The organism is Shewanella mangrovi (genome assembly GCF_000753795.1).
GTDB lineage: Bacteria > Pseudomonadota > Gammaproteobacteria > Enterobacterales > Shewanellaceae > Shewanella > Shewanella mangrovi.
The window spans coordinates 115343-230685 of the sequence record NZ_JPEO01000003.1; the positions used below are offsets into that span (position 1 = coordinate 115343).

96 protein-coding genes, 3 tRNA genes, 1 other RNA gene and 2 pseudogenes (2 of these 102 running past the window's edge) are annotated in these 115343 nt (G+C 48.1%); 38 read left to right on the forward strand and 64 right to left on the reverse strand.

Annotated features, from left to right (window positions below):
* From HR45_RS05675 to HR45_RS05685, 3 genes are all read left to right on the forward strand, one after another.
* A protein-coding gene (locus HR45_RS05675; RefSeq protein ID WP_037440632.1) for a DEAD/DEAH box helicase crosses the window boundary here: on the forward strand, positions 1 to 815 show its 3' portion. The gene continues 523 nt to the left of window position 1, outside the view; only the last 815 of its 1338 coding nucleotides appear in the window; its start codon lies beyond the left edge, outside the window; the stop codon is at positions 813 to 815.
* A gap of 65 nt (positions 816 to 880) precedes the next feature.
* A complete protein-coding gene (locus HR45_RS05680; protein ID WP_037440635.1) occupies positions 881 to 1318 on the forward strand; it encodes a DUF3010 family protein in 438 nt (145 codons plus the stop codon).
* Positions 1319 to 1325: 7 nt separating this feature from the next.
* A complete protein-coding gene (locus HR45_RS05685) occupies positions 1326 to 1832 on the forward strand; it encodes a M48 metallopeptidase family protein (RefSeq protein ID WP_037440637.1) in 507 nt (168 codons plus the stop codon).
* On the opposite strand, the gene HR45_RS05690 is transcribed toward HR45_RS05685, so the two are convergent.
* The 9 genes and pseudogenes from HR45_RS05690 to HR45_RS05725 form a co-directional block, all read right to left on the reverse strand.
* Positions 1829 to 2692, reverse strand: coding sequence for a tetratricopeptide repeat protein (locus tag HR45_RS05690; RefSeq protein WP_037440639.1), 864 nt, complete (start codon positions 2690 to 2692; stop codon positions 1829 to 1831). The genes HR45_RS05685 and HR45_RS05690 overlap by 4 nt on opposite strands.
* A gap of 137 nt (positions 2693 to 2829) precedes the next feature.
* Positions 2830 to 4125: a peptidoglycan DD-metalloendopeptidase family protein gene (locus HR45_RS05695; protein ID WP_052074544.1), complete on the reverse strand. Its 1296-nt coding sequence runs from the start codon at positions 4123 to 4125 to the stop codon at positions 2830 to 2832.
* Positions 4126 to 4281: 156 nt separating this feature from the next.
* Positions 4282 to 7362, reverse strand: a complete 3081-nt coding sequence (locus HR45_RS05700; protein ID WP_037440641.1) for an AAA family ATPase — start codon at positions 7360 to 7362, stop codon at positions 4282 to 4284.
* Positions 7359 to 8504 (reverse strand): exonuclease SbcCD subunit D, encoded by a 1146-nt coding sequence (locus tag HR45_RS05705; RefSeq protein WP_037440644.1) that lies wholly within the window; start codon positions 8502 to 8504, stop codon positions 7359 to 7361. The genes HR45_RS05700 and HR45_RS05705 overlap by 4 nt, the downstream gene beginning before the upstream one ends.
* A gap of 33 nt (positions 8505 to 8537) precedes the next feature.
* Complete coding sequence (locus tag HR45_RS05710) at positions 8538 to 9314, reverse strand: TSUP family transporter (protein WP_037440647.1); 777 nt, start codon at positions 9312 to 9314, stop codon at positions 8538 to 8540.
* A gap of 128 nt (positions 9315 to 9442) precedes the next feature.
* Positions 9443 to 9829 carry a ribonuclease E inhibitor RraB gene (locus tag HR45_RS05715; protein ID WP_037441385.1) on the reverse strand — a complete coding sequence of 129 codons (387 nt, stop codon included), beginning with the start codon at positions 9827 to 9829 and terminating at the stop codon, positions 9443 to 9445.
* Between the two features lie 45 nt (positions 9830 to 9874).
* Positions 9875 to 10090 (reverse strand): annotated as a pseudogene (locus HR45_RS19225) (RNA-binding S4 domain-containing protein); the annotation flags it as partial.
* 27 nt (positions 10091 to 10117) lie between these two features.
* A complete protein-coding gene (locus tag HR45_RS05720) occupies positions 10118 to 10663 on the reverse strand; it encodes a GNAT family N-acetyltransferase (RefSeq protein WP_052074545.1) in 546 nt (181 codons plus the stop codon).
* Between the two features lie 73 nt (positions 10664 to 10736).
* Complete coding sequence (locus HR45_RS05725; RefSeq protein WP_037440650.1) at positions 10737 to 12542, reverse strand: DUF885 domain-containing protein; 1806 nt, start codon at positions 12540 to 12542, stop codon at positions 10737 to 10739.
* A gap of 78 nt (positions 12543 to 12620) precedes the next feature.
* Here HR45_RS05725 and HR45_RS05730 point away from each other — a divergent pair, with 78 nt between their 5' ends.
* Entirely contained in the window at positions 12621 to 13157 is a 537-nt protein-coding gene (locus HR45_RS05730; protein WP_052074546.1) for a GGDEF domain-containing protein, read from the forward strand.
* Between the two features lie 70 nt (positions 13158 to 13227).
* Here HR45_RS05730 and HR45_RS05735 read toward each other — a convergent pair whose 3' ends face one another.
* The 9 genes from HR45_RS05735 to HR45_RS05775 form a co-directional block, all read right to left on the reverse strand.
* Positions 13228 to 14463 (reverse strand): tetratricopeptide repeat protein, encoded by a 1236-nt coding sequence (locus tag HR45_RS05735; RefSeq protein WP_037440653.1) that lies wholly within the window; start codon positions 14461 to 14463, stop codon positions 13228 to 13230.
* Between the two features lie 11 nt (positions 14464 to 14474).
* Positions 14475 to 15089: an energy transducer TonB gene (locus HR45_RS05740; protein ID WP_037440655.1), complete on the reverse strand. Its 615-nt coding sequence runs from the start codon at positions 15087 to 15089 to the stop codon at positions 14475 to 14477.
* Between the two features lie 2 nt (positions 15090 to 15091).
* Positions 15092 to 15496 carry an ExbD/TolR family protein gene (locus HR45_RS05745; protein WP_037440658.1) on the reverse strand — a complete coding sequence of 135 codons (405 nt, stop codon included), beginning with the start codon at positions 15494 to 15496 and terminating at the stop codon, positions 15092 to 15094.
* Between the two features lie 13 nt (positions 15497 to 15509).
* A complete protein-coding gene (locus HR45_RS05750) occupies positions 15510 to 16037 on the reverse strand; it encodes a MotA/TolQ/ExbB proton channel family protein (protein WP_081933401.1) in 528 nt (175 codons plus the stop codon).
* On the reverse strand, positions 16037 to 17395 hold the full coding sequence (locus tag HR45_RS05755) for a MotA/TolQ/ExbB proton channel family protein (RefSeq protein ID WP_037440661.1): 1359 nt from the start codon (positions 17393 to 17395) through the stop codon (positions 16037 to 16039). The genes HR45_RS05750 and HR45_RS05755 overlap by 1 nt, the downstream gene beginning before the upstream one ends.
* Complete coding sequence (locus tag HR45_RS05760; protein ID WP_037440663.1) at positions 17395 to 18177, reverse strand: DUF3450 domain-containing protein; 783 nt, start codon at positions 18175 to 18177, stop codon at positions 17395 to 17397. The genes HR45_RS05755 and HR45_RS05760 overlap by 1 nt, the downstream gene beginning before the upstream one ends.
* Before the next feature lie 390 nt (positions 18178 to 18567).
* A complete protein-coding gene (locus HR45_RS05765) occupies positions 18568 to 19527 on the reverse strand; it encodes a class I SAM-dependent methyltransferase (RefSeq protein WP_037440665.1) in 960 nt (319 codons plus the stop codon).
* A 186-nt stretch (positions 19528 to 19713) separates the two neighbouring features.
* Entirely contained in the window at positions 19714 to 22323 is a 2610-nt protein-coding gene (locus HR45_RS05770) for a TonB-dependent receptor (protein WP_037440667.1), read from the reverse strand.
* 427 nt (positions 22324 to 22750) lie between these two features.
* The gene (locus tag HR45_RS05775; protein ID WP_037440669.1) at positions 22751 to 25129 is read right to left on the reverse strand and encodes a DNA polymerase II; all 2379 of its coding nucleotides are present in this window, start codon (positions 25127 to 25129) and stop codon (positions 22751 to 22753) included.
* A gap of 87 nt (positions 25130 to 25216) precedes the next feature.
* Here HR45_RS05775 and dinG point away from each other — a divergent pair, with 87 nt between their 5' ends.
* From dinG to HR45_RS05805, 6 genes are read left to right on the forward strand one after another with little or no spacing between them, the layout of a single operon-like run.
* A complete protein-coding gene (dinG, locus tag HR45_RS05780; RefSeq protein WP_037440671.1) occupies positions 25217 to 27289 on the forward strand; it encodes an ATP-dependent DNA helicase DinG in 2073 nt (690 codons plus the stop codon).
* A gap of 12 nt (positions 27290 to 27301) precedes the next feature.
* A complete protein-coding gene (locus HR45_RS05785; protein ID WP_037440672.1) occupies positions 27302 to 28072 on the forward strand; it encodes a sulfite exporter TauE/SafE family protein in 771 nt (256 codons plus the stop codon).
* Positions 28069 to 28725: a primosomal replication protein gene (locus HR45_RS05790; protein WP_037440674.1), complete on the forward strand. Its 657-nt coding sequence runs from the start codon at positions 28069 to 28071 to the stop codon at positions 28723 to 28725. Before HR45_RS05785 ends, HR45_RS05790 begins: the two co-directional genes overlap by 4 nt.
* Before the next feature lie 16 nt (positions 28726 to 28741).
* Complete coding sequence (locus HR45_RS05795; protein ID WP_037440677.1) at positions 28742 to 29407, forward strand: DUF2057 domain-containing protein; 666 nt, start codon at positions 28742 to 28744, stop codon at positions 29405 to 29407.
* The gene (locus HR45_RS05800; RefSeq protein ID WP_037440679.1) at positions 29408 to 30328 is read left to right on the forward strand and encodes a histone deacetylase family protein; all 921 of its coding nucleotides are present in this window, start codon (positions 29408 to 29410) and stop codon (positions 30326 to 30328) included.
* Positions 30329 to 30331: 3 nt separating this feature from the next.
* Complete coding sequence (locus HR45_RS05805; protein WP_037440681.1) at positions 30332 to 30604, forward strand: late competence development ComFB family protein; 273 nt, start codon at positions 30332 to 30334, stop codon at positions 30602 to 30604.
* 23 nt (positions 30605 to 30627) lie between these two features.
* Here HR45_RS05805 and ffs read toward each other — a convergent pair.
* The 7 genes from ffs to pspA all read right to left on the reverse strand — a co-directional run bounded on the left by ffs (position 30628) and on the right by pspA (position 35124).
* An RNA gene (gene ffs / locus HR45_RS19165) (signal recognition particle sRNA small type) lies at positions 30628 to 30725 on the reverse strand.
* Positions 30726 to 30883: 158 nt separating this feature from the next.
* Positions 30884 to 31189: a ComEA family DNA-binding protein gene (locus tag HR45_RS05810; RefSeq protein ID WP_037440683.1), complete on the reverse strand. Its 306-nt coding sequence runs from the start codon at positions 31187 to 31189 to the stop codon at positions 30884 to 30886.
* Positions 31190 to 31290: 101 nt separating this feature from the next.
* On the reverse strand, positions 31291 to 32346 hold the full coding sequence (locus tag HR45_RS05815) for a TIGR01620 family protein (RefSeq protein WP_052074547.1): 1056 nt from the start codon (positions 32344 to 32346) through the stop codon (positions 31291 to 31293).
* Complete coding sequence (locus tag HR45_RS05820) at positions 32343 to 33773, reverse strand: YcjX family GTP-binding protein (RefSeq protein WP_037440686.1); 1431 nt, start codon at positions 33771 to 33773, stop codon at positions 32343 to 32345. Before HR45_RS05820 ends, HR45_RS05815 begins: the two co-directional genes overlap by 4 nt.
* 40 nt (positions 33774 to 33813) lie before the next feature.
* Positions 33814 to 34197: an envelope stress response membrane protein PspC gene (gene pspC, locus HR45_RS05825; RefSeq protein WP_037440688.1), complete on the reverse strand. Its 384-nt coding sequence runs from the start codon at positions 34195 to 34197 to the stop codon at positions 33814 to 33816.
* Entirely contained in the window at positions 34187 to 34423 is a 237-nt protein-coding gene (gene pspB / locus HR45_RS05830) for an envelope stress response membrane protein PspB (RefSeq protein WP_037440690.1), read from the reverse strand. The genes pspC and pspB overlap by 11 nt, the downstream gene beginning before the upstream one ends.
* 20 nt (positions 34424 to 34443) lie before the next feature.
* Complete coding sequence (gene pspA, locus HR45_RS05835) at positions 34444 to 35124, reverse strand: phage shock protein PspA (RefSeq protein WP_037440692.1); 681 nt, start codon at positions 35122 to 35124, stop codon at positions 34444 to 34446.
* A 177-nt stretch (positions 35125 to 35301) separates the two neighbouring features.
* Here pspA and pspF point away from each other — a divergent pair, with 177 nt between their 5' ends.
* The 9 genes from pspF (at position 35302) to ung (ending at position 44173) form a co-directional block, all read left to right on the forward strand.
* Positions 35302 to 36384, forward strand: coding sequence for a phage shock protein operon transcriptional activator (gene pspF, locus HR45_RS05840; protein ID WP_037440694.1), 1083 nt, complete (start codon positions 35302 to 35304; stop codon positions 36382 to 36384).
* Between the two features lie 143 nt (positions 36385 to 36527).
* Positions 36528 to 38159 carry an ABC transporter substrate-binding protein SapA gene (sapA, locus tag HR45_RS05845; RefSeq protein WP_037441395.1) on the forward strand — a complete coding sequence of 544 codons (1632 nt, stop codon included), beginning with the start codon at positions 36528 to 36530 and terminating at the stop codon, positions 38157 to 38159.
* Positions 38159 to 39190, forward strand: coding sequence for an ABC transporter permease (locus HR45_RS05850; RefSeq protein WP_037440696.1), 1032 nt, complete (start codon positions 38159 to 38161; stop codon positions 39188 to 39190). Before sapA ends, HR45_RS05850 begins: the two co-directional genes overlap by 1 nt.
* Positions 39177 to 40067, forward strand: coding sequence for an ABC transporter permease subunit (locus HR45_RS05855; protein ID WP_037440698.1), 891 nt, complete (start codon positions 39177 to 39179; stop codon positions 40065 to 40067). Before HR45_RS05850 ends, HR45_RS05855 begins: the two co-directional genes overlap by 14 nt.
* A gap of 2 nt (positions 40068 to 40069) precedes the next feature.
* A complete protein-coding gene (locus tag HR45_RS05860; RefSeq protein ID WP_037440700.1) occupies positions 40070 to 41077 on the forward strand; it encodes an oligopeptide/dipeptide ABC transporter ATP-binding protein in 1008 nt (335 codons plus the stop codon).
* Entirely contained in the window at positions 41058 to 41846 is a 789-nt protein-coding gene (locus HR45_RS05865; RefSeq protein ID WP_037440703.1) for a peptide ABC transporter ATP-binding protein, read from the forward strand. The genes HR45_RS05860 and HR45_RS05865 overlap by 20 nt, the downstream gene beginning before the upstream one ends.
* A gap of 89 nt (positions 41847 to 41935) precedes the next feature.
* Entirely contained in the window at positions 41936 to 43138 is a 1203-nt protein-coding gene (gene fabV / locus HR45_RS05870) for an enoyl-ACP reductase FabV (RefSeq protein ID WP_037440707.1), read from the forward strand.
* A 109-nt stretch (positions 43139 to 43247) separates the two neighbouring features.
* Positions 43248 to 43460, forward strand: coding sequence for a TOBE domain-containing protein (locus tag HR45_RS05875; protein WP_037440708.1), 213 nt, complete (start codon positions 43248 to 43250; stop codon positions 43458 to 43460).
* A gap of 44 nt (positions 43461 to 43504) precedes the next feature.
* Entirely contained in the window at positions 43505 to 44173 is a 669-nt protein-coding gene (gene ung / locus HR45_RS05880; RefSeq protein ID WP_037440709.1) for a uracil-DNA glycosylase, read from the forward strand.
* A gap of 60 nt (positions 44174 to 44233) precedes the next feature.
* On the opposite strand, the gene ppiD is transcribed toward ung, so the two are convergent.
* The 9 genes from ppiD to HR45_RS05925 all read right to left on the reverse strand — a co-directional run bounded on the left by ppiD (position 44234) and on the right by HR45_RS05925 (position 53211).
* On the reverse strand, positions 44234 to 46096 hold the full coding sequence (gene ppiD, locus HR45_RS05885) for a peptidylprolyl isomerase (protein WP_037440710.1): 1863 nt from the start codon (positions 46094 to 46096) through the stop codon (positions 44234 to 44236).
* Positions 46097 to 46254: 158 nt separating this feature from the next.
* On the reverse strand, positions 46255 to 46527 hold the full coding sequence (hupB, locus tag HR45_RS05890; protein ID WP_037440712.1) for a nucleoid-associated protein HU-beta: 273 nt from the start codon (positions 46525 to 46527) through the stop codon (positions 46255 to 46257).
* Between the two features lie 258 nt (positions 46528 to 46785).
* Entirely contained in the window at positions 46786 to 49143 is a 2358-nt protein-coding gene (lon, locus tag HR45_RS05895) for an endopeptidase La (RefSeq protein WP_037440714.1), read from the reverse strand.
* Positions 49144 to 49274: 131 nt separating this feature from the next.
* Entirely contained in the window at positions 49275 to 50552 is a 1278-nt protein-coding gene (gene clpX / locus HR45_RS05900) for an ATP-dependent protease ATP-binding subunit ClpX (RefSeq protein WP_037440716.1), read from the reverse strand.
* 94 nt (positions 50553 to 50646) lie between these two features.
* Positions 50647 to 51255, reverse strand: a complete 609-nt coding sequence (gene clpP, locus HR45_RS05905; protein WP_037440719.1) for an ATP-dependent Clp endopeptidase proteolytic subunit ClpP — start codon at positions 51253 to 51255, stop codon at positions 50647 to 50649.
* 90 nt (positions 51256 to 51345) lie between these two features.
* A complete protein-coding gene (gene tig, locus HR45_RS05910; RefSeq protein WP_037440722.1) occupies positions 51346 to 52656 on the reverse strand; it encodes a trigger factor in 1311 nt (436 codons plus the stop codon).
* Positions 52657 to 52906: 250 nt separating this feature from the next.
* Positions 52907 to 52982, reverse strand: a tRNA-His gene (locus tag HR45_RS05915).
* Between the two features lie 7 nt (positions 52983 to 52989).
* Positions 52990 to 53066 (reverse strand) — tRNA-Arg (locus tag HR45_RS05920).
* Between the two features lie 68 nt (positions 53067 to 53134).
* Positions 53135 to 53211, reverse strand: a tRNA-Pro gene (locus tag HR45_RS05925).
* 295 nt (positions 53212 to 53506) lie between these two features.
* Here HR45_RS05925 and folD point away from each other — a divergent pair.
* On the forward strand, positions 53507 to 54361 hold the full coding sequence (folD, locus tag HR45_RS05930; RefSeq protein ID WP_037440727.1) for a bifunctional methylenetetrahydrofolate dehydrogenase/methenyltetrahydrofolate cyclohydrolase FolD: 855 nt from the start codon (positions 53507 to 53509) through the stop codon (positions 54359 to 54361).
* Positions 54362 to 54449: 88 nt separating this feature from the next.
* On the opposite strand, the gene cysS is transcribed toward folD, so the two are convergent.
* The gene (gene cysS / locus HR45_RS05935) at positions 54450 to 55829 is read right to left on the reverse strand and encodes a cysteine--tRNA ligase (RefSeq protein ID WP_037440730.1); all 1380 of its coding nucleotides are present in this window, start codon (positions 55827 to 55829) and stop codon (positions 54450 to 54452) included.
* Positions 55830 to 55973: 144 nt separating this feature from the next.
* Here cysS and HR45_RS05940 point away from each other — a divergent pair, with 144 nt between their 5' ends.
* Positions 55974 to 56468 (forward strand): peptidylprolyl isomerase, encoded by a 495-nt coding sequence (locus HR45_RS05940; protein WP_037440731.1) that lies wholly within the window; start codon positions 55974 to 55976, stop codon positions 56466 to 56468.
* A gap of 6 nt (positions 56469 to 56474) precedes the next feature.
* Positions 56475 to 57188, forward strand: coding sequence for a UDP-2,3-diacylglucosamine diphosphatase (locus tag HR45_RS05945; RefSeq protein WP_037440733.1), 714 nt, complete (start codon positions 56475 to 56477; stop codon positions 57186 to 57188).
* 11 nt (positions 57189 to 57199) lie between these two features.
* Here the strand turns inward: HR45_RS05945 and miaE are convergent, their stop codons facing one another.
* The 4 genes from miaE to HR45_RS05965 all read right to left on the reverse strand — a co-directional run bounded on the left by miaE (position 57200) and on the right by HR45_RS05965 (position 62503).
* Entirely contained in the window at positions 57200 to 57973 is a 774-nt protein-coding gene (gene miaE, locus HR45_RS05950) for a tRNA isopentenyl-2-thiomethyl-A-37 hydroxylase MiaE (RefSeq protein ID WP_037440736.1), read from the reverse strand.
* A gap of 168 nt (positions 57974 to 58141) precedes the next feature.
* Positions 58142 to 59812 (reverse strand): glutamine--tRNA ligase, encoded by a 1671-nt coding sequence (gene glnS, locus HR45_RS05955; RefSeq protein ID WP_037440739.1) that lies wholly within the window; start codon positions 59810 to 59812, stop codon positions 58142 to 58144.
* 161 nt (positions 59813 to 59973) lie between these two features.
* On the reverse strand, positions 59974 to 62271 hold the full coding sequence (feoB, locus tag HR45_RS05960; RefSeq protein ID WP_037440741.1) for a Fe(2+) transporter permease subunit FeoB: 2298 nt from the start codon (positions 62269 to 62271) through the stop codon (positions 59974 to 59976).
* On the reverse strand, positions 62264 to 62503 hold the full coding sequence (locus HR45_RS05965) for a FeoA family protein (RefSeq protein ID WP_037440743.1): 240 nt from the start codon (positions 62501 to 62503) through the stop codon (positions 62264 to 62266). The genes feoB and HR45_RS05965 overlap by 8 nt, the downstream gene beginning before the upstream one ends.
* Before the next feature lie 555 nt (positions 62504 to 63058).
* Here HR45_RS05965 and HR45_RS05970 point away from each other — a divergent pair.
* From HR45_RS05970 to panP, 10 genes are all read left to right on the forward strand, one after another.
* Positions 63059 to 65239, forward strand: coding sequence for an OmcA/MtrC family decaheme c-type cytochrome (locus tag HR45_RS05970; protein ID WP_037440746.1), 2181 nt, complete (start codon positions 63059 to 63061; stop codon positions 65237 to 65239).
* A gap of 298 nt (positions 65240 to 65537) precedes the next feature.
* Positions 65538 to 67535, forward strand: coding sequence for an OmcA/MtrC family decaheme c-type cytochrome (locus HR45_RS05975; protein ID WP_037440748.1), 1998 nt, complete (start codon positions 65538 to 65540; stop codon positions 67533 to 67535).
* A gap of 67 nt (positions 67536 to 67602) precedes the next feature.
* Positions 67603 to 68589, forward strand: a complete 987-nt coding sequence (locus HR45_RS05980; RefSeq protein ID WP_156104033.1) for a DmsE family decaheme c-type cytochrome — start codon at positions 67603 to 67605, stop codon at positions 68587 to 68589.
* A 12-nt stretch (positions 68590 to 68601) separates the two neighbouring features.
* Positions 68602 to 70677, forward strand: a complete 2076-nt coding sequence (locus HR45_RS05985; protein WP_037440752.1) for an MtrB/PioB family decaheme-associated outer membrane protein — start codon at positions 68602 to 68604, stop codon at positions 70675 to 70677.
* A 421-nt stretch (positions 70678 to 71098) separates the two neighbouring features.
* On the forward strand, positions 71099 to 71692 hold the full coding sequence (locus HR45_RS05990; RefSeq protein WP_037440757.1) for a hypothetical protein: 594 nt from the start codon (positions 71099 to 71101) through the stop codon (positions 71690 to 71692).
* Positions 71693 to 71703: 11 nt separating this feature from the next.
* Entirely contained in the window at positions 71704 to 72300 is a 597-nt protein-coding gene (locus HR45_RS05995) for a uracil-DNA glycosylase family protein (protein WP_037440758.1), read from the forward strand.
* 20 nt (positions 72301 to 72320) lie between these two features.
* The gene (locus tag HR45_RS06000) at positions 72321 to 73463 is read left to right on the forward strand and encodes a sugar diacid recognition domain-containing protein (protein WP_037440760.1); all 1143 of its coding nucleotides are present in this window, start codon (positions 72321 to 72323) and stop codon (positions 73461 to 73463) included.
* Positions 73464 to 73638: 175 nt separating this feature from the next.
* Positions 73639 to 74997, forward strand: a complete 1359-nt coding sequence (locus HR45_RS06005; protein ID WP_037440762.1) for a GntP family permease — start codon at positions 73639 to 73641, stop codon at positions 74995 to 74997.
* 49 nt (positions 74998 to 75046) lie between these two features.
* Positions 75047 to 76204 (forward strand): glycerate kinase, encoded by a 1158-nt coding sequence (locus HR45_RS06010; RefSeq protein WP_037440764.1) that lies wholly within the window; start codon positions 75047 to 75049, stop codon positions 76202 to 76204.
* 172 nt (positions 76205 to 76376) lie between these two features.
* Entirely contained in the window at positions 76377 to 78020 is a 1644-nt protein-coding gene (panP, locus tag HR45_RS06015) for a pyridoxal-dependent aspartate 1-decarboxylase PanP (RefSeq protein ID WP_037440765.1), read from the forward strand.
* A 75-nt stretch (positions 78021 to 78095) separates the two neighbouring features.
* On the opposite strand, the gene HR45_RS06020 is transcribed toward panP, so the two are convergent.
* The 11 genes from HR45_RS06020 to HR45_RS06070 all read right to left on the reverse strand — a co-directional run bounded on the left by HR45_RS06020 (position 78096) and on the right by HR45_RS06070 (position 92229).
* A complete protein-coding gene (locus HR45_RS06020; protein ID WP_052074548.1) occupies positions 78096 to 78803 on the reverse strand; it encodes a hypothetical protein in 708 nt (235 codons plus the stop codon).
* The gene (locus HR45_RS06025) at positions 78803 to 79366 is read right to left on the reverse strand and encodes a cyclin-dependent kinase inhibitor 3 family protein (protein ID WP_037440767.1); all 564 of its coding nucleotides are present in this window, start codon (positions 79364 to 79366) and stop codon (positions 78803 to 78805) included. The genes HR45_RS06020 and HR45_RS06025 overlap by 1 nt, the downstream gene beginning before the upstream one ends.
* A gap of 135 nt (positions 79367 to 79501) precedes the next feature.
* On the reverse strand, positions 79502 to 81214 hold the full coding sequence (locus HR45_RS06030) for a phospho-sugar mutase (protein ID WP_037440769.1): 1713 nt from the start codon (positions 81212 to 81214) through the stop codon (positions 79502 to 79504).
* A gap of 146 nt (positions 81215 to 81360) precedes the next feature.
* Entirely contained in the window at positions 81361 to 82905 is a 1545-nt protein-coding gene (locus tag HR45_RS06035) for a peptide MFS transporter (RefSeq protein ID WP_037440771.1), read from the reverse strand.
* Between the two features lie 225 nt (positions 82906 to 83130).
* Positions 83131 to 83484, reverse strand: coding sequence for a YajD family HNH nuclease (locus HR45_RS06040; RefSeq protein WP_037440773.1), 354 nt, complete (start codon positions 83482 to 83484; stop codon positions 83131 to 83133).
* 27 nt (positions 83485 to 83511) lie between these two features.
* Entirely contained in the window at positions 83512 to 85482 is a 1971-nt protein-coding gene (locus tag HR45_RS06045) for a BCCT family transporter (protein ID WP_037440777.1), read from the reverse strand.
* 430 nt (positions 85483 to 85912) lie between these two features.
* Positions 85913 to 86512, reverse strand: a complete 600-nt coding sequence (locus HR45_RS06050; protein ID WP_037440780.1) for a DUF502 domain-containing protein — start codon at positions 86510 to 86512, stop codon at positions 85913 to 85915.
* 156 nt (positions 86513 to 86668) lie between these two features.
* Entirely contained in the window at positions 86669 to 87370 is a 702-nt protein-coding gene (gene phoU, locus HR45_RS06055; RefSeq protein ID WP_037440782.1) for a phosphate signaling complex protein PhoU, read from the reverse strand.
* 31 nt (positions 87371 to 87401) lie between these two features.
* A complete protein-coding gene (gene pstB / locus HR45_RS06060) occupies positions 87402 to 88220 on the reverse strand; it encodes a phosphate ABC transporter ATP-binding protein PstB (RefSeq protein WP_037440784.1) in 819 nt (272 codons plus the stop codon).
* Positions 88221 to 88256: 36 nt separating this feature from the next.
* On the reverse strand, positions 88257 to 89909 hold the full coding sequence (gene pstA, locus HR45_RS06065; protein WP_037440785.1) for a phosphate ABC transporter permease PstA: 1653 nt from the start codon (positions 89907 to 89909) through the stop codon (positions 88257 to 88259).
* A gap of 64 nt (positions 89910 to 89973) precedes the next feature.
* Complete coding sequence (locus tag HR45_RS06070; protein WP_037440788.1) at positions 89974 to 92229, reverse strand: ABC transporter permease subunit; 2256 nt, start codon at positions 92227 to 92229, stop codon at positions 89974 to 89976.
* A 185-nt stretch (positions 92230 to 92414) separates the two neighbouring features.
* Between HR45_RS06070 and HR45_RS06075 the strand changes: the two genes are divergently transcribed.
* From HR45_RS06075 to HR45_RS06095, 5 genes are all read left to right on the forward strand, one after another.
* A complete protein-coding gene (locus HR45_RS06075; RefSeq protein ID WP_037440797.1) occupies positions 92415 to 92918 on the forward strand; it encodes a glycine cleavage system transcriptional repressor in 504 nt (167 codons plus the stop codon).
* 93 nt (positions 92919 to 93011) lie between these two features.
* A complete protein-coding gene (locus HR45_RS06080) occupies positions 93012 to 93827 on the forward strand; it encodes a DUF2797 domain-containing protein (RefSeq protein WP_037440802.1) in 816 nt (271 codons plus the stop codon).
* Positions 93828 to 94108: 281 nt separating this feature from the next.
* A complete protein-coding gene (locus HR45_RS06085; protein ID WP_037440805.1) occupies positions 94109 to 95788 on the forward strand; it encodes a carbon starvation CstA family protein in 1680 nt (559 codons plus the stop codon).
* A gap of 6 nt (positions 95789 to 95794) precedes the next feature.
* A complete protein-coding gene (locus HR45_RS06090; protein WP_037440817.1) occupies positions 95795 to 96067 on the forward strand; it encodes a cory-CC-star protein in 273 nt (90 codons plus the stop codon).
* Positions 96068 to 96086: 19 nt separating this feature from the next.
* Positions 96087 to 97094: an ArsA family ATPase gene (locus HR45_RS06095; protein ID WP_037440819.1), complete on the forward strand. Its 1008-nt coding sequence runs from the start codon at positions 96087 to 96089 to the stop codon at positions 97092 to 97094.
* 92 nt (positions 97095 to 97186) lie between these two features.
* Here HR45_RS06095 and HR45_RS06100 read toward each other — a convergent pair whose 3' ends face one another.
* The 5 genes and pseudogenes from HR45_RS06100 to HR45_RS19770 all read right to left on the reverse strand — a co-directional run.
* Entirely contained in the window at positions 97187 to 97684 is a 498-nt protein-coding gene (locus HR45_RS06100) for a hypothetical protein (RefSeq protein WP_037440821.1), read from the reverse strand.
* 324 nt (positions 97685 to 98008) lie between these two features.
* A complete protein-coding gene (locus HR45_RS18995; RefSeq protein ID WP_052074549.1) occupies positions 98009 to 99835 on the reverse strand; it encodes a diguanylate cyclase in 1827 nt (608 codons plus the stop codon).
* 275 nt (positions 99836 to 100110) lie between these two features.
* Positions 100111 to 101703, reverse strand: a complete 1593-nt coding sequence (locus tag HR45_RS06110; protein WP_081933402.1) for an ABC-F family ATPase — start codon at positions 101701 to 101703, stop codon at positions 100111 to 100113.
* A gap of 208 nt (positions 101704 to 101911) precedes the next feature.
* On the reverse strand, positions 101912 to 104137 hold the full coding sequence (locus HR45_RS06115; RefSeq protein ID WP_277619572.1) for a heavy metal translocating P-type ATPase: 2226 nt from the start codon (positions 104135 to 104137) through the stop codon (positions 101912 to 101914).
* A gap of 150 nt (positions 104138 to 104287) precedes the next feature.
* Positions 104288 to 104899 (reverse strand): annotated as a pseudogene (locus HR45_RS19770) (heavy-metal-associated domain-containing protein); the annotation flags it as partial.
* Positions 104900 to 105056: 157 nt separating this feature from the next.
* Between HR45_RS19770 and cueR the strand changes: the two are divergent.
* Positions 105057 to 105461, forward strand: coding sequence for a Cu(I)-responsive transcriptional regulator (gene cueR, locus HR45_RS06120; RefSeq protein WP_347360073.1), 405 nt, complete (start codon positions 105057 to 105059; stop codon positions 105459 to 105461).
* Here the strand turns inward: cueR and HR45_RS06125 are convergent.
* The 9 genes from HR45_RS06125 to HR45_RS06165 all read right to left on the reverse strand — a co-directional run.
* Positions 105458 to 107497, reverse strand: a complete 2040-nt coding sequence (locus HR45_RS06125) for a S9 family peptidase (protein WP_156104023.1) — start codon at positions 107495 to 107497, stop codon at positions 105458 to 105460. The two genes, cueR and HR45_RS06125, sit on opposite strands and share 4 nt — an antisense overlap.
* A 52-nt stretch (positions 107498 to 107549) precedes the next feature.
* The gene (locus HR45_RS06130; protein ID WP_241461075.1) at positions 107550 to 107810 is read right to left on the reverse strand and encodes a hypothetical protein; all 261 of its coding nucleotides are present in this window, start codon (positions 107808 to 107810) and stop codon (positions 107550 to 107552) included.
* Positions 107811 to 107932: 122 nt separating this feature from the next.
* A complete protein-coding gene (locus HR45_RS06135) occupies positions 107933 to 108688 on the reverse strand; it encodes an SDR family oxidoreductase (RefSeq protein ID WP_037440827.1) in 756 nt (251 codons plus the stop codon).
* Between the two features lie 12 nt (positions 108689 to 108700).
* Positions 108701 to 109603 (reverse strand): 3-hydroxyisobutyrate dehydrogenase, encoded by a 903-nt coding sequence (gene mmsB, locus HR45_RS06140; RefSeq protein ID WP_037440828.1) that lies wholly within the window; start codon positions 109601 to 109603, stop codon positions 108701 to 108703.
* A gap of 42 nt (positions 109604 to 109645) precedes the next feature.
* Positions 109646 to 110755, reverse strand: coding sequence for an enoyl-CoA hydratase/isomerase family protein (locus tag HR45_RS06145; RefSeq protein WP_037440829.1), 1110 nt, complete (start codon positions 110753 to 110755; stop codon positions 109646 to 109648).
* A gap of 73 nt (positions 110756 to 110828) precedes the next feature.
* Entirely contained in the window at positions 110829 to 111602 is a 774-nt protein-coding gene (locus HR45_RS06150) for an enoyl-CoA hydratase (protein WP_037440830.1), read from the reverse strand.
* A gap of 17 nt (positions 111603 to 111619) precedes the next feature.
* On the reverse strand, positions 111620 to 112780 hold the full coding sequence (locus HR45_RS06155; RefSeq protein WP_037440832.1) for an acyl-CoA dehydrogenase family protein: 1161 nt from the start codon (positions 112778 to 112780) through the stop codon (positions 111620 to 111622).
* Between the two features lie 16 nt (positions 112781 to 112796).
* Positions 112797 to 114290, reverse strand: coding sequence for a CoA-acylating methylmalonate-semialdehyde dehydrogenase (locus tag HR45_RS06160; RefSeq protein ID WP_037440834.1), 1494 nt, complete (start codon positions 114288 to 114290; stop codon positions 112797 to 112799).
* 12 nt (positions 114291 to 114302) lie between these two features.
* A protein-coding gene (locus HR45_RS06165; protein WP_037440844.1) for a thiolase family protein crosses the window boundary here: on the reverse strand, positions 114303 to 115343 show its 3' portion. The gene runs 147 nt beyond the window's last position; the window shows 1041 of its 1188 coding nt (coding positions 148-1188); its start codon lies beyond the right edge, outside the window; it ends in the stop codon at positions 114303 to 114305.

Consider the following 115343-nt stretch of genomic DNA (forward strand, 5'->3'; position numbering starts at 1 on the left):
CTGATCACCGCAAGCGCCAAACGCTCATGTTTTCCGCCACTCTGGCCCATGAAGAAGTGCAAGCACTTGCCGGGGAGCTATTAAAAGAACCACGCCATGTTGCAGTGGGTGCCAGCAATGAGGCTAATCCAGATATTCAGCAACGTTTATACTTGGCGGATAATCTGACGCACAAAGAAGCCTTGCTCCAACAATTGCTGACACAATCAAATTTTCAACAGGCGATTATTTTCACCGCAACTCGCGTAGATGCTGAGCGACTGTCACAACTCGTGCAGAGTTGGGGGCATTCAGCGATTGGCTTGAGCGGTGAATTGGCGCAAAACAAACGTAATCAGGTGATGGATGGATTTGCCCGAGGGCAAACATCTGTGCTCGTCACAACGGATGTTGCCTCTCGTGGGCTTGACCTGACCAATGTGGGCTTAGTGGTCAATTTTGATATGCCTAAATTCGCCGAAGAATATATTCATCGTATCGGACGTACTGGCCGTGCTGGGGCTAAAGGTGATGCGGCCTCACTGGTTGGCCCTAAGGACTGGCGCGCCTTTGAACGCATAGAAGCATTTCTGGGACACAGCATTGAACGCGCCAGCATCGACGGCTTAGCAGCAAGTTTTAGCGGCTTAGCGCCTGAACGTAAAACGTCTAACAAACGCCCAACAAACAAGTCCGCTACCAAGCCTCGCAGTGCTAAGAAGCAGCCTAACAAGCCAGTCAGCCGCGATAAGCGCTTTATGACCGCCGTGGATGTGGGCGACGCACCCATGCGCCGTAAGCCTACCAAACCCGATGTTGGCGACAACGACAAATAACAGCTTAAACAATAACGAATCACTGTTTTGCTCAACGTCTTGGGCAAAACAAAAAGGAAAGACCAATGAAAGTTTGTGGTGTAGAGATTAACAGCAGCGAAGCCATTATCTGCATGGTGCAAGAAGATGGTGAGATGTTCAACGTACCTGAATGCCGTAGTCGTTCTATTAGTTTGCGTAACGCAAGCGATGACAAAGCAATTCAAGAATTCCATTTTGCCTTCAAAAAGCTGATGCAAGATTATAAAGTCGACGAAATCGTGATAATCAGTCGTCCGCTGAAAGGCAAATTTGCGGGTTCCGCAGGGAGCTTCAAAATGGAAGCGGCAATTCAACTGTGCGATCTGCCAGCCACATTAATTCAACAGACAGAAGTGAAAGAGCAGTTAAAGCTCAATCCGCTGCAAGTCGACTTTGAATATTTGGAACTGCGCCGCATTCAAAAACCAGCGTTTGAGGCGGCATACGCCTACCTGAACATCAAGCGTTACAGCAAGGACTAATAACGCCTTGGCGACCGACTATCTCGGCCATTACAGCCCTGAGATCCAAGCGCAAGTTGCCCAACTTCAAGCACAAGGGAAGTTGGGCGCATACCTGCTCAAGCGCCATCCAGAGGTTCATCAAATTCGCAGTGATAAAGCACTGTACGAATATACGATGGCAATTAAAAATCAGTATCTGCGCCAATCATCGCCGCTGGCCAAGGTCTGCTTTGATGACAAAATTAGTTTAAGTCATCAGGCGTTAGGGCTACACACCTACGCCGCCCGTCGCCAAGGACACAAAATCAAGAGTAAAAACGAAATACGTATCTCGTCCAAACTCAAGTTTGTGCCCGAAAGCTTTTTGCGAATGTTGGTAGTACACGAATTGGCGCATTTGCGCGAGAAGGAGCACAACAAAGCATTTTACAAGCTGTGCATGTACATGGAGCCGGATTACCACCAGTTGGAATTTGAACTGCGCTTATACCTTACCCTCGCCGAAGCGGGTGAAGACCCGTATCAGGCTTAATTCTTCTCGTTATTATCGTCAGCAATAATTTTCTCAAAACGCTGATAACCATGCAGTCCTTCAAAGTCCTTCTCTTCTTTGGCAGCCTCAGACAATGAAGCACTAAAATCCACAGCCAATTCCAGATCAGAAATCGCCTGCTCATCGGCGCCGAGTTTGGTGTATGCACAGGCCCGTTGATATAGCGCATTCGCGTTTTGCTGATCGACTTCCAGCACGCGATTACAGATACTCAGCGCCCAGTGATATTCTCCCATTTCCATCGCAGCGTCGGCCATATAGGTTAATGCTTCCAAATCCCCGGGACGAATTTTCAGAATCTCGTTATAGATTTCAATTTTCTGCTCTGGCGTTTGCGAGTGCTGCGCCCGGATCCACAGGTTGTGGATTTCATTAATGCGTTCAATCTCTTTGTTGTTTTCGCTGATAATGCGGGATTTACGCTTAAGCTCACGCTCCATATCCTGAAACTTCTTCTCATAGCGAACGGCAATTTCATCAAGTTTCTGATTGGCCATTTTTTGGGTATTAACCCGAATATCACGCAACGACTGCCAGCCCACCAGCGCAATTAACGAAGCCGCGGCGGCAATCAAGTAAAAGAAGTACGTCACAGTTACGTTGGCATAGTTCATCGATTTGTCGGCTACTGCCAATTCACGGTCAGTGATCTGCCGCGTCACACGCTTTTCCAACGATTGCTGATCCTGCCGCAACGATTTCAGCTCATCCATCACATAGCGTTCCATCAACGGCTTGTCGTAGAGACTTTGCTGTGAGTAAGGCACTGTCTTTGGCTCTTCTGCCGCTAGGGTGGAAAAAGCCAAACTAAGGAAAATCAGCAGCAGGTAGCGGGTCATGGAAGCCTCGTTAGATAATTTCAACGCTATAAGCCTAACAAGGCATTGATTAGTGAGCAAATCCTTGCCCTCGAAAATTGTCGCCATCAAAACAAAAAATCCCCGCAAGTTGCGAGGATTTTATCGTCTGGGTCGACTCAGCCGAGATTCATAATATGGCGTCGTTGTTCCACCAAAGACTTGAACGCCAACAACTGCTTTTTATCCAAATGACTCGCCATAGGAATTTTTGCAGTCAACGGATTGACCGGATGCCCATTAATATGGAACTCATAATGCAGATGTGGCCCGGTCACACGCCCAGTGTTGCCCGACAACGCAATCACTTGACCACGACTGACCCGCTGGCCTTTGTGCACCATCACTTTGGACAGATGCAGATAACGAGTGGTGTATTTGCTGTCATGCTCAATCACCACGTAACGGCCCGCATAAGGGTGATTGGTCACCAATTTCACTACGCCATCGCCAGTTGCTTCGACCTTGGTACCGATTGGTGTAGCAAAGTCAGTACCGTTATGCGGCGACGTACGACCGGTAACCGGATGGTGACGATGAGGGTTAAAACCCGAACTGACACGATAAGCTCTCGCGAGCGGATAACGCTGGAACGCCCGTACTAAGCTAGCGCCGTTTTCATCATAAAAGTTACCGTCTGCATCTTGGAAGGCAGTAATATCGTTGCGGCCGTTATGAATGCTAATACCTAATAACTGGCTATTACCAGTCGATTCGCCTTCAACGAATTGATCTTTAAGCAGAACAGAAAAGGTATCTCCTGCACGTAAATCACGGGCAAAGTTCACCTTGTCTTTGAGCAGCATTTCAACGCGCTGAATTTCTCCGGCGCTTAAACCCACTTTTTCGGCTGAACGGTAGAAAGAACCGTTGATCGCGCCACTGACAATACGGTCTTGCCAGTTGCCGGGCACATTAATCTCTTTGACCTCATAGCTACCGTCATCATAACGGCTAAACACCACTTGTCGCGCGGCATTAAAATGCAGCTCTAATTTGGTCAACTGCTGCTGTTCATCGGTCCAGAAACTAATCCGGTTACCTGGCATCAGGGTATCTAATGCCAGAATATTGAGATCGGCTTCTAGCACCTTGTACATGGTTTGCTGATCGACACCCGCTTGCGAAAACAACGCACTTAGCGTGTCACCCGATTCAATTTTATGCACAAAACTTGGCGCATTGGTCACGACCTCAGCCATTTCTCCGCCGTGCTGTGGAATAAAGCGACTAAAATCGAGTTCTAACGGAATTCTGTTGCCAACACTGGCAATATGCCCAGATTGAGAGTTTGGCCACAACATCGCAGCAGCTAAACAAAAACCAGTGATTAACAGTGTCTTACGGTGAAGAGATGGCAGTGCCTGCAAACGGGCGGTATAACTGCTAAACCCAAAAAACTTCTCTGTTTGCAACCTGCGTCTCCTAGGGTGATTAACGGTAAAAGACTTGCTGCCACGCTGTTTGTGGCAGCACCGAACCTACAGAGTTATATCAGATCGAACGCAATAAACAAGGCTAAAGCTTGTTCCGTTGCCAATTGCTGACTTTTTATACTGAATTTTGCGAAATTAAGCACATTCCAGCCGAATAACACTGCCGCGCGCCTGTTTCAATACATCGACTCGTGTGAGGATCTGCTCTTTCATCTCCGTCACGTGAGAAATCACGCCAATCATGCGGCCACTGGCTTGTAGGTCGATTAAGGTCCGAATGGCGAGTTCCAGTGAATCCTGATCCAGACTACCAAAGCCCTCATCAATAAACAGAGTATCCAGCTTGATGCCGCCAGCATAAGCCTGCACCACGTTGCTCAAACCCAGCGCTAACGATAAGGCGGCCATAAAACTCTCACCACCACTTAAGGTGGCTACTGGGCGCACTTTACCGCTGTAAGCATCTTCAACTTCTAAATCTAAACCTGACGCCCGGTTCCCTTTGGCCCGCTCTTCCTTACGCAGCAAGCGATAGCGGCCTTTGCTCATTCTTGCTAGCCGTTCAGACGCGTCCAACAATACATCGTCCAGCAACACACTCAACACAAAGCGCTGCAAACTGAGTTTGCTCTGGTTATTACCATTGGCGACATCGGACAGGGTGCCAACCACAGCAAAACGGCTTTCTAAGGCCGCTAACGCTTTCGCATCTGCTGCCAGTTTTTGCTGGCAGTTGCTGAGATTTGTAATCCGACTATTGAGCAATTGGAACTGCTCATCAGCAGCGAGCAACGCTTGCTGTTGTGTCTCAAGCGCTGCCGTCAATGCACTTAGGTCTGGCTGAGTAGCATCTTTGAGTTTCTGCTGTAACGCCTCTAATTGGCCGGACAGTGAATGACATTGTTGCTGCCATTGCTCAATTTGCTGTGCAATCTGCAGTTGCAAAGCGGCATCAAGCTGCGCCTGCTTTAATGCATCAGTATCGCTAAATCCGCTTTGCTGCAACGCGCTGATGAACTCCTGCTGCGCTTGTTCGCTATAGCGTTGCGCTTGGGTAAGTTGCTGTTCGCGTTCGTTCAGGGCACTTTGAGCCTCTGCCAACTGCTGAGCAGTTTGTTGCTGAGCTTGCTGAATATGCTGCATTTGCTGCATCAGGGTCGTCTGTTGTTGGCTTAACGCACTAAGTTGTTCCCCAAGCTGCTTGAGCGCTGCATTTGCCGTTAAACCTTGTAGTTCTGCGGGTAAACGTCGCTGATTTTCCTGCAATGCACCAGCTAAGCTACTGCACTGACTCTGCTGCTCGCTCAGCTGCTGTTGGGCGCTATTTAGCTGTTGCTGCTGCTGTGTCAGTTGCTGTTCTACCTTTGCCAACCCTTGTTGTTGCGATTCCAGCTGCTGATCCGCTCGCTGGATTTGGGTAAGCTGCTGCTGTAACTCAGTTAATCTGTGTTGCCATTCAGTCAGCGGCACAGGACTATCACCCTCAATGGATAACGCCTGCATCAATGGTTTAAGTTGCTGTTCAATATGAGCAATTTTATCGAGAATATTACGATAATCACTGCGCTGCGTTTCATATTCACTGCGTTTGGCTTCTACCAATTGCTGCGCATGCTCTAACTGCTGTTCATCCGGTATGGCGACATCGCTGTGCGCTGGTGACGGATGCTGTAGACTGCCGCACACTGGGCACGGCATATCGGGGCTTAATTGCGCCGCCAACAATGCAGCTTGTCCCTGATGCCATTGCAGCCGCAGCGCTTTTAATCGATGCTCCGCCTCATCTAAGTTACTTTTGGCCTGTTTCCCCTGCAGGGTCTTTTGTGCCAGCTGTTGCTGGAATTGCTGCAGCTGATGCTGCAGGTCAACTATCTGCTTGCCCTGTTCACATTGCCGCTGCCACTGATATTGCTGCTCTTGCAAAGCGGGTAACTGTCTCACTTGTTGCTGTAGCTGCTGTATCGTGTCCACGTTCTGCGTTTTTTGCAGCAGCAACTGCTGTAGCCGTTGTTGTGCAGTATGTTGATTGCGCTCAGCCTGCTGTCGCTTTAGCTGAGCATCGTCCAGCTGTTGCTGCTGCTGATAGTAACTCTCCAGCACGGGGTTAATCTGCTCAGCTTGCTGCTGTGCGGCGCGGCATTGCTGCAATTGGACATCAAGCGTCGGCAAGTTTTCAGCCTGTTTTTCCGCATCAGATTTCGCTTGTGATGCACGCTGTAATTGCTGCTGTGCATTCTTAAGCACTTGTTGCTGCTGCGCGAGTTCCTGACTACGCTGTTGCTGCTGACGATAGACAGGAAGTACTTGTTGCGCTAACTGCGCCAAATTCAGCCGTTGTTTTAAGCCGTCCATTTCCGCTTGGCGCGCCTGTTCCCGCTGTAATTGAGTGGCTAGACGACTTTTTTCAGCCAGTTCCGCAGTTAACTGTTTACCTTGTTCGAGTTGCTTTGCAGCTTGCTCTACCGCGCTACTGAGTCGCTGTCGCTGTGATTTCGCCTGTTCGAACTCAGGAGTTAAGTCTTTAAGGGTTTGCGTCAACGCATCGATGGACTCAACGCCAGCCGTTTCCAAAATACCAAGCCGCTTTTGTTCTAAATCATGGGCGTCCTTGCGAATAGTGGCCGCCTGTAACTTCAAACGTTCTTCAATACGGCTATAAATACTCGTTTGAAAAAGCTGACTGAAAATCTTTTCCCGCGCTTTGGAGTCTGCCAATAACAGCTCGCGGAACTTACCTTGCGGCAATACCATCACCTGGCGGAACTGATCGACATCGAGCCCAGTCAGCTCTTCAATCATGCTAGTGGCTTCCGAGACTTTACTTGCTACCAGCAATTCTGTGCTGGCATCGCTATTGATGCGCAATAATTCTGCTTCTGCATTTTGACTAGTGTAACCGTCACCACGGGCTTTAGGACGTTGTTGGTCGGGAATGCGTTTTATGCGATAGCGCCGTTCTCCCAACTCAAATTCAAATTCCACGGCGGTTAGCAAACTTTCATCGGCATAATCACAGCGCATCTGCGGCGCTTCGCGTTCATTGCCGGTTGTTTTGCCGTAAAGCGCAAAACAGATCGCATCGAGAATACTGGTTTTCCCAGCGCCTGTGGGACCGTTAATTAAAAACAACGGATTGTTGCCAAGCTCGGAGAAATTGATAACTTGCTTATCAGCAAACGGCCCAAATGCGCTCATAGACAACTGTACTGGCTTCATGCGTCTTCTCCCTGATGCAGCTCATCTAACAACCCATGCAGATGTTGTTGCTGCGCATCAGTCAGCGGCGCGCCAGCTACTTGCGCAAAGAAATCGCTGAACATTTCCAGTTCACCTTTTTTAATACGTTCACGGCCAATTTCACGATCTGCTTGTTGTGCCATTAACCCGGTACGTTCAAGATGCAGCACATTTGGATAACGACTACGCAGTTTCCCCATCGGGTCAAGCAACGCGTGAGTGTCGCTTAAACGCACCATTAGATAATCCTCTGCATGAGGATCATCTTTGGCATCATCAAGAAGCTGCTGCAAACTCCCTTGAATGATACGAACATCGCGGGCGGCGGTGATCGGCAGCAAGGTAATGTTGGCAGGCTGTTGCGGCTGCAACTCGACTAAGGTAATGGACTTGCGTTGATTGGCTTCACTAAACGAATATTTCAGCGGTGAACCGCTATACCTGACATGGGCTTCACCACGATACTGCGGCCCGTGCAAGTGTCCAAGTGCAGCGTAATCAAACGGCGCGAATAACTCCGGTGAAATACGGTCAGCACCGCCAATGCTCAGCGGTCGCTCAGACTCAGATTCACTGCTGCCGTCTAAAAAACAATGCGCAATGACGACTTTAGCCAAGCCTTGGCTATCGTGATTGCTCGCCTGTTCGAGTAGCGCTGCCATTGCTTGTTCGTGACTGCTGATGCTGTCATCTTCGAGCAGATGCCGCACAACAGAAGGCTCTGCATAAGAAATGGGATAAAACCACGCATCCGCCGTTTTCCCTTGCAGTCGAATCGGCGTTAATTCTGCAGTGAGATTACCCATAATATGTAATCCGCTTCCCGTCATCTGTTTCGCCGCAAACCCGAGACGGTCAGCGCTGTCATGGTTACCAGCGGTAAGGACAACGGGAATATGGTGCTCGGCTATAATTTCATCAAGAAAATCAGATAGCAGTGTTACTGCGCTGGCAGGTGGAATAGCGCGGTCATAGATATCACCGGCGATAATAAGTGCGTCAACTTGGTGTTCAACCGCTAATTGGCTGATTTGGCTTAGTGCCAGACGCTGTTGTTCTATGAGGGACTCGCCGTGCAGTTGCCGACCAAGATGCCAGTCAGAGGTATGAATAAACTTCATTAACTTGTTCGCTTCCTTGTGCTTACTACGACGTTAAAACGGTTGCAGATGATATTGCTCGGCTAACAGCTTAACACTCATCAATAGTGACATTGTCACCACTAATGGCTTAATTAACTTGGTGCCTTTGCTAATCACTAAGCGAGAGCCTAAAGTGGCACCAAGCCCCTGCCCGACCAACATAATCAGCCCCATACTCCACACCACTTTTCCGCCAAGAGTAAAAAATACTAACGATGAAATATTGGTGGCAAAGTTCATCACTTTGGCGTGTGCGGTCGCTTTGGCGATCCCAAATCCAGCTAACGTGACAAACCCCAGTGCGAAAAAGCTCCCTGTTCCCGGGCCAAAAAAGCCATCATAGACGCCCACGCCTAAACCGATAGTCAGTGCAAACGCCCCAGGCTTAAGCACCCGTGCGCTATCGTCATCCGATACTTTTTTTGAAAATAAAAAATAACAACCGATAGCCAAGATCAAAAATGGCAACACCATTTTAAGTACTCCGCCGTCGACAAGTTGCACGGCAATGGTGCCAACCGCCGAACCAACAAGCGCGCAGATAATTGCCAGTTTCATATCCGCAAGCTTGACCATGCCCTTGCGCACAAAATACACGCTAGCGAAAAAGCTACCGCCGCACGCCTGCAATTTGTTGGTTGCCAGTGCGGCCGCCGGTGGCAGCCCAAGCCACATTAACGCCGGGATAGTGATCAGTCCGCCGCCCCCGGCAATGGAGTCGATAAACCCTGCCACAAACGCGACAAAAAAGAGAAGCAACACCAGTTGCAGAGTAAGCTGAATGTCCATTAAGGCATATTTTGGTTATTAGAGTTGATTCGCTATTAGAGAGCTTTTCTGCCCAAAACGCAAAGGCAGCGCCAATAAAAAAAGCCACCCTGTTGGTGGCTTTTCGACAAGCGATATCGTAATAGCGATTAGTGGTGGCAGTGCTCGTCACACTCGTGCTCATCATCACCGGCAAATTCATCACCTTCTTGATGTTGCATCACGCCCCAGCCATCGGTCATACCATCAAACTCGGCAGCGAAGCTATTTAACGCGGTTTCCTTGGCTAAAATCGCATTATATTCAGGCACCATGTTGAAGGTGGCGATAATTTCCCACTTTTCGACTTCTTCATTAAATTGCAGTTCGAGCTCGCCAGATTCATCGTTCGCGGTCAAATCTTCCAGTGCCGATTCTGCATCACGGCGATCTTCGAACACCAAGAAAAAATCGATATCTAGCGATTGGCTTAAGTCCATACCGGCGTCGGCCATCGCCTTCAACATTTGGCCATTATCGTCATCAGGAAATTGCATACTTGATTCCTCAACTGCGCCAGCTACGGCAAGCACTTGAATACTGCTGCCAGCGAATTCAATGCGGTCACCCGCGTATATTTTTTTACGTTTGCGAGTTTCTACTTCGCCGTTAACCTTGACCAGTCCGTCAGCAACGGCAATTTTCGCTTGTGCGCCGTCCTGAGTAAGCCCTTCCGCCTTAAGAATTTTATACAGTTCAATAAATTCTTCGTCTGCGCGTAAGTAAAATTCAGTGAAAGTTGCCACTGTGGTATCCATCTAGAAAAATTGCACGGATTATAGCAATCATGACGTCGAGGAGCCATCATCTAGCAATAGCCCATAGTAAAGATCATCACACCATTGACCCGCAATGCGATGATTGTGGCGTAACCGTCCCTCAAGTTGGAAACCACACTTTTCCAGTACGCTGGCAGACGCTTGATTGCCCGCAACACAGCGACCGATAACCTTATGAAGTTCGAAATACACCTTCGCCCAGTTGACCAACGTCTTTAACGCTTCGCTAGCATAACCGTGGCCATGATATTCGGGCGCCAACAGATAACCGACTTCCGCCTGCTGCAACTCTTCATCTACGCAGCTTAATCCCATTAATCCGATAGGTTCACCATTAAGTTCGAGGGTAAATGATAGCCAATCGTCGACATAAAAATCTTCCCCAGCACAGCGCGCCTGAAATTTTTCTCTGAGCATAGGTTCCGGCTCAACATCGCGAATATAGCGATTTATGTGCTTATCAGAATTTAATCGTAAAAATAGCGGCCAGTCAGCCTCGCACATAGTGCGCAAAATCAGTCTTGGGGAAGAAATAGTAATGTCAGCCATCATACAAGCAGTTTTGAAGAACGAATGCTCATGACCATAACATAGCAAAACGCCGTCTGACGACGGCGTTTTAACATTATTGCTGCGCAGCTATCCAGCTATCGATTTTAGTTTCCATTACCGCCAGCGGTAATGAGCCGGTGGTAAGCAACTGATCATGGAATGCCTTTAAGTCAAACTTATTTCCTAAAGCCTGCTCTGCCTTATGCCGCAGAGAAAGAATTTTCAGTTGCCCGACTTTATAAGATAACGCTTGTCCTGGAATCGCCATATAGCGCTCAACTTCCGCAACAATGTCGCTTTCCGCCATCGGCGAATTATCTTTCATGTACTGAATGGCTTGCTCTCGCGTCCAATGCTTTGCGTGCATCCCTGTATCAACGACTAAACGCATAGCGCGCAGCATTTCGTCAGATAACTTCCCAAAGTATTGGTAAGGGTCTTTGAACATGCCCATTTCTATGCCGAGATATTCTGAGTACAACGCCCAACCTTCTTCGAAAGCGGTGTAACTGCCAAACCGTTGAAACTGCGGCACGTGCTCCAGCTCTTGCTTAATCGAAATTTGAAAATGGTGGCCAGGCGACGCTTCATGCAACGACAACGTCGTCATCCCCCACTTAGGCTGGGCATGCAAGTTGTAGGTATTGATGTAGAAAACCCCGGGACGGCTGCCATCAACGGCAGGCCCTTCATAAGATGCGCCTGCCGCAGATTGCTCTCGGAAGGCCTCTACTGGCTTCACAATATAATCGGCTTTCGGCATCACATTGAAATACTGAGGTAACACCGCATTAATGCGGGTCTTAACTGCGTCATAGCCTTTAATCAAAGCATCGGGCGTTTGATAGAAATACTGCGGCTCTGAAGATAACGAGGCAAAGAAGGCCTTTAAATCCCCTTTAAACCCGACTTGCTGGCGCACTTTATCCATCTCCGCCATGATACGAGCGACTTCCTGCAAGCCGATTTGATGGATTTCGTCGACAGACATTGACGTTGTCGTATGGTAGTTAGACAGATACTGATACCAGGCTTTACCATTAGGCAGATCCCAATAACCTGCAGTTTCACGCGCAGCAGGCAAGTATGTCGTTTCAAAATAGTCAGCAAGCGAACTTAAGGCTGGCAACAATTCATCACTGATCATCAGCTGATACTCATGCGTTAACTGCTGTTTTTGCTGAGCGCTAAATGACGCTGGTAACGCCTTAATAGGGTCATAGAAAATACTTTGCTCAGGCGTTTGCACTAACTGCGCACGTAATTGCGGAATGATCCGTTGAACCAAAATCTTCGGCAAAACGACATGTTGAGCAATACCTTGCTCCATGCGTTGCTGTGCCAGCTTGGTCCACTTAACGAAGCCCTTTACACGATGGTGCCAGTTTTCATAATCCTCTACGGTGGCGAACGGTTGCGCACTTTCGCCACTGCCGAGCTGCACCATCGTAATGACTGAACTATAAAACTGCGTCATTGGCAGTAACTTACTGGGAAACTGTTCCCCTTGCAGTGCGACCTGTCGATCATAGATAAACATGTCGTAACTAAGCTGCAAATCCTTGGGCAAGGCGGCACGTTCTATCTTTTGTACCGATAGCAAATAACGAGTGTTCAGTTCATGCATGGCTTGGTAATAGCTGTCGGTGAGGTCACCGCCAAAATCGGCGTTATAGTTGTTAACACCGGCAAACGTGGCATAAAGAGGCTCGAGCTTCAGATATTCTTGGAAAAACTTATCAGCCAACGCCAAATACTGCGCCTCTGCTGACTGCAACATAACACCGGTTCCATTTTTCTGAGGCTCTGCCATATGTTGACTGCAAGCCGCAAGTCCCAAAACAGCCACCACAGCCATAGCTACTAGACCCATTTTCATTATTATTCATCTCCTTCGACGCCAGCGAACTCAACACCTAGACTATAATGAACAGGCAATTGAGCAGAGGTAACCGGTATGATCTATTCATTCAATAACTCCGGTTTCAGGGATCCGGAAACCGGTGTCTATAATCAAACTTACTTTATGGAAGTGTTTCACCGCGAGTGGTTCCGCCATCTACGCGACAAACAAAACTTATCGTTATTGTATATTCACCCGTTGATCCATGAAAACTCTGCGACTCCTCATTTGCGGGAGTTTTACTCAGCCAAAATACAACAAAGCCTTTTACGCGCCACCGATATGCTTGCAAGAATGAATCAACATGTGTTTGCAGTAGGTTTATTCAACACAGATGAAGAAGGGACAAAACGGGTTATTGAGCGGATTAATGAACAGCTCGCACAATTCTCTCAAGACTATCGTAACCAACATGGAGATGCGCTTGAAAGCAAAATGGTAGCGTGCATTTGCACACCCACAAAAGACTTAAAACCTGAAACACTCTTCATTACCGCTGATGAATTACTACATCATCCCGAGAAACAAGCAGACAATGCCAGACATCATGAGTGCATTCTGAGCACGTTAACGAGTGATAGAACACACTAGCGTTATTTACGACGTTTCAAACAATAAAAAAGCCCCTAGCTTAGGGGCTTTTTCGACAAGCTTACTCTGCTTAGATAGAGACGTTATGCAGCTTGGCTTTGTCTTTAATATAAGACATATAGCTCTTAGCTGTTTTCGCGGTTTTGCTATCTTTAGAAGCTAACTGAGCGTACTTATAAGCCGCTTTGTAGTTTTTCAAGTTCAGGTAGGCAAGTGCCAATTCGAACTGTGCTTCACCTGGATTATCAATACCAGCGTTCAATGACTTCTCTAACACACTAACAGCTGCTGAGTACTTCTGATTCAGAGACAGAATACGTCCCTGTTTCAGATACAGTTTACCACCGCCACTCTTCGCCAGATCCGCAGCTTGACCATAGGCCGTTGCCGCATCGTCCAGATCTTTAGCTTGGTGATAAAAACCAGCCAACATTGTCATGTGTTTTTCGTCTTTTGGTACCAGACCAGACTTAATGTGCTGCGACAAAATAACCGCTGCACGATGCGCTGAGCCTTTAGATGCCAACAACTGTGCTAAACGCACAATGTTATCAGATGACTCTAAATAGCCAGCTTGATAAGCGATCTCATAGGTATCCAGCGAATGATCATAGTCTTCGATCAGCAGATACAGCTGAGCCAGCTGAACCCATAGACGTTTGTCGTCAGGGAAAATAGGCACCATCACTTCAAGAACACCAACTGCTTCCTTGTACTTCTTCATATTAAACAAAGATTGGAACTTCAGTTGGTACAGACCTTTGTCAGGCTTGTCAGAGATCTTGATACCTTCATCAACTGTCTTCAGCGCATCATCCCAACGCTTAAGCTCGGTATAAGCAATCGCGATACGACGATAAACAACAGCATCTGTCTTACAGGTAAATGCCATCCACTTACGGTAGTAGCTGATCGCAGTTTCATATTTCTTCTCTTGCAGCAGCAAATCTGCATACAAACGAAGTGTCGCTGCGTGGTCAACACCACCAAGAACGTCAGCGTCTACAGCAGTTTTCAGATACTTGATGGATTTATCCATCTGACCTTTTTCTGCGTAGAAGTTACCTAGCATACGAGAAACATAAGCGATGTCGAACTCACCTTTTGGTGAAGCTTCGAGCAGCACTGAGATTGCTTCGTCGATGTTGCCGTTTTGATATGCTTCAAACGACTTTTGAACCTTACGACCAGTGCTTTCACCAACTGCTTTTGATTGACGAGCGTCGATAGGACACTTGTCAGCAGCAATCGCACTACCGGTAAAGGCCAGCAGCATTGTTGCTGCAAGGATAGTTACCTTACGCATGCTTACCTCCCTTAACCTTTGTTCAGTTTAAAGTCGAGTTGAACAGTCATACCAGGCTGTCTAACTGCCTTACCGTCAACAATTTTTGGCTTGTACTTCCACTTACGTAGAGCACGGATCGCTTCGCGGTCGAAAATACGACGTGGTTCTGCGTTGATAACTTTAACATCATCAACACCACCAATTTCGTTAATCGTAAAGCTCAGCTGAACCCAGCCTTCCTTACCATCACGAGCTGCAGCAATAGGATACTGAGGTTCGATACGTACGATAGGAGTTGCGTCACCATCGCGAGACATCATATTACCCAGTTTAAATCCTGTGCTCGGACCGCCTGCTGCAACACTGCCCATGTTGAATGACATGTTCATGTCCATGTTGCTGCTACTATCCGGCGGAGTCTCATCTAATTGAGGAGGCTCTTGTGGTGGTGGAGGCGGCTTAGGTGGGTCCCTAGGTTTATCCTGAACCTTACTGTCCTGCCTATCCATTGTGATCTCGATAGTCGGCGTATCGGCGCCGGTGTCGGCGCGCTTAGCGCCGCCACCAACCAATGTTGCCATAAACCAAAACAGACCAAATGTCACAGCAGCACCAATAATGATAGATACTAGTGCTCTTAACATAATTAGTCTTTCCCCGCTGATACCGAAATCTTATTAACACCAGCTGACTTAACTTGATCCATTACGCGAACAACCAAGCCGTGTTGGGCTTCTTTGTCTGCTTGAATCAATACGGCAGCTTCCGGTGCTTCAGCCAGCATACGTTCGACGTTAGCTGAAACACGTTCAATATCAACCTGCCGGTTTTCCATCATAATAACGCCAGTTTTACTAACGCCAATAAAGATGTTGGCAGATGGTTTTGAAGTCGCTGTTGAAGCTTTTGGCTTGTTATAGTCAAGACCAGAAGGCTTAACAAACGATGTAGTCACAATGAAGAAGATCAGCATGATGAACACGATGTCCAACATCGGGGTCATATCAACCTGTGCTTCTTCATCTACATTTGAATGCTTTTTACGTGCCATGTTCAATCTCTCTTTAATGCTGAGGCAATTTGTCTTTCAGGCGTTCTAAGCGGATTTTCATTTTCGAATCCAGACGTGTGCTAAAGAACACACCTGAAAGCGCCGCCACCATACCAGCCAAAGTCGGCATAGTTGCTAATGAAATACCAGCAGCCATCAAACGAGCATTACTAGTGCCCTGAGTTGCCATCACATCGAACACTGAAATCATACCGGTTACAGTACCTAACAACCCAATCATCGGGCAGATAGCTACCAAGGTTTTGATAATCAGCATACGTGCATTCATATCTTGCTTCGCTCGGGAAACCCAAGCTTCACGGATGCGCTGAGCGTGCCAAGTATGTCTCTCTTCCCTGGCCATCCATGTAGCAACGATTGCTTTGTGAGCTTTTGGTACGACCCAAGTCATATACCAATAGCGTTCAAGCATCATCACCCACATGAGAAACAGCACCAATGCTACCAGCCAAAGGACGTCGCCCCCGGCGGCCATGAAGCCCCTGACGGCATCCCAAATGTCCATCAGGTATAGCATCATTAGTCAGCCCTCTTCTCAGCGTGTTCCGCAATAATACCAGCACTTTGTTCTTCAAGAATTTGAACAACTGACTTACTGCGAGCCACAACAACAGCGTGAACCAGCATCAGAGGCAGTGCAGCAACCAGACCTTCTACGGTAGTTACCAGTGCCATAGAGATACCGCCCGCCATCAGTTTCGGATCACCAGTACCGAACAACTGAATGCTTTGGAAGGTCGCGATCATACCAGTTACGGTACCGAGCAGACCCATCATTGGAGCGATTGCAGCCAATACTTTGATGATAGAGATACGTGCTTCAAGCGCTGGAGTTTCTTTCAGAATTGCTTCGTCAAGTTTCAGTTCCAGAGTATCTACGTCAACGTCTTTGTTCGCAGTGTAAACTTTCAGTACACGACCCAATGGGTTGTTACCTGGGTTTGCAACGTTTTTAGCTTGCGCTTTAACTTTCATACCAGCCAAAGTCAGCGTCAGCAGACGTTCTACCGCAATCAGCAGACCAAAGATCAGCAATGCGATAATGATGTAACCGATAATACCACCCGCTTCGATACGTTCTTGGATGCTTGCTTTCTGAGTGAAGATGTTCAGCAAAGTACCACGAGCAGGGTCAATGTAAACTTTAGCAGTACCAGAAGTCGCTTTTTCGAAATCTGCTGCAGCGCTTACCATGTAACCATCAGGTTGTTGAGACAGCTCTTGGATAATACCTAGGTCTGGCTTCCAAACTACATATTTACCGTCAGCGATCAGGTTGAACGCACCAACACGGGTAACTGTAGTAGTTTCAACGTTACCGTCGATATCAGTTACAGAAGCGTTAAACTTAACTACTTTACCGCCCTGAGTGATTTCAAACAGTTCTTCTTCCCAGAACTTTTCCAGTTCATCAATCTTAGGTAACTGCTTACGAGCACCCAATTCAGAAATGAACTTGTCACGGCCAGGGAACTGAGCGCTTACGTTAGAGTTGATCAGCTTGCCAGCGAAATCGCCAGCTTCACCTTTAACAACACCGAACATTTCACCCAAGTCACCTTGAGCGGTTTTCAGATCAGCTTCAAGTTGAGCGATCTTGTGTTCGTTGTCGAGGAACGCTTGGTTCAGGTCTTTACCACGCTTAGTTTCTGCAGCAAGAGCATCTTTCTCTTTCTTCAGCAGCGCAGCTTTGTCGCCACGTTCAGCTTGGAATTCAGCTTCACGTTTAGCGTTAATTTTACCTTGGGTAGCTCGTTCGGTTTTGATCTGTTGCAGCAACTGATCAATTGTCTTTGGCGCTGGGTCAGCTGCGTGAGCCATACCAGCAGTCAAAGTGAAACTAGCAGCAATCAATGCTGAGGTGATTAACTTCTTCATTATTTTGCAGCCTCCGCAGCTGGAACAGGTAACGCGAACAGATCCATTGCCCCTTGTTTACGAGCAATACGAATGCCTTTGGTGATGTCACGCAGATAGCTGTCATCCAGAGTATCCCAAGCTTTGGTCTCTGGGTTGAACATCCAGGCTTTTCTCTGATCCAAGCTTTGTGCATACAATGCCACGCGGCCTAAGCGGAAATAGTCAACCAGTACTTCTTTACCGTCGAGGTTCAGCTTACCAGTTTCAACGTCTACGAAGTTACCGTAGTCACGCTCGATAGCGTATGCATCCAGAATCAAACGGAACTTTTCTGCCAAAGTTACTTCAGCAGTGTTCAGTACGTTTTTCAGGTTTTCAACGCGAGCTTTACGGTCTTCAGCGCGGAAAGGAAGATCTAACGCTACGAATTTTTCGAGGTTATCAACCATTTTGAACATCAAAGGTACAACACCCTGACGCAGTTTATCTACGCCGTTGATGTCGTCTTGGATGCCTTTCATGGTGTTTTCTTGGTCAGCGACCAGAGTCGCCAAATAATCGTTGTAGCCTTTCAGCGATTCTCTTTGATCTGCAACGCTTGAGTATTCAAACAGCATATCTTGAGCTTGATCGAAATATTTATCGACCTTCGCTTGAGACTTTGCTGCATCACCGTGCAACTGACCTGCTGCTGCTTGAGCATCGGTCAGCGGATCAGCAACAACGAAGTTGCTACTGGCAAGAGCCAGCGCGCCAACGAGCGCAGAAGCGATTTTTGTTCTATTGCTTACCTTGGACATAGTTCCCAACCAATTTGAAGTGAATAAACAATTCAACTTAGCCAATGTAGTCAACTTACAAGATTGATTACACTTCTAAGTACATCTTTCTGTTGTGATTGTTAGATTTTTCTTCCCTTTTCTATGCCTACTGGAGGCATAGACCCGCTGGAATCATTTCATAAAAGCCCGAGTTGTGTCAACACGGAATCAAGGGAAAAACGAGCCGAAAATGGCTTATAAAGAAGCAAATTTTTAAAAGTGTAACTTTCTCTCGTTATTACACGATTTCATCGAACTTTAGCCATGATTTAATCACGAAGCTAAACGCGTAAAAAACATCCAGATAGCTAAATTCCTTACGGCTTATCTAACGCGACCAAATCACTATAGTCAGGAAGGAGAATCCAATTAAGATGCTGCGTACTTTAATGCCACCAGTTGCCAAGCCAAAACTCGGCCATCTGACTCTTTTACTACTTTAATGAGCTCAATATTACATCCGCCTAAACATAGCTGTTCAAGCAATGCCAACACCTCTTGTTCATCTAATGCTGCGTTAACAAGTTGCGCCAATCTCTGCTTATGCGCATTCAATTCACCAAACACCTGGTCAATAAAGTCCAGCTTTTGCGCTACTGTCCATGAAATGCCAGTTTTAAAGAGATAATCAACCGCATTGGATATGCCAGCATTCTTATAACTTTCGTTATCTAACTCCCAAAGCATCTTCAGCTCTGCAAAAAATGCCTTGCGTAATCCTTCCAATCTCTCATCTCGCTGCGCCTGTCTAATGGCTTCGGCAGATGCCAAGTAGCCCATCTGTTCAACAAAATGCTTTAATTCTTGTGTTACGCGCTCCAGCTGGGGAGATGTCAAAAACTTAAGTTCTTGACTGTTCTGTTGAACAATAAACGAATCCTTGTTGTGCATGACAAGTACTAACTTGGCGTTAGTTTTCATCACCCGCAGGACTTCATCGATTGCTAGAGGCGAGAGTCCATATTCGAAGCCGAATTGCGAAACTACGTAATGGAAATGCTCTTTGTCGTAAGGTAATGCCGCTACATCTATGCCACTGCGCAGCGAAATATCGAGGGTGTTGCCGACAATGCAGTCCTTAACATTCGCTTTATCAACACCAATAATCGCTCCGGTTGCAGACTTAGCACTATATTTATCGAGTAGTAATGGGATAGCGCCGTTACCAGTACCGATATCAAGTACGTTAACCTCACCAACAAAGCTGTTCGCTACCGCTTGCCAAATGTTCAGTAGTGCTCCTTGGTAATTATCAATTGCACTACCAAAGGATGTTATCGCGCCTTGCTCCCAATATTGATCCCAACAGTTTTGCTCATTTTGAACCATCAGCCACAGTCTCCCGAATATGCGGACACTACCAATTAAAAAGCTATTTGAAATCGATGCGCGTTAGCGAGTTCACATCATTAAAGAACGTCATAACAGCTGAAACAACTCATAATTGGTTTATCTCAACCGACTTAAAATAAAAAAGCCCCCAGTCGGGGGCTTTTAAAGACTCATGACGAGTTATTAGAACTTCACAGTGTAAACTGCGCGATATTCACGACCGAAGTTGTTATACAGGTCAGCGTTATCGTAAGAACCACTAGAGCTCAACACTGGGTCTTCGTCAGTCAGATTATTAACAGCCAACTGGATGTTACCCCAATCACCAATATCATAGGTGTATGTGATGTTGTGGATCAGCCATGAATCCAAGTGACCAGTGTCATCGTCTTCATAGGTTGAACTGGTGTAGTTCATGTTCCAACCAAACTTATGATCGCCGATTGAGTATGTAGTGGTGAACACTGACTTATAGTCAGGTTGACCATTCCAGCCGGCAGTATCAGTAGCTGACGCACCACCTTCAACTTCTTCGATATAGTCAAACACGAAGCTGTTGGTCCAGTTGATGCGGAAGTCACCGATTGAAGTTTCAAACAGGCCACTCAAAGTAGCATCCAAGCCTTTGATTTGCAGCTTGTCACCGTTACCGTAACCAGTACCGACTTCTAGCGCACGGCCTAGAGTACCATCACTAGTCACTGCACGACGTACATAGAAGGTGTCACTAGTTTCCAATGTACCCGCAGCAATACCACGCATTACGTTAGTGATAGAACGTTGAGAGATAACGTCGTCAATCTTCAGATCAAAGTAATCCAGTTTGATTGACAGATTATCAATAATGTCCCAAGCCACACCGAAGTTGTAGTATTTAGAGCTTTCTGGACCTAAGTCTGGGTTAGCACTGATGTATGTATCAGTTTGACCGCGAGAACAATCAGCAGCTGAAATACCATTAGACTCACAGAATGGGTAGTCAGTACCGTATTCAGCAGAGAATGTAGTTGCAGCATGCAGCTGATCAAGAGAAGGTGCACGGAACGCTTCAGAATATGAAGCACGTACTACTACGTTATCCAGCGCTTGCCATCTTACAGAGACTTTAGGTGCAGTGTTGCTACCAAAGTCACTGTAGCTGTCGTAACGAACCGCCAAGTTCACTTCAACAGAGTCAACGACTGGCATTGCTGCTTCGTAGAACGCTGCCCATACATAACGGCTGCCGCCTGCAGAGTTACCCGCACTACCACCGATCAGACCTGCTTCAGACTGAGCGTCATATTTTGAACGATAATCTTGTTCGAAATATTCAGTACCGAAATAGTGAGCGATTTGACCGCCTGGCAGTTCAAACAGGTCAAAACCGATACCCGCGTTGATTTGCTGGAAGGTAGAGGTATCTTGGGTCAGCGTGGTGCCTTTCATGTTATTGGCACCTTCTTCTGACCCCAGGTCAATACCATTTTGCTCGTTGTAAGCAAGACCCGCGTAGCTCAGATAGTATTCACCGATAGATTTGTTATCGGCCATATTGTAGTGATAGTAAACTTCCCAAGTTGCATCGTTCCATGCAGAGATAGAGCCGCGCAAACCAGTTAAGTAATCTTGGTTATAGTCATCGACTTTACCGTCACGAGTACCGATGCCAACCCAGCGCCACAAACCATAAGCGCCATCTTCACCATATGGGTTATTAGGGTTGTCTGCACTCATGTTTTCCCATGCTGCAGCAGGAGGAGCATAGCGACCAAATGAACTGTTTTGGGTCAGCATAGTACGACCGAACCACTCAATATCATCAGTCAGCTGGTAGTTAGCATCAACATAAACAGTGTTACGAGACAGAGATGCTTTATTGTATGACACGTTAGCGTATGCATACATACAGTAGGTTGAACCAGGAACACCCCAGTCTTCGTCAGCGGCTACGTTAGCAAAAGTGTTGCTACCATATTGAGCAATCAAATCATCACACAATGGTGATGCTTGCGCTAAGTTGAATGATGGATCAATTACAGTTGCACCGTAATAACTCCAACCAATGGTTTCAGAATAAGCTTGGATGATGCCATCGCCATCTAAATCGTTCATGCTAGCCGCTGTATATGGGCGCGCACCATCAGAGATACCATCACGGTCTTGGTGGTCGAATGAGAAGGTGATGTTACCTTTATCAGCTTGATAACCTGCAGTGATAGAGAACTGCTTGCTGTTCATACCAGAGTCGTGTTGACGGCTACCTGCACCAGCAGTGAATTCAACACCTTGGTAGTTTTTCTTCATGATGATGTTAACTACACCAGCAATCGCATCAGAACCATAAGTAGATGAAGCACCATCTGTCAGGATTTCGATACGTTCAACTGCAGACATCGGAATAGCGTTAAGGTTAGCAGAACTGCCACCCATGGTTGGCGAACCAGGGAAGCGCTTGCCGTCAATCAACACCAGAGTACGTTCTGAACCTGCACCGCGCAAGTTGATGGTGGCTTGAGACTGAGCAGAGCTACCTGAACGTTCAGAGAATGAACCAAAAGAGTTCAGGTTACTGTTACGCAGTGCATCGGCAACAGTGAAGTTACCTTCAACTTTCATGTCTTCTGCACTGATGGTAGTAACAGGTGATGCACCTTCTAAATCGGTACGCGCAATACGAGAACCTGTAACTTCAATTCGCTCTACTTTCTTTTCTTCTTCAGCATATGAAGCAGTAGAAAACGAAGCAGCTACAACGCCACTCACTAAAGCAAAGTTCACTGCTCTAGCCAGTGCATTTTTCTTAACTATCATGCTATTTCTCCCTTGACTTATTATGTCACGCATCGTTTTTGTGCGCTTTTAACCTCACAATTCGTTACCACAAAGACAACTTTTGTGAAATTTAGGGGAAATAAGACCACAGCAGAAACAAATTATCAACAACATGATTCTTTAAGTAACACTTAATATACGGTTAATAAACATCGGTTTTTCAACAAAAACCGCATTTTTATCTCGTTCATTAAACAAAAATAGGAAAGTGATGAATATATAAAAGAAAACTGCCAATAAAAATGATGCTTCGTCTTGTCTTTTTTTTTGTGATGTTTACGTTTATTTGCACAATAAACAGCCAGCAAAATATAACAAAATGCTAAGTCGATATGAGATTCGGTGAAATGACGTTAAATTAGCGAAGTAAACTATTCAAAATTCGCCTTCTTCATAACATTAAATGTTAAATTTTAAATGCAAGTTGACTACTCATTAACTGGTCAAATTCGACACCGAGAATGTTTAATATAGGTTCAGCGATTGGACGAATCTGTTTATCCAAATAATATTGATAATCAGGGATAATATTGGGGGTTTCAATCGGTACCGCACCGTTATTGGTCATCACATACCTAATGCGGGTTCCCTTGCGACTATATTTGGCATCATGGGTCAACTCGACTAACCTCTGCGCGGCCTTGACATGAGGAATCGATTTAGATTGATACGCTGCAATATCACGACGTAAGCGTTTGCTGAACACCAACTCTGCGTCGCACTGACCGTCGGTAATACATTGCATCTGTTCGCGTAAATAAGCACAAACATCCTCATTATTAAAGAGTCGGCGATATAACTCATACTGAACCCGCTTCGCCAAAGGACTCCAATCACTGCGAACTTGCTCCATCCCTTTAAACACAAGTTCACTGTGCCCGTCGGTAAGTGATTTAAGGCCAACATAACGCTTCTTCGAGCCCTCATCAGAGCCTCGTAGCGTTGGCATCAAAAATTGACTGAAGTGATTATCAAACTCCAGCTCCAGATAGGAAGTCAGCCGAAAATGCGTATCAATATATTCCTGCCAAAGTTGGTTGATCTCTTTGGCCAGCTGATGACCAAATGCATGAATATCCTCAATTTGGTGTTGCTCTCCTAGCCAGATAAAGGTTGAGTCGGTATCACCATAAATGACGGTAAATCCCTTCGACTCAATCCATGCTTTGGTCTGTTGCATAATTTGATGACCCCGCATGGTAATAGAGCTTGCCAGCTTTGCATCATGAAAAACGCAACCTTTAGACCCCAACACTCCATAAAGCGAATTCATAATAATCTTGATCGCCTGTGAGAGCGGTTTGTTATCTTGCTTTTTGGCTTGCTCACGCGCATCGGCAAGCTTGCCAACCAAGTCAGGTAAAATATGCCCTTCTCGACTAAAGCGGGCACCGAGAAAGCCCTCAACAGTTTCATTTTCCGGTAAATATTTCGCCGTAACCAGCCCCAATGGGTCGACGAGGAAGGTGCGAATAATGGATGGATACAGGCTTTTAAAATCTAACACCAGTATGTCGCGATATAAGCCAGGAATAGAGTCCATCACGTAACCACCGGGGCTTTCTAAACCGTCACTTGCCGGCATTGCCGGCGCAACATAACCTGCGCGATGTAAATGCGGCAGATAAAGATTATTAAACGCGGCGACCGATGCGCCGACACGACCAAACTCCAACCCGGTTAACTGAGCTCTGGCAACAGCGAAAGCCAACAAGTCAGTTTGTTTAAAGATATCCCAAACCAAACGGCAATCAGTTAGGTTGTAATGCGCCAGTGATAACTTATCTTCAGCAAACATTCGATTGATTTCACTGACTTTATGCTGACTAGCATGTTCAATCGTCTTCCCCTCGCCCAATAAGGCTTTGGCGACAAAATCTAAGGCAAAGCTCTCAAATTGATAAAAAGCGGCTTTTAGCCAATCAATACCGTCGAGCACTACCCGCCCGGGTAATACCATTGTTTCTGGGCGATATGTCCCTTCGACAAGCCACTCAAGCGCCGAGTAAAAACGGCCAAAATTGGCGGGAATACCCAGTGCCGTGCAGCGCTTCGATAACAGTGCCAAATCGAACGCTATCACAGACCAGCCGATGATCACGTCAGGGTCCCAGTCTTGAAACCAGTCAATTAACGCGGTGAGTAACGCGCCTTCATTTGCCACCCAGACGATATCCTGAGGCGTTGACTGCGGCTGCCCCACCATAAATACTTTCGCGATGCTATTTGTGCCATCGGTAGCTGCACCATAAACCGCGGCGGAATAAAGTTGTCCGTCTGGCGCACATTCGAGATCGAGCGAGACAACTTTCATTGGTATATCAACAGCACGAGTTGCCCGCGCCTTTGTCGCGCTAAACACTGGAAGAGTTGCAGAATGTCCTTGAACAAATTGCCCGTAAAACTCCGCATCCAAGGCAATATAACGTTCGATCAAAAAACGTTGTTGCGGCTTAATTTCGGACTCATAGAGCGCAATATTTTTATCTCGCGCACTTGCCAAAATCGCCCGCGTCGTTGCTGGCGTTGACGAATAGACGGCAGCCACGGGCATGTTATCAAAGCTTTTGAGTGCGACACTGCGGTGCTGTGCGTTATGATGATGTGCCAGCAGTTGCGGAGCCTGACTATCATTGACGAAAAACACCTGCTCCGCGTCGGCCACCTCAACCAACACAGGTCCTTGGGCAGTGTTAAGGTAATACTGTAAAACGCTGCAGGCGTTATGACGACGCCAATGTCTCGTCAGGACTCGCCCGCTAACGGTCTGGTATTGTTTAGTCAACTTATCATTCCAATGTGCCGAATTATCGGTTATCAGTCAGCGCAATTACTGTTAATATATACAGGAATTCTTAAAGGAAAGCACTGAATGCTTGCAGCCCACGTCAAAACGCAAATCAGAGAAATCTACAAGCAGATAGCCACCTCACTACCCAACTTTCGCTCTCGACGCGAGCAAAACTACATGGTGGCAGAAATATCAAAAACGCTGGCGGGTGATTATGATAAGCAGCGCAAAATCATCGTAATTGAAGCCGGAACGGGTATTGGTAAATCTCTGGCCTATATTCTAGGCACTATTCCTTTAGCCATGGCCAGCAATAAGAAGGTCTGTATTTCTACCGCTACCGTGGCGTTGCAAGAACAGCTATTACACAAAGACCTACCGTTTTTTCTACAGCACAGTGGTATCGATTTTCGCTTTGGGCTCGTAAAAGGCCGTCAGCGCTACGCTTGTATCTCTAAGATGGAGATGATGATTGGCGATAATGGCGGCGAGCAGTTAGCCATGTGGCAAACCAAACCGGATCAAAGCCAAGTACAGCAAATCCAACAGATGCTGACCGATTACCGTCAGGGGCGTTGGAATGGCGAACTCGACTCCTTAAAAACACCGATTCCAGATCATCTATGGCAACAGATTGCGTCAGATAAGCATTCCTGTCACAAGCAACTGGCGGGTCACAGTCAGTGTCCGTTTCATAAAGCCCGTGAAGATATGGAAGAGTGGGACGTGCTTATCGCCAATCATAGCCTGTTACTGGCCGATCTTGAGCTTGGTGGCGGCGTTATTTTGCCTGAACCCGAAAACCTATTTTACGTTATTGACGAAGCACACCATCTCCCTACTGTTGCTCGCGATTTTTCAAGTGCTCAAGGAACGCTTCGCGGCGCAGGCGATTGGCTCGAAAAACTGCAAAAAACAACGGCAAAGCTGCAAACTCAGATCAAAAGCAACTACATCATCGCGCCTGCACAAGCGATGCTAGATCGCATTGAGGAGCTGTCGTCTTTGCTGCAAAAAGTGGCGCATTTTTGCGATAACCAACCCAAATTCTTCGCCAATGAAGAAGGCCGCTGGCGCTTTGTGAATGGTAAATTGCCCGATGCATTGACCATTCTCTCGGGCAACTTAGCCACTGCAGCTAACGAAGCACTAAAGCAGTTCAATAAGATGCAGATGTTGCTGTCTGAAAGTATTAAGGATGGCGAAATTCCAAAACATCAAGCAGATGGTCTAGTGTCAGAATGCGGCTTTATGCTGCAACGCCTAGAAAACATGCAAAAACTGTGGAAAATGATGGCAAAAGAAGATAATCCCAAAGGTGCACCGACCGCTCGCTGGATTGAACGCATCAATGGCAAGCAACAGGATTATCTCTGCAGCGCATCACCTATCGAAGTCGGCTTTATGTTGGAACATCTGCTGTGGGAAAAAGCAGGCGGTGTCGTACTCTGTAGTGCAACCTTAAGAGCACTCAACAGCTTTGATCATTTTGCTTATCAGGTGGGTCTGTCACCACGAGATGGCAGCCGCTATCTCGCACTACAATCGCCGTTCGATTTCGAAAATAATGCCACGCTGTACCTGCCAAAAATGGATACTGAACCCGCAGAAGACGCTTACACCGACGAATTGGCAAAGCAAATCAAGCAATTGGTCGAGGGAGAAACGGCAACACTTGTGCTGTTTGCCTCATACTGGCAAATGGAGAAAGTATCCCAATTACTTGAAGGGAAACTGCCGGTCACTCCGTTGCTGCAAGGCTCATCACCGCGGCAGACCTTGCTAGAAGCGCACAAAACACGTTGCGATGCTGGTCAGCCAAGCATTATCTTCGGCACTGGAAGTTTCTCTGAAGGTCTTGATTTACCTGGTGATTACTTAACTAACCTTATCGTCACCAAATTGCCATTTGCGGTGCCCACCTCCCCCGTTGAGCAAGCGCATTCTGAGTACGTTAAGTTAAAGGGTGGCAATCCATTTTTACAACTCACCATCCCCGATGCATCCCGTAAGCTGATCCAGAGTTGCGGCCGTCTCTTGCGAAAAGAGGAAGATTATGGCCGAATTACCATCCTCGATCGGCGCTTAGTCAGCAAACGTTACGGTAAATCGCTGCTGGATGCGCTACCGCCTTACCGCCGTGTAATTGAATAGATTGGGCTTTGAGTGGAAATTCTTTCTTCAAGTATTAATTGGATAGTGTTGGCTGGCGCTGGCTTATTTGCTGGCTTTATTGATGCCATCGTTGGCGGCGGTGGCCTGCTTTCGATTCCTGCATTACTGAGCGTTGGCATGCCTGCTCACCTGTCATTAGGCACCAATAAGCTCGCATCTTCGATGAGTTCCTCAACCGCCGCCTACACCTACTATAAAAAGCATTTGCTCAACCCTCGTCTATGGAAAACCTGTTTTGCCGCAACTGCCGTTGGCGCTGTTGTCGGTAGCATGATGGTGTATTTAGTTGACGGCGACTTGTTAGAAAAAATTCTCCCCGTAATCGTGATTCTTGTCGCCTTATACAGTTTGTTGTTTAAAAAGGTTCTGCACGGAGAATTCAATCCACCGAAGTATCAGCCCAGAACTAAAAGGCAAATAGCGCAAGGCCTGTTGCTTGGCGGTTATGACGGGTTTGCAGGCCCCGGTATTGGATCGATGTGGATTGTCAGCAGCCGTATGTTATACAAGCTGTCATTTTTAAAAAGCTGCGCGCTATCGCGGGCAATGACCTTTGTGAGCAATATTGTTGCTCTCAGCATCTTCTTCTACCACGGTAAGGTAGATATTGCGGTAGGCATGCTATTAGGCGGTTCAATGATGCTGGGATCATATATTGGTGCTCATTCGGCCATTCGCTTTGGTCTACCTTTTATCCGTCCGCTGTTTGTGACGATTGTTATTGCAATTGCCATTCACCTTAGCTGGAACGCATGGACATGAATACCGCACAGCTGATCGAAAAGCTCAAGCAACAGCTGAAACAGCTGGAACAAGAAGTCTTGCAACACGACCAAGCACAATCCGCCAAAGATTTACGCCTGCTTGAGCATCTAGAGCGATTTGAACAAACACTATTTCATCAAAGCGGCGGGAAGCTCTACCCTTGTATCGCGCAGCTCGAAACCAGTTTACGACAATTGGAAAAACAGCTCGCTGCAGGAATTTCGCCAGCACTATTGCAAGCCAGTTGTGAGCGGATTGCTGATCGATTTGTTGCACTAAAACGCGCTATTTCAACCACTGCCATTGATTTAAAAGCGCAGCAGCAAAATAAAAACAGTAAAAAAGTCGTATATCAGCGTAAGATGCAACAGCGTCATACTGATGCCGGTTTTGGATGGATTGCCGCAGAGGTAATGCGTAACAGCCACCAGCTGTACGAAGAGCTGAATAAACATCTTAATTGGGAGAAGAAAATTCAGTTCAAGATAGAGCAATTACAAGCTCAGCTTGACAACTGTCACATTACTGAAAAAATTGCTGTTCAGAATGACCTGCTCGCCATGCATAAACGTTTGGGGAAATGCCGGCAAGCAATTAATTATATTGAAGATCGTATTCAATTATTTGAGCGCCCAAATAAACATTCCTAATTGTTAAGGAGCAACGATGAAACCTATAACGACCGTTTCAGCCCTGTTCGCGCTGATTTGCTCATCCTCTGTATTCGCCGCCAATCTCAAAATTCCAATGGCGTTTGAATATCTCGCACTTGATGGCACTCAGATTGAAACTAACCATTTCACCCATAAAGCTGATTTGGCGTTAACTGGCGGTACTCACAAAATCGCCATTCGATACAGCGACGTCTATGATGATCCTTTGTCAGAAAGCCCTAATTTCATTAAGTCATCACCTTTTATCGTGACCATTAATGTTGATGATGCAGCAAATTATGAACTAACACCGGCGAAGAAAATTACCGATCCCGAAGCATTTGCCAAAGCACCTAAAGTAGTGATCAGCCAAGCTAACGGTGGCGCAGCAGATTACTCAGTTCAACAAACCAACATTCAGGAAAATTCATTCCTCGGACGTTTATTTAGTGTGGGTCAACAAGGTCCGGAAGTTGATGTGGCGGCAGCTGCCGTTACCGGTGGTAAGCCAATTCCTCAGCCTGTAGCTCAGCCTACCGCGGTTGAGGCAATGACGGCTTCACCAGCGAGCCAGGCCCAGCAACCAAATCAAGCAGGTCAAATGCTGCAGTATTGGTGGCAACAAGCCGATGAAAAAACACGTAAAGAATTCATGAGCTGGGCAATCAAGCAACTCTAAGTGGTTATTCCCGTCGTGTATCACGCCAGCTATTCACAGCTGGCGTTACCCTCACAACATAGATTTCCCATCAACAAATACCGATTGTTGCACGATTGGTTGCAACACAGCCAACATTCACGTTATTGCAAAATCCATACACCTGAGCGGGTTCAGCTAAGTATCATCAAACAAGTGCATGATGCTGAATATGTGGATGGGCTTATTAATGGCTCTCTCGACGCCAAGCAGTTACGTCGAATCGGCTTTCCTTGGTCCTCAGAATTAATTGAACGTACACTGTTCTCCATCGGCGGCACACTGCTCGCGGCCAAGCTAGCCCTTGAACATGGCATAGCAACTCAGATCAGCGGTGGTTACCATCATGCCCACGCAAACTTTGGTAGTGGCTTTTGTCTATTTAACGATCTGGTCATCGCCGCCAACCAACTTATTGCCGAAAAGGCTGTTAGCAAAGTCCTTATCTTTGATTGCGACGTGCATCAGGGAGATGGCACAGCAACGCTGACAAGCAACAGAACTGACATCATCAGTAGCTCATTACACTGCGAGAAGAATTTTCCAGCTCGAAAAGCACATTCACATCACGATTTAACCTTTGCAAAAGGTACAGGTGATAGCGAATACCTTAAGCTGATTGAACAAGTGTTACCGTTATTACTCAGCACCTATCAGCCTGATTTGATCATGTTTGATGCAGGGGTTGACGTGCATCAAGGAGATGAACTTGGGCTCATAAATCTTTCAGATGCTGGCCTGTTACGACGTGAACGACTTGTACTCAATATTGCAAAACGTGCTGACATTCCAATTGTTTGCGTTGCTGGCGGCGGATATTGTCGCGACACGCTACAATTGGTAAATCGGCATAGCAAATTGTATATCGCCGCAACGGATTTGTTCTGTGAGACAGGAGAATAAGGAATGCAGCTGGATATCCGTAATTACTACGAAGTGATGTTGATGGAAATATTGTCTGAAGAAGGGTTATTAGACGAACTTCCAGAAGATTATATTGCTGATTTAGCCTGCGTAACACTGAACCAGTTGCCCGTTCGCTACGTGCATCACTTAGTGGACACCTATTTTTATGAAGACCTTAATGAACAACAGAATATGCGTAATGAGATTTACGAAGCACTTGAAAAGTCGCGGGCTTTTTTAAAGAGTCGCTTGATGAAAACAGCAGAGGAATAACAGACGTTGCGGTATTGGAGGTTCCCCCAGAGCCAACACCCCGGCACATGAGTCGCTTGCTACGGTTGCTTCCTTCCGGACCTGGCCGAGTTCACAAGTTATCATTGCGGGGGGACCCTGGGGTCACCATTGCTTTGCCAAAGGTATTGACCTACGACAACGGCCGGAATTATCCATGAAGCAGCCAAGGTGATCAAGGTTAAACTGCAATTCCGTCGCTGACTGTGCACTCCATATACAAAAAGTCCGCATATGCGGACTTTTTAATAAACACGACCGTTACAACATTAAGATGTCAGCATTTTTCTCAATGAGCTTTTTGCCAATACCTTTCACTTCTGACAACTGCTCTATCGATTCAAATTTGCCGTGACTATCTCGATAATCAACAATCGCCTGCGCTTTAGCTTCACCGATCCCTTTAAGGAGCTGCAGCTCCGCAACCGATGCAGTGTTGATGCTGATTTTTTGCAGAGCTTGAGTTGCTTCAACAGGTTTGACCAACTCGTCATTCGCATGCGCGGTAAACGCCAGTGGGGTTAATAACAGTGCTACAGCTAACAGTCCATATTGGGTAATTCTCATCGTCTATCCTCCGGTAAATTCCATATCACAGCGCGAGTCGATAATTCCGTTTTCCGTGACCCGCAACAAAAGTGTAGACAATTGTTTAAAAAACTACCAAATTAGCGTTTTGTTGGCTCGGTATCGCGAGTTTCTCTGTGTTTGCTAGGCGCCATACGACTTTTGAGCTCCGATAGTAGTTCCATGTGAATTTTGGCTAAGCTCGGCATGTTCTTCTGTGTAAATTTCATCGGACGACATAAACGCATCGCTTGGATCCCTAAACGGGCTGTCAACAATCCACCACCTAGCCCCTGAGCTAATCGGGCAGATAGTTTTCCAGTCATCTCCATCGATAACATCTGACTACCAAAGTCAGTCATCAATTCTGTAGTGCCGGCATAGACAATATTCCAAAAAATCCCACGAATAAGCCTTATTCGGCTCCAATAACCCAACTCTATCCCGTAGCAAGCAGCAATATCATTAATCATCGCTTGGTTGCGCCACAACACCAACGCCATATCCAATAACGCGAATGGGCTTACCGCGAGGATAAGCGAAGACTGCAACGCATATTTGCGGACAATTTTGCGTGCGGCAATATCGCGGTCATCCAATACCAAAGACTCGAACAGTCGCAGCTGCTCCGCATCATTTTGATCGGGTGAAAGACTCCGTTTTAGCGCTGCCGTTGAACGTTTCGCATCTGCTGGAAGGCGTGTGATAATGCGGTCAATAAACGCCTGAGATTCCCCTATTTGGACACTGTCTCGCAGCCGCTCTGCGATTTGCTGAGCTTCATCATTACGCTTTAGTCGCCGTAAATAACGCCATTCTTTTAGTATTAATACCAACACCCACAATACCAGCACTCCAGCGATCGCGCTGTACAACAAAAATAACCACGGACTTTGTTGCCATGCATCAACGAGTGTGATGATTAGCTGGGTGACGATGCCAACGGCTAGCGCCATCAACGCCAGTCGAGTTAACCATGAACGACGTTTAGGCTTTAAAGCTTGCTCAGGTAATTGCTCGACCTGTTCGGTAAACGCATCGGTTTTACTCGCTAACTCTTGCCATTCAATAATATCGGCCTGCTCAAATAGCTTGCGCTGCCGCAGTTTTGGGGGCGGTGTGGTATCCGTTGGACTGTCAGATTGATTCTGCTTCACGACAGCTTATCTCCTAATAAAAACTCGAGCAGATGATCTAAGCGGATATGCTCAAACGCTTGGTCAGCCGCAATGTGCGGCGGTGCGAAATCGACAAACTGAAAACCCTGTTGCTGCCAGAACTCATCATTAGGCAAAGTTTTCGGCACTTCTCCCGGATATAACGTCACCGTATTGCGATTATCAAGCGCGGTACCACTCACGACCGACACCTCTCCTAGTTGCCGATCTTTTGCCATACCGTAGCGAGTAGTCTTGATGGCACTCACCGCCATAGCTTCGACCAAACAACCACTATTGTCGGCATTTTGCCAACCCGGTTGTAACAGCTGCTTAAGCAATGACAAAGCGTTCCCTTGTTGCTCCCGCGTTATTTGATCTACTTTGCTAACGGCAAACAGTAAACGGTCGATTTTAGGTGAAAACACACGCTGCCAAAATCCACCTTTGCCAAAGCGGAAACTTTGATTGAGTGCATTGAGTGCATTGGCCATATCTTCAAATTGAGCACGGCCACGATTTAGCGCGCCCAATACATCCACTAACACTAGCTGCCGGTCAAAATCCTCGAAGTAGCGCTGATAAAAAGGCTTTACCACTTGCTTAACATAAGCGCTGTAACGCTTCTCGAGGTTATTGATAAGCTGGTTTTTTATCGGAGTGCCTTCGGCATTTCGTAGCAGTTGCCTTGGTAAGGGGAAAAAAGACAGCAGTGGCGTTCCCTGCAGATCGCCCGGTAGCAGTAGGCGTCCAGGTTGCGCCAAATAAAACCCGCGTTGGTGTACAAGTTCTTCTAACAGTTGGCGATAACTATCGCTCACCGATGCCAGTGTTTCATCAGCAGGTTCGGCATCTAGCTCCAGAAGCGTTAACTTACTAATAAATTCGCTATAGCCAGAGGTTTTAGTGATAGGACTTTGCGGCGCAAGTAGTTGCTCACTCCATTCAATAAAGCTTTGCTGCAACATAGGTAAATCAAGCAACCATTCACCTGGATAATCGACGATATCCAGATGCAACGTAGCCTTATCGGTGAGGCTCGATAACCACCCAGACTTGGGCTGATAATCAATCGCAAGACGTAGCTCGCTGATGTTAGTGGTCGATTGCGGCCATTTCGGCAATTCGGCTCGCAACGTTTGCATGGCATTCTCGTAACCAAAACTCGCGATATTTAAATCAGGTTGACGTTCACGACGCGCGCCAAGAAAGCGCTGCTGCATACACACGGAAAACAGCGGTAAGCCCCCGTATGGAGGTTGTGTATCCGCTGTTAGCAGTTTTTCCACAAGAGAAGTAATAAACGCGGTTTTACCAGCGCCAGATAAACCAGTAACCGCCAAGCGAAGATGACGGTCGGTGGTGCGATAGCCAATATCCTTGGCTTTTTGTTCGAGTTGATGCCAACGTTGCTTAAAGTCTGCCATAACTCTCCAGAAAAAAGGGGCAGCGATGCTGCCCTTGGGATTAGAGATTATTGATTTGCCGTTTTAGCTCATATTGATCTGAGGTGACATAGGTTTCAATGGCTCTCAATCTGCTTTCAAGTGTATGAAATTTGGCACTCACATCTTGTAAAGCTTGTTTAGCTGGCTCCCCTGCCTGCCACACCTTTTTCTTAACTGACAGATCTGTTGGATCGTTGTCTGCGTTAAGTGGTTTTTCATCCAGAATCATCCATAACGCAATATAAGCAACAAACACTACACCAGAACCACCAAGAAGGAATATGGACACTACCGCAACACGCACTAGCCATGTTTCCAGATTAAAGTATTCTGCTATCCCTGCACAAACCCCAGCTACCTTACCCGCTTTACGGTTGCGATACAGCGTACGTTTATCTTTCATGACGTTGTCTCCACTCGGGCGACTCTGCATCTAAGATAGACTCTAGGGTGCCAATCCGCTGAGTCATTTTATCTGCTTTGTCGACTAGCTCATTTAGCAGATTGAACTCTTCTTCGGTTAATCCCTGACTCACTTGGCGTTTGCTGCGATAGTGAAGAATCAACCAGATAGGCGCTACAAATATGATAAATAGAATTATCGGCGCCATCAGGATATCCAGATCCATAATACCCTCCCCGTGGTCAATTAGTTAGCTGCGCTGTCTTTGCCTTTCATTTTAGCCTTTAATGCGGCCAATTCGTCGCTGACAGCATCATCGGCTTTTAGTGCAGCAAACTCATCATCCAGTTTGTTCTTCTTGCTGCCAAGCTCATACGCTTCCACTTCTGCTTCAATATTTTCGATGCGACGTTCATATTGCTCAAACTTCATCATCGCAGTATCGATTTTGCTGGAATCAAGCTGCTTTTTCACTTCCAGACGAGAAGAAGCGGTCTGCTTGCGCATGATGATGCTCTTCTGGCGAGCACGGGCATCAGCCAGTTTCTCTTGCAACTGCACCACTTCGTCTTTTAAGCGGGCAATATGTTCATCCACCACATCCAGCTCTTTGCTCAGCGTATCAACGGTAGCAGCAATTTTCTGCTTTTCGATCAACGCGGCCTTAGCTAAGTCTTCACGATCTTTAGTCAAGGCTAACTCAGCTTTTGACTGCCAATCAGCAACTTGCTCTTCCAACTTACCGATGCGACGGATAAGTTCTTTCTTCTCGGCTAACACTTTGGCAGAGGTAGAACGCACTTCCACCAAGGTATCTTCCATTTCCTGAATAATCAGGCGCACCATTTTTTCTGGATCTTCTGCCTTGTCGAGCAAAGCACTGATATTAGAGTTAATGATGTCGGCAAAACGTGTAAAAATTCCCATAATCCTGTCCTCAAAATTACTGTAGAACGCCCTAACGTTAATACAGATTCTGTGCCAACTTTGTATTTATTTTATTATTCAGCATGTTACATAAAAAATAACTTTTTCTTTATTTATTCTTTACAGCCACATATTATGGATTTCACCACTTATTAGCGATAAAGACCAACAGAAATCGTGGCTAAGACTAATCAACAAGAAAACCTTATCGGGCAATCAAATGCGTTTTTAGAGGTTCTTGAGCATGTATCTCAGGTGGCGCCTTTGTCTAAGCCGGTACTGATTATCGGTGAACGTGGAACCGGTAAAGAGCTTATCGCTGAACGTCTGCATTTTCTATCCCAACGTTGGGATCAGAGCTTTGTAAAACTCAATTGTGGTTCGTTGAGCGAAAGTTTGCTGGAAAGCGAACTTTTCGGCCATGAGTCTGGCGCATTTACTGGCGCACGTAACCGTCATGAAGGTCGTTTTGAACGAGCAGATGGCGGCACACTTTTTCTCGACGAATTAGCCAATACCTCAGGATTAGTGCAAGAAAAGCTGCTGCGCGTCATTGAATATGGCGAATATGAACGAGTGGGTGGCAGTAAAACCTTGCATGCTGATGTCAGGTTGGTTTGTGCTGCAAACGAAGATTTACCATCACTTGCGGAAGCCGGCGAATTTCGTGCAGATCTGCTCGATAGACTCGCCTTTGATGTGATCACCCTGCCACCGCTACGTTATCGCCAGGAAGATATTTTGCCGCTCGCAGAATATTTTGCCGTCAGCATGGCAAGACAGTTGAAAATGGAGCTGTTTACCGGCTTCAGCCGTCAAGCCGAACAAGCACTCCTTGATTATCCTTGGCCAGGGAATATCCGTGAATTGAAAAATGTGGTGGAGCGCAGTGTATACCGCCATGGTGATGAGCAAGAGCAGATCGATAACATAGTGTTAGATCCGTTTGATTCGCCTTTTAGACCAAAATCGCGGGTCAAAACCAAAGAACGTCAGGTGGCAACTGATATTTCATCCTCTGCGACCGAATCTTCATCCGATGAATCAAAGATTGAGTTTTCCGCAGCGCCACCAGCCGGTACGACACATCATTTTCCACTCGACTTCAAGCAGGAAACAGAAGCCTTTGAAGTCAGCTTAATTCAGCAAGCTCTGGCCGACAGCCAATATAATCAAAAGAAAACCGCCGAATTACTCGGACTCAGTTATCACCAACTGCGCGGAATATTAAAGAAATACAATTTGCTGGACAAAAATTGAGGGAATTGCCGAGCCGTTGCCTAGACTGTTAGAATGGCCGATACGCTTATGCATTTTTAACAAGTTACATGGAATTGTCCAAGTTGCACTCACCATTCGGAAAGTTATCCGACGCAGGCGTGTTTGAGCTGCACAATCTGATAATGAATAACACCACAAGATGTTTTCGTAGCGCATTTACCTTAATGTGTGTGTTGGCATGTCTCACCGGTTGTGAACAAAAACAGTTGCCCGACGGCCTTGTGTACTGCTCTGAGGGCAACCCTGAGAGTTTCAATCCTCAAGTCGTCACCTCGGGGACAACCATTGATGCGACCTCCCATCAGATCTATAACCGCCTGATTGATGACGACTCGATACGTAACGATTTTGTACCGGCGCTGGCAACATCCTGGAAAGTCTCAGACGATGGTATGACCTATGAGTTTACTTTACGTGAGGATGTTAAATTCCACACAACGCCATTTTTTCATCCAACACGTAAGATGAACGCGGATGATGTGGTGTTCTCATTTGACCGCATTGTCAACAGCGATAACCCTTTTCACAATACTGCGTTACGTGGTTTCCCTTACTTTGAAAGCATCGGCTTCGCCAAATTGATTAAGTCGATCACTAAGCTAGACGATTATCGAGTGCGTTTTGTTCTTAACCATCCAGACGCCTCGTTTTTAGCCAATCTCGCCACCGACTTTGCAGTAGTGCTATCAAAAGAGTATGCCGAACAGCTGTTGCAACAAAAAAAGCCACAGCTGCTTGATTCTCAGGCGGTTGGCACAGGGCCATACCAATTAGTAGAGTATGTTAAGAACGAATATATCCGCTATTTGCGTAACCCTGACTATTGGGGAGTGCAACCAGAAGCTACTCAATTAGTCTTTGATATCACTCCACGCAGCACCGTGCGGTTATCAAAATTAATTGTAGGTGATTGCAGTATTTCAGCCCTGCCCAAAGCTGGCGAACTGCCAGTCGCCAGAGAGCACGATGAGCTTGAAGTCGATAGTCGTCCAGGGATGAACGTGGCCTATTGGGCGCTTAACACACAAAAGCCGCCGTTTAATGATATTAGAGTACGCCAAGCACTTGCCTACGCAATTGATAAACGCAGTTTACTGAATGCTGTTTATCACGATACCGCTGTAGTAGCCTCCGGAATTTTACCGCCCTCTTCTTGGGCCTACCCTAACGACGCAACAGAGCTCAGTTACGATCCGCAAAAAGCGAAAGAGTTGTTAGCTAGCGCTGGCGTAAAACATCTAACCATCGATATCTGGGCCATGCCCGTCGCGCGTAGCTACAACCCCAATCCCCAAAAGACAGCAGAACTACTGCAAGCAGACCTCAACGCTGTTGGTATTCACGTGAATATTATCAGCTTTGATTGGAGTGTTTTTACGCAGCGACTGGCGAATAGTGATTACGATTCCGTGATTATTGGCTGGAGTGCCGACAACAGCGATCCTGATAACTTCTTTACGCCGTTACTGAGTTGTGGCTCGGTTAATTCTCACAACAACTGGGCTAAATGGTGTAACAAGGATTTTGACCAGCTATTAAGTCAGGCCAAAGACATCACAGATAAAGAAGGCCGCAAGCAACTTTATCGCGCTGCAGAGCAAATTGTTGGCGAACAAGTGCCACTTATTCCGCTCGCCTACGCGCAACGCATGTTACTTAAACGCAAAACCGCACCAGCGGTTACCTTAATGCCATTTGGCGGCATCTCCTTTGATGCCACAACGGCGGCAAACACGTCCGGGGGGCAACACTAATGGGTCGTTACCTCCTTAGACGCCTTAACCTATTTATAGCCACCTCCCTTGTGCTGATAGCGATTCTGTTTTTCGCAACACGGTTATTTCCGGCAGAACTTAACTATGCGCTCAGTGGTATTGCCCTGCCAACGTCTGAGCAGCAGTTACAAATCCAACATGATTTTGCCTTGGATAAAAGCACCTTAAGACAATTTTTTGCCTATAGCGCTGAACGTCTGAGTGGTAATTTTGGTATTTCAGTAACCTCGCAACGTCCAGTCAGTGGAGAACTGCTAGGCGTGTTGCCCGCATCCTTCGAACTGGCATTTGTCGCGGGATTGCTGGCGTTAATAGTGGGTGTCCCACTCGGCGTAATCTCTGCGCTAAGCCGCAGTAAGTCATTACAAAAGCTGATTATGGCGGTCACGCTTACTGGCTATTCAATTCCGGTATTTTGGCTGGGGCTGCTGTTATCGTTATGGTTTGGAGTGCAACTCGGTTGGTTACCTATCTCTGGACAGATCAACCTGCTCTATCAAATTCCGAAAGTCACCGGCTTTATGCTACTTGATACCCTGCTGTTTGATGGTACGTATAAATGGGCAGCGTTTATTGATGCGCTACAACACATCATCATGCCCGCGTGTACCTTAGCGGTATTGCCATTCACTGTTGTGGTACGTATTACTCGAACGGCCATGATCAGTGTAATGAATCAAACCTATATCCGCGCCGCTGAGGCCCGAGGCTTATCCAATACCAGCATCATCCTGAAGCATGCACTGCCAAATGCATTAATACCTTTACTCAAACACCTCGGCCTAATGTTAGGCCCATTTGCAAGTTACGCGATTGTAGTTGAGGTAATTTTCTCATGGCCCGGCATTGGCGCTTGGCTGGTGTCGGGTATTTATCAGCGCGATTATACCGTTATCCAAGGTGGTATTTTTGCCGTGGCACTGGTCATTATCTTCTTCAGTATCCTGATTGAAGTACTCTATACCGCTGCTAATCCGGTGAGCAGGAAGGACATGTATGGGACGAACTAAGCTTTATCTCGACGATGACATTCCGTCTCACGGTAAACGCATCTGGCGCTTATTCGCGGCAAAACCCCAAGCATTAGCAGGCTTGTGGGGCGTGGTGTTGTTATTGCTGTTAGCCATGTTTGGCGATTATATCGCCCCCTATGCTGCAGAATATCAAGATCAGGCCGCGCTACTGATGCCTCCGTCATGGAGCAATCAAGGCGACGTCAGTCATTTCTTAGGCACTGACGATTTAGGTCGAGACATTTTTAGCCGTTTGCTGCACGGGGCGCAGTACACTTTTGGCGTCGCATTTTCGGTCGTACTGACAGCGCTGATTGTCGGCGTGGTAATCGGTTCGATTTCTGGCATGATGCGCGGTCTCAAGTCCAGCATCTTGGGACACCTGCTAGATGCGCTGTTATCAATTCCATCGCTGTTAATGGCCATTTTGGTAGTGGCGGTCACAGGTCCAGGGCTAGAAAATGTATTTTGGGCGGTGGGCATATCGCTCACACCACAGTTTGTTAGATCGATTCATCAAACCGTGCATGATGAGTTACAAAAAGAATATGTCACAGCAGCGAGCCTCGATGGCGCCAATGCGCTACAGATTTTCTGGTATGTGATTATGCCAAACGTCTGGGAAACCGTGATTATTCAAACCACTTTAGCAATGTCAGCCGCAATTTTAGATATTGCCGCGTTAGGTTTTCTAAACTTAGGTGCACAAGCACCGATGCCTGAGTGGGGCGCCATGGTGCTACAGGGGTTGGATAACTTCCTCACCTCGCCATGGACCGTCACCATTCCGGGCGTTGCCATTTTGCTCAGCGTGTTATCGGTTAACCTTGTGGGTGACGGACTGCGATCCGCACTGGCGCCGATGAGAAACTAATTATGCCATTACTTGATGTTCGCAATCTCACCATTGAGTTAGATACCCCACAAGGACCAGCCAAAGCGCTGGAACGGGTGAGTTTAACGATTAACGCTGGTGAGATGCATGGATTGATTGGCGAGTCTGGCTCAGGCCGCAGCTTGCTGGCTCGGGCAATTTTAGGGATCCACGATCCAAGCTGGAAGATCACCGCCGACCGCCTGATGTGGGACGGCAAAAACCTGATGGATATGCCAAGACAAGAACGGCGCAGCCTGATGGGTGATGAAATTTCGATGATTTTCCAAGATCCATCAGGCAGTTTTAACCCAACGTATACTGTCGGCCACCAGTTGCTGGAAGCAATTCCTAAAGGCAATAAATGGACCTTTTGGCGCCATACTCGAGAGAAAAAACTACTGGCACAAAAATGGCTGCACAAGGTGGGAATTAAAAACCCACGTAAAGTGTTTTATAGCTATCCGTGGGAACTGTCTGAAGGTGAATGCCAAAAGGTGATGATAGCAATGGCATTGGCCAAGCAGCCGCGACTATTGATTGCAGATGAACCCACCGCCTCAATGGAGCCAAGTACTCAGGCACAAATCTACCGTTTGCTGACCCAGCTAAACCAATTGCAAAACGTTACTGTGTTACTGATCAGCCATGAGTTAGACACCCTTTCCAACTGGTGTAATCGCATGACGGTCCTATATTGCGGTCAAGTGATGGAGTCGGGGCCGACGGCTGAATTGATGTCTCAGCCAAACCATCCATACACCAAGGCGCTCTTGGACAATATGCCAGACTACAGCACCAATGTACGGCATAAGAAATTAATGCCTACATTGCCTGGGTCGGTACCTGCATTACGTCATCTACCGATTGGTTGTCGTCTTGGCCCCCGTTGCCCAGAAGCTAGAAGACAATGCGTTAAGCAACCCATGCTGAGTCACTACAAAGACCGCTATTTCGCTTGTCATTTCCCCTACCAAGATGAGGTCGATGATGACGACACCCTTACTTAGAGTTATCGACCTAAAGAAGCGCTATTTCGCAGGCTATAAGGGCTTTAGTGCACAATATAACGAGGCTCTGCAACCAGTCTCCTTTGATCTGCTGCCCGGCGAGACACTTGCTATTGTGGGGGAAGCTGGTTCAGGTAAGAGTACCCTCGCCCGCATCTTGGTTGGCGCCGAAAAGCGTTCTGGAGGGGAAATCTACTACCAAGGGCAATCGTGGGATAGTAAGAATCTTAAGCAACGTTGCCGCTTGATTCGCATGATTTTCCAGGACCCAACCACCTCCTTAAATCCACGTCTGACTATCGGTGATTTGTTACAAGAACCACTGCGGTTTAATACCAACTTATCGCCTAAAGCGCGTGAAGAACAAGTGGTGGAGACCTTACGCAAAGTTGGTCTGTTACCTGAACACGCGGAGTTCTATCCGCATATGATTTCAGAGGGACAAAAGCAGCGGGTCGCGGTAGCACGCGCTCTGATGCTTAACCCTAAAATTATTATTGCTGACGAGGCGCTATCTGCGCTGGATCTATCCGTTAGAGCGCAAATCCTCAATCTGCTGTTAAGTTTGCAGAAAGAACTGGGCTTGTCCTATATTTTCGTCAGCCATAATCTTAACGTAGTGCGTTATATCAGCGACAAAGTGATGGTGTTGAATAAAGGAGAAATGGTGGAGTTTTCGACCACTGAGGAACTTTTTACCAACCCACAGCACGAATATACGCAACGCTTATTACAAGAACAGCTGCAGTTAATACGCCAAAAAGCGTAATCAAACTGCTCCAACCACTTGGATAGTAGTACCAATTACAACGGAATTACTTATCCTAGTGACAATTTTTCTGGAACATAAAGTAGACGATGATTATTAAGCCCAAAATCCGTGGTTTTATCTGTACAACCACACATCCCGTTGGCTGTGAAGCCAATGTGTTAGAGCAGATTAATTACACTAAATCTCAGGGAAAACTCGCTAACGGCCCTAAAAAAGTATTAGTTGTAGGTGCTTCAAGTGGTTATGGGTTGTCCTCTAGAATTGCCGCCGCCTTTGGTTCTGATGCCGCCACTATCGGTGTGTTCTTCGAAAAACCTGGCACAGAGAGCAAACCAGGCACGGCTGGCTGGTACAACTCAGCCGCGTTCGATAAATTTGCTAAAGAAGCTGGTCTCTATTCAAAGAGCATCAACTGTGATGCGTTCAGCCATGAAGCCAAAGCCAAAGTCATCGAACTGATCAAACAAGATCTGGGCGAAATCGACATGGTGGTTTACTCACTGGCGTCACCAGTACGTAAGTTACCAGATACGGGCGAAGTGATCCGTTCTTCGCTTAAACCTATCGGTGAGAGCTATACATCGACTGCCGTTGATACCAATAAAGACGTCATCATCGAAGCATCGGTTGAACCCGCTACTGAACAAGAAATTGCCGATACTGTCACCGTAATGGGTGGTCAAGATTGGGAACTGTGGATCAACGCTCTTAGCGATGCAGGCGTATTGGCGGATGGCTGCAAAACGGTAGCATACAGCTATATTGGCACTGAGCTGACGTGGCCAATCTATTGGCATGGTGCGCTGGGTAAAGCCAAAATGGATCTTGACCGCGCCGCCCACGAATTGAATAGCAAACTGTCCGCTAACGGTGGTAGCGCCAATGTTGCCGTGCTTAAGAGCGTAGTGACTCAAGCAAGTTCAGCAATTCCGGTAATGCCGCTGTATATCGCCATGGTATTTAAGAAAATGCGTGAAGAAGGCTTACATGAAGGCTGTATGGAGCAAATCTACCGCATGTTCAGCCAACGTCTATTCAAGGCCGATGGCAGTGCCGCAGAAACTGACGATGACAATCGTCTGCGCTTGGACGACTGGGAACTGCGTGACGACATCCAACAGCATTGCCAACAACTGTGGCCGCAAATCACCACTGAAAATTTGAGTGAATTGACCGACTACCGTGAATACAAAGCTGAATTTATCAAGCTGTTTGGTTTCGGTATCGATGGTATCGACTACGAGCAGGACGTCAACCCTGCTGTTGAGTTCGATGTCATAGAACTGTAGGACTCATTATCCTTTAAAAAAACGTCGCTTAATGCGGCGTTTTTTCGTTTAACGCTGCACAACATCTATACTCTATCCTGATCTTTCAGCAAACAGACGAGGAATCCAAATGAAAGTCAGCGCACGGAACTGCCTCAGCGGCACAATCAAAAATATCGAAGTGGGTGCAGTTAACAACGAAGTCGCCATCGAACTCGCGCCTGGCGTCGTCCTAACCGCCGTGGTCACCAAGGCATCAAGTGAAAAGCTTGGTCTAAAAGTTGGCGATGATGCCTACGCCCTAATTAAAGCCAGTAATGTTATGATTGGTGTCGACGACTAACTAAATTGAACGCAGTGCCCGCTTCTGGGCACTGCAATATCGCGATGACATCAGATATCAGCTGGAAAACACTGCTCAACGACGAACGTCAACAACCCTATTTTCGCCAAGCTCTGCACACCATTAATGAACTCAGAGCGAGCGGGAAACATGTCTACCCGTCTCAGGTTGACACCTTTAACGCCTTTAAACTGACACCATTTGCACAACTTAAAGTCGTTATTCTCGGCCAAGATCCTTATCACGGCGCTAATCAAGCGCACGGATTAAGCTTCTCCGTGCCATTAGGGGTAAAGCCCCCCCCTTCATTGCAAAATATCTTTCTTGAGCTTCAGCACACCGTTAACGGCTTCACAATGCCACATCATGGCAACCTTAGTCATTGGGCAGAGCAAGGCGTGTTGTTACTTAATACTGTGCTAACGGTTGAGGCTGGCAAAGCACATTCACATGCCGATTTGGGCTGGGAGCGCTTTACCGATAAAGTCATTGAAGTTATCGATCAACATTGTCAGGGTATTGTCTTTTTGCTTTGGGGACGTCACGCGGGCGAAAAAGCCGCTAAGGTTAACCGTAATAAACATCTGGTGCTGAGAGCCGCGCATCCGTCCCCCTATTCAGCCGATAAAGGTTTTTTTGGCTGTAACCATTTTAATTTGGCTAATGAATACCTGCGCCAGCAAGGAAAACCCATCATCGATTGGCAGCTCTAACCTGATAAGCAGCCAACAAAAAACCGGCATAATGCCGGTTTTTTAGAGTGTTGAACTAACTTATCCTTCGGTTGGATAAGTCACTTCAGCTTTTGCTTTAAGCAATTCAATCAACGCACGGTAATCTGCTTGGCTGTATTGATTAGCCAAGCTTTGTTGGATTGAGCTACTCAACTCAGCTGGTACAGTGGCTGGAGTAGTGACTTTATCGACCACAACAACCGCGTAACCTTTAGCGGTTGCTACGGTGTCTGCACTGATGCCTTCCGCTGCTTTTGCCATTTTAAATGCCTGGCCTACGATAGCAGCATCAATATCCGCTGCATTACGACCGACATTTGCATGGCTCTCAAGCGCAACATCTGATGTACCCTCTTTAATTGCATTGAGCATGTCATCGGCTTTCGCTTTAGCCAACTCACCCGCTTTCTGCTGTTTCAACTGATTGACGATGTCTTCTTTCACTTCATCAAACGCCTTTAAACCAGCAGCTTGGTGTTGCTTGATACGAATAACCATCACATCGTTATCCGATACTTCCAACACGTTACTGTTCATTCCCGACAGCACATCGTCAGAAAATGCAGCTTTTAATACGTCAGGCGTATTAAACGGTGCAGGTGCATCCATTTTGCTGAATAGCTCTGTGGACTTAACCGATAAGTTTACCGCCTTAGCGGCTTCCTCCAAGGTGTCAGGCACTTCATAGCTGGTGTCTGCGAGTTTTTGCTGCAAACCGTAGAATTCGTTGACCGCCTTGTCCATTTTCAGCTTTTGTGCAATTTGTACTTTCACATCGGCAAATGGTGATGCCGCACTTGGCTGCACGTCTAATAGCTTAATGATGTGGTAGCCATACGGTGTTTTTACTACATCAGAAATCTCACCTTTATTTAACGCAAATAGCGCCTTATCAAACGCAGGATCCATGACGCCAGCTTCAAACCAACCTAACTCCCCGCCTTTTGCACCACTTAGCGTGTCTTGAGAGTCTTTCTTGGCAAGCTCAGCAAAATCAGCACCAGCGTTCAGTTGCTTGAGAATATCTTCAGCTTTCGCTTTGGCTGCGGCATCATCTGCAGTAGCGTCGATTAAGATATGAGCGGCTTCGCGCTTCTCGTTAGTCTGGTAATCTGCAATATGGTCTTGATAATAGGCTTTGGCCTCATCATCACTCACTTCAATACCGTCGGTTAACGCACTGGCACTTAACTCAACATAATCGAGGCTTACCATCTCTGGACGTTGGAATTGCAGCTTATTGTCATCGTAAAACTTCGATACTTCGTCGTCAGTGACGCTAACGTCGGCAAGGAACGGGGCGGACTCAACGGTCGCAAAGCGAATATCACGAGTCTGAGCTTGCAGCTTGGCCAGAGCATCACTTTCACCTTTCAAGGCAAAATCACTGGCAACCAGAGCTGTCACCAGCTGATTGCGCGTCATATCTGATCGCATCGCATCACGGAAACTCGCTGCGGTATACCCCATTTGACGCAAAACCGCCAGATAACGTTCGTTATCAAAAGTGCCAGCGGTTTGGAACGCAGCTTCTGTGCGAATCGCTTCTTTTACTTGTTCGTCAGAAACACGTAAACCAAGCTCTTTTGCTGCTTGGTCAACTAAACGCTGTGCTACAAGGCGTTGTAAAACACCCTGCTTAATATTATTCAAATAGGCATCGTTGGCTGATAACGTATCAAACATATCACCCAGCTGTTGCTGTAAGCGGTTTTTTTCGCTTTGATATGCCTGTTCTAATTCAGCTTTAGAAATCTCTTCACCATTGACGGTTGCGGCTGGCGCTTGAGTCGAACGGCCCAAATAGCTGCTCACCCCGGCAAATGCAAAAGACAGAATGACCAACACCAGAATCACTTTGGCTACGGCACTCTGCGCTCCGTCACGCATCTTATCTAACATCAGATGTCTCGCTATGCGATGTTAATTAAAAAAAAGACGCATCGCTTAAAGGATGCGCCTATCGCTTGATTTACTGCAGTTTTAAAACACTGCTGTAATTGTTCACTTGATGGGCTCTTAACCCGGTAAGGCCAAATGCCTTACAGGACAAGTGTCAATTAGTTAACAGCATCCTTCAGCGCTTTACCTGCTTTGAATGCAGGAATTTTTGCTGCTGCAATTTTGATTTCGTCCCCAGTTTGTGGGTTACGACCAGTACGCTCTGCACGTTCACGTACTTCAAAAGTACCAAAACCAACAAGAGAAATCTTATCGCCGTCCTTCAAACTTTCAGTTACAGCAGCGATGAAAGAATCCAGTGCGCGGCCTGCAGCGGCTTTAGAAATGTCTGCACCAGATGCGATTTTCTCAATTAGTTCAGATTTATTCATGTCATCCCCTTGAATGTAATTTTATGCGCCGCAACCAAGTCCTTCTCTCGAGCGGTCTGCGGAGGCTTTTATAACAAGCTTGATTTTAAAGTTCAAGCCCAGTTGGAAACTAGGATTATGTAATTGGATACAGCTCAAAGCCAGTCACCTCAAGGGCTTGAGACGACTGGCTCTCCACGCAACTTAGGCTATCACAGGTCGAGACTTTGTTAAGCCCTTTTTTTCAGTTTTTTTCGGTGAATGCTGTATTTTCTTGCGTTAGACCAAATTTTTAACAACTTCGAAGCCTTCGACAGGCTTTTCAAGCGCTAATTTCAGTACCTCATCGACCCAACGTACTGGTTTAATTTCCAAATCCGCGACCACGTTTGCTGGAATTTCCTCCAGGTCACGCTCGTTTTCTTTTGGAATTAACACCAGTTTGATACCACCACGGTGGGCAGCCAGCAGTTTTTCTTTGAGACCACCAATTGGCAATACTTCACCACGCAGGGTAATTTCACCAGTCATTGCCACATCGGCACGTACGGGATTACCAGTCAGACTCGACACCAACGCTGTGCACATAGCGGCACCGGCGGATGGACCATCTTTTGGTGTTGCACCTTCAGGTACGTGTACGTGAATATCGCGTTTCTCATAGAAATCGCTGTTAATACCGAGCTGCTCAGAACGCGCTCTGACTACTGTCAACGCCGCCTGAATAGACTCCTGCATCACATCGCCCAACGAACCTGTATAGGTCAATTTACCTTTGCCAGGCACTGAAGTTGCTTCGATGGTCAACAGATCGCCACCGACTTCTGTCCACGCCAACCCCGTGACTTGACCGATTTGGTTGTGCGATTCAGCTTTTCCGTAGTCAAAACGTTGTACGCCAAGGAACGACTTCAAGTTATCCTGATTCACTTCAACGTGTTTGCAGTCTTTGTCGAGCAAAATTTGTTTCACGACTTTACGGCAAATCTTGGACAACTCACGCTCAAGCGAACGCACCCCAGCTTCACGAGTGTAGTAGCGAATGATGCCGATAATGGCGCTATCATCCACTGTGATTTCGCTTGCTTTTAGGCCATTACGTTCAACCTGTTTGGGTAACAAGTGCGCTTTGGCAATATTGAGCTTCTCATCTTCGGTATAACCGGATAAGCGAATCACTTCCATACGGTCAAGTAACGGACCGGGAATGTTCATTGAGTTAGAGGTCGCCACAAACATTACGTCAGACAGATCATAATCGACTTCTAAGTAATGGTCGTTAAAGGTCGCGTTTTGCTCCGGATCCAAGACCTCCAACAATGCCGATGACGGGTCACCACGCATGTCTGAGCTCATTTTGTCGATTTCATCCAGCAGGAACAGCGGGTTTTTCACACCCACTTTTGCCATTTTCTGAATGATTTTACCCGGCATAGAACCGATATAAGTACGGCGATGTCCGCGGATTTCCGCTTCATCACGTACGCCGCCCAAGGCGACACGAACATACTTACGGCCGGTAGCTTTGGCGATTGATTGGCCGAGGGAAGTTTTACCCACCCCAGGAGGGCCCACCAGACACAGGATAGGACCTTTTAGCTGTTTAACTCTGCTCTGTACCGCCAGATATTCCAGAATACGTTCTTTGACTTTCTCAAGCCCGTAATGGTCGGTATCGAGCACGCCTTCCGCTTTAGAAAGGTCGCGTTTAATTTTAGAGCGCTGTTTCCATGGTACTGAGGTCATCCAATCAACATAGCTACGTACGACCGTGGCTTCAGCTGACATTGGCGACATCATGCGTAATTTATTCAGTTCAGCAGACGCTTTTTCTTTGGCATCCGCAGGCATGCCAGCATCTTCGATTTTACGGCTTAAAACTTCAAACTCATCATGGCCTTCATCGAGATCGCCGAGTTCCTTCTGAATCGCCTTCATTTGCTCATTCAGATAGTACTCACGCTGGCTCTTTTCCATCTGCTTTTTAACGCGCGAACGAATACGTTTTTCAACTTGCAGTAAGTCGATTTCCGCTTCCATCATCGCCATCAAGTATTCGAGACGTTCAGCGACATTGACCATCTCAAGCACAGATTGTTTATCTTGTAGCTTCAACGGCATATGCGCTGCCATGGTGTCGGCGAGGCGGTCTGCTTCTTCAATCCCGCTCAGCGAAGTCAGCACTTCGGGGGGAATTTTCTTGTTGAGTTTGATATAGCCTTCAAACTGGCCAATGGCACTGCGCACCAACACTTCTTCTTCTCGGTCTTCCATTGGCTGGGATTCGAGATATTGCGCAGTAGCAACAAAGTATTCTTCTTCTTTGGTGTACTTATCGATTTTGGCGCGCTTACCGCCTTCAACTAATACTTTTACTGTGCCATCCGGCAGCTTCAGCAGTTGCAGGATTGAGGCGACAGTACCGACATCGAAGATATCGTCAGCAGTAGGTTCATCCAAATCAGCATCGCGCTGGGCTACGAGGATAATCTGCTTATCCTGTTCCATCGCCGATTCCAGACAACGGATGGATTTTTCTCTACCGACGAATAACGGAATTACCATATGGGGGTAAACCACCACATCTCGTAATGGCAGCACGGGCAATTCGATTCGCGCTTCTGATTCTATGGTCATAGCTTGATTCCGTTCCAGTTAATAGTATTACCCTGAGTATATTGGGGCGTGATCCTTGCTTTCAATGGCAAAAATAAAAAAAGGAGCCAGTAAAGGCTCCTTATTTTTCAAACTGATACTCGGATGGACAATTAATGCTCACCTGATGCTGCTTGAGACTCGTTGCTTTCGTAAATCAAAATTGGGTCTGATTCACCATTCACCACTGACTCGTCCACAACAACTTTGGTCACGTTCTCGAACGATGGTAAATCATACATGGTGTTTAGCAGAATCGCTTCGACGATAGAGCGCAAACCACGTGCACCGGTCTTACGCACCATCGCCTTTTTAGCAATGGCTTGCAGTGCATCTTCGCGGAATTCCAGCTCAACCTTTTCCATCTCAAACAAGGCGCCATATTGTTTGGTGATCGCATTTTTAGGTTGTGACAAAATTTGCACCAATGCCGCTTCGTCCAGTTCACCCAAGGTAGCAACCACTGGCAGTCGACCGATGAATTCAGGGATCAAACCAAATTTCACCAAATCTTCCGGCTCGACCTGCAGCAAGGTATCTGAGATGCTTTTCTTATCTGCATCACCTTTTACTGTCGCGCCAAAACCGATACCACTGCCTACATGAGCACGTTGCTCAATAACCTTCTCAAGCCCTGCGAACGCACCGCCACAGATAAACAAAATTTTAGAAGTATCAACTTGCAAAAACTCTTGTTGCGGATGCTTACGGCCACCTTGTGGCGGTACTGCAGCGACTGTGCCTTCAATTAGCTTCAACAACGCCTGTTGCACACCTTCACCAGAAACGTCACGTGTAATTGATGGGTTATCAGACTTACGACTGATCTTATCAATCTCATCAATATAAACGATGCCACGCTGCGCCTTTTCGACGTCGTAATCGCATTTCTGCAGCAGTTTCTGAATGATATTCTCAACGTCTTCACCCACGTAACCCGCTTCAGTCAGCGTGGTCGCATCAGCCATGGTGAATGGTACGTCGAGGAAACGTGCTAACGTTTCTGCCAGCAGCGTTTTACCACTACCGGTTGGACCAATCAGCAGGATGTTACTCTTGCCGAGCTCAACACCATCTTTTGGTGCCGGATATTTCAAACGTTTGTAATGGTTGTAAACTGCAACCGACAGCACTTTCTTTGCCTGCTCCTGACCAATGACATAATCGTCAAGGTGCGCACGCAGTTCATGCGGCGTAGGCAATTTTTCTTGATCGCGTTTTGGCGAGATATCTTTGATCTCTTCGCGAATGATGTCGTTGCATAACTCTACACATTCGTCACAAACATAAACGGACGGACCGGCAATCAACTTGCGCACTTCATGCTGACTCTTACCGCAGAAAGAGCAATACAGCAGTTTACCGTTATCACCGTTTTTATTGTCAGCCATTACTGTTCCTCATCTGCAGCGCTTCATTAGCGCTGCTTAACACATCCTACTGAGCTTAGCTCAGATAGCGGCATATTTCAGCCAAAAAATCTTGTTATTCCCGTTGTGAAATAACGGAATCGACCAAACCGTATTCAAGTGCTTGCGTCGCACTCATAAAGTTATCGCGGTCAGTGTCACGTTCAACAACTTCAATAGGTTGACCAGTATGTTCGGCTAACAGGCCATTCAATTTCTGCTTGATGCCCAAGATCTCTTGCGCATGAATGGCAATATCAGATGCTTGGCCTTGGAAGCCTCCCAGCGGCTGATGGATCATCACCCGTGCATTTGGCAAACAATGACGCTTACCTTTAGCACCACCGGCGAGCAAAAATGCGCCCATACTAGCAGCTTGACCAATACACACTGTGCTCACGTCAGGCTTGATAAACTGCATGGTGTCATAAATCGCCATCCCAGCAGTTACTGAACCGCCTGGCGAGTTGATATACAAAGAGATATCTTTATCAGGGCTTTCTGATTCCAAGAACAGCAGCTGCGCTACGATCAGGTTCGCCATGTGCTCTTCAACTTGACCCACCATGAAAATCACGCGCTCTTTCAATAAACGAGAGTAAATATCGTACGAGCGTTCGCCTTTAGAAGTTTGTTCAACCACCATTGGCACCAGAGCATTCATAACTGACTGAGGTGTATGCATTCTTATGTTTCCCTAAATAAAAATGGCCCGCATGAGGGACCTCATACGAGCCATTATAAATGGCGATTGACCAATCAAGTCAAGTCTGGCTTATGCGCGACCAGCAGCCTTGTTCATAAATTCTTCGAAAGCGACTTCTTTGTCGGTCACTTTGGCAGATTTCAGAACTTCTTCAACAGCTTGCTCTTCAAGCGCCAGATTGCGCATGCTTTGCATTAATTCATTGTTGCTGTTGTAGTATTCAACCACTTCTTTTGGATCTTCATATGCAGAAGCCATTGATGCGATCAGCGCTTGTACACGCTCCTCGTCAGCTTTCAGCTCGCCACCTTTGATCACTTCACCCAGCAACAGACCGATCTTAACGCGGCGTTCTGCTTGTTCAGTGAACAGCTCAGCTGGTAATTCAGGCATTTGTTGTGGGTTCATTTGACCGCCAAAGCGTTGCAGTGCTTGACGACGCAGAACGTCTACTTCACCGTCAATCAATGCTTTTGGCAATTCTACTTCGTTCGCTGCCAACAGACCGTTGATAACTTGCTCTTTCACATTCGCTTTCAGCGCTTGCTCAAGTTCGCGTTCCATGTTCTTACGGATTTCCGCTTTTAATGCGTCAACACCGCCGTCTTGAACACCGAAACGAGTAGCAAATTCATCATTTACTTCTGGCAGTTCAGCGCCTTGTACTTCTTTCAAAGTGATGGCGAATTTAGCTGCTTTACCTTTCAGGTTTTCAGCATGATATTCTTCTGGGAAAGTAACGTCGATGTCGAACTCTTCGCCTGCTTTGTGGCCAATAACGCCTTCTTCAAAGCCAGGGATCATACGACCGCTGCCCAGTTGCAGTTCGAAGTCTTCAGCTTTACCGCCTTCAAACTCTTCACCGTCAATGCTGCCAACAAAGTTGATGATTGCTTTGTCGCCTTCAGCCGCTTCACGTTCAACAGCTGCAAAAGTCGCATGTTGCTTACGCAGAGTTTCAATCATGTTGTCAACGTCAGCATCATTTACTGTGGCAACAGGCTTTTCGATTTCGATAGCGTCAACACCAGCTACTTCAACTTCTGGATAAACTTCAAAAGTTGCAGTAAATTCGAACTGTTCGCCTTCAGTTGCACCTGGAGTCAGAGTCGGTGCGCCTGCTGGATTCAGTTTTTCGGCGATGATGGCTTCAACGAAGTTACGCTGCATCACTTCACCGGTAATGTCTTGACGGATGGCCTTGCCATAACGCTTTTCGATAACGCTTGCAGGTACTTTGCCTGGACGGAATCCAGGAATACGAGCGCGTTTAGCTTCACGTTGCAGACTTTCTTTTACCAGGTTTTCTACCTGTTCAGCAGGTACGGAGATGGTCAGGCGACGCTCCAGGCCTTGTGTTGTTTCAACAGAAACTTGCATTCTTTTACCTCGAAATGTGTCTAACTTCCTTTTTATAGCCGACATTTAATCAACTATTCAGGTATTCGTTTCTTGACGATAATGTTGACGCAGATGCCTATAAGAGTTGCTTTCGGCATTCGTCTTACAAATGTTGATGTTTATCAAGACGCAGCATTATAGCCATGCACTTTCAATGAGTCGAGCCACAATGGCCGATAAAAGGTACAAAAAAAGCGACTCAAGGTCGCTTTTTTTGAAATCGAAATAATGGGGTGACTGATGGGGCTCGAACCCACGACAACTGGAATCACAATCCAGGGCTCTACCAACTGAGCTACAATCACCATAATTTGGTACGCCCGGCAGGATTCGAACCTGCGACCATCCGCTTAGAAGGCGGATGCTCTATCCAACTGAGCTACGGGCGCAAGGGCGGCAACATCATGTTGCATCCTGATCGGTACTGACAATGTTTATAGCACACTGTCCAAAAATTTGGTCGGTGATAGAGGATTCGAACCTCTGACCCTCTGGTCCCAAACCAGATGCGCTACCGGGCTGCGCTAATCACCGAAATCGTTGTTAAGGATTATGCAGGCTACAACAATTTTATGTTTAACTTGCATCAACGGTCGTAAGAATTAGTTATCAAAACATACCGCTGCTTAAGAACGGAGCGCATGTTATCGATTCGACTTAACTGCGTCAACGATTTTTTTGGTTCCGCAATTCAGCTGCTGAAATTTAGTGCTGCCAACGGCAAATTCTGTGTTCTGGCGCACCTTTCACCATGACACTAAAGCGCGCGACTGTTAAAATATCGCCGCTTCATAGAACATCGCGCCATAACTAAGGAAACCCTACACCCATGACTGCCCAATTAATTGATGGCAAAGCGATAGCGCAATCCATTCGGCAAGAATTAAAACAAAAAGTGGCTCAACGCCAAGCCGCTGGTCAGCGTATTCCCGGTCTTGCTGTAATTCTGGTCGGTAGTGATCCTGCCTCGCAAGTGTATGTCGGCAGTAAGCGTAAAGCTTGCGAAGAAGTTGGCTTCTTATCGCGTTCATACGATTTAGCCGCCGATACCAGCGAAGAAGAACTACTTAACTTAATAGATTCACTCAACCAAGATGGCAGTATTGATGGCATCTTGGTGCAATTGCCGTTACCTGAACATATCGATGATGCCAAAGTCATTGAACGCATACAGCCAGATAAAGATGTTGATGGTTTTCATCCTTATAATGTCGGCCGCTTAGCACAACGTATTCCAGTGCTGCGTTCATGCACACCAATGGGCATTATGACCCTGATAAAATCGACCGGTGTTAAAACCCACGGGTTAGATGCCGTTGTCGTTGGTGCGTCAAACATCGTTGGGCGCCCGATGACACTGGAATTATTGTTAGCCGGATGCACCACCACAACTTGCCACCGTTTCACCCAAGGATTGCAGCAAAAAGTATCTCAAGCTGATCTGGTGGTCGTTGCCGTGGGTAAACCTGGCTTTATTCCGGGCGAGTGGATCAAACCAGGCGCAGTCGTGATTGACGTCGGTATTAACCGTTTGGCTGATGGCCGTTTGGTGGGCGATGTTGAGTTCGAAGCCGCTGCTGAGCGCGCGAGCTTTATCACCCCGGTTCCCGGCGGTGTTGGACCGATGACCATTGCCAGCCTGCTGGAAAACACCCTGTTTGCTGCTGAGCAATATCACGATTAATTGAGACTCGCACAACACAGCAAAAAGCCGACATTATGTCGGCTTTTTATTTGATACAAACCTTATGAGTTTGATTTGAATATGCGGCTTACTTTTTACGCCAAGTCGTACCGTTGGCGCCATCTTCCAGTACAATGCCCAGTTCGTTCAAACGATCACGGGCTTTATCCGCAGCGGGCCAATCTTTCTCAGCACGGGCGCGGTTACGCTCAACAATCAAGGCTTCAATTTCTGCCACTTCATCATCATCGCTTTCACCTTGGAAGAAGGCTTCTGGGGTGGATGACAAAATACCGAGTACATCTGCCAGCTGCTTCATTGCTACCGCTAATGCAGACGCTGCAGCAACATCGGTGCCTTTCAAGCGATTGATCTCACGTACCATATCAAACAGCACTGAATAGGCTTCAGGGGTATTGAAATCATCGTCCATGGCTGTGTTAAAGCGCGCAACGTATTCGCTGGCATCGGCCGCGGCAACCGTCAAATCAAGGTCTTTCAGTGCGGTGTACATACGCTCGAGTGACGCGCGTGCTTGTTTGAGGTTGTCTTCTGAGTAGTTCAATTGACTACGATAGTGACCCGACAGCAGGAAGTAACGTACGGTTTCAGCATCATAATGCGCCAACACATCGCGAATGGTGAAGAAGTTGCCAAGCGATTTTGACATTTTCTCTTTATCGACCATCACCATGCCGGTATGCATCCAGTAGTTCACATACTTGCTATCGTGCGCGCAGCAAGATTGGGCAATTTCGTTTTCGTGGTGCGGGAACATCAAATCAGAACCACCACCGTGAATATCGAAATGTGCACCTAAGTGTTTGCTGTTCATCGCGGAACATTCGATGTGCCAGCCCGGACGACCTGCGCCCCAAGGTGAATCCCATGTAGGTTCACCTGGCTTAGACATTTTCCACAACACGAAATCCATTGGGTTGCGTTTAGCTTGATCAACTTCGACACGAGCACCGGCTTGCAACTGCTCTAAGTCTTGCCCCGACAGGCGGCCATACTCTTTGAACGACTCAACGCTAAACAGCACATCACCATCATCGGCCACATAGGCATGGCCGCGTTCGATAAGCTGCTGCACCATTTCAATGATTTCATCAATGTGCAGGGTCGCGCGTGGTTCAAAATCCGGACGCTGCATATTCAGTGCGTCAAAGTCAGCATGCATTTCGCCGATAAGGCGTTCCGTTAATGCTTCACAGCTTTCGCCATTCTCATTGGCGCGCTTGATGATTTTGTCATCTACGTCGGTGATATTCCGCAAAAAGTTAACGTCGTAACCTGCGTAACGCAGATAGCGTACAATCATGTCGAACGACACAAAGGTCCTGCCATGCCCGATATGACACAAGTCATAAATGGTGACGCCACAGACGTACATCCCCACTTTTCCCGGTACTATCGGTGTAAATTCCTCTTTTTGGCGGCTCAGACTGTTGTAGATCTTCAACATCGAATTTTCTCTTGTACTCTTATAAGCATGGCTTGAAACTGGTTCAAGAGTTTAGCATCGCACCTAGCTCTTGAATACTGCCCTTTCGCCCCATTAACGGATAAGTTAGAATCCGCCCACGAAATTAGCTCAAAGGTACTACTTATGATCACTTTGCACACCAACCACGGCGACATCACACTTGCTTTAGATACTGAAAAAGCACCAGAAACTGCAGCCAACTTTCTGCAATACGCCCAAGAAGGCTTCTACGACGGTACTATCTTTCACCGTGTGATTGATGGCTTTATGATCCAAGGCGGCGGTTTCACTGAAGATATGCAGCAAAAGCCAACGAATGCACCAGTGAAAAACGAAGCTAACAACGGCTTAAGCAACAAAGTGGGCGCGATTGCGATGGCCCGTACACAAGATCCGCATTCAGCAACTGCACAGTTCTTCATCAACGTGAACAACAACACTTTCTTGGACTTCAAAAGTGAGTCAATTCAAGGTTGGGGTTACTGCGTATTTGGTGAAGTTGTCGAAGGCATGGACGTAGTTAACAAAATCAAAGATGTTGCGACTGGCAACCGTGGTATGCATCAAGACGTACCATTGGAAGCAGTGGTTATCGAAAAAGTGAGCATCAGCGAATAAGTCTGCATGCAAACTTTGTTCATCGGCGATCTGCACCTTAGTGCAGATCGTCCCGATATTATCGCCGCCTTCCTACGCTTTTTAGATAATCTAGCGCAAGTTGATGCGCTCTATATTATCGGTGATCTGTTTGAAGTATGGGTCGGCGACGATCTTGCAGAACCTTTTGCGGTCGAAATTGCGGATAAGTTGCACCAGCTTAGCCAGCAGATGCCGCTCTATTTTATTCACGGCAATCGCGACTTTCTACTCGGTAAACGCTATGCCAAACAGGCTGGCATGACCCTGCTCCCTGAAGTATTTACCACGGAAATTTATCAACAGCGCTGTGTGATACTCCATGGCGACAGCTTATGTACGCTCGATCACGACTATCAACGTTTCCGCCGTTTTCGGAACAATCCGATTGTGAGATGGGGTTTTAAGTGCCTCAGCAAGAATAAACGGCTAAAGATTGCCGCCAACATGCGCGCCAATAGTCAGCAGCAAAATCAAACTAAAAGCTATGCCATCATGGATGTGGAGCCTAACGCGGTGTTGTCATTAATGCACCAACAACAGGCGCAACTGATGATCCACGGTCACACTCATAGGCCAGCGATTCATGACTTGGGTAATGGTTTAACCCGAGCAGTGGTTGGTGATTGGTATGAGCAAGGTAGCGTCCTCAAACTCACCCCCGCAGGACTTGAGCTGCAAACGCTCCCATTCGCTGAATAAACGCCGCCTCGTCAGTTGGCTAGCGGCACCCCACTGTGAAAACGGAATTCACTATCGTGACTTTGTATCAATGCAGCTTCTTGCGCCACCAAAAAGGCTATACGCTCGCTGATATCTTCGCCGGCAATCGCCTCAGCCAAAATAAGATAATCTTGATAATGTCGCGCTTCAGAGCGCAGTAGTGACACATAGAAACGCCCTAACGCATCATCTAAATGTGGCGCCAGTTTGGCAAAACGCTCGCACGAACGCGCCTCAATCAAAGCACCGATAATCAGCTTATCGATTAGGGTATTAGGCTCGTGAGTAGTGACATGCGTCATCAAGCCTTTGGCATAACGGCCCGCATGGAGATTAGCGTATGGAATATCGCGTTCCTGCATCAGCTCCAGCACTTGTTCAAAGTGGTGGAACTCTTCTTTAATCAAGCGCACCATTTTTGCAATAAGCTCATCACCGTGAACAAAGCCAACTTTCGGCTTAAGCTGGGCTGCTAACTCGTTCTTACGGCTATCTCGTGCCATAAAAGCGTTGATGTTTCGATCACGATGATAAACAAACTCTTCATAGGGTTTAGCCCACTCCAGCAACAGCTGGCCACTGGCTTTATCAACGGCATATTTACGAATAAGAAACATCGCGGTCTGCGCCGCCTTAAGCTCGCAGTTACAGTGGTCAATCAACAGCAGTGACAAACGCTCAGGTTTGATGGCCTCGACAATCCACGCATCTGGCGTTTCGCAGCCAAGAAATGCGCGTACTGGCGCTAACAGTTGTTGGTACATAGCTACACACTAACGTTCAAAAATTGGCGCCGATTTTAACAATCGTGACTTTGGCTGCCTAGCAAAAATCGGCCACAGTAGCTGACGAACCGTCCGATAACGATAAATCCAGCAGCATAGCAATAGAAAAGGCGCCCTTAGGCGCCTTTTCTAACTCAAATATTGTGATTATGCGAAGGAATCACGCAGTGCTACTGTGCGGTTAAACACCAAAGCATCAGGCGTTGAGTCTTTGCAATCAGCGCAGAAATAACCTTCACGCTCGAACTGGTATGCTTTGCTAGGCTCAGCGTTCACCAAACCCGGTTCAACATAACCGTGCGCCACCACCAAAGATGCAGGGTTCAGCACTTCATCAACGGTTTCAGCTGCCGCAGGGTTTGGATCGCTACACAAGTTGTCGTACAAACGGAATTCCGCAGGTTTCGCGTGTGTTTGCTCAACCCAGTGGATAACACCTTTCACTTTACGGCCATCGGCTGGGTTTTTACCCAAGGTTTCAGGATCGTAGGTACAGTAAACGGTGGTGATGTTGCCATCAGCGTCTTTATCGCAACGCTCGGCTTTAATCACGTAAGCGTTACGCAGACGTACTTCTTTGCCCAGCACCAAACGTTTGTACTTTTTGTTGCCTTCTTCTTTGAAATCTTCCACATCAATGTAGATTTCGCGGCCAAACGGCAGTTCACGTTCCCCTAAACTTTCATCGTTAGGATGTGCTGCAGCGGTCAGTTTCTCGATTTGACCTTCTGGGTAGTTCTCAATCACCAGTTTCAGCGGTTTGATCACGGCCATAGCACGCGGCGCGTTTTCGTTCAGTTCATCACGAATACACGCTTCCAGCATACCGATTTCAATCAGGTTGTCCTGTTTGGTCACACCGATGCGTTCACAGAACAGACGAATTGACGACGGCGTAAAACCGCGACGACGCAAGCCTGCAATGGTTGGCATACGAGGGTCATCCCAACCACTCACCAAACCGCGTACCACCAAGTCGTTCAGCTTACGCTTAGACATCAAGGTGTATTCCAGATTCAGCCGTGAAAACTCATACTGACGAGTACGGTTAGGTTTGTTGAAATCATCTAAATGATCCAACACCCAGTCGTACAAACGGCGGTTATCTTGGAATTCCAAGGTACAGATGCTGTGGGTGATATCTTCCAGAGCATCAGAGATACAGTGTGTGAAATCGTACATTGGATAGATGCACCACTTATCACCGGTTTGGTGGTGATGGGCAAACTTAATACGATAAATCACTGGGTCTCGCATACACATGAATGGCGAGGCCATATCAATTTTAGCGCGCAGTGAACACTCACCTTCTTTGAATTCACCGGCACGCATTTTTTCAAACAGTGCCAAGTTTTCTTCAACGCTGGTATCACGGTATGGGCTATTTTTACCCGGCGCTTTCAGGGTGCCGCGATATTCACGGGTTTGTTCACCATTGAGGAAACAAACATACGCTAGCCCTTTGTTAATGAGTTCTAGCGCGTAGCCATACAACTTATCAAAGTAATCTGATGAGTAATGAATATCACCACTCCATTGGAAACCGAGCCAATGCACGTCTTCTTTAATAGAGTTAACGTAATCGATATTCTCTTTCTCAGGGTTAGTGTCATCAAAGCGTAAGTTACACTGTCCCTGGTAGTCACGAGCAATACCGAAATTCAGGCAAATTGACTTTGCGTGACCGATATGGAGGTAGCCGTTTGGCTCTGGCGGAAAACGGGTGTGCACACTCGTGTGCTTACCGCTAGCCAAATCCTCATCAATGATATTGCGAATGAAGTTACTCGGACGAACTTCAGTGTCCACCTGACTCATGTATTTCCTCTTTGCGAACCTTGCAAGCCTGATAAAACGGGCATGACGTTAGATCATGCCCGCTGTTAATTCTCGTAGGATAAGAATTGGTGCGTAAGCCGTCAACGGCTCTAGAAAAGAAAAGCAGCCTTATCGGCTGCTTTTCGCGCATAACATGGTGTTTATTGACCGGCTATCACTTTTATACCGGGAATAATTTGTTGCGCACGCTTGCCTTTACGTTTGAGCCATTGGTAAAAGACCGCCAACGCAATTGCAAAACCACCTATCCAACAGGTTGAAGAGACGGGATGCTGACTAAACGTCGCCGCTTGGTACACCACTGTCGCCGAGCCGTAAGCCAATGAAAAGGTCCAAGTCGCCGCAAATGATGCCCAGCGTGAACCAAATTCGTTTACCAAGGCGCCCATCGCCGCCACACAAGGCGTGTAAAGCAAAATAAACAGCAGATAACAAAACGCTGATAATTGGCTTGGGAAACCCTGCTGTAAAGCACCAAAGGTTGTTTCGTTAACCCCCTGCTCTTCTGCCGCCACATTCAAATCTTCGACATGGCCAACGGACAAAGACAAAGGATCATCCGGCGCAATTCCCAGTAAGTTCTGCGGAATTGTCTGCAACGCCGCAACAAAACTGTCTGTTAGCGGCGGCAGTTCCCCTGCTTGTGCAGATGGCGTGCTATACAAGCTATTGAGCGTTCCGACCACGGCTTCTTTAGCAAATAGACCTGTGATAATCCCAACGGTAGCCGGCCAGTTATCCTGCTGAATCCCCATCGGAGCGAACAGCGGCGTGACTTTCTGGCTACCAACACTGAGCAACGATTCCTTACTGTCTTCGTGGCCAAAAGTACCGTCAGTGCCAATCGCGTTGATGAAGTTGAGTAAGGTCACCACAATCACAATGGTTTTGCCTGCCCCAAGAATAAAGCTCTTAGTTCGCTTACCAGTACGGGAAGCCACTGCACGCCACTTTGGCAATTCGTAAGTAGGCAGTTCCATCACTACGGCGCTGCTGTTCCCTGGCAAAATAGTCTTGCGCAATAAGAAACCAGTACCGATAGCGGCCAAAATGCCTAACAGGTACAAACCAAATACCAAGTTTTGACCAGAGGCCGGGAAAAACGCCGCGGCAAACAAGGCATACACAGGCAAACGGGCACCACAAGACATAAAGGGTGCCATCATGCCAGTCACAATACGCTCACGCTGACTGCCTAAGGTACGCGTTGCCATAATCGCTGGTACGGAACAACCAAAGCCAACAATCATGGGGACAAAAGCTTTACCCGGCAGGCCAATGCGGCGCATCAGCCCATCGACCACAAACGCTGCTCGCGCCATATAGCCAGAGCCTTCCAATACAGATAACGCCAAAAACAGCGCCATAATCACTGGAATAAATGTACAAACGGTTTGAATCCCTTGACCGATACCGCCAGCAACGAGGGTCACCACCCATTCCGGCGAACCAATATCCGTTAGCCAAGCGCCAAGGTGATCAACAAACAAGGCACCAGCGGCGATATCAAAGAAATCGATAAAAGCACTGCCGATGTTAATGGCAAACATAAACATCAGGTACATCACGCCCAAGAAGATTGGTATGCCAAGGATAGGATGTAGAGTGATCTGATCGATGCGGTCGCTGAAGGTTAACTGCTCTTGTTGCTGAACCGATTGCGCAAACACCTGCTCAACAAAATTAAATCGCGTTGTTGCGGCAACTAACTCAATATCTTTACCGTTGGCGGCCAACGCCGCCGCACATTGCTCAACAAACTCATCCTGTTGCCCACGCTCGCAAGTGACACAACCAATGCCATTTGCCAGCATTGCCAATGCACGACCGCGATTGGCAGCGTGATTATTGTTGATGAGTTGAGCAACGCTACGCTCCACTTCCGGGCCGTAATCAAGCAGCAGCGGTGCATCGGAAACACTACCTTCAAGGAAACGCACAACTAAGGCTTTAACCTTTTCAACATCCTGGCTATCACGTGAGGTCACCGCTATCACTGGACAGCCTAAGGCATCTGCCATGGCTTCAGTATCAATACGGACACCGCGTTTCGCCGCCGCATCGATTTTATTCAGCACCACCACCATTGGAATGCCCAGCTCACGCAGCTGAACCGTCAAAAATAGGTGGCGTTCGATATTGGTGGCATCCACCATATTGATGATGCCATCGGTATGTTGGCTGGCGAGATATTGCTGTGCAATTTGTTCATCGAGTGAACAATCACAATCTTTACCTGCGGGCAAAATATCGTAAATGCCTGGCAAATCCGTAAGGTAAACGTCGGTATCATTGATGGTGAACAGACCGGTTTTCTTTTCAACGGTAACGCCGGCCCAGTTGCCCACTTGTTGGTTTGAACCGGTTAAGGCGTTAAACAGAGTTGATTTACCGGCGTTGGGATTTCCTACGGTGACGCAATGAAACTGCTTAGTCATTCGTCCTCTCCACATCGATGATTTTCGCCAACTCTTGGCGCACACAAAGTTTGCTGCCACGGATATCGAGCTCTAAACCGCTGCCTAGCGGGGCTCGACGAATAAGCGAAAAACGGGTGTTTGGCGTGATTCCGAGTGACAGCAGCTTGCGTTTAACAGATGAGGGAAGATCTAATTGGCCAACATCGCTGATAATGGCCTGATCGCCTGGCTTCAATTCATTTAACTTCATTCTACCTACCATCTCTATTATCACCAGCTAAGTGGCAGACTCTTTGAGAGCCGCGCTGAAGATGCGGTGATACGCCGTAAACGAGAATAGTTTTCAATTGTGTTCTGTATTATGGGACAAAAATCTACAGGAATAAACAGGCGTTGCTAAATAAAAGCTAAAATCTGTCAAGTTTGTGTGTTGGGTTCAAAAATCCGCTACTGGCTTGATATTTAAAGGAGCGCCTAGCTGTGCAGACAACACAAATTTCACCCGTTTTGCAGGCCGGAAACATGCTTAAAAAGTAGATAACATTTGCGACGTGAAACGCAGATAGGGAGCTGAGGGTTAGGTTCATCTGTGTACAAAAAAACAACGTACTTTAACTAGCTTACGTCAATAAGTTAACTATCTCTTTTTAAATAGTCAGATCTTAATCACATAACATATCTAAATTAACTGAATAAAAGTTAGCTATTGGATAGCCTAATATTTGGGAAGCTAAATTCCACACACCGGTCATGTCTTTTTCACTCTCTTCACCGGTGATGAATACAAAATTTTGCAGGGAAAACTATGATGAAACGGTTTAAGTTCAATATCGCTAGTAAAGCGTTGTTGGGAGCCGGAATACTGACTCTCACCCTTGCCGGCTGCGGCAGCGACGGCGAGGATGGTCAAGATGGTATCGGTGGTGAACCAGGATTAACCACCGTCAGTATTGATCAGGCGACTACACTCAATGCCGCCTTTACCGACGCCAGCATTACAGACGGTACTGTAACTGTTAATTTCTCCTTGACCAATGCCAACGGCGTTGCCGTGACCGGTCTAACCAATGACTACGATATTCGTTTCGGTATCGCTCAATTGACCCATGTTGAAGACGCTGCAACTGATGACTCAGGTGTCGGCTTCGACCACGGTTATCAATGGCAGTCATACATTAACAGCGAACGAGCACCCAACAACCCACCGACGGATGTCGACGGCCTCAACCCGCAAAATGAATATCAAGCAAGTATTGAAGCAGCGTCCGGCTGCGATACTTGCTTAGTTGACAATGGTAACGGCAGTTACACCTATACCTATCAACAAAACGTTGCCAATGTCACTACGCCATTAACTGTCACCTACAGTGCTGATGACACCCAACGCGTCACCTTAGAATTACGCGCTTCATCCACGCTGGTTGCTAATGCGCATTACGACTGGCAACCATCAAGTGGTCAAACTGATGGCATTCAAACGCGTGATGTCGTATCAATCAATGCCTGTTATACCTGTCACCAACCCGACAGTCTGAAAATGCACGGCGGCCGTCGTGTCGATCTACAGAACTGCGTTGTGTGCCACACCTCAACTTCTGGTGATCCAGAATCAGGTAACAGCATCGACTTTACTTACATGATTCACGCGATTCACCGCGGTGAAGAACGTCATACGTTTGATGCTGACGGCAATCAAGTCGCGGAACCATACAAAATTGTTGGTTACGGCGGCAGCGTTGAAGATTACGGTAATGTTGCCTTCCCACATCGTCCTGCAGCAGACTGCTCGGTCTGTCACGTAGAAGGTAACGGCGCCCCGGCAGATGCAGCACTGTTTACTGCAGAGAAAAGCAATACCGCATGTATCGCGTGTCACTCTGAGAAGCCTTCTGCACATCACAGCAGCACCGACTGTATGTCTTGCCACAATGCAGAATCTCCATACAGTGGCACTGGCAGTGCGGTGAAACGTCATGGTGATGTACTTAAAGCCTACACAGAAGCACAATCATTGAGCGTAGCAGTGTCAAATATTGCAGCAACTGACGACGGCCATATCACCTTCAACGTTCAAGTGTTGGACCAAGACGGTAACCCAATTGAGCAAAGCATGATCAACCAATCAAGTCGTATGGTTGTGGCATGGGATGTGGATAAAGACTTCCCTGCTTATGCAGATGCGTCATACAGCCAACGCCGTATCGCGCTGAACACCGGGACTTATGACGAGGCAACTCGCACCTACACCTTGACAGGTTCAAGCTTCACCTTACCGACCGATGCTCAAGGTAAAACCTTCGAAATTTGGTCGACCTTGCAAGCCTGTTACAACAATGGCGGCTATGGCGTAACTGATATTGCCCTGACGGCTTGTGGTGATGACACCCGCACAACCTACATCCAACAAACGCCATATCAGTTTGTTTGGGGTGAATCAGCACCTGATACTGCCGCTAGCGTTGCTGAACGTCGCAGCATCATTGACTCAACTAAGTGTCAAGGTTGCCATGGTGCCGAAATCCATCACTACGACAACGGCGTAAACTGCGGTACTTGTCATACACCAGATAAGACGCTGCGTAGCGACAGCAGCTACCCAGGTGGTCGTATACCAACCAGTTTTGCCTTCAAAGCACACCACAGAGAAGGCCATGAGCTGAATCACAACGGTGTTGAGTCAGGTACTGTCATTAAGAGTGACTGTATGACCTGTCATGCCAACAACGGCATCGAATTGGGTCGCGCTCCTGATCGTGTATGGCGTTTTGGTGATTTAACCGATGGTCATGACATCTGGGTATCTTCTGATGCGGGTTCTTGTATGTCATGTCACCAGCAATATTTGACTGAAGCAACTATCAGCCATATTGAAACCAACGGTGGCATTATCGATGGCGCTAGCATTGATGATGTTAAGCAACGGGCAGCCGAAACGTGTAAAACCTGTCACACCGTTTCGCAACTGCTTGAAGCACATGGTAACTAACAGGTGTTAATCCGAGTAAAAAGGGGTCGTCTTCGGGCGTTCCCTTTTTGTCTTAGATTAACTGCGGGAATGAATACAAAATCCTCAAATTTACGTTCAACGAAATTAGGGATTACTTCTTTAGAAATAGACTGATCAAAATCACACATTAATTGCCGCCGAGCGGAATAAATAAGTGATCTACGTTAGCCTTTTCTACAGGAGCTTGTTTTCCAGCATAGGTTGATGGCGCATTTTAACAATAAGTTCGACTTTCGCTTTTTCGCCATTAGCTAAGTGCACAAAATTGCAGGGAAAAATGATGAACGCATTAAAATCAAAATACGCACGGTGGTTCGCCTCTGGTGCGTTAACGTTGGCGCTGGCCGGTTGTGGTGGCAGCGACGGTTCGGACGGTTCAGCCGGTTCCGATGGTTCAGCAGGCGGCGCGCCAGCGATGACCATCAGCAGCATGAACGTAACCTTTTATGAAGAAACCATCGCCGATGGTAGCGCAAGCGTACGTTTCTTGGTGACCAACCAAGATGACGAAGCGATTGTGGGGCTGCAAAGAATGCGCTTTTACGCGCTGCAACTGGCTCCTAAAGGTGCTTTAGGCGTTGGTGATGCCGCAGCATGGCAGTATCTGGTGGATGAAACCTGCACTGTAGGCGGCAGCTGCCCAGGCACTCTAGAAGATAAAAAGAATGGTGTTTACACGTACACCTTTGCAGCTAACCTTGCCGATGAGAACGCTACTCGCTCCTCGTTCAATCCTGAACTGGCACAGCGTTTTATGATCCGCCTTTACAATACTCCATTGCCAGATGGCACCGCAGTTCCTAACACCAACGCGCTAGTTGATTTTACGGTAGACGGTAATGCCCCAAGCTATTCCCGTAAGATTGTGGCGACTGCAACTTGTAACAACTGTCACGGTGACGTCAGTACTGCCCATCACGGTGGTTCATATAACGACGTTAACTTCTGCGCCAGCTGCCACACGCCAGGTCGTGTGAGCGACGGTAAGCAATTCAGTATGCTGATCCACGAGAAGCACTTCACTACCAGTGCAGAAGGTGATATCGAGCCAGCATTTGAAAGCGATGCACTGATGACATGTAACAGCTGTCACACCAATGCAGGTGAAGCAACACCTGATTGGAACAACTGGGCCCAAGTCCCAACCGCTGAAGCTTGCGGTAGTTGCCACAGCAATATCGATTTCGCCGCGGGTGTCGGTCACACCGTACAGCAAGACAACTCTAGTTGTGTTGCTTGCCACACTGCCGAGTGGACTGAAGAAGTTCACACCACCAACATCGCTGAAAAACGTGCCGTGATTAACACTCGTGGTATGAACGTCACGTTGACCGCCAACGACGATGATTCAGCTACGTTACGCATCACGCTGGTAGATGGCAGCGGTAACGTGTTGGATGCAGCCAACGAATTGCCAAAAATCAAACGTTTGGAAACCATCACTAACGTAGGTCCTAACTTCCCAGTGATGGGCTACAACGTAAGTCCAGGTAGCGGTACCGCACATGTCACTAAAGATTTTGTCTCTGACAACGTGTTGCAAGAAGGTGTGACCATTGATGCTGGCGCATTAGTGTTCACTACCCCTGCTCTGCCTTTTGGTGCGGCTAACACTGATACCGACACTGCTTTTAGCTTCATCGGCTTAGAGATGTGTTCAAGTGGTGACGCTTTGATTGCTTGCACCGAAGACGCGCAAACCACCAGCATGAAAGCCGCACTGGCGTTCGGCACTAAATCTGGTAGCGCGGCCTCACATCGTCACACCGACTCAGTGAACTTCGGCGCTTGTCAGCAATGTCACGGCGATACTTTCTCGCTGCATAAAGGCTACCATGCTGGCTTTGCGATGACTGAACAGCTGGCACGTAACAACGTGGTAGGTCTGGACGGTTGTGTAGCTTGTCATACCCCTGATGGTACTTATGCCAGCGGCGCGAACAAAGGCGCATTTGAGATGAAACTGCACGTGGTACACAACGAAGTTGGTGTTATCACTCAATGTACTCAATGCCACAGCTCATTCAACTTAGGCGCATTTGAAAACAAAGGCGCATTGGCGACAGCTGCGGGTCAGTACACAACACCAATTACTGCAGTTTGTACCTCTTGCCACACTCTGGGTTCAGAAGGATTACACAGCCAACAAACGTTGGAAAGTTATGGTGCCGTAGTAAACGGTGACTACGATGCTGCAAACCAAGCAGCTCAGTCAGAAACCTGTTTCTACTGTCATAAACCAACTGCTGCGGATCACACCCAAGTGAATTTGTAATTTGCCCGAACGGCAGGGATACAACGCCCTGCCATTTTCCCGTTTGGACAAATCAAGGATGCCAATGATGAAAACACAACAAAAATTACGCTCTGTACTGAATACCGTTGTTATGACTGCGGTTCTCGCGCTGAGCGTGTCACATGTAGCCAATGCCGCTGTATGGGACAAAAAGATGACCCCCGCCGAAGTTGAAACGGCGTTGGATAAAAAGTTTGAAGAAGGCAAATACTCGCCTAAAGGTGCTGATACCTGTCTGATGTGCCACAAGCGTAACGACAAGGTTATGGCCATTTTCCAAGGCGTACATGGCGCTATCACCTCAACTAAGAGCCCAATGGCTGGTTTGCAGTGCGAAGCGTGCCACGGCCCACAAGGTAAACACCGTGGAGCCAACGAACCGATGATCACCTTTGGTAAGGACTCTACCCTGCCCGCTGAAAAGCAAAACAGCGTATGTTTGAGCTGTCACCAAGACGACAAACGTATGAACTGGCAAAGCAGCCACCACGCAAGCGCTGATATTGCGTGTGCATCTTGCCACTCTATCCACGCGGCTAAAGACCCAATTCTGTCAAAAGAGACCGAAACTGAGGTTTGTACCAGCTGTCATACCAAGCAAAAAGCCGACATGAACAAGCGTTCTGCTCACCCGTTGAAGTGGAAACAAATGACCTGTACTGATTGCCATAACCCTCATGGCACCAGCACAGAGGCCGATCTCGTAAAGCCAACAATCAATGAGACTTGCTATAGCTGTCACGCTGAAAAACGCGGTCCAAAATTGTGGGAGCACGCGCCAGTAACTGATAACTGTGTTAACTGCCACAACCCACACGGCACCACTAATGACGCCATGCTGAAAGCACGTCCGCCACAATTGTGTCAGCAATGTCACGCGGGCGAAGGCCACACAGGCGCAGCCTATCTGGGCAACACCAGCATTGGTGGCATGGTAAATGGTTCAGCCTTCACTGGCGGACAAAGCTGTATGAACTGCCACAGCCAAGTTCATGGTTCAAACAGTCCATCAGGTAAGCTGCTGCAGCGCTAAGGAGACAGCAAGATGAAATTCAGCCTTAATGTAATTACCATCGCCCTGCTGGCTCACGCAGGATTCGCTATGGCAGCCGATGGCTATGGTCTGGCAAATGCCAAGACCGACGGTGTTAAATTTGATAAATGGCAATGTAAAGCTTGTAAAGTAGAAGCAGGCACTGAAGGCAGCGTATCTGTCGGTGTTGGTTATCTAAATGATGGCGATGACATCCATTCAGCAAACGCACTGGATACTGAAAACGATATCGCCACCAAAGTAGATGCAGATGTTACTCATATTGCAGAAAGTGGCTATCGCCTGAGCGTAGAAGCACATGATCTTGGTATGGATAGCGGTAGTGCTGTCATCAGTGCTAGAAAGCCAGGGAAATACAATTTCTCGGCTGGCTTGCGCCAAATTGCCACCTACGGAAGTGATGCGGGCAGAACCCCGTTTACACGTGACGGTGAATATCTGTCATTGTCTGATGACTGGATCAATGCCGGTAACTATGCCGATTTAAGCGGCGTTACCACCCATCTGGTTGACCTATCACTGAAACGTAAGCGTTATTCCATTGGTGGCGAATACACCAGTGATAGCCTGTTCACGACCTATGTGAACTTTCAACGCGAAGATAAAACCGGCACCAAAGCGACTACCGGTGTCATTTTTAACCAAGCGACCATGCTGCCTCAAGATGTCGATTACACCACAGATATATTAGAAGCGGGCGTGAAGATGAGCGGCGATCATTGGTTCACAGCACTGAGCTACAATGGCTCACGCTTCAGCAACAACAATGACAGCCTAGGTTACGACAACCCATTTGGTGTCACCGCTGGCCAAACCTCAGCGTATCTTGCAGAAGATCCAGATAACCAAGCGCACACAATTTCGTTGAGCGCGTTGTACACCGACGCTGGTGCAATTGTTTCAGGTCGCGTATTGGTTGGTCGTATGACACAGGATGATGAGCTGCTGACTGCGGGTTACAGCTATAGTCTGCCGGAAGAGTCTATTGACGCTCAGGTGGATATTCTGGGTGTCGATCTAAAAGCGTCTAAACGCTTTGGCGCTGTGCGTGTGAACGCCAGTTATGACTACTATGACCGTGATAACAAAACCGATGTTGAAGAGTGGACACAAATCAGCATCAGCAATGTTTCTGGCCAAGTGGCTTATAACACGCCATATGACAGCACCACTCAAAAAGCCAAGTTGGAAGCGGACTACCGTATTACTTCTGGGGTCAAGTTAAGCGGTGGTTACAACTTCAAACGTGATGAGCGCAGCTATCAAGACCGCGAATCAACGGATGAGAACAGTGTTTGGGCACGTTTGGCAGTGAACAGCTTTGATCACTGGAATATGTGGCTTAAAGGCAGTTACGGCGAACGTGACGGGTCAAACTATCAAGCATCTCGCTACACATCTACCGAGTCTAACGCATTGCTGCGTAAGTACTATCTGGCAGATCGTAAGCGCAGCATGGTAGAAGTGCGCGTATCCCATACGCCGATCGACAGCCTGACAATCGATTTCGGTGGCCGTTATGCTTATGACGACTACGACAACACCGAAATTGGTCTGACAGAGTCACGCGATGCCAGCTTGGATGCAAATGTTAACTACCAAGCAACCAAAGATCTGAACTTCAACCTGTTCTACAACCATCAGCGAATTAAGTCTGAGCAAAATGGTAGCAGCAGTTTCAGCACCACAGACTGGTATAGCGAAATTGAAGACACGGTAGACGTAGTTGGCTTTGGTACTTACTACGACAATCTGATGTCGAAAAAACTGCGTTTAGGTCTGGATTACAGCTATGCTGACTCCGACTCAAATACTGTCGTACATCAAGCGCTGACGGGTGATTACGGTACCTACTACGCGAAACAACACGACCTGAATCTGTATGCCAACTATCAAGCAACAGAAAAAGTCGGTGTGCGCCTTGATTACCGTATGCAACGTTATGAAGATAACGACGCTGCAAACGACCTAGATCTGAACAGCATCTGGAACGTCGTGAGCTTAGGTAATACCGACCACGATTACACCGCTCATCTGATTATGCTGAGTGTTAATTACAAATTGTAATCAGAATGCTGTAATCAATCGTAATTGACGATAAAACCCGCAACTTGCGGGTTTTATTTTGGCCAAAATTTGCGCCAGATCACTTTTAACTATCTGAAACAAAAAGTTTCTATATTTTGCTTGTGTTCCTTAGCTTAAGCTCCTAAACTCATCGCTAACGTTGCATTTTTGTTAATTTTGTATTAACAGGCACTATTTATAACTGCCGTGTTTTTATACAACTTGCTAATTTTTTGGTGGTTTTCCAACCTAACCTCCAACCGCAACAACTCTATTCCATTACCTTGTGATACTTCGGCGGAGGGATCCGCCCATTTTTTTATTTGCCTCTCAACCGAGCACACAATTTGTCGCAAATTCGCTTGCATGGAGCTGGCGATTAAGACAAGGTACTTTCACCGAAAAAACATTTCTTAATGCCATGAAATCCAGTCGTTTACTTACCTCAGTCTGCTGTTTATTTACCAGTAATTTCATTTTTAGCGCTCACGCCGCAGAACCGAGTGGCATGGTGACCAGTATCTATTTTCTGATGCTGCTTGGGGGTTTTACCCTATGTAATATACCGCTGCAGGCGTTGTTCTATTTTAACGGCCAATATTGCAGTACAAGATTCCCGCTGTGGCATACGGCTATAGCGTTAATCGTCAACATCGTGGGGGCGGTGCTGGTAATTGACCAACAGCCATCAACGGCCTATTTATCGATGTATTTGGGCATCATCATCGTTGCCATAGCGCTGGCATTATTACCTATGTGGCTGCGTCAATCCGCTAAGCCTCAATCTCAACACGCCAGCCGCAATCTGCTTATTGGCGCAGTGATCTTTGGTTTAGTTTCGTTGCTGGCATGGCCGGTCGCGATTTTTTCAGCGGCCCTTGCCATAGTGGCAAAGCAACAAAACAGTGAACAGCAAGGTGTCATCAATGGCGTTTGCTGGCTAGTCGCCCTCGCCACAATTATCTGGTTCGGCTATCAGGCAAGCATGCTCTGGCAGCATATTCCAGCAAACTAACGAGTTTTAACATGGCTGACGCTTGCCAACAGCTTCTAGGAAAAATAGCCAACTGCCGGCTCTGCGAGGCGCAATTGCCTTTGGGGGCAAAGCCCATACTACAGGCTGATAGTGCAGCGCGAATTCTGATTGCTGGGCAAGCTCCCGGTAGTATAACCCACCAACGTGGTCGACCATTTGATGATGCTAGCGGCGAACGACTGCGGCGTTGGCTCAATGTGGATAGCGATACATTTTATAATCCATCACTGTTCGCCATTGTCCCAATGGGCTTTTGCTATCCTGGTCGCGGTAACGGTGGCGACGCACCGCCACGACCAGAGTGTGCTGCAACCTGGCGCCAAGCATTACTCGCTACACTGCCCAATTTTCAATTGACCTTGCTGTTAGGCCGCTATGCTATTGAGTGGCACTTGGCTGGCAACCCGCTTGCCAAAGCACCGCTCTCGACACTCACTGAACAATGGCAGCAAATGTGGCCAAATGTGATGGTGCTGCCCCACCCTAGCCCACGCAATAACCGCTGGTTAGCTCAGCACCCGCTATTTGAAACCGAACAACTACCGCGATTACAACATCGCATTGCCGAGTTGCTGTACGACGCATAAGTGATCTCAGGAGCTTAACCATGTACTTTCTTGACGCTGCTATCGCGCAAAAAATTGTCGACCGTACCATGCGAATTATTCAGCACAACATCAATGTGATGAATAGTCAGGGCATCATCCTCGGCTCAGGAGATAAAAGCCGCATCAACACCGTCCACGAGGGAGCGCTTCTGGCGATAAGTCAGAACCGGGCCGTGACCATAGACAGCGGTAGCTTACAGAGCCTGCAAGGGGTTAAGCCGGGGGTAAACTTGCCGCTGCATTATCGCGGTCAAATCATCGGCGTCGTCGGTATCACAGGAGAGCCGGCCGAATTAGGGCACTACGGCGAATTGTTAAAAATGACCGCCGAAATGATGGTCGAGCAAGCCAATTCACTACAGCTTGAGCAGTGGCATAAACGACAGCGAGAAGAATTCATCTTACAGTTGCTGCGGCATGAAGGAGAATTGCCCGACAGCATGCATGCATGGGCCAAACAACTCGATATTGATTTAACCCTGCCACGCGTTGCAGCTGTGATCGAACTCAGCAGTGCAACACAAGCGCCTACGACGCTCAAAGATGTGCAGATGTTGCTGGAGTATCCGCAGCGTAATAACCTCGTGGCAATGACCGCAATGGATCAATTAGTGATCCTCAAACCCGCTTTTTTAGATGGCAAAAGTTGGGACCCACAACTTGAAGATCAACGGATTGAAAAGTTGTTAGTTCGCTTACCTCCTGACACTAAAGGCCGGCTAAAAATCGCCCTAGGGCATTATTTCTCAGGTGCAGGCGGTCTGCAGCGCTCCTACCAAACCGCTTGCGAAACGCTGACATTAGGTAAACAATCCGCACCTGAGCAGACCAAGTATCTTTATCAAGAGCATGCGTTATCAGTGCTGTTATCTGGGCTCAGCCATGATTGGCGTGGACAGGAACTTGCCACCCCGTTTATCAAGTTACAAGCACAAGACCGCCGTGGCGTGTTAGTGAAAACGCTGCGAGTTTACTTACAGCACTTTGATGACCAGCAACGCTGCGCCGAGGCGCTCTATATTCATCGCAATACGCTGCGATACCGGTTGGAGAAGATTGCTGAAATCAGCGGCATCGATATTGCGTCACTGGATGGATTGCTACAGCTTTATCTTGGTGATGTTCTCAGTCGTTTAGAATAATTCTTTAATTGTGCACACATACAAAAAATGTGCATTAAACGCCCCGATTTCGGTGTTTTTTTCTAAAGCTAAACACAAATCGCCTCGCTCATAATGGCTAAGCTGATGTCTTGCTACATCAGCGTAACAAAACGCCAATAAAGCAAACCCAATAACAAAAAATTAAGGGACACACATGAGCCTGGTATTGATCTTACTAGGGGTAATCATCTTTATCGTGATTGCCACTTCCAAACTGAAGTTACATCCATTTTTAACACTGCTACTGGCAGCCTTCATCGGTGCCTTTGCCTTTGGCTTACCCGCCAAAGATATTGCTAAAACCATCAGTAATGGTTTTGGTGGCATTCTGGGATATATCGGTTTAGTAATCGTTTTGGGGACGATTATCGGGACTATTCTGGAAAAAAGCGGCGCGGCCATTACCATGGCGGACACGGTTATTAAACTGATTGGTAAACGTTTTCCGACCTTAACCATGTCGATTATCGGCTACATAGTGTCAATTCCGGTGTTCTGCGACTCTGGCTTTGTCATTCTGAACAGCCTAAAGCAATCGATGGCAAATCGCATGAAGGTTTCGAGTGTCGCCATGAGCGTGGCACTGGCGACGGGTCTTTATGCGACCCACACTTTTGTTCCGCCGACGCCGGGTCCTATTGCGGCAGCAGGTAACTTAGGTCTGGAATCGAGCTTGGGGTTAGTTATCGCTATCGGCTTGTTAGTTTCGGCGGTGGCAGCGTTCGCTGGGATGCTGTGGGCAAACCGCTTTATGCAGGATGAACCGAACGGTGAAGGTGCAGACGAACTTGTACACCAAGCGGAAGAATTCGATAAATTGAAAGCCAGCTACGGTAAATTGCCGAGTGCAACCGCCTCTTTTGCCCCGATCTTCGTGCCAATTTTGTTGATTTGTCTGGGCTCCATTGCCAACTTCCCATCAAAACCGGTTGGTGTTGACGGCTTCTATAGTTTGCTCAACTTCCTTGGTCAGCCGCTTAACGCGCTGGTTATCGGTTTGGGACTGTCGATGTTATTGCTTAAACCTGAAAACCGCATCAAAGAGTTTACGAACCGTATCTCTGAGGGGTTAATCGCTGCAGCACCAATTTTGCTGATCACCGGTGCTGGCGGTGCCTTTGGTGCAGTGATTAAAGCGACGCCAATTGGCCAGTATCTCGGCGCCACTCTGTCAGCCTTAGGCATTGGCATCTTCATGCCATTCTTGGTCGCTGCAGCGCTGAAATCAGCTCAAGGTTCTTCAACCGTCGCGCTGGTGACTACTTCAGCCATGGTTGCGCCGATGCTTGGCGATATTGGACTCGGCTCAGAAATGGGTCACGTGTTGACGGTAATGGCAATCGGTGCAGGGGCGATGACAGTCTCTCACGCCAATGACAGTTTCTTCTGGGTTGTCACCCAATTTAGCCGCATGAGTGTGTCACAAGCTTATCGCGCGCAAACGATGGCAACTGCGATTCAGGGGATTGTTTCTGTCGTATTCGTCTGGATATTAAGTTTGATTTTGCTTTAATGCCTGTGAAGCCACCTATGGTGGCTTCACGTTGTAACAGGACACTAGCATGAAAATTGTAATTGCACCGGATTCCTTCAAAGAAAGCTTGAGTGCACTCGAAGTGGCGGATGAAATTGCTGCCGCATTCGCGCTGCACTTGCCAGATGCTCAATTTGTCAAAGTACCGGTTGCCGACGGTGGTGAAGGCACAGTGCAGTCGATGGTTGACGCCACTGGGGGCCAAATTATCCACAAAACGGTCACGGGTCCCATGGGTAAGCCCGTCAACGCACACTATGGCATTCTGGGCGCCGACAGCAGCTTTGGCGAAAACACCGCAGTGATCGAAATGGCCGCGGCTTCAGGTCTGCATCATGTCCGCGCCGGGGAGCGTAATCCGCTACTAAGCTCCACCCACGGGACGGGCGAACTTATCTGTGACGCACTCGATCGCGGCATACGCCATATCATTCTGGGATTAGGTGGCAGTGCCACCAATGATGCCGGAGCCGGTATGATCCAAGCGTTAGGCTATCGTCTTTTAGATAGTGAAGGCCGCGAGCTTGCGCCGGGTGGCGCAAGCTTGGCGACACTACAGTGTATCGACGCGTCAGGACGCCATCCGGCATTATCTGAATGTAGCTTCGACGTTGCCTGCGATGTGGATAATCCGCTATGTGGCGAACGTGGTGCCTCCGCGATTTTTGGTCCACAAAAAGGCGCGACACAAGCAATGGTGCAACAATTAGATGCTGCATTGGCCCATTTTGCCGATACCGCCATCGCCCAAGGTTTTTCTGATGCAAGTCAAGAAGCCGGTGCCGGCGCGGCAGGTGGCATGGGCTTTGGCGTGATGACCTTTTTACAGGGGCAGTTGCGTCCAGGGGTCGATATTGTCATGCAAGCCGTCGGGCTCGCAGAAAAAGTGGCTGGAGCAGATTTAGTCATCACAGGCGAAGGGCGCATCGATGGCCAGACAGTCTTTGGTAAGACGCCGATGGGCGTGTTACGCGTCGCGAGGCAGCATCAAGTCCCCGTAATTGGGATTGCCGGATGTCTTGGTGATGGCGCCGAAAAAATGCTGGAACAAGGCATGAGCGCCATCTTTGATATCATTCCCGCAGCATCGGATCTGCAACAAGCACTCGCGAATGCCAAACCGAACTTACACCGAGCCGCCAGTAATGTGGCCGCAGTTTGGTGTTTAGGAAAACGGGGCTGCTAAGCGTTAGACATTAGTCTAATTTTCAATAAAGGCTGGGTTTTCCAGCCTTTATTTTTTCGCCATTCAGCGTCCTGCTTGCTATTGCAACGCTTGTATGGGTAAATGGCTTGCAGTAAAGTGTCCCCCCATTCTTAGGCCTCACAAAGGCGCTATTGCGAGAACAGTTCAATCCATGTCTGCCAGCAAATCACGTAAAGCAACGGCTTCTGAAGAAAGCTTGTTGCGTATTTTTACGGTGCCTGAAGCGCCGGAATCAACGCTGAGTAAGATTGAACAAGCGCTTTCTGAGGATCTCGAAGGCTTTCTCAGCCAGAGTATTGTGGCGTTAGAGAAGCCGCTGCATCAGGTGGAAAGAGATTTCCGCGCCTTTGAAATTCCCGATGATCCTAAGTTTGTCTCGGACTATACCGAAGAGATGATGCAAACCTTGATTGCCCATTCGGTCCATACCGCGGCGCCAAGTTTCATCGGCCATATGACCTCTGCTTTACCCTACTTTGTGCTGCCATTGTCAAAGATGATGGTCGGGCTCAATCAGAATCTGGTCAAAATCGAGACCTCGAAAGCCTTTACACCGTTAGAACGACAAGTACTCGGGATGATGCACCATTTAATTTATGGTGAACGAGAAAATTTTTATCAGCGTTGGATGCACAGCGCAAATCATTCTCTTGGTGCGTTTTGCTCCGGTGGTACCGTGGCGAACATCACTGCGCTTTGGATTGCCCGTAACCGTCTTTTGAAGGCCGATGGCGATTTTGCCGGCGTCACAGAAGATGGTCTACTCGCAGGACTACGCCATTATGGTTGGCAAGATCTGGCGATTTTAGTGTCTGAACGTGGTCACTATTCGCTAGGCAAAGCCGCCGATCTGTTGGGGATTGGCCGCAAGAATATCGTTGCCGTCGCGACCGACGCGAATAACCGCGTCGATGTCACTGCAATGCGTGAAACAGCGCAAACACTGCAGCAACAAGGTGTACGCGTCATGGCAATCGTTGGCGTTGCTGGTACGACTGAGACTGGCAATGTTGACCCGCTAAATGAGCTCGCCGAGCTAGCGCGAGAGTTACAATGCCATTTCCATGTCGATGCGGCATGGGGCGGCGCCAGCCTAATGTCCACCAAATATCGCCAGCTGATGGCAGGAATAGAACACGCTGATTCGGTTACCATTGATGCGCATAAGCAGTTATATGTGCCAATGGGTGCAGGCATGGTGATATTTAAAGACCCAGAACTTGCGCGAGCGATTGTGCACCACGCGGAATATATTTTACGTCGCGGTTCCAAAGATTTGGGTAGTCAAACGTTAGAAGGCTCGCGGCCAGGAATGGCAATGTTGGTGCATGCTTGTTTGCAGATTATCGGCCGGCAAGGCTACGAGATTTTGATTAATAATTCGCTCGAAAAAGCGCACTATTTTGCCGAATTGATTAAACAGCATCCTGACTTTGAACTGATAAGTGAACCTGAATTATGTCTGCTCACCTATCGTTATGTGCCACAGAAAGTTCAGCAAGCACTCAATGATGCGGTACAGCAACAACAATGGCAAAAAGTAGCGCAGATAAACACGCTACTCGATGAGTTAACCCAAACCGTGCAAAAAGCACAACGCGAACAGGGTAAATCGTTTGTGTCGCGCACCCGTTTGCAACCAGCTTATTATCAGCGCCAGAGCATCACAGTTTTACGGGTAGTGCTGGCCAATCCACTTACGACTGAGCAGATCCTAAAAGATGTGCTAAGCGAACAGATAGCGATTGCCGAAAGTAAATCACATCTGCTAAATCAACTCGCTAAACTCTGCTAGGTGTATGTTGCAACAAGCGCTATCCAGCGTTTGTTGTTCCTCACAAACGAGACTGACACCCTTACCGACACATAGTTAGCTAAGTTGCGACAGCTGCCTCGCCATATCCGTTTTACGGGCAAGGAGTTTATCGACCAGTTTTGCGCTCGCGTCACATTGAAGCAATGTGGCGCTAATCAGTTCATCAGCCAAGTGAGTAACCACTTCTATGGCGGAGATTAATTGTTGAACGCTCATATTGGCGAACAGTAACTTTGCCATCGGGTTATCGGTTGCAAACCGTAGCGATTCAATTTCCCCGACCTGCGCAGTAAAGGCCGCACCTTTGGGATCGCCACCCGCTCGAAATAATAATGCGCCACCTAAATCCAACGTCAGCACACTACCATTATCGTCCACGCCCTGATTATCACCGTGAAGCCCTACTGCATCCCAGTTGGCCGTCCAAGCATGCACTCCGAACCAGTGGCACGCCAAAGCCCGTTCTTCTGTATCAAAATGTGCTATCGATTTCTTTTGTAATGGTCGCCAGCGCGTTACAACCTGACAGGGATCGCACGCGTGTAAATAGGTTAAGGTCGGCGCGCCCGTTAAACGATAAAGCTGTGCGGCTAACCATTCATTTTTAGCATGTAGAGGTGATTCAAGGGTTTTGACATAGTAACGAGCGCCTAGTGCATCCTGATAGACGCCTGCCGGATTACTGCCAAGAGCGCTGCCGATTCGCTGCCATTGTAACGTATCGATGCGATCCTCTTCAGAGAAGGAATTAGCGCCCAGCATCAAACATCATCCGATAATGCAGAGTAACTGCGTACTAACGCCAATTGCGCTGACGTTTCTATTGCTCCAGGTCGTTGCTGTCTCACCTGTTTAATCGCCTCGTCTACCGGAGTGCCAAGTTCAATCAACAGGCGTGCAGCTATCATTCCTGCTCGCCCCAAACCGCCCTTGCAATGCACCACGATATCCCGCTGCTGTCGCAATAACTGGCGTAAATGCAGGCCCTCGGTTTGCCAACTCGTTTCAAACGCCGCGCCGGGAACCGAATAATCAGCAATCGGAAGATGATGCCACTGCATATCGCGCCTTTGTACCTCAGCGCCTAAATCTGCCACCTTAAGACTGATGAGCTCATGTTGCTCCACCAGCGTGAGCACAGCTGCTGCGCCCCAGTGTTTAATGGCAGCGATATCTAACGACAGATCTCGCTGCCAGCCACCTGTCGCAGCCCACGGATCATACTTGCCCGGACAAAAGGTAATGCCAATACGGCCGACATCAGCGCTCGCTTGGACAGTGGCGATCTGCAGCGGATGAGTCAGACTGGTACGTAATAACGCCATAATGATTTCCTGATAGCACCTTAAACCAGCTTATGACGCTCGTCGCTCAGCTCGTTGATATTGCGCAAAAATCAGCCATTCAGTGACAAAAAAACAGAGCTGAAGCTCTGCTTTTTGCATGATGACGATGAGTGACTAACCCAACAAGGAATGTTGATGTTGACTAATCAACTTGTTCAGCCGCTCACTACCTTTGACCTCAGCGACCGCGTAAGTGTCATCCCCCAACGTCTGTACCACTTGGTAATAGCATTTGAGCTTAGGTTCAGTTCCCGATGGGCGCACGACAACGCGAGATTGATCCTGCAAGTGGTAAACCAGCACATCACTTTTGGGTAAATCTAACGCTTGCTCGCCGTCGACATCGATACGGACGCCACGTTTGATATCCTCAATGGCCACCACCGCAATACCAGCGATTACGGCTGGCGGTTCATTACGTAGCTTAGTGCCGATGTCGGCCGTATCAGCTGATAGGGCGATACTCACTTGTTTATTGAGATACATCCCATGCTGGCGATAAATTTCGTCCAAGTGCTGCCATAAGGTTTTATCCTGTGCGACCAATTCTGCCATTAACTGTGCAAATGCCAGCAATGCGGTTAAGCCATCTTTGTCGCGCACTAATGTGCCAATGGTGTAGCCAAGCGCCTCTTCGTAGGCAAACAAAAATTGCTGCTCAGCCGTTTCTTGCTGCATCGCCACATTGGTCAGCCACTTAAAGCCTGTCAGCGTGGTAAAACACTTGCCGCCAGCGGCTTGTGCGACCGCAGCCAACATAGAAGAAGACACAATCGTCGTCCCCACCAAACGCTGCTGTGGCGTCGCTTTACTCAGTAGATAATGCCCAAGCAATAAGCCGACTTGATCACCGGTGAGCTGCTGATAATCACTACCACGCTTCACCGCGACCGCTAAGCGGTCGGCATCAGGATCATTCGCACATGCGATTAACGCATCATGTCTGCGCGCTTCATTAATCACTAAATCCATTGCCCCTGGTTCTTCAGGGTTAGGAAACTTTACGGTAGGGAAGCTACCGTCGGGCTGTTCCTGCGCGGCGACTGAATAGACCTTGTCAAAACCAGCCTGCGCTAACAATCGTTTTGCCATATCGGCACCGACACCGTGCATGGCCGTATAGGCAATCACAATCTCATCTTTCTGCGCAGTTGATTGCAGCAATTCGGAACTGGCGACCGCCTGCTGATAAGCACTAAAAAAGTCATCGTCCAACCACTGCAATAGTTGCTGCTTTTCCGCTTTCTCGAGCGCGAGTGTGCGGACTTCAGTCGTCGCTGCCATTTCAATACAAGCCGCAATGCCAGCATCGTGTGGCGGAATAATCTGCGCGCCGTTTTCCCAATAAACTTTAAAGCCATTATATTCCGGTGGATTATGGCTTGCCGTGACAACGACGCCTGCCGCCGCATTGAGATGCTTAACGCCAAACGCCACCAGCGGCGTTGGACAAACTTGATTAGTCAGATAGACCTTGATCCCCAACGAGCAAAGCACTTCTGCTGTGTTATGAGCAAACCGCAGAGAATCGGGACGGCCATCGTAACCAATCACCACGCCGCGATCCGCGGCATCTGCCAATTGATTAAGCAAATATTGCCCTAACCCGGCAGCCGTTTGACGTATGACCAATAGGTTCATACGCGTTGGTCCAGCGCCAACGACGCCTCGCAACCCGGCAGTACCGAAGGCCAAACGCCCATCAAAACGCTGACGTAATGCCTGTTCATCACCAGCGTTGATTAATTTGGCCAACTCCATTTTTGTGGCCTGATCAGGGTCAAGCGCTAGCCAGTTTTTCAATACCAGCGCTAATTGGCTATCCATAGAAATACCTTACTAAACCTCATTAAGGGAATAAGGGTATGCAAACCGCTGTAATGTCACAAGGAAAACCTCTACAGCGGTTGCTCCCCTACTTTTTTGGCGATAAAAAAAGCCGCCCTCAGGCAGCTTTTTATCAAACATCAAACTTACTGTTCCGCTTTCACATCTGCTAAAGATTCAGCAGCGGAAGTTGCATGTGAATGGTGAGTTTCAGTCAAACGGCGCATCAATGGCAGTACCGCCAGCGCGATACCAGTACACACTACCGCAGCAATACCTAGCTTGTTGAACAGGCTGGTATAGATTTCCAGGGTTTGTACTGGGTCAGTCACATCTTTTGGTACGCTAGCGAAGTTTGCGACTACACCACCCAAGTATTGAGAAATACCAGAAGCCACGAAGTACGCCCCCATCATAAAGCCGCCCATACGAGCAGGTACATAACGTGCGATCATCGCCAGCCCCAAACCAGACACCAACAACTCACCTAATGAGTAAGCACCGTAACCCCAGATCATGATCCAAGATGAGGTCTTACCATTAACGGCAAATTGACCAGCAACACCGTAGATGAAGAAGCCCAATGCCACGACCGCAAAACCCAGTGCGAATTTACCGGCAATCGACAAATCTTTGTTATTACGACCCGCGGTGGCATACAACCACGCCAACAATGGGCTCAACAACATAATCCAGATTGGGTTCAGCGCTTGGAACTGTGCAGGTGACCATGTCCACAAGTGAATACCAAACATTTCGAATTCCCAGTCCACGTTACGCAGAGCGAACAGCGCCAGAGAAGTCGACATTTGTTGATAGAAGACGAAGAAGAACACGGTTTGTACTGTCAGCACTAACGCCGCAATCAAACCCGCACGTTCGCTTGGCTCACTGTTACGGATCAAGTGAACAAAAATCGCCAATACCGCAATACCGGCAATGTATACGAAGATACGTGCCAATGTTTGGTATTCGAGGATGATGGCAGACAAGGCAACTGACGCCAGTGCTAGAATCAGCACAGTCCCCAGTTTCTTCTTGTCTACTGGACGAGTATCAGGCTCAGAACCGTACATTTTCAGCGTTTTTGCCATTAATGCATAGTTCGCTAAACCAACCAACAAGCCCACACAGCAAACAGCAAAAGCGGCATGCCAACCGTAATGAGTACCAGCGTAGGCCTCATTGACATAGTCTTTGATCCAAGGAGTCAACAACATGGAAATGGTAGAACCAACGTTTACCGCCATGTAGTAGATAGTGAAGGCACTGTCGATTTTAGAATCATCGCCTTCATAGATTTTACGAACGAGGTTACCGGCATTAGGTTTAAACAAACCGTTACCAACCACGATGACACCAAGTGCTGAAAATAGGAACCAGGTATTTTCGGTAGGGACTGTCATCAGTGCATAACCGAGAGACAGGATACCAGCACCTAACAACATGGTACGTTTGGTGCCTAAGATTTTGTCACCGACCCAACCACCAATTGCTGGCGACACGTAGATCAATGCAGCACAGGCACTCCATACCAAGTTAGCACGTACATCATCAAAACCTAACCGTTGTACCATGAAGTACACGATGAGGGCTTGCATGCCGTAATAACCGAAACGTTCCCACAATTCGATAAGCGACACCGTCATAAACGAATGCGTCTTGCTCACCTTAGCTGAACCAAGAGTCATATCACTTGCTTCCATAGTTGTTGTAATACTTAAAGTGCAAAGTATATTGGCTCAGGCGGGTCAAGCCAATGACCGACCTCAGCAAAACAGACTTTGTTACAAAAACTCTGCCCACTTTTCGACCACAACAACTTAAAACGTGATACAGACCGCTCTAATTGCGAAGAAAAGTGCTGACAGAAATATTATGTTTAGTTGTTTATCAATTACTTAAATGTAATCTCGTTATTTTTTAGCCAACATATCTTTTAAACCCGCGAAAGGACTGTAAGTCGCAGCTGACTGAGCCGATTCGCGGGTATCGCCATATTGCACTAACTCTTCGAAACGCGCATGTTCGTTATCATGGCAATACAAGCACAACAATTCCCAATTAGAACCATCACTTGGGTTATTGTCATGGTTATGATCTCTGTGGTGCACAGTCAACTCACTCAAGTTTTTATGAGTGAACTCGCGCGCACAACGGCCACACACCCAAGGATACATTTTCAGCGCTCTTTCACGATAGCCCTGCTCTCGTGACGCTTTGTATTCTCTGGCTTGTGCCAACACTTGATCTAACTTACTTGTTGCCATGTAAAAGTCTGTCCTAACAGCGATGGATTATAGGCTCACATATTCTGCACTCGAAAGATGCAGATAGTGGCGGTATTTCTCGTACTGGGTGACAACGTCAGCCTGCAGCTGTTCCGCAGTGTATCCCATGACGTCATAATACTGCCCGCCATGCTCAAGAAATACCTCGACGCGATAATAGTTTTTATCGTTATCGTCAGACAACCCCGGTAAGGTATAACTTCTTACTCGCAAGGCGTAAACAAAAGTTTGCTGTTCAGAGCCGTCGAGAATAAGTCGAATACGATCATTATCGTTATCGTATTGCAACTCAGCTTCAATACCGCGTTGTTTAAACTCCTTTTCTACCACTGTTAGTGCCGATTCGGCAATCTTATCGAGATAAGCACGCGCTTCACTGTAGGTAGGATGGGAAATCAACACATCTAAATGTTCCTGCCAGGGTACGCTAGCTTTGGTGTATTGCACGGTCGAGTTATGTAACCTGACACTCATCAGTTTCAAGCGGTCATCTTTGAGCGCCTTAAATAACCCGATACACATCAGGATCATCACAATCAAAAACGGCATAGCACTGGCAATAGAGGCTGTTTGCAAGGCTTTAAGTCCACCCGCTAGCAGCAAGGCAGATGCGACAACACCCTCGCCCACAGCCCAGAATACGCGCTGCCAAACAGGGGCGTTTTCATCACCGCCGGAGGTCAGATTATCCACGACTAATGAGCCAGAATCAGAAGAGGTAACAAAGAAAGTCACCACCAGACATACGCCCAGAATCGACAGTAAGCCAGATAGTGGCAGATGTTCAAAGAAGGTAAACAGAGCCACTGACACATCAGATGACACGGCATCAGCCAGATACTGCGCACCTTGATTCATAATTGCATCAATGGCGGAGTTACCAAAAATAGTCATCCATAGGAAGGTAAAACCTGTGGGGACAAACATCACCCCAACAAGGAACTGACGAATGGTACGGCCACGAGATACACGTGCAATGAAGGTTCCGACGAATGGTGACCAAGAAATCCACCAGCCCCAATAGAACAGTGTCCAGCCACCCAGCCAGTCATTCTTCTGCTGATAGGCATACAAGTTGAAAGTCTTGTTCACGATATCGCTGAGATATGCTCCGGTGTTTTGTACAAAGTGTTGCAACAGATCCACAGTAGGACCCACTAACAGCACAAACACCATCAGCACAAAGGCCAGTCCCATGTTGAGTTCGCTGAGGATTTTAATCCCCTTATCAACACCAGTTACCACTGAGATAGTGGCCAGACAGGTAATGATGGCAATCAACCCAACTTGAACGCCGGGCGAGATCGGCAAACTATCACCAATCAGATAGTGCAATCCAGAGTTTACCTGCGCTACGCCAAAACCAAGCGAGGTCGCGACACCAAGCACAGTACCAATCACGGCTAACGTATCTACTGTATGTCCAATAGGACCGTAAATTCGATCACCAATCAGCGGATAGAGTGCACTACGCGGCAGCAACGGCAGTTTATGCCGATAACTGAAGTAAGCTAGGCTCAGCGCCACTACGGCATAGATAGCCCACGCATGCAGGCCCCAGTGGAAGAAAGTGATCTTAAGCGCTTCTCTGGCTGCTTCTAAGGTCTGTGGATCTGCATCCGGCGGCGCCAAGAAGTGCATCACTGGCTCACCAATACCAAAGAACATCAGACCAATACCCATACCAGCTGAGAACAACATGGCAATCCAGGTACCATAGCTGTAATCGGGTTCGGAATGGTCTGGGCCAAGCTTAATGTCGCCGTAGCGACTGACCATAATGAAAACGATAAAAATTAGAAATCCGGCTACGCCAAGGATATAAAGCCATCCGGCTTTTATTTGTAGCCAACTTTGGACACTGTCAAATACTGCTTGCGCTGAGTTCGGCCAAATAACACCGATCATCACTAGCGCAAAAAGACATATTACCGATGGATAAAACACCGGCCCATTAATACTGGTTTTAAAAGACATGAACACTCCCATTAGTTGAAAGATCGCCCAACTTGTCTCAAATACGGCTGGCAAGCCCTATTTATTAAGTAAAGCAAGGCGACCAACTTTCTGCCTTTTGGGTTAATCGTTTTTATGTGCAACCGCGACGACATCCTCTTTCCCGCGGCAGAGCTATCGCTCCAGAAATGGGAAAGAAAGCCAACCGTGGATTGATGTTGGCGGTCAGGAGCCAAGGTCAACAGGTCGGCTCACAGGCGTAATTGCACGCATTTTTTTAAATAATACGTAGCGGATTATACACATTTTTGCGCTAATTGGGGCGGTTGATACTACAAAAGCGCCAATTGACTAGCGTTGGCTCATGTTAGTTGCGTACTTTTACAGCAATCTGTCAGCACAGCAAACGCTCGTTGGCACTGTTCGCAAGCATGTGGAAATGGGTTCGATATCAATGTTGCTCGCCGTTTTCATCCGCCGGTTTCGATATTCCCGCCGTCAGATTAAAGCGCATAGCTTCTTCGAACGACCAGTCCACCATAATCAAATCTTCACGTTTGACCAGACTGGTAACCCCCGCCATTTGATAAGAGAGCTGAAACAACACCGGTACCCATTCCCCCTCGGGTAATGCATCCAGCAAGGGCTGTGGTGCCGTCTCGGTCATAATAAAGCCGACGACATAGCCACCATTCGCTTGCTTCACCAACACTGTTTGCTGATTTTTGGGTTTTGAAGGGTCGCGATTCATCAGTGATGCAATATCGCGAATACTGCCATAGACAGATTTAAACAGTGGAAAACGCATCAGTTGTCGTTCAACCCAATTCCACAGCCAGACAATGGGGCTAACCGAGAACAGTAAACCGGCAATAAACACTAGCATCACGACCAACAGGAAACCGGCCCCGGTAAATAACGACTGCTGCCCTACGGTAGACAACATCAGCTTACCCAGCTCATCCAGCGATGCAAACAGACTCCAGAACAACCACAGACTAAGTGCCATAGGCAGTACATTGAGTAAACCGCGGATCAGGGTACGCTTCATGAAAACCTCAAAATAGAATGAGCAAGATGCTGGAACGCTATCTTAGCATTGCCGCTCAAATTGACTATAACGCTTTTATGTCAGCACGTTATTCCGCACAAATGATAACGCCGCCATAACGGCGGCGTTGCAATTAGCAATTGCTGAACAGCAGGATTAGTCCTTTTCCATCTCTTCATAAGAGACATGGCGGACATCACGCCCTTTGACGTAATAAATGACGTATTCGCAGATATTTTTACAGCGGTCACCGACACGCTCTACAGCTCGTGCCGCCCACAGAACATCTAAAATCCCTGGGATTGAGCGAGGATCTTCCATCATGTAGGTCATCAATTGGCGAATAATGCCTTCATATTCACTATCAAGCTTGGCATCTTCTTTATGCAGTTCAATCGCTGAATCAACATCCATACGCGCCAACGCATCAAGCGTTGCATGCAGCAAGCGTGTGGCATGACGCCCCATACTTTCAATGCTCACCAATAAAGGCTGCTGATGATTGCTGCGTTTTTCCATTGCCGCTTTGGCAATCCGCACGCAAGCATCACCAATGCGCTCTAAATCCGCAATGGTTTTAGAAATCGCGATCACTAAGCGTAAGTCGCTTGCGGCTGGTTGGCGTTTGGCAATAATGCGGGTGCACTCTTCGTCAATATCGACTTCCATGCCGTTGACCCGATGATCGCCTTCAATTACCTTTTGTGCCAGCTCTACGTCCAGCGAGCCTAAAGCATCTAATGCCTGCTCTAATTGCTGTTCAACCAGACCGCCCATCGCCAGCACTTTATTGCGAATGTCTTCCAGTTCAGCATTAAACTGACCAGAGATATGACGGGTGAGTTGTTTATTATCCATGTTGTTGTTCCTCTGCCTCTGTCATCAACACTTAGCCGTAGCGACCAGTGATGTAATCCTCTGTTTTAGATTTTTTAGGGGTGGTGAAAATGGTGTTGGTATCGGCGTATTCAATTAGTTCACCGAGATACATAAACGCCGTTTGATCTGACACCCGCGCCGCCTGTTGCATATTGTGGGTCACAATCACCACGGTAAAACGTGATTTTAGCTCAGTGATCAACTCTTCAATGGTCAGGGTTGAAATTGGGTCCAACGCCGATGTTGGTTCATCGAGCAGCAACACTTCCGGTTCAATAGCAATCGCACGGGCGATCACCAAACGCTGCTGCTGACCACCAGATAAGCCAAAGGCATTATCGTGCAAACGATCCTTCACCTCGTCCCAAATGGCGGCACCGCGGAGTGACCGCTCACATGCTTCATCCAATTCTCGACGGTTATTAATGCCTTGCAAACGCAAGCCATACACCACGTTTTCGTAAATTGATTTTGGAAATGGATTTGGACGCTGAAACACCATACCAACATTACGACGCAACTTTGCGACATCCACCTTTTTGTCGTAGATATTGTGGCCGTTAAGCAATACCTCGCCGCTGATTTTGCAATCGTCGACCAGATCATTCATGCGGTTGATGCAGCGCAGCAATGTCGATTTACCACAACCGCTGGGACCGATAAAGGCGGTGACCTGCTTGCGCGGAATTTTCATCGACACATCAAACAACGCCTGCTTATCACCATAGTGCAAGTTCAGGCCGTTGATCTCCAACGCCGTTTGCTGTGGCGTAAGGTTGCGTAGATCCACTTTGCCAGTATGGGTCAATGCGGAATCAATTGAGATCATAAGCGGTTTTAATCCTATCCAGTTGGCTCACGCCAATCAGTTTTCCAGCGAGCGATATTTCTCGCGTAAATGGTTACGAACGCTAATCGCCGTTAGGTTTAGCGTCACAATCACTGTCACCAACAGAAACGAGGTGGCGTACACTAATGGCCGCGCCGCTTCGACATTGGGGCTTTGAAAGCCGACATCATAGATATGAAAACCTAAGTGCATGAATTTTCTTTCTAAATGCACAAATGGGAAGTTCATATCCACCGGTAAATTAGGTGCCAGTTTCACCACCCCGACCAACATCAAGGGGGCGACTTCGCCCGCAGCCCGCGCTACGGCCAAAATCAACCCGGTCATAATCGCCGGACTCGCCATCGGTAAGATGATGCGATACAACGTTTCGGCCTTTGTGGCACCAAGCGCTAAGCTGCCCTGCCTTACCGATGCCGGAATGCGACTTAATCCCTCTTCTGTCGACACAATTACGACCGGCAGTGTCAAAATCGCCAAGGTTAACGCAGACCACAACATGCCGGGCGAACCAAAGGTTGGCGATGGCAATGCTTCGGGATAAAACAATCGGTCGATTGAACCACCGAGCATATAAACAAAGAACCCTAAACCAAATACGCCATAAACAATCGACGGTACGCCAGCGAGGTTAATGACTGCAATTCGAATAATACGGGTCAACCAACCTTTATGAGCGTATTCATGCAGGTATACAGCCGCTATCACGCCAAAAGGGGTGACAATAACTGCCATCAACAGCACCATAAACACAGTGCCGAAAATCGCCGGAAATACGCCACCTTCGGTGTTTGCTTCTCTTGGTTCATCACTAACAAAATGGCCAACGCGGCTAAACCATGTCGCTAACTTCTGCATGGTAGAAAGACGATTAACATAGGTAGCATCAAGTACAGTATCCAAGCTCAGGGTGACGTCCTGCCCGCGCATGTCCTTTACCACCACGGCGTCACGCGCCGCATCTGCCCGCAGTGCAAACAATTGCTGCTCGAGCTGTTGATATTGCTGTTGTAAAGTTTGCTGTTCAGCGGCAAGCTCGGCTTTACGCGCGTCGGTCAACTCGTTGTTGAGTTCATATTTACGCGATTTAAGGCGTAAACGTTCCATTTGGTAGTTAATCGCGCCGATATCGTGTTTCTGTAAATCAACCGCCTGCTCATTTAATGCCACTGCACGTGCAATATGTTGTTCAAGGACAGTGGCAACATCATCGCTGGCAATCTCCTTGCCATTTTCAAGCACTCGCTGTGGCACACCGTAAAAATTACCGTTCTTACTGCGTTCAAATACCGCCACATTTTCGGGCGCACTGCGACTGATAATATTGCTGGCCAGAATCCAACGAAAATCGAGGCTGACAAATTCGCGGTTACCTGTTTTGACCAAATAGCGCGTAATAAATTCACCGCTATCATCGTCGAAGTGATACCCCGCCGCTGTGAGACGTTCGACAGGCACCTGCTCCTGATCATGAATCTCCCCAATCAAGGTGTAGGCCTTGCCCGCATCATCCTGCATCTGCCATTGGTAGATAGTGGCCGGCCAAAAATAGCTTAAGCCGCGCCAAGCGATCAGCAATAGCAATCCCAGCACCGCGATTAAGCTGACGCTGACGGCTGATCCTGTCATCCAGATCCAAGGGGAACCAGACTTGAACCATCTACCCATTAAGCTTGCTTCCTAGTATCGATAAATTGGTTAAACATAGGTGGCCTTTTAATTACCTCTTGTATTACAAGGAGCTATAACGTTCGCGCAAGCGCTGACGGACAAGCTCGGCAATGGTGTTGAATACAAAGGTAAACAGGAACAACACAAAGGCCGCCAAAAACAGCACGCGATAATGAGAACTGCCAATGGCAGACTCGGGCATTTCCACCGCAATATTCGCCGCCAAGGTGCGCATCCCTTGGAAAATACTCCAATCCATAATGGCAGTATTCCCCGTCGCCATCAGTACAATCATGGTTTCACCGACTGCGCGCCCCAATCCCATCATCACCGCAGAGAAAATCCCTGGGCTCGCGGTCAACAACACCACGCGCGTTAACGTTTGCCAAGGGGTTGCACCCAACGCCAAACTGCCGTTAGACAAATGTCGTGGGACGGAAAAGATGGCGTCCTCAGCAATCGAGAAAATGGTTGGAATGACGGCAAAGCCCATCGCAATACCCACCACCAACGCATTCCGCTGATCAAAGCTCAGTCCAAGCGTATTGGTAATAAACAGGCGGCTATCACCATGGAACAGCCACAGCTCAACAAGCGGGCTTAAGCTAAAGCTTAGCCAAGCCACCACACACACCACGGGGATCAACAATAACTCTTGGTAAGTATCTGGCAGCCATTGCTTTACAACGGCAGGCGCTTTCGACCAAGCAAACGCGACCGATAGCACCGCTATTGGCTCTAAAATCAGCAATAACAGAAGCCCAGGAAGATGAGACTCCACCAGCGGTGCCAGCCATAATCCCGCAAGAAAACCGAGGATTACCGTTGGCAAGGCTTCCATAATTTCAATCGTCGGTTTAACCACGGAACGGATCCGCGCCGACATAAAATAGGCGGTGTAAATGGCGCCAGCCAGTGCAATGGGGGTCGCAAATAACATGGCATACAGGGCTGCTTTTAGCGTACCGAATGCCAGTGGTGTCAGACTTAGCTTGGCTTCAAAATCATCTGAACCAGACGTCGACTGCCACACATATTGTGGCTCTGGGTAACCTTCATACCAGACCTTTTGCCACAGCGCACTCCAGGACACTTCCGGATGTGCATTGCTCACTGCATAAAGACGCAGGCTATCCGCCGTTTCCGCTATCAGCGCATCAGCCCGAGGGCTGAACGCTAACGCTCGTACGTGTTGCAACGGCAATTTTTCGGCTAATAGTTCACGTTCACTGGTGGTGTATAGCAGCTTAAGCGTGCCATCATCTGCCACCGTGGCAAAACTGCGGCGGTAGTATTCGCTGGCGAGATCGTCAATCTTGCCTAAGTGGGTAAATTGGCGAATGAACTGGTAACGACGTCCACTATCGCTGTTTACTTGAAAATATTGAGCTACCACGCCATCGCTATAACTTACCAGCACCGAACTCGCGCCAGCGAGCAGCTCAAAATCGGTGACCTTGGCATGGGCGCGTTCAAGATTCAGCACCTGTAGCAAGCTAACGTTACTGGCGTCTTTGACATCGTAAACAAAGGCTTTATTGGTTGACAGCAACAGCGCTTGCTGTTGATCAGGCGTCACCAACTGGCTGGTCACATGGGTAGGCGTGTCGGGCAGTTGCGCCTTTGATGATTGCCATTCGACTTCTTCGGTCAGCAGGTTCTCTTCACCATCCATGCGCAACAGCTGCCAATGCTGAGTAGCATCAAGATAAATAAAACTCAGGCGCTGTTTGTTATAGGCAAAAGCGAGCTGATTGAGCGGCTGCTGCTCATTTGCAACCGTCAATAAAGGAGCCCCAAGCGGATAGCGAATATTAGGCGACACCACGCGCTGATTATTAGGGTAACTGACACTGAAATCGACATTACCCAGTAATACTTGGCCGTTACTCAAGCCGAAGGCGAATAGCTGCTGGCTTGGCATAGAACGCGCGCTGCTGACAATACTCACACCATCGGGCACAGGCAATTGTTGATGTGACACCTGTTGTTTCGCCACATTAACAAAATCGACCGCAGCATCTTCCGTTACGCGGTACATAATGTGGTGAAGTTCGTCGCTGCCGACCATCAACACCTCACTCTCGCTTTTAGGCAGTGTAATATTTGCTGCTGGCGTAACTGACGCTGAGGCAAAAATCGGTTTTATGACATAAAGTAGATAAAAGAAGATCAGCAGCAAGGCAACAAACACCATGATGCCGCCAAGAGACACTCCTAGTTGTGTGAGTTTATCCTTAATTGCCCGACGGTTAGCCCGCTTGGCTTGTAAAATGTCATGCTTTAAGGGGGCAGGCTCAGAAACCTGACGTTCCATTGAAAACCTCAATTATAAAACTCGTGAACGTTGCCACTGTGATTCATCGCCAGCCTGTGGTAACAATGGACGCCAGCAAAACTTGCACCCATGTTGGTTAATGTGGGCAGGCTAAATTATATGACGCAAAAATGACAGTAATGTTACAGCGTCTAACGCTTTGAGCATACAGGAGTTCGCAAAACATGGGCCGATATCTCATTACATTACAAGTTCCTGACCGAAAAGGCTTGGTTGAGCAAATCGCGAACGCCGTCAATCACCATGGCGGCAACTGGCTCGACTCGGAATTACGTCATATTGACGGCATCTTTGCCGCTATCGTGTTGTTAGAAGTCGAAGAGCAGCATTGGGATGACTTAGTTGAAGCACTAGAAACGATTGAAGGCATGAATCTGACCAGTGCAGCAGCCGGTATCGTCAGTAAACCCGGCAAGCGACTCACGCTGAGCTTAGTCGCCTATGATCGCCCTGGTTTAGTGCGCGAGATATCCAACAAAGCGAGTAGCTTAGGTATCAACATCGAACAGTTTAGCAGTAAGTTTGAAAGCGCAAGTCATACTGGCATTGCCCTCTTTCGTGCGACCATAAGCCTCAAGCTCACCGATGCGATTCAAGAGGAACAACTCACTGAAGCACTCTATGCCATTGGCGATGATGTGGTCATCGACAAATTGCGTAGTCGCTAACCAAAGCGGCAAAGCTAATCGTTTTTTTCTATCACAATGCTGTTTGAAGCCTGATAGACTGCGCAGTTTCAACCATCACCATTGAGCCTAAACATGATTGGAACGCTGGATAAAATGGCAGTAAGCCTGAGTGACGACGGTATTGCGCAATACCATCTGCGCGTCGCAGAGCAGTCACTCGCACTTAACCCCTTAATCGGTAGTCAACTGACGCTAATCCATACCGGCAACATCTATTGCTGCAATTGTGGTAAACGCACCAAGAAAAGTTACTCCCAAGGCCATTGCTTTGTCTGCATGAAGAAACTTGCCAGCTGTGACATGTGTGTGATGAAGCCTGAAACCTGCCATTTTGAACAAGGCACCTGCCGTGAACCAGAATGGGGCCTAAGCCACTGCTTTGTGCCACATTATGTTTACCTAGCGAATACCTCTGGGCAGAAAGTGGGCATTACCCGCCACACGCAATTACCGACGCGCTGGCTGGATCAGGGCGCTACTCAGGGTATGCCGTTGTTTAAAGTTAATTCGCGTTATCTATCAGGGTTAATTGAAGTTACCTTAGCTCAACTCATCGCCGATAAAACCAATTGGCAAGCCATGCTCAAAGGCGACAATCAACCGCTGGACTTAGCGAGCTTGGCCGCAGAGTTAATGCCGAAAATTCAGCATCGCATTGATGAGTTAGACGACAATGCCAAATTTGCTATCGAGCCACTCAACGCCAACATTACGGACATTCAATACCCTGTCACCCAATTTCCGACAAAAATTAAATCACATAATTTTGATAAGGCGGCGGAGGTCTCCGGAACCCTGCTCGGCATAAAAGGCCAGTATCTGATGTTTGATACAGGCGTGATTAATATTCGTAAATTTACTAGCTACGAAGTCGAAGTTAGCCATTAAAATCCGATTTTGCCGCGATTACTTTTCATAATCGCGGCAACACCACCTCATTTGATGTAATAAACCACCAATTTCCCTCACTGGTTACAAGTCTACTCAGCAGCAAATCTGCAACTTTTTCATTAACATTTAGCATTTGCTAATTCACCTATACTCTATTATTGAGATCAATATCTTAGCGAAATAGTGAGTGTTCGACCTTGGTCGGATTCTAGCCACTAAGGAGTATTCGTTAACATCATCTTTGATAACCAAAAAACAACACTCAGAGGTAAATACCGATGAACGCGATTTTTCTCATGTTGATGGGTTTGGGGGCAATGGCATTAGGCTACTTTGTATACTCCAAATTTATCTGCCAAAAGATATTTAAAGTTGATCCAAACTTTGTCACACCCGCTCATGAAATGAGTGATGGCGTTGACTATGTTCCTACCAATAAATATGTCCTATGGGGACATCACTTTACTTCAGTAGCTGGGGCAGCACCGATTATTGGGCCTGCCATTGCGGTGATCTGGGGTTGGGTACCCGCATTTTTATGGGTGACACTCGGCACCATTTTCTTTGCCGGGGTGCATGATGCTGGGGCGATTTGGGCGAGTAACCGCAACAAGGCAAAATCGATAGGTGCAGTCACCGGTGATATCATCGGCAGCCGCGCGCGTTCAATCTTTATGATTGTGATTTTCCTCGTGTTGTTGATGGTTAACGCGGTATTCGCAGTCGTAATTGCCAAGCAGCTAATTAACTTTCCAAGTGCGACGATTCCAGTCTGGGGCGCGATTGTGGTGGCCTTGATTGTGGGTCAGTTGATCTATCGCCGTCTCATCAATCTGTTGGTGGTTTCCATCGTTGGTGTAGTCGCTTTATACGGCATGATCTATATCGGCCCAATGATGCCGATTTCATTGCCGGAAACCATTGGTGCACTAAGCGATAATGAAGCTTGGATTATTTTGCTGTTCGTCTATGCCGCTATCGCTTCACTGTTGCCAGTGTGGATGTTGCTGCAACCGCGTGACTACATCAATGGTATCCAGCTGTTTATCGGTCTAGGCCTGCTCTACGGTGCCGTGATTATTTCTGGTCCTGAAGTCGTAGCGCCAGCATTCAACACCGATGTGCCCGCCGGAACACCGTCCATAGTGCCGCTACTGTTCGTAACCATCGCTTGCGGTGCAATTTCTGGCTTCCACGGTTTGGTCGCGTCAGGTACCACCTCTAAGCAGTTGGATAAAGAACCTGACCTACGCTTTGTCGGTTACTTTGGTGCCATCGGCGAAGGCTCACTGGCATTGGCTGCCATCATCGCAACCACTGCGGGTTTTGCCACACTTGCTGATTGGCAGAGTGTCTACCATGCCTTTGGTCAAGGTGGTGTTGGCGCCTTTATCCGTGGCGGTGCCAATATTCTTGAATCTGGGCTTGGCCTAGATGAAACCATGGCACAAACGCTACTGACGGTAATGGTGGTGCTGTTCGCCGGGACCACAATGGATACAGGTCTGCGTCTGCAGCGCTATATCTTCCAAGAATGGGGCAGCATTTATAACATGCCATGGATGAATAAAGGCTCAGTTGCTACCCTGCTAGCAGTAGGTAGCTGCTTGTTATTGGCCTTTGGTGCTGGCGGCGACGGTTCTGGTGGTTTGTTAATTTGGCCACTGTTCGGTACCACTAACCAGCTACTCGGCGGTTTAACCCTGTTGGTTATTACCGTTATGCTGGTGAAACTGGGCCGCCCAATGATCTATACCTTAGCGCCATTGGTGTTCCTGTTGGTGATGACCATTGCCGGCTTGGTGATCCAGTTAAAAGGCTTCTATGTTAAGGAAGACTGGTTCCTGTTTACCCTCGACTTAGTGGTGCTGATTGCTGCGATTGTGATTACGTTAGAATGTGTCGCAACGCTCACCAGCACGATTAAAGAGCGTAAAGCCGCAGAAGCAAAAGAGTAACGTTATATGAAACTTGAAAAGATCCGTCGTCTGATCCGCGATGCCAGCCAGTTTGCGGAAGAAGCCTATAATGCGCCATTTCGTTCGGCAGTGGCTCGCGCACGTCGTGAGCAGGACGATCTTTTCATGTTACTCATTTTTTCAGAAATGATGGGCGTACCCAATCCTGCGAGTTATTACACGCTGGAATTGCAGCCCATCATGCTGGAAAAGTTCCATGATTGGCATAAACGTATGGGGATGCCCCATTCTCCGCTTGATCAATTTAAGTGCTGTTAATTGAAGGTAAAGCTAAGCAATGGATTCGTTGACCAATAAGCAGGTAATTTGGGTAGGCGGCAAAGGTGGCGTCGGCAAAACCACGGTTTCAAGCTCCTTAGCGCTACTCGCCGCTAACCGCAATAAAAAAGTCCTGTTAGTGTCGACCGATCCGGCTCACAGTCTGAGCGATGCCTTTGGCCGCCATATTGGTAATCACATAACCCGTATGGCACCCAATTTAGATGCACTGGAAATCGACCCGGACGATGAAGTCGAACAACATCTAGCGCAAGTCACCAGCCAGCTAAAACGCTTCACTCGGCCGGAAATGTTTAGCGAGATTGAACGTCAGATGCGTTTAACCCGCCAGTCGCCTGGTGCGCAAGAAGCGGCATTGCTGGAACGCATTGCCAAAACCATAGCACTAGCACAACAGCAGTATGATTTAGTGATTTTCGATACCGCGCCGACGGGCCATACCTTGCGCCTGTTAAGCTTGCCGGAAGCAATGGCAGCATGGACTCAAGGGCTGTTGAAAGCCAACGAACGCTCCGAAAAACTCGGTGCGGTGATGGAACATCTGACGCCCAAAAGCGGCCGTGATGTGACCAATCCCTTTGACGATCCAACCGAGCACGCTACAGCGGGCATGGACCCACGTAACAAAGCCATTGCGGAGACGTTACTGACCAGACAACGCTTATTGCAGCGTACCCGTGAAATCCTGTTAGATAAGCAAAAAACAGCGCTGTTATTTGTGCTGACGCCGGAAAAATTACCGATTTTAGAAACGAGTCGTGCGGTCGCCTCACTACAACAGGAGCATCTGCCATTGGCTGGACTTGTGGTAAATCGTATTCTACCGGAAAGCGCCGATGGTGAGTTTTTAGCGCAGCGCCGCATTCAAGAGCAGAAACATCTGGCAGATATCGATCAGCGCTTCAGTCAGTTACCGCTGTTCAAATTGCCGCTGCAGCCGACCGACATTGAAGGTATTGATGGGCTAGCAGCCATGTCAGAGCGATTAGCTAACAGCGGCATCTAAACGGCTTGCGTAGTGCGTAGATAGATGTTCTTCGATCGTTAGCCTCACAGCGCTAGCTGGTGTCACGATTTAGTTTTGATTCAATGAGATGACTATTCTGGAAACTTCGTCATTTTCATGGTTTGACACGTTTTCAAATCGCTCCCCTTTTTCCCCATCGCCAAGGTCATCTCATATGACGAATCAGGGGTAAATCTCAAGCTCATTGCCACGCTTAATGTTGGCATTCCTTCGGTGTGTTCTGGAATAAAATCAATTCCTTTCTCTGGTGGTTCAGCCGCTTTGACTATGAATGTATTCACAAAGCCCTCACTAAGAAACTGATGGAATCTGAGAACACGCTCTGAGTCGCTCCAACTGATATAGCCAACATCTTCATGCTTTTCAGACTGCCCAATAGCATTGCTTGTTACTGAAATCGTCGTAAGGCGAAGGAAGTTGTTATCCAGCACAAACTCCCATTTATGCTGGACTTGGGATGTCTGACCAAACCCTGTACTTTCACCTCGCCACTCACCTTGTAGCTTTGACACTGTCGTCCATGCTTTGCCTTTGGGTGAATCGTTTGCAAGTGCGGATACTGACACCATGAATAAGACCGCTGCGACGCATCTAGCTAAAAACTCAGTCACTTAAAGAGCCCACTATTGTTTTATAAAAAGGATGAAGTCACTTTGTAGCATTGCAAAAATTTGGTCAATTTTCGCATACAAGAGTGAGCCTGAACTCACGTTGTTGCCGTGGAATACGACGCATCAGAGCGCTTCCAACGAAAATAGAGATATCTGTAAGATATACGCGCAATGAAAACGAGCGTCGTTATTTCCACTCAAGAGGAAAATAACCGCTGCATCTGTATTGTGATTCGTATTATGCAAGGCGTTATAAATAATTTTTCGCTGCCCATGCCTTCACTAAACGTTATTATGCGTGGCGTTGCTAAGCGGCGGTTGTATTTGGTTGCGACCGTTGGCTTTAGCTAAATAAAGCTGCTCGTCGGCATGCTTTACCAGCAATTTCATGTCATCTTGTTCGCATGGACAGATACTGGCGTACCCCAGACTGATGCTGACCACGCCTAACGCTAAATCATCACGTCGCAATGCTTTTTCCACAAGAGTTTGCCGCAGCTTTTCAGCCAACGCCCCCGCCTGCACTACATCAGTATTGGGTAACAGTAACGCAAACTCTTCCCCACCGTAGCGCGCCACTAATGCGCTGCTGTCTTGCACATAAGATTGCAGGTGCTGCGCAACCGTTCTCAACGCCACATCTCCGGCCTGATGGCCAAAGTTATCGTTGTAAGCTTTGAAGTAATCGATATCGCATAAAATCACGCTCAGTGGTTGCTGCTGCACTAAGGCCTGCTGCCATAGCGCTTTTAAACGTTCACCAAAGACCCGCCGATTGGCGATGCCAGTCAGCGGATCTTGCTCAGATAGCTTCGTCAGTCGCTCATTTGCTTGTTGCAATGCGAGCGTACGATGATGCACTTTCTGCTCCAGCATTTGGATCGAATTTAACTGTGCCTTCGCCAGCATCGCCAGACTATCGCGCAGATATTCCACTTCAATATAGGTCGGCTTATCAGTGTGATAGTCCGCTAACTGCTTGAGCGTGTTGTGACTGGCCATAGCCGCAATATTTTCAATTGGACCGGCAATTTTACGCGCCAATGCTGCGCCGATAAACATCAGCAACAACAGTAACAATGCCGTGATGAAAATCGTTGCACGTACCTGTGCCATAATCGGTGCGGCAATGTTGTCAACCGGCAGCAGTACCACCAATTGCCAACTGAGTTGCAGACCTAAATCTATCTGCTTCACCTCCAAAAGATAGCTAGTACCATCAACTTCGATGCTATTGGGAATGTACGCGGTCGCCGCAATTGACGGAAGTTGCCGCAACAAAGGCGATGGATGGTTGGCAATACGGTAAGGCTCACCATTAGTGGCATTGACTGGCAGCAGCGCCGTGTTAGACGATGCAATCAACTTACCGTTGTGTTGTTCGGTTAAAAAAGCTAACCCGTTATAGCCAATATCCAGTTTGGCCATAAATTGATTAAGGCGATTCAGCGCAATATCCACCGCTACCACAGCCAACAGCTGCCCATCGGGCTGAACCACAGCTTTGGAAAGGCTGATGCCATAGTTATCACTATCAAGGTAGTGATAGATTTCCCCCCAACACGCCTGCAGCGGTTGAGCAATCGCGCACTGCATAAATGGCCGCTTTCGCGGATCGTAACGACCAGGTATATGATTTTCAGCTAGGCCAAAATGGTCATCCAAGCTCGGCGCATAACCGATAAGATGCCGGTCATCACTCTCTATATTGCTGGCGATCTGAATATTTTCAGGTTCATTGGGAGGCCTTGATGCCGCAATAAAACGGCCATCCATCATGGCGACACTGACAAAACTCAGCTGCTGGTGCTGACGGAGTTGACTCAGCAACCAAGGGGCATTCTGTTGCAAGTTAGCTGTCGATAAATTGCCATCTAACAGAGCGGCGGAGTTGATATCACTAATGGCCGGCATAACTTCGGTGAGGCTTTCGACGTATTGCTCTACGCGTTTGCCCAGCTCTTGAGCAACACTATGGCCCATGGAGCGCGCGAGCGTTTCGCTATTTTGGTAGGACACAAAACAAAAAACAGCCGCTGCTATAAAAAACAGAAATGAGAACGGCAAAATAATCATAAGACGCAATGGGTAGGTGCGTGCAAATAACATAAAAAGCGTTACCTATATTACAGATTGTTCATATTTTTAGGTTTTGCTTTGGAGTTTAATTCAGCATCCATTGCTGCTCTTGAAAAGCGGCTAGAAGCATAAACACTCTGCGGCCTTGATGCAATCAATGTTCAGTTTTGTAGCTAAATTGTTAGCTGTACTGAATAAGGCCAAGTTAAAAAGGCGACTTTGTATACCAGAATCCGCTGATTGTCTCACTAGGAAGCAAAAAAATCCCCGCTCAATGGCGGGGACTTTTCTATCAAGGTTAAGAATTAACCTTCAATACCTTTGCTGGCGAGGAACTCATCATAAGAGCCTTTGAAGTCACGGACGTTACCATGCGCAATTTCCAGAATACGGTTCGCCAGTGACGATACAAACGCACGATCGTGCGATACGAAGAACAAAGTACCTTCGTACATTTCCAGCGCGTTGTTGAGTGATTCAATCGATTCCATATCCAAGTGGTTGGTTGGTTCGTCCATCACCAAAATGTTCGGTTTTTGCAGCATCAGCTTACCGAAGATCATGCGACCTTGCTCACCACCCGACAACACTTTAACAGACTTCTTGATGTCATCAGCGCCAAACAGCATACGGCCGAGTACCGCGCGAACGGCTTGGTCATCATCACCTTCACGACGCCACTGGCTCATCCAGTCAAACAGGTTCAGGTCGTTTTCAAAGTCATCAGCATGGTCCTGCGCGTAGTAACCAATTGAGCTGTTTTCAGACCAGTGAATGGTGCCTGATTTTTGTGGCAGTTCGTGGATCAGGGTGCGTACCAGCGTGGTTTTACCAGCACCGTTCTCACCCAAAATGGCGATGCGTTCACCCACTTCAGCAATCAAGTTGAAGTCTTTAAACAGCGGCTCATCGTAACCATTAGTCAGTGCTTCCACGTTCAAGGCATTACGGAACAGTTTTTTATCTTGTTCGAAGCGAATGTAAGGGTTAACACGGCTAGACGCTTTGATTTCGTCCAGTTTGATCTTATCAATCTGACGTGCACGAGATGTGGCTTGTTTCGCTTTAGAGGCGTTAGCCGAGAAGCGCGCTACGAAGGTTTGCAGTTCAGCAATTTGCGCTTTCTTCTTGGCGTTTTCAGCTACCAAACGCTCACGCGCTTGTGACGCAGCGGTCATGTATTCGTCGTAGTTACCTGGATACACGCGCAGCTCACCGTAGTCCAAGTCTGCCATGTGGGTACAAACTGAGTTCAAGAAGTAACGGTCGTGCGAGATGATGATCATGGTACTGTTACGTTGGTTCAAGGTTTCTTGCAACCAGCGAATAGTGTCGATGTCCAAGTTGTTGGTTGGTTCGTCGAGCAGCAGGATATCTGGATCAGAGAACAGCGCCTGCGCCAACAGCACACGCAGCTTCCAACCAGGGGCCACTTCGCTCATTGGGCCAAAGTGTTGTTCCAGCTCGATACCAACACCCAGCAGCAGTTCACCGGCACGAGATTCAGCGGTGTAACCGTCCATCTCAGCAAATTCCATCTCCAGCTCAGCCACTTTGATGCCGTCTTCTTCGGTCATTTCAGGCAGAGAATAGATGCGGTCACGCTCTTGTTTCACTTTCCACAGCTCTTTGTGGCCCATGATCACTGTATCAATCACGCTGTATTCTTCATACGCGAATTGATCCTGATTCAATTTACCTAGACGTTCGTTTTGATCCAGCGACACGTTACCAGCAGAGGGCTCCAACTCACCGGACAAAATCTTCATAAAGGTGGATTTACCGCTGCCGTTCGCCCCAATCAGGCCGTAGCGGTTACCGTCACCAAATTTGACGGAGATATTTTCAAACAGCGGCTTAGCGCCAAACTGCATGGTGATGTTAGCGGTTGTGATCACGTTAGGGATTCCCAGTTTCTTGCTGCAAAGTGTGCGTAATGCGAAGTTTAAAGCCAACCCCGCACAAAACGCGCCACTATAACAGCCCTATATGAATTATCAACTATGCCGGGCCATTTGCTGCGCTTAGCAGAGTTCATTTATCACGCGCTTATGAAACAGCAAAACCCAGCGTTGGCTGGGTTTTGCAACCTTGGCGCTATGGCATTTAGTCCAGCTTTTTAAACCTTAGACGATTAGCGTTGGTCACGACCGTTAAGGATGACAGCGCCATGGCAGCCCCCGCAATCACAGGACTCAGCAACACACCAAATAATGGGTATAACACGCCAGCGGCGACCGGAATCCCGACACTGTTATAAATAAAGGCGCCAAACAAGTTTTGCTTAATATTACTGAGCGTCGCTTTTGATAACGCAAAGCCTGCGGCAAGATTTTCTAACCTTGGCGTCAGTAGCGTCATATCAGCACTTTCAATGGCCACTTCTGTACCTGTTCCCAGCGCGACACCAACATCAGCCGCCGCTAGCGCTGGCGCATCGTTAATGCCATCCCCCACCATGGCGACAACCTCCCCCTGCTGCTGGAATTTCTGCACCCAAGCCTGTTTTTCATCTGGGAGCACGCCAGCAATCACCTGGTCGATATCCAGTTGCTTAGCCACTGCGTTAGCGGTGTGTTCGTTATCACCTGACAGCAATACGAGCCGTTTCCCTTGCTGCTTCAGTAGTTGCAAAGCCGCTTTAGCATCTTCCCGTAGCGGGTCACTGATTGCGACTAACGCCGCCAGTTGACCGTCTTTGGCCACTAGCACCGGCGTCTGTCCAAGCTCAGCTGCTTGCTTCAGCGCGTCATTGGCTGCGTCATCCAGCTCGATGTCGAACGCTTGCAGTAATTTTTCATTCCCAATTAACCACTGCGCCGCATCAATCTCGCCAACAATTCCCTGTCCTTGACGATATTCAAACTGAGCCACCTCAAGCAACGGCTGTTGCTGGCGTTTCGCCGCTTGCAGCATAGCTTCCGCTAATGGATGCGACGATTGCTGCTCAAGACTAGCCACTGCCTGTATTACCTGCGCCTCAGCCACATCACTAAAGCAGTTCACTGCCATCACGCGTGGTTTGCCTTCAGTAACAGTGCCAGTTTTATCCAGCACCACACAGTTCACTTTAGAGGCGGTTTGCAGCGCTTCACCGTTTTTAATCAATACGCCCATCTGCGCTGCGCGACCTACCGCCACCATAATCGACATCGGCGTTGCCAACCCTAACGCACAAGGACAGGCGATAATCAGCACACTGGTTAAGACCACCAACGCGTGAGATAACGCAGGTTCGGGCCCGATGAAATACCACACCACGGCCGCCAGCAAGGCGAGTAACATCACCACAGGGACAAACACCCCAGCAATTTTGTCGGTAAGACGCCCGATTGGCATTTTCGAGGTTTGCGCTTCCTGTACAAGGGCAATGATTTTAGCTAAGCGTGTGTCTTTCGGCTCCGACGTCACGCGATAGGTTAAACTGCCATCGCCATTAATCGTGCCGGCGCTGACCATTTCGCCAGCGGTTTTACTCACGGGTAATGGTTCACCAGTGAGCATGGCTTCATTGAGCAAAGATTGCCCGCTCACAACTTCGCCATCGAGCGCCACTTTATCGCCAGGACGTAAGCGCAACACATCGCCGACTTGTACGCTGTCAATCGCGACTTGCTGATCGCCATCATCCCCCACCAACCAGGCAGTATTGGCTTGTAAACCAATCAGTTTTTGCACCGCTTCACTGGTTTTTCCGCGGGCGCGTAACTCCAACGCATGACCTAAGTTAATCAACCCCAGAATCATCAAGCTGGCTTCAAAATAAACATGCCGAGTCCCGTCTGGAAACCACTGCGGCGCCATTACCACCACGGTAGAGTACAGCCAAGCAGTCCCCGTGCCCACGGCAATCAAGGTGTCCATATTGGCACTTTTGGCTTTAAGCACCCGCCAAGCACCAGAGAAGAAATGACCGCCGCAGTAGATTAACAGCCCTAAGCAGATAATCGCGGCAATGCCCCAGCCAAGTCGTGAAGCATCGCTTTCAACGCTCATCTCACCGCCAAACCAGCCCCACAACATCATCGGCAATCCCACGCCAAGTGTCACAATCGCTTGTATTACACGGGTGCGGTATTCCTTGGCATCATGTGCGGCCTTATCGGCCATAGCATCCGAAGCGTTTTCAATCACTTCGCCACGATAACCGGCAGACTGCAGAATTTGCTGCGCTTGTTCGGCCGCAATACTATTGGCAACCGACACTTGCTTATCCGCTAAATTGACTCTCGCAGCTACACCCGCGCTGTCAAATGCCTTTTCAATTTTGGTGACACAACTTGCGCAGCTCATATCCGGTACAAACAGCAGTAACTTTTCTTCGTTCGCCACAGCTTTTGCTGCAGTTGAAGATGGGGTGTCTGCGCTGGCCGCTTCCTCGCTAGCGACTTCTGCGGCCGATGCGGTACTGGCAGTGATGTTGCCTGCACCATCTGACGTTGGAGCGGAATTTTTCTCGATGCGCTCTGGCGTATATCCCGCCTCGCGTATCAATGTCTGCAGTTGCTCGGCATTCTGATCGGAAAGCACGGTTACCCGTTTGCTATCCAAATCCACCTGCACCTCGTCCGCTTGTTGTAGTGCATTACGAATCGATTTTTCGCAATGACCACAGCTCATGTCAGGCACCAAAAACTCATACCATTTTGCTTCGGTTGTTGGCGCTACTAACGGTGACGGTGTGAAACCCGCCTCTCGAATAAGCTGTTGCAAGCTATCGGTGGATTGCGTGCTGAGGACATCAAGCTGTTTAGTATCAAGATCGACGTTCACTTCATCGGCATCAACTAGCGCCGCTCGAATCGACTTTTCACAATGGCCACAGTTCATGTCGGCAACAACAAAATGTTGCCATTGCGGCGCCAATGTAGTTTCAGAAGGCATTTGCGCTTCGGCTTGATAATCTGCCTGCAGTAACCGTTCTCTGGCTTGTGCCTGTGTCAGCGTGGCTTGCTCGCCGAGCTCAAGTGTAAGTGATTTAGCGTCAACGTCAGTGCTGACATTCACATCCAGTTCATCAGCAAAAAGTGCGCTGATTTTGCGCGCACAGCCGCCGCAATGCATATTCGCAATATGAAATTGATAGGTCGTCATGGTTAACCTCCGGAGTCATCAGGCTCGTTAGGCAATATTTGAAACTTTGATGGATTACAGGTTAAAGTCTCCAGTAACAGGAGAGTCAAGCACGACCTTGTGCTGCGAGTCTCAACTTATGCGTCAGTTCGCATAAAGCTTACGCTTGAGGAGTCAAATGATGAAAATTGGTGATGTCGCCGAGCAAACCGCAATGTCGGTCAAAAGTATTCGCTATTACCACGATATTGGCCTCGTGAAAGGCAACCGCGGCGCCAATGGCTATCGTGAGTACAATGCGCAACAAGTGTCGTCACTGCTGTTTGTACAACACTGCCGTGAATTGGGCTTTAGTATTGAAGAATGCCGCAGTTTATTGCTGCTGAAACACGACCCTAAGCGCTGTGCCAGCGATGTTAAAAAGCTCGCCAGCGAACACCTGCAAGCGCTTGAACAAAAAATGCAGCGCCTGCAGGCACTGCATCAGGAGTTGAGCGGTTTAGTGGCACAATGCCAAGGTGGCGATTCACCCGACTGTCCCATCATTGACGGGCTTTCTGGTAAATGCTGCCACGATAACTAGTGAGGCAGTACCGCCGCATTTTTTAGTGGTACAGGCGGTAAATCACCAGCGGGCGTAAAACCAAACACCTTGCCATAAAACGCCAGTTCGGTTTCCAGTGCCAGTTCATTGTTCTGTGGTTTTCTAAAGCCATGACCTTCCCCTTCAAAGGGAATAAACGCCGTTGGTACGCCCTTTTCCACTAAGGCGTTATAGATCATTTCCGATTGATTCGGCGGTACCACCTTGTCGTCTAAGCCTTGGAACAACAATAACGGTTCGTTCAAGCCATCCAAATGATACAGCGGCGAACGATCATGATAAGTCTGTTGCTGCTCAGGATAAGGGCCAATGAGCTGGTCAAGATAGCGCGATTCGAACTTATGCGTTTCCTTCGCCAACACTTCGATATCACTAATACCGTAATAACTGGTGCCCGCCTTAAAGGTGTCGTGAAACGCCAACGAAGCTAACACGCTAAACCCCCCTGCACTACCTCCGCGAATGGCGAGCTGCTGCGGATCTGCTAACTTCTGCGCAACGAGATATTCCGCAGCGTGCACAGCATCTTCAACATCCGCGATCCCCCATTCGCCATAGAGACTACGACGAAATTCACGACCATATCCGGTGCTGCCGCGATAATTAAGATTGAATACCGCAAAACCACGACTGGTCCAAAATTGGATTGCACCGCTGTAGGCAGAACTCGCCTCCGCAGTTGGACCACCGTGCAACATCATCAACAGCGGCGGAAGACTGTCCGCTTTGGCCCGAAACTGAGGATTGGTGGGTGGATAATACAAACCATAAGCCGTTTTACGTCCTGCAGTGGTAAAGCTAATACTCTGCGGCTTGGCGATATAAGCAGGGTCGACAGGGGCTATCTCGGGCGTATACACCAGCTCAGTGCCCCGGCCCGCAACTCGATAAATTCCACGTTCAGGGGTCTCTTTGGCGCCCACAAAGTACACCCGTCCCTGATGGCTGATCAGTTGATTGACTGAGGCAAAATCGGTCGCCAACGCCTCACTAACACCCGAGTCTGGATCGATGCGCATCAGATCCAAACGCCCTTCATGGTGCAAATTAAAGATAATGCTATGGTCATTTTCAAATGCGTAAGCATGCAAGCCCAACACCCAAGCCGGGCCACCAATCTCGCCGTGCAGGTGCGTCACTTGTTCGACCTTACCATCAGCTTTGATGCGATAAAGGTTCCACCAGTTGTCAAAGTCAGCAATGAAATAGAGGGTTCCATCGGGACTGAACTGCGGCTGCATAATGGCGCCGCTACCTGGCATTTGTGGCTGGCGGATGTTGGCAATTGCCCCTTTTTTATCGAGATCCCCTAGCCATAGTTGAGTGTTATCCCACGGCATATTGGGGTGATCCCAGGTAATCCAGGCTAACTGAGTATTGGCTTGATTAATGGCGGGAGAACTAAAGAAATCATGGCCATCAGCGTAGACATCACCTTCTCCTGGCTGATTGAGATTAATCGCCACTAAACTGGCTTTAGCCTCTCCTTCAGCGCGATGATCTTCACGCACGCAAATAATGCGAGACCCTTTACTAAAAAACACACAATCAGCCTGACGTGTGCCAACGGGGGTGAGCGCCACTTGTGGTTGGTTCGGCGCGATGCGATAGAAACGCTGATCTGCACGTTTAGTGGCAAAGACACTGCTGCCAATCGCTAAAAACGGGGCGCCGCCGTATTCATGGACGCGACTGCCCACACCAAATTCAGCATCCACAACATCTGCAACTGTATCGTTACGGTCAAGACGTTTAATACCTGACTGACCTTGCGCGGCTGGTTCGGACTGAATGAAATACAGCATCTCGCCGCTGCTTTGCAGCTCACCAATTGAGGTATGGGCGCCATAGACCGCACTCGCCGTTAACGGTGATTGCCAACTGCCATATTGAGCCACTTTCACTGTCGTTTTTGCCTCGTCTGCTTTGGTTTGTTCCGGCACTTTCGAACATCCGGATAACAACACCACTGTCGTAAGCCCTACGAATCGTACCACCGCGCCTATGGTGATCATTCTTTTTCCCTCAATGCTCCGCCTGTTAGGCCAAGCTATTAATGCTATGTCGTTATTTGAATTTTTTAAAAAACCAACGCACTACGCTTTGCTGTTGCTCGCTTGGCAAACCGAAATAGATACATAACCAAGGTGACACTAAAAAAAACCAATGAATCGGCGCAGTTGATTGGCCACTGAATAACAGATAGAAGAACCCAGCATAGATGACCACCACCCCCGCATAGCCAAACCACAACAAACACTTTTTACATCCGTTTACGAGCCAATGCGCCACCCAACAACCACCTACCACTTGGAACTTCAGTCGCAAGAATTGTTCAATGTGTGTTGATGCTTGTCAACTTTTGTCACCTTTACGGGGTTACGATGGCAATAAAAAACGCCCGCGACATCATCACGGGCGTTTTAACCGACAAAAGTGCCAAAAATAGGTCAGAGTGACAAACCACCGTCTATCTCAATCACTCGCCCATTGAGGTAACTATTCTCGATTGCGAAACAGACAGTATTGGCTATCTCTTCTGCTTCACCAAGGCGACCAACTGGCACAGCTTTTTCTAATCGCTGCAGCGCTTCTGGCTTCATCGCCGCCGTCATATCCGTAGCAATCACACCGGGCGCGATTGCTAGCGAGCGGATCTGATAGCGAGCCAACTCTTTCGCCCACCCAACCGCCATTGCGGCAACACCCGCTTTTGAGGCAGCGTAATTACTCTGACCGATATTACCGGCACGGGCGATGCTGGAAATATTGATGATCACTCCCGGCTGAGCCGACTCAATCATGGCTGCTGCGGCTTCGCGGCCGCACAGGAATGAACCGGTCAGATTGACGTTAATCACCGCTTGGAACTGCTCAAACGACATGCGCTCGGTCACTTTGCCTTCTTTGGCTTTCACCAGCATGCCATCGAACAAAATACCGGCATTGTTCACTAAGACGTTAAGCTGACCAAAATCTTCCAGAATGAAACGAAAGGTCGCCACCACATCTTCTTCATCGGTGATATCGACGGCATAACCTTGCACATCGACTTCGCCAAGTAAGGCACAGGCGTGCTCTAATTTATCTTGGTCGACATCTATCAGTGCTAACCGCGCACCGCGTTTTGCCAACATCTGCGCCATCGCAAATCCCAAACCACCGGCGCCACCGGTAATGGCAACGACTTTGCCTTTAATCTCCATTGAATATCCTTTTTATTCCGACTTAGGGCGGAACTGGGTAAATAAGCTAGAAAAATCTTTACCACCATGCCCCTGCCGTGCATGGTGTACAAACAGATTACGTGCCAATGCGCCCATAGGTGTGGCTGAATGGCTGGTTAGTGCAGTCTGTGTTGCCAGACCAAGATCTTTCACCATCAAATCCACCATAAAGCCGCCTTGGTAACCTTTGGATGCTGGCACACCCGGCATCACACCAGGGCACGGATTGTATTTTTCCAGGGTCCAATTGCCGCCGCTGCTGGCCTTCATAATATCCGACAGCACAACCGGATCCAAACCGTTATCTATGCCTAAGCTCAAGGCTTCACACGTTCCGGCCATTAATACACCAAGCAACATGTTGTTGCAGATTTTAGCAACCTGACCACTGCCAACAGGGCCGGCATGAAAGATATTGCGCCCCATCGCTTGCAGAATAGGTTTAGCACGGGTCACGGCCTCCAGCTCACCGCCACAAATAAAGGTCAAAGTACCAGCCGCCGCGCCCGCAGTCCCGCCCGATACGGGCGCATCAACAAAAGCTAAACCACGCGCTTCTGCAGCCGCACCAATCACCTTGGCGGAATCCACATCAATCGTCGAGCAATCGATCAATAGCGTGTCGCTCGCAACTGTATCTAATAAGCCTTGGCCACTGTCATCTCCGAGATAGAGAGACCTTGAATGACGCCCCGCTGGCAACATACTGATCACTATGTGAGCACCTGCCGCGGCGCCGCACGCACTCGGACAGCTAAACGCCCCCTGCTCTGCCAATGTACTCACCATTGACGGCATTAAATCAAACACTCTGACGGTCAAGCCTTGTTTGAGCAGATTGGCCGCCATTGGCGCGCCCATATTGCCTAATCCGATAAATGCTACCGTTGTCATCGCAATCACCTCGTTATTCGCTTGCGCGCCCGAAGGCCGCGGTTATAGATCGGCCAAAGGGTGGTTACCAGCAAAGGGAGATTTCAGCAGAGCATGCAGTTGCTCATCTGGCGGCAATTGCTCCGTACCATAGGCCCATTTAGGCATGCGATCTTTATCCACTAACAATGCCCGTACACCTTCACAAAAATCGCCGATAGCGCAGCAGTTAACGCTCAAGCCCAGCTCAAAGCGAAAGCATTCCGCCAAACTCATCTCACGTCCTAACTGACATTGTGCATAAGCCAATAACCAGCTTTGCGGACTGCCAGCCAACATGCTGCTGCGCGCCTGCTGCAGCCAAGCTTCGCTGCTATCAAGTTGCTGCATCCGCACCACGATATCCGGCAATCGCCCCGCCATCAGGTTTTCAATAATGGCTTGATTGGCTTTCAACCGACTTTTACCGACATGTTCCGTTGAGCTAACTTCTAACTCATCCAACACATCGTGCAGTTTCTGCTTGTTGAGGCTGTGATTGTCGCCCCACGTAATCGACGTTAAGGCATGCAATAGACGCTGCTTTTCCGATGATGCGAGAAAGTGATTGGCAATGCCGGTGTAACGAGCGTCCGCGGCCGTTAAGTTGTAGGCCGTCAGCCCTAAAAACAAACCCGTTTTGCCCTGCATGCGGCTGAGAAAATAGGTGCCGCCCACATCTGGGTATAAGCCGATAGTGACTTCCGGCATGGCTAACCGAGAACGTTCGGTCACCACGCGATGGCTGGCGCCCATCAACACGCCCATACCTCCGCCCATAACAATGCCATCGCCCCACACAAGCACAGGCTTACCAAAGGTATGGATCTGGTAATCCAGCCGATATTCCGCTTCAAAGAACTGTTGTGCCAGCGGTACATAGCGGCCCGGCTGCTGTTGCTGCGCTTGATACAAGGCGCGAACGTCTCCGCCGGCACAAAATGCTTTATCCCCAACAGAGTCAATCATGACCGCGGCAATCTGCTCATCGTGCTGCCAACGCGTTAGCTGCGCTGCCAGTGTAATCACCATCTCAAGACTCAAGGCATTAAGCGACTTCTCGGCGTTGAGGGTTGCGATACCAATCTGTTTATCCTTGCTGCTGGCAAGGGTCGAAAATAATACCGATTCCAATCGGAACTCCTTAGGAGCTGTTGCCCTTTTTTATCTTTGCTGCTGAAGCTAATACTATTTGGCTAAGCAGGCGTTAGCTGCTACGCCATTGCGGTGCACGTTTTTCTAAAAAGGCATTGACGCCTTCTTGCTGATTCACACCATCAAATAGCTCAATAAATAGCTCTCGCTCTCGCGGCAGCGCTTTGTTACGCGGCACGCTACGCCCAGCCTGAATAAGCTGCTTACATGCATGTACGCTGCTCGGGCTCTGGCGCTCAACCAGCTGCGCCAGTTTAAGCGCTTCATTGAGCGCGTCTCCGGTTTCAGCTACTTGCTCCACCAAACCTATGCTAAGCGCTGCAGTGGAATCCAGTCGCTCACCACAGAGGATCATTCGCTTGGCCCAACCTTCGCCAACCAGCGCGGTAAGGTTTTGCGTGCCACCTGCACATGGCAGTAATCCTACCGATGCCTCTGGCAATGCCATCTGCGCTTGCGTCTCTGCAATACGCAAATCACACGCCAATGCCACTTCTAAACCACCGCCCATGGCATAGCCGTTAATCGCGGCAATAGTAACGCCACGAAATGAACTTAAAGTTTCAAACGCCTCGCCAAAAGCGAGCGCCATACTGGCGGCTTTGGTTTTGTTTCCATCAGCAAACAGGCGCAACTCTGCACCCGCCGAGAAAAATTTCTCACCTGCGCCCGTAATAATCAGGCTATAGACATCCTTGTTCTGCGACAGCTGATGCAGCAATTCGGTGAGCTGCGCCAAAGACTCAGCCGTCCAAGTATTGGCTGGCGGATTATCAATAGTGATGATGGCGCAATGGCCTTCAATGCGATGATGTAATCCTGACATGAATCGATTCCTCCGCCCTATAGTGCTAACGCTGCTGCACCGTTTTCCAACAGCTTGCGAGCGATGATCACCCGCATGATCTCATTGGTGCCTTCCAAAATTTGATGCACTCGTGAATCACGGAAATATCGCTCTAATGGATATTCGCGAATGTAGCCATAGCCACCGTGAAGCTGCAGCGCGTTATCGCACACAGCAAAACCGACATCGGTGGCAAAACGTTTGGCCATTGCACAATAAGTGGTGGCTTGAGGGTGTTGCAAATCTAGCTGTGACGCGGCCAGATATACCAACTGCCGCGCCGCAGTGAGTTCGGTGACCATATCCGCCAGTTTGAACTGCAATGCCTGAAAGGCACTGAGTGGTTTACCAAATTGTTGCCGTTCGGCCATATATTCAAGCGAACGGTCAATGGCGGCTTGCGCTGTCCCCAGCGAACAGGCAGCGATATTAATCCGTCCGCCATCTAACCCCTTCATCGCCATGCAAAAGCCATCGCCTTCTTTACCAAGCAATGCGGCTTTCGGTACTCGTACATTATCAAAAGTCACTTCTCTGGTAGGCTGCGCATTCCAGCCCATTTTATCTTCTGGCTTGCCATAGCTGATACCGGCGGCATTTGCCGGAACGACCAAGGCTGAGATGCCTTTAGGCCCCGCGTCACCAGTGCGCGCCATCACCACCAACACATCGGTAGCGCCAGCCCCCGAGATAAACACTTTCGCCCCATTAATCAGGTAGTCATCACCGTCCACTTTCGCACTGGTGGTTAAGGCGGCCGCATCACTGCCGGCATTTGGCTCGGTCAGGCAATAAGAAGCGAGTTGTTCGCCGCTGGTCAGTCCGGGCGCCCATTGAGTTTTAATGGCTTCAGTGCCCCAACTGGTGATCATCCAGGTTGCCATATTATGAATGGTGATCATTGCCGTGGTGGTAGTACAGCCCTTGGCTAGCGCCTCAAAAATCAGCGCGCTATCTAGCCGTGATAAACCCAGTCCGCCAGCTTCTTGCGGCGAATATAAGGCGCAGAATCCTAACTCGCCCGCCTGCTGAATAACCTCTTTTGGAAAATAGTGCTCCGCATCCCAGCGCGCAGCGTTCGGCGCCAATTTTTCAGCGGCAAATTGCTCGGCCAGCTCAACAAACTGGCGTTGTTCATCGTTTAAACGAAAATCCATCACATCACCTCGTCTGCTACTTTAGGGCGATTGTCATATTAGGCGAGCTGACCACATCGTCAGCAAACCAGCGGCTAGTCACCGTCTTGGTTTCGGTATAAAAGCGCACTGCTTGCTTACCGTAGGCATGTTGATCTCCGTAGAAACTGCCCTTCCAGCCAGTGAAGGAGAAAAACGGTAAAGGGACGGGAATCGGCACATTGATACCAACTTGGCCAACATCTATCTGTTGCTGGAATTGATGCGCAGCCGCACCACTCGCGGTAAAAATTGAGGTGCCATTGCCATAAGGGTTGGCGTTGACCAGCGCGATGGCCTCTTCCAGCGTATCAACCTGCATACAGCAAAGTACCGGGCCAAAAATTTCCTCGCGATAAATAGGCATATCGGCAGTCACATCACTAAACAGCGTTGGCCCAACCCAGTTACCACTTTCGTATCCAGCGACACTGCAATCTGCGCCATCGAGTAAACAAGTTGCACCAGCCTCTTTGCCCGCTTGAATAAGCCGCAATACCCGCGCTTTAGCAGCGGGACTGATCAGCGGACCAAATGCTGCCCCAGGGCTGTCCCAGAGACCGGGGGAAACCTGACTTAACGCCGCCCGCAACTCGTCAATCCAACCTTTGCTGTCGCCAACAAATACTGCCACTGAGATTGCCATACAACGCTGTCCTGCAGCCCCCACCGCCGCACCGACCAATTGATTAATCACTTGAGTTTTATTGGCATCAGGCATCACAACACAGTGATTTTTAGCGCCAGCAAACACCTGCGCCCGCTTCAACTGTTGCGTCGCCATGCGATAGACCTGTTGTCCAACAGCGACAGAACCGACAAAAGACACTGTCTTAACTTTGGGTTCCGCGATTAAGCGTTCCACTACGCTTCTATCACCATGCAATACTTGCAAAATCCCTTGCGGCGCACCGGCTTCAGCAAACAGCTCGGCTAAACGGGTTGGCGTAATTGGATCTTGCTCTGAAGGTTTGAGAATAAAGCTATTACCGCAGGCAATGGCCATCGGGAACATCCACAAAGGGATCATTGCCGGGAAGTTGAACGGGGTAATGCCAAGGCAGACCCCCAGCGGCTGTACAATGCTATAGCTATCAATTCCGTTGGCGACGTTTTCCAACGTTTCGCCCATCATCAAAGATGCTACGTTAGCGGCATGCTCAACCACTTCGATACCGCGCCACACATCACCTCGGGCATCCTCAAAGGTCTTCCCCGTTTCCTGCGATAAAATTGTGGCTAGCTCATCGTGGTGTTGCTTCAATAGGTGTTGGTAACGCAACATTAACCGCGCCCGCTCAGAAACCGGCACTCTGCGCCAATGTTCATATGCCTGCTGAGCACTATTAATCGCCTGTGTTATTTCTGTTTCTGTGGCGATATTAAGTTCAGCAATCACACTGTTGTCGGCGGGGTTAGTCACAGCGATCTGCTCTTGACCATCTCCGGCCATGAACTCGCCATTAATAAAATGATGTACTTGCACTGACATTTTCCGCCTCCGTTACACTTCTATTGCCACGGCAACGGCTTCACCACCACCGATGCAAAGGGTTGCAATGCCGCGTGTTAAGCCGCGCAACCGCAGCGCATGGATCAAGGTCACGAGCAGCCGAGCGCCAGAACAACCAATAGGATGCCCCAACGCGCAAGCGCCACCGTTGACGTTGACCCGCTCGGCATTCAACGCCAACTGATCAACCGCTAGCATGGTGACCATGGCAAAGGCTTCGTTTATCTCGTACAAGTCGACACAGTCGGCCGTCCATTCAAGTTGTTTGAACAGCTTGTTGAGTGCGCCGATAGGCGCTGTGGTAAAGAGTGCAGGTTCTTGTGCGTGTGAAGCCGTGCCGCGAATGGTAGCGAGAATCGGTAGCTGCAATTGCTCGGCCTGCGAACGTTTCATTAGCAGTACACTGGCGGCGCCATCGGAAATCGAGCTGGAATTAGCCGCTGTAATCGTGCCGTCTTTGGTAAAGGCAGGCTTCAAGGTAGGGATTTTTTCTGGCTTAGCACGACTCGGCTGTTCGTCGACGTTGACCACAGCTTCACCCTGACGTCCGGCGATCACTACGTCAACAATCTCCTGCTGAAAATCGCCCTCAGCAATCGCCCGGTTAGCTCGTGCCAGCGACTGAATCGCCCAAGCGTCCATCGCTTCACGACTGATCCCAAATTCATCGGCCGTTTGCTGCGCGAAACTGCCCATCGAGCTACCGGTGTAAGCATCCTCTAAACCGTCAGCAAACATATGGTCATAGAGTTTGCCATGTCCCATACGCTGTCCGGTGCGCGCTTTATCCATGATATACGGTGCGCGACTCATGCTCTCCATGCCGCCAGCAATCACCGTATTTGCACTGCCAGCCTTAATCATGTCATACGCCTGCATAACGGTTTTCAGACCAGAGCCGCAGACCTTATTCACTGTGGTTGCGCCCACAGACAAAGGTAATCCAGCAGCCAAAGTGGCTTGCCTTGCGGGAGCCTGACCGATGCCAGCTTGTAACACACAACCTAAGAGCACCTCATCAATCGACTCAGG

Bases quoted from the DNA above. Each gene is read 5' to 3' on its own strand.
- HR45_RS06090 (WP_037440817.1), top strand. From the start codon at position 95,795: ATGAAACTTGAAAAGATCCGTCGTCTGATCCGCGATGCCAGCCAGTTT.
- HR45_RS06000 (WP_037440760.1), top strand. From the start codon at position 72,321: ATGTACTTTCTTGACGCTGCTATCGCGCAAAAAATTGTCGACCGTACC.
- HR45_RS05790 (WP_037440674.1), top strand. From the start codon at position 28,069: ATGAATACCGCACAGCTGATCGAAAAGCTCAAGCAACAGCTGAAACAG.
- dinG (WP_037440671.1), top strand. From the start codon at position 25,217: ATGCTTGCAGCCCACGTCAAAACGCAAATCAGAGAAATCTACAAGCAG.
- HR45_RS06050 (WP_037440780.1), bottom strand. From the start codon at position 86,512: ATGAAGCGTACCCTGATCCGCGGTTTACTCAATGTACTGCCTATGGCA.
- HR45_RS05680 (WP_037440635.1), top strand. From the start codon at position 881: ATGAAAGTTTGTGGTGTAGAGATTAACAGCAGCGAAGCCATTATCTGC.
- HR45_RS05735 (WP_037440653.1), bottom strand. From the start codon at position 14,463: ATGCGTAAGGTAACTATCCTTGCAGCAACAATGCTGCTGGCCTTTACC.
- HR45_RS06020 (WP_052074548.1), bottom strand. From the start codon at position 78,803: ATGCTGGGCGCTAATTCCTTCTCTGAAGAGGATCGCATCGATACGTTA.
- HR45_RS06125 (WP_156104023.1), bottom strand. From the start codon at position 107,497: ATGATCACCATAGGCGCGGTGGTACGATTCGTAGGGCTTACGACAGTG.
- sapA (WP_037441395.1), top strand. From the start codon at position 36,528: ATGAATAACACCACAAGATGTTTTCGTAGCGCATTTACCTTAATGTGT.
- miaE (WP_037440736.1), bottom strand. From the start codon at position 57,973: ATGTACCAACAACTGTTAGCGCCAGTACGCGCATTTCTTGGCTGCGAA.
- HR45_RS05820 (WP_037440686.1), bottom strand. From the start codon at position 33,773: ATGGCAGACTTTAAGCAACGTTGGCATCAACTCGAACAAAAAGCCAAG.
- HR45_RS06075 (WP_037440797.1), top strand. From the start codon at position 92,415: ATGGGCCGATATCTCATTACATTACAAGTTCCTGACCGAAAAGGCTTG.
- mmsB (WP_037440828.1), bottom strand. From the start codon at position 109,603: ATGACAACGGTAGCATTTATCGGATTAGGCAATATGGGCGCGCCAATG.
- HR45_RS05740 (WP_037440655.1), bottom strand. From the start codon at position 15,089: ATGTTAAGAGCACTAGTATCTATCATTATTGGTGCTGCTGTGACATTT.
- HR45_RS06160 (WP_037440834.1), bottom strand. From the start codon at position 114,290: ATGTCAGTGCAAGTACATCATTTTATTAATGGCGAGTTCATGGCCGGA.
- HR45_RS05745 (WP_037440658.1), bottom strand. From the start codon at position 15,496: ATGGCACGTAAAAAGCATTCAAATGTAGATGAAGAAGCACAGGTTGAT.
- HR45_RS06155 (WP_037440832.1), bottom strand. From the start codon at position 112,780: ATGGATTTTCGTTTAAACGATGAACAACGCCAGTTTGTTGAGCTGGCC.
- HR45_RS06095 (WP_037440819.1), top strand. From the start codon at position 96,087: ATGGATTCGTTGACCAATAAGCAGGTAATTTGGGTAGGCGGCAAAGGT.
- clpX (WP_037440716.1), bottom strand. From the start codon at position 50,552: ATGGCTGACAATAAAAACGGTGATAACGGTAAACTGCTGTATTGCTCT.
- HR45_RS05795 (WP_037440677.1), top strand. From the start codon at position 28,742: ATGAAACCTATAACGACCGTTTCAGCCCTGTTCGCGCTGATTTGCTCA.
- HR45_RS05690 (WP_037440639.1), bottom strand. From the start codon at position 2,692: ATGACCCGCTACCTGCTGCTGATTTTCCTTAGTTTGGCTTTTTCCACC.
- HR45_RS06045 (WP_037440777.1), bottom strand. From the start codon at position 85,482: ATGTCTTTTAAAACCAGTATTAATGGGCCGGTGTTTTATCCATCGGTA.
- HR45_RS05810 (WP_037440683.1), bottom strand. From the start codon at position 31,189: ATGAGAATTACCCAATATGGACTGTTAGCTGTAGCACTGTTATTAACC.
- HR45_RS05940 (WP_037440731.1), top strand. From the start codon at position 55,974: ATGATCACTTTGCACACCAACCACGGCGACATCACACTTGCTTTAGAT.
- panP (WP_037440765.1), top strand. From the start codon at position 76,377: ATGTCTGCCAGCAAATCACGTAAAGCAACGGCTTCTGAAGAAAGCTTG.
- cysS (WP_037440730.1), bottom strand. From the start codon at position 55,829: ATGTTGAAGATCTACAACAGTCTGAGCCGCCAAAAAGAGGAATTTACA.
- fabV (WP_037440707.1), top strand. From the start codon at position 41,936: ATGATTATTAAGCCCAAAATCCGTGGTTTTATCTGTACAACCACACAT.
- HR45_RS06005 (WP_037440762.1), top strand. From the start codon at position 73,639: ATGAGCCTGGTATTGATCTTACTAGGGGTAATCATCTTTATCGTGATT.
- tig (WP_037440722.1), bottom strand. From the start codon at position 52,656: ATGCAAGTTTCTGTTGAAACAACACAAGGCCTGGAGCGTCGCCTGACC.
- HR45_RS05855 (WP_037440698.1), top strand. From the start codon at position 39,177: ATGGGACGAACTAAGCTTTATCTCGACGATGACATTCCGTCTCACGGT.
- ung (WP_037440709.1), top strand. From the start codon at position 43,505: ATGACATCAGATATCAGCTGGAAAACACTGCTCAACGACGAACGTCAA.
- HR45_RS05705 (WP_037440644.1), bottom strand. From the start codon at position 8,504: ATGAAGTTTATTCATACCTCTGACTGGCATCTTGGTCGGCAACTGCAC.
- HR45_RS05945 (WP_037440733.1), top strand. From the start codon at position 56,475: ATGCAAACTTTGTTCATCGGCGATCTGCACCTTAGTGCAGATCGTCCC.
- HR45_RS05995 (WP_037440758.1), top strand. From the start codon at position 71,704: ATGGCTGACGCTTGCCAACAGCTTCTAGGAAAAATAGCCAACTGCCGG.
- HR45_RS06040 (WP_037440773.1), bottom strand. From the start codon at position 83,484: ATGGCAACAAGTAAGTTAGATCAAGTGTTGGCACAAGCCAGAGAATAC.
- HR45_RS05975 (WP_037440748.1), top strand. From the start codon at position 65,538: ATGATGAACGCATTAAAATCAAAATACGCACGGTGGTTCGCCTCTGGT.
- HR45_RS05710 (WP_037440647.1), bottom strand. From the start codon at position 9,314: ATGGACATTCAGCTTACTCTGCAACTGGTGTTGCTTCTCTTTTTTGTC.
- HR45_RS06085 (WP_037440805.1), top strand. From the start codon at position 94,109: ATGAACGCGATTTTTCTCATGTTGATGGGTTTGGGGGCAATGGCATTA.
- HR45_RS05760 (WP_037440663.1), bottom strand. From the start codon at position 18,177: ATGTCCAAGGTAAGCAATAGAACAAAAATCGCTTCTGCGCTCGTTGGC.
- HR45_RS06010 (WP_037440764.1), top strand. From the start codon at position 75,047: ATGAAAATTGTAATTGCACCGGATTCCTTCAAAGAAAGCTTGAGTGCA.
- HR45_RS05755 (WP_037440661.1), bottom strand. From the start codon at position 17,395: ATGAAGAAGTTAATCACCTCAGCATTGATTGCTGCTAGTTTCACTTTG.
- HR45_RS05700 (WP_037440641.1), bottom strand. From the start codon at position 7,362: ATGAAGCCAGTACAGTTGTCTATGAGCGCATTTGGGCCGTTTGCTGAT.
- HR45_RS06150 (WP_037440830.1), bottom strand. From the start codon at position 111,602: ATGTCAGGATTACATCATCGCATTGAAGGCCATTGCGCCATCATCACT.
- HR45_RS05965 (WP_037440743.1), bottom strand. From the start codon at position 62,503: ATGAAGTTAAATGAATTGAAGCCAGGCGATCAGGCCATTATCAGCGAT.
- pspC (WP_037440688.1), bottom strand. From the start codon at position 34,197: ATGAAAGATAAACGTACGCTGTATCGCAACCGTAAAGCGGGTAAGGTA.
- HR45_RS05990 (WP_037440757.1), top strand. From the start codon at position 71,099: ATGAAATCCAGTCGTTTACTTACCTCAGTCTGCTGTTTATTTACCAGT.
- glnS (WP_037440739.1), bottom strand. From the start codon at position 59,812: ATGAGTCAGGTGGACACTGAAGTTCGTCCGAGTAACTTCATTCGCAAT.
- HR45_RS05730 (WP_052074546.1), top strand. From the start codon at position 12,621: ATGATCTATTCATTCAATAACTCCGGTTTCAGGGATCCGGAAACCGGT.
- HR45_RS06030 (WP_037440769.1), bottom strand. From the start codon at position 81,214: ATGGATAGCCAATTAGCGCTGGTATTGAAAAACTGGCTAGCGCTTGAC.
- HR45_RS05720 (WP_052074545.1), bottom strand. From the start codon at position 10,663: ATGATGGCTGACATTACTATTTCTTCCCCAAGACTGATTTTGCGCACT.
- HR45_RS05875 (WP_037440708.1), top strand. From the start codon at position 43,248: ATGAAAGTCAGCGCACGGAACTGCCTCAGCGGCACAATCAAAAATATC.
- pspB (WP_037440690.1), bottom strand. From the start codon at position 34,423: ATGGATCTGGATATCCTGATGGCGCCGATAATTCTATTTATCATATTT.
- cueR (WP_347360073.1), top strand. From the start codon at position 105,057: ATGATGAAAATTGGTGATGTCGCCGAGCAAACCGCAATGTCGGTCAAA.
- HR45_RS05805 (WP_037440681.1), top strand. From the start codon at position 30,332: ATGCAGCTGGATATCCGTAATTACTACGAAGTGATGTTGATGGAAATA.
- hupB (WP_037440712.1), bottom strand. From the start codon at position 46,527: ATGAATAAATCTGAACTAATTGAGAAAATCGCATCTGGTGCAGACATT.
- lon (WP_037440714.1), bottom strand. From the start codon at position 49,143: ATGACCATAGAATCAGAAGCGCGAATCGAATTGCCCGTGCTGCCATTA.
- HR45_RS05725 (WP_037440650.1), bottom strand. From the start codon at position 12,542: ATGAAAATGGGTCTAGTAGCTATGGCTGTGGTGGCTGTTTTGGGACTT.
- clpP (WP_037440719.1), bottom strand. From the start codon at position 51,255: ATGCATACACCTCAGTCAGTTATGAATGCTCTGGTGCCAATGGTGGTT.
- HR45_RS05765 (WP_037440665.1), bottom strand. From the start codon at position 19,527: ATGGTTCAAAATGAGCAAAACTGTTGGGATCAATATTGGGAGCAAGGC.
- HR45_RS05850 (WP_037440696.1), top strand. From the start codon at position 38,159: ATGGGTCGTTACCTCCTTAGACGCCTTAACCTATTTATAGCCACCTCC.
- ppiD (WP_037440710.1), bottom strand. From the start codon at position 46,096: ATGTTAGATAAGATGCGTGACGGAGCGCAGAGTGCCGTAGCCAAAGTG.
- folD (WP_037440727.1), top strand. From the start codon at position 53,507: ATGACTGCCCAATTAATTGATGGCAAAGCGATAGCGCAATCCATTCGG.
- HR45_RS05715 (WP_037441385.1), bottom strand. From the start codon at position 9,829: ATGCAATTTCCTGATGACGATAATGGCCAAATGTTGAAGGCGATGGCC.
- HR45_RS05980 (WP_156104033.1), top strand. From the start codon at position 67,603: ATGAAAACACAACAAAAATTACGCTCTGTACTGAATACCGTTGTTATG.
- pstB (WP_037440784.1), bottom strand. From the start codon at position 88,220: ATGATCTCAATTGATTCCGCATTGACCCATACTGGCAAAGTGGATCTA.
- HR45_RS05865 (WP_037440703.1), top strand. From the start codon at position 41,058: ATGACGACACCCTTACTTAGAGTTATCGACCTAAAGAAGCGCTATTTC.
- HR45_RS06035 (WP_037440771.1), bottom strand. From the start codon at position 82,905: ATGACTCTTGGTTCAGCTAAGGTGAGCAAGACGCATTCGTTTATGACG.
- HR45_RS05970 (WP_037440746.1), top strand. From the start codon at position 63,059: ATGATGAAACGGTTTAAGTTCAATATCGCTAGTAAAGCGTTGTTGGGA.
- HR45_RS05860 (WP_037440700.1), top strand. From the start codon at position 40,070: ATGCCATTACTTGATGTTCGCAATCTCACCATTGAGTTAGATACCCCA.
- HR45_RS05750 (WP_081933401.1), bottom strand. From the start codon at position 16,037: ATGATGCTATACCTGATGGACATTTGGGATGCCGTCAGGGGCTTCATG.
- HR45_RS18995 (WP_052074549.1), bottom strand. From the start codon at position 99,835: ATGTTATTTGCACGCACCTACCCATTGCGTCTTATGATTATTTTGCCG.
- HR45_RS06080 (WP_037440802.1), top strand. From the start codon at position 93,012: ATGATTGGAACGCTGGATAAAATGGCAGTAAGCCTGAGTGACGACGGT.
- pspA (WP_037440692.1), bottom strand. From the start codon at position 35,124: ATGGGAATTTTTACACGTTTTGCCGACATCATTAACTCTAATATCAGT.
- HR45_RS06135 (WP_037440827.1), bottom strand. From the start codon at position 108,688: ATGGAGATTAAAGGCAAAGTCGTTGCCATTACCGGTGGCGCCGGTGGT.
- HR45_RS05770 (WP_037440667.1), bottom strand. From the start codon at position 22,323: ATGATAGTTAAGAAAAATGCACTGGCTAGAGCAGTGAACTTTGCTTTA.
- HR45_RS06025 (WP_037440767.1), bottom strand. From the start codon at position 79,366: ATGGCGTTATTACGTACCAGTCTGACTCATCCGCTGCAGATCGCCACT.
- HR45_RS05985 (WP_037440752.1), top strand. From the start codon at position 68,602: ATGAAATTCAGCCTTAATGTAATTACCATCGCCCTGCTGGCTCACGCA.
- phoU (WP_037440782.1), bottom strand. From the start codon at position 87,370: ATGGATAATAAACAACTCACCCGTCATATCTCTGGTCAGTTTAATGCT.
- pstA (WP_037440785.1), bottom strand. From the start codon at position 89,909: ATGGGTAGATGGTTCAAGTCTGGTTCCCCTTGGATCTGGATGACAGGA.
- feoB (WP_037440741.1), bottom strand. From the start codon at position 62,271: ATGACTAAGCAGTTTCATTGCGTCACCGTAGGAAATCCCAACGCCGGT.
- HR45_RS06070 (WP_037440788.1), bottom strand. From the start codon at position 92,229: ATGGAACGTCAGGTTTCTGAGCCTGCCCCCTTAAAGCATGACATTTTA.
- HR45_RS06100 (WP_037440821.1), bottom strand. From the start codon at position 97,684: ATGGTGTCAGTATCCGCACTTGCAAACGATTCACCCAAAGGCAAAGCA.